The following is a 112,516-nucleotide window of genomic DNA, read 5'->3' as shown; positions in this document are numbered from 1 at the left end:
AAGGAACAGGGCCGCGCGGTCAACCTCGAGCCGCTCAAGCAGCAGCTTGCGCAGATGGAACAGGTGCTGCAGCAGATGCTGCGGCAGCTGCCGAGCAAGACGGAAATGCCGGACCTGATCATCGACGTCTCGCAGACCGCGCTGTCCAGCGGCCTGGTCAACGAACTGTTCGAGCCCCAGTCCGAGCAGGTCCGCGAGTTCTACGCCGAGAAGCCGATCAAGCTGCGCATGGTGGGCAGTTACCACCAGTTCGGCGCCTTCGTCAGCGGCGTGGCCTCGCTGCCGCGCGTGGTCATCCTGACCATGCACGACATCAACCTCAAGCCGAAGGATCCCAAGACCGGCATCACCGCACGCTCCGGCGCGCTGGAACTGTCGGGCACGGTGAAGACCTACCGCTATCTTGACGAGACGGAGATGGAGCAGCAGGAGCAGGCAGCCGCCGAGAAAGCCAAGGCTGAAGCGAAGGCCAAGAAGAAGGGGGGCGCGAAATGAGCCGTTCCCTGATGCGCCGCGCTATCGCTTTGCTGGCCCTGGCGCTGCTCGCCGGGTGCGGTCGGGGCGTCACCAGCACGCCCGGCGACGCGCCGAATCTGGAAGAATGGGTGGCCAACGTGCGTGCGCGTCCGGCCCCTGCACTTGAACCGTTGCCGGTGATGCAGCAGTTCGAGACGTTCGAATACTCCGCGCAGGGTCTGCGGGATCCCTTCACCGATGTCTGGGCCAACCCGCAGGGTGGCAGCGGACTGAGGCCCGATCCCAACCGCCGCAAGGAGCCGCTGGAAGCCTTCCCGCTGGACAGCCTCGACATGGTGGGGACCATCGGGGCCGGCGGGTCGGTCGTGGCCGTGGTGATGGCGCCGGACAAGGTGTCCTACCGCGTACGGCCGGGCGTCTACATGGGGCAGAGCGATGGTCGGGTCACGGGGGTGTACGAAGACCGCATCGAACTGATCGAACTGGTGCCGGATGGCGCGGGCGGCTGGCTTGAACGGCCTGCCTCGCTCGCGTTGGAAGATCTATGATGATTACTGGGGATAGCACGATGACCTTTCACCAAGCCAAGCGCCTGCGCGCCCGGCGTCCGGCCATGAACTGCTTCAGCGCGTTGGGAGTCGCGTTGATGCTGGCCTGCGGCCAGGCAGGCGCCGCCGCACCGGCGGCCCAGCCAACCGTTTCGACGGCTGCACCGGCCTCGCTGTCGGTGGCCAAGATCGATTTCAAGCGGGGTGAGGACGGCTCCGGCCGCCTGGTCCTGCAGTTCGACGGCGAGGGTGCGAACCCGGACCTGCGCACGCAGGGCAGCAACGTGGTGATCGACGTCGGCAATGCGCAGCTGCCTGCGCAGCTGCAGAAGCCGTTCAACGTCACTGATTTCGCCACGCCGGTGCAGCGCATCGATGCCAAGCCCTACGGCGGTGGCACGCAGCTGGTGCTCAGCACCAACACCGCCTACGAGTCGCTGGCCTACCAGAGCGGCAACGAGTACGTGGTGGAGATCACCCCGCGCCAGGGTGCGGCGGCGACCGGTGCGATCACCACCAGCACGGTCAGCCAGGCTGCTGCGGCCGTTGCCCAGCGTGGCTACTCCGGTCGCCCGGTGACCTTCAACTTCCAGGACGTGCCGGTGCGCACGGTGCTGCAGCTGATCGCCGAGGAATCCAACCTCAACGTCGTGGCGTCCGACAGCGTGCAGGGCAACGTCACCCTGCGCCTGGTCAACGTGCCGTGGGACCAGGCGCTGGACATCCTGCTGCGCGCCAAGGGCCTGGACAAGCGTCGCGATGGCAGCGTGATCTGGGTCGGCCCGCAGGCCGAGCTGTCCAAGTTCGAGCAGGAAAAGGAAGACGCGCGCATCGCGATCGAGAACCGCCAGGACCTCATCACCGATTACGTGCAGATCAACTATCACAGCGCTTCAGCGATCTTCAAAGCGCTCACCGAGGCGCGCGGCATCGGCGGTTCGTCGGGCGGCAGCCAGGGTGGTGGCGCCACCCAGGAAGACAGTGGCTTTTTGACCTCGCGGGGCCGTCTGGTGGCGGATGAGCGCACCAACACGCTGATGATCAGCGACATCCCGAAGAAAGTGGAGAAGATGCGCGAGCTGATCGGCGTGATCGACCGTCCGGTCGATCAGGTGCTGATCGAGAGCCGCATCGTCATCGCTACCGATACCTTCGCGCGTGAGCTCGGCGCCAAGTTCGGCATCCGCGGCAACCGCGACAACGTGTTCTTCGGCAGCACCACGGCCAGCAACAATGCCAACATCAGCAACCAGGCCACGGTGAACACCGAATACGCCCGCGCCGTGAGCGCGTGGGAGGCCGGTGGCCGCCAGGGCGCGGCGCCGGTGCGCTCGCCCTACACCATCGCAGATGGCCTGATGTGGAACATGCCCGCCGCCGTGGCCGGTGGTTCGCCGGGTTCGCTGGCGCTGTCGATCCTCAACGCGGGCTACCTGCTGGACGTGGAGCTGTCGGCCATGCAGACCGAGCAGCGCGGCGAAGTGATCTCCAACCCGCGCGTGGTGACCACCAACCAGCGCGAGGCGCTGATCAAGCAGGGCAAGGAAATCGGCTACGTCACGCTGTCCGCCGGCGGTACGGGCGGTGGCAGCCAGGCCAACGTGCAGTTCAAGGAAGTGGTGCTGGAACTGCGGGTGACCCCGACGATCACCAACGACAACCGCGTGTTCCTGAACATGGCGATCAAGAAGGACGAAGTCGATGAGCTGATCCGTCTGGAAGGGTACGGCACGGTGCCGTCGATCAACCGCCGCGAAGTGAACACCGCGGTGCTGGTCGAAGATGGGCAGACGGTAGTGATCGGTGGCGTTTACGAGTTCACCGACCGCAGCAGCATCAGCAAGGTTCCGTTCCTCGGCGATGTGCCGTTCCTGGGCAATCTGTTCAAGCAGCGCGGCCGCAACAAGGACAAGGCGGAACTGCTGGTGTTCGTGACCCCCAAGGTGCTCCGCGTCGCCAAGGGCAACTGAGGCGCTGACGCCCTCGGCGCAGGCAGGGCCGGCGGGCACCCTGACAGCAGACACAGCAGCGCAGGGCCTCGGCCCTGCGCTGTTTCGCATTCCGGGGGCCAGGATCCCACCCGTTGTTCATGCAATATTGATCACATCGATGACGCGCGCCTGCGATGATGGGGAACCGGAATCACCGGTGCCGGTCCAAGTGTGATGAACCCGATCCCGAACGTGCCCCCCGACATGCCGCCCATCGTGGCAACCGCTCCGGCCGAGGCCGGCAACGCCCGCCTGCACGACGCCTTCAAGGCCCTGCGGGAAGCCCTCAGCGGCGAAATCGTGGGGCAGTCCGAACTGGTCGAGCGCCTGTTGATCGCATTGCTCGCCGACGGCCACCTGCTCGTGGAAGGCGCGCCGGGCCTGGCCAAGACCACCGCGATCCGTGCGCTGGCCGCCCGCCTCGAGGCGGATTTCTCCCGCGTGCAGTTCACCCCCGACCTGCTGCCGGCCGACCTAACCGGCACCGAGATCTGGCGCCCGCAGGAAGGCCGCTTCGAGTTCGTACCCGGGCCGATCTTCCATCCCATCCTGCTGGCCGATGAAATCAACCGCGCACCGGCCAAGGTGCAGTCCGCGCTGCTGGAGGCAATGGGCGAACGCCAGGTCACGGTGGGCCGCCACACCTACGCGCTGCCGCCGTTGTTCCTGGTCATGGCCACGCAGAATCCGATCGAACAGGAAGGCACCTTCCCGCTGCCGGAGGCACAGCTGGACCGTTTCCTGATGTATGTCCGCATCGGCTACCCGGATGCCGGTGCGGAAACGGAAATCCTGCGCCTGGCGCGCGAGCGGGCACGAGGTGCGCTTGATGCCCCGGCCACACCACCGCAGCGGTTGCCCCTGCAGGACGTGCACGCTGCGCGGCGTGCCGTGCTGGACCTGCACGTGGCGCCCTCCCTGGAGCGCTATCTGGTGGAACTGGTGCTGGCAACGCGCGATCCGGCGCGTTACGACTCCGCTCTTGCGCGGCGCATCGCATGGGGGGCCAGCCCGCGTGGATCGATCGCCCTGGAGCGCTGCGCCCGCGCCCGTGCATGGCTGGCCGGCCGTGACTTCGTCACCCCCGACGACGTGCGTGCGGTAGCGCCGGACGTGCTGCGCCATCGTGTCCTGCCCAGCTATGAGGCCACGGCCGAGGGCTGGGACGGTGAGCGCCTGGTGCAGGAACTGCTCGCCCTCGTGCCTGCCCCCTGAACGTGGGGAACCTGGCCATGGACCCGACGACGGCAACCGGTGAGGGCATCACCCCGACGCTTGCCGAACTGGTGGCGCTGCGCGGGAGTGCCCTGCGCCCGCCGGCCGCGCGCCGTGGACGTGTGGGCGCCAGTGGGCAGGCGCCTTCGCCGATGCGCGGGCGCGGCATGGACTATGCCGAGTCACGTGAGTACGTGCCTGGCGATGATGCACGGCATATCGACTGGCGCGTCACCGCGCGCAGCGGGCGCACGCATACAAAGCTGTTCCAGGCCGAGCGCGAGCGGGTCACGCTGATCGTGGCCGACACCGATCCTGCCCTCTATTTCGGTACCCGCACCCGCTTCAAGTCGGTGCAGGCCGCGCGCGTGGGCGCGGTGGCTGCATGGTCGGCGCAGCGTCGTGGCGACCGCATCGCCGCACTGCGCGGCAGTGATCGTGAAACGCCCGTGCCACCGGCCGGCGGCAGCCGCGGCGTGTTGCGCGTGCTTGATGCCCTGAGCCGCTGGTATGCCCATCCGCCGGATGACGACGCCGGGCTGCAGCAGGCGCTGCGCCGGGCCAGCCGCGTGCTGCGGCCCGGTGCGCGGCTGCTGGTGCTGGCCGATCCGCAGCGGGCGCGCAGCGTGCCGCCGGCGCAGTGGGCGGCCTTGGCCCAGCACCATGAAATCGAGGTGGTGCTGATGGTGGACCCGCTGGAAACCCAGCCGCCCGCACGCAGCCTGCCGCTGCTGGCAGGGGGGCGCCGCGTGCACGTAGACCTGCAGCAGGCGGCGGTGCGTGCGCAGTGGCACGACACGTTCGTAGCACCGCTGGAGGCGCTCAGGACGACGCTCACTGCACGCCGCCTGCGGGTGCATGTGGTGGCGACCGATGATGACAGCGCGGCCTGGTTGGCGCCCGGCATGCGTGGGTCCACCCCATGAGCGCTGCCTTGCCACTGCGCGATGTCCACCTGCCACCGGAACCGGCCCTCTGGCCGCCCGCACCGGGTTGGTGGATGCTGATCGCAGGGCTAGTGGTGCTGATCGCCATTCCGGTCTTCATCGGGCTCAGGCGTGCGCGCCGGCGCCAGCGCTGGCGACGTGAGTTTGAAGATCAACTCGCCGCTGCCGGCGACGGCACCGGCCGGCTGGCGGTGCTGGTCGTCCTGCTGCGCCGTGCTGCGCGTGAGAACGCGCCCGGCAGCGAGCTGCTGCAGGGGCCGGCATGGCTGCAGGTCGTGGATCCGCCGCAGGCCTTGACCCGGTCACAACGCGAGCTGCTGCTGGAGGGAAGTTACCGGCCCAGCGTGGAGGACGCCGAGCTGGCACCGCTGCAGGCCTGGGCCGCTGATCGTTTCGTCAGCCTGCGCGAGGGGCGGCGATCGTGACCCTTCCCGCCTGGCCTTGGCCTGACCTGGTGTTCGCGTGGCCGTGGGCGCTGCTGGCGCTGCCGCTACCCCTGCTGATGCGGTGGTGGCCGAAGCGCCCGCCGACGCACGGTGCGGCGCTGCGCGTGCCGTGGTCGGCGCAGGTACTGGGCGCCCTCGCACAGGGTTCGGCCTCCACCGCACGCATGCTGGCCCGCCTGTTGTGCTGGCTGGCCTGGGGCTGCCTGTGCCTCGCGCTGGCCCGCCCGCAGGTGTTGGGCGAGGCCGTCGCACCACCCACGCAGGCGCGGCAGTTGATGCTGGCGATGGACGTCTCGGGCAGCATGGGCGAGCCGGACATGCAGCTCGGCAACCGCGTGGTGGAACGCCTGGTGGCGGCCAAGGCCGTGCTCGCTGATTTCCTCGACCGTCGGGCCGGTGACCGCGTCGGCCTGCTGGTATTCGGTGACCGCGCCTATGCGCTGACGCCGATCACCGGCGACCTTGCCAGCGTGCGCGAACAGCTTGGCGATTCAGTGGTTGGCCTGGCGGGTCGCGAAACCGCCATCGGCGACGCCATCGCGCTGGCCGTGAAGCGGCTTCGCGAACAACCCGAGGGCCAGCGCGTGCTGGTGCTGCTCACCGACGGCGTCAACAACGCCGGTGTGCTGGCGCCGCTGCGTGCCGCCGAACTGGCCGCCACCGAAGGCGTGCGCGTGTACACCGTGGCCTTCGGCGGCGATGGCGGCATGAGGATGTTCGGCTTGAACATCGGCCAGTCCGACGACCCGGTCGACGAAGCCACGCTGCGCAAAATCGCCGAGCTCACCGGCGGCCGCTTCTTCCGCGCGCGCGACACTGCCCAGCTTGCCGGCATCTATGCCGAGCTTGACCGGCTCGAGCCGGTCAAAAGCGAAGGTCCACGTCTGCGGCCCCGAAGTGAACGCTATCCCTGGGCGCTGGCACTGGCGATGCTGCTGGGCACGCTGGGCTGGCTGCTACCGAGGCCAGGGGCATGAGCCTGCCGCTGCTGGAAACGCTCCACTGGATACGGCCACAGGCCTTCTGGCTCCTGCTCGCGGTGCCGCTGATCGTGCTGCTGGCGTGGGTGCGTGGACGCCAGAGGCGGCGCTGGAAGGACGTGGTCGATCCCCACCTGCTGCCGCACCTGCTGGTCGACGGCGGGCGCGCCGCACGTGCCTGGCCGTGGGCCGTGCTGCTGGGCTGGACGCTGGCCGTGACCGCGCTTGCCGGTCCCTCGTGGCGCACGCAGGCGCAGCCGTTGCTGCAGGCCAGTGCGCCACTGGTGGCCGTGCTCGATCTGTCCGGGCGCACCACCGCCACCGACCTGCCGCCGTCGCGGCTGCTGCAGGCGCGTGCCAAGCTCGCGACCTTGCTGCGCGAACGCGAGGGAGGACAGATGGCGCTGGTGGTCTACGCCGACGACGCCTATACCGTGGCACCGCTCACCGACGACGTGGCCAACATCGCGCTGTACCTGGACGCGCTCTCCCCGCAGGTGATGCCTGCCGACGGCCAGCGCACCGATCGCGCGATCGACTGGGCCACGCAGCTGCTGCAGCGGGCCGGAATGCGCGAGGGGCGCATCCTGCTGCTGACCGATCGGGCGGATGCGGCCGCCGTCGCGGCCGCTGCACAGGCGCGGGCACAGGGCATGCAGGTGTCGGTGCTCGGGCTGGGCACCGCGGCGGGTGCGGCCTACCGCGATGGACGCGGACAGATCGGCACGGCCGCCCTTGATGAACCCAGTCTGCGGCGGTTGGCGTCCGCAGGTGGCGGGGAGTACCGCAGGTTGGGCAGCGGCGACAGCGATCTGCGCGCCCTGGGCGTGCTGCGCGCGGTGGCCAGTGGCATCGGGCAGCAACGGGGAGACACCGTGCAATGGCGCGACGAAGGGTTCTGGTTGCTGATTCCGCTGATGCTGCTCGCCCTGCTGGCGTTCCGTCGCCACGCCCCACTGCTGGGCCTGGTGCTGGTGCTGGCGTGGGCACCGCTGCCGCCTGCCCACGCGCAGGCCACCGGCGGCGCGGGGGCCCCTGCACCGGCGCCAACGGGCTCGCTGTGGCTGCGTGCCGACCAGCAGCAGCAACGCCGGATCGAACAGGGGGTGCACGCCTACCGGGCAGGGGATTTCGCCGCCGCCGCGCAGCAGTTCGAAGGTATCCGGACCGCTGAGGCGTACTACAACCTGGGCAATGCCCGGGCGCGTCTGAATGATCTGGACGCGGCCGTGGAGGCGTACGACAAGGCGCTCGCCGTCCGCCCGGGCATGCCCGACGCGGTGGCCAACCGCGCGGTGGTCGAGGCGGCGCGAAAGCGCAGGCCGCCACCCGGCGGTGGCCAGGGCCAGCCGCCGTCTCCTCCCCAGGGCACGCCTCCAGGCAACCCGCCGGCCGGTGCGCCACCGAAGCAGGCAGGGGCCCAGGGCCAGCCGGAACCGTCCCACCAGGGCGAGGGCCAGCCTGGAACGCCCGCCCCGCCTTCGCCGTCGCCCAAACCAGGAGAACCCGCATCCGCAGACCGCGGACAGCAGGGCCCTGCGCCACCGACGCCACAGGGCAGCGCCGCGCAGCAGCAGGCCGACGCGCAGCAGCGTCAGCGCATGCAGGACGCGCTGCGGCAGGCGCAGGACGGCAAGGGCGGCACCGACGAAGACGCCGCTGCCGCCCGGGCGCCGTCCATGACCCCGCAGCAGCGCGAACAGCAGCAGGCCGTGGAGGCCTGGATGCGCCGCGTGCCGGACCAGCCCGGTGACCTGCTGCGCGCGAAGTTCCAGCTGGAAAACCAACGCAGGAAACAGGAAGGCCGATGACGCTCCCGCACTCCCGCACGCCACTGTGGCCGTGGCTGCTCATGCTGGTCCTGCTGCTGCCCGGCGCGCTGCAGGCGCAGACGCGGGCATGGCTGGACCGCGCCCAGGTGGAGGCCGGCGAGACGGTCACCCTCAACATCCAGACCGACGCCGATGCGACGCCGGATTACAGCCCGCTGCGCACCGATTTCGAACTCGGCGCGCAGTCGCGCAACCGGCAGGTGGAGTGGGTCAACGGCCGCATGCAACGGCGGACACTGCATGGGGTGGCCCTGGTGCCCAAGCGCGAAGGCACTTTGAACATTCCGCCGCTGCGGGTCGGCGCCACGCAGACGCCGGCCCTGCGCCTGCAGGTCACTGCCGCGCGGCCGGCGCGCAACGACGGCAGTGCGGTGGCCTTCGTGGAAACGTCGGTGGACGATCCCAGGCCCTACGCACAACAGAGCGTGGGCGTGGTGGTGCGGTTGTATTACGCGGCCCAGCTGGCGTCTGGCACGTTGGCCCTGGACACGCCCGAGGGCGCCTCGCTGCAGGTGGTCGGCGAGGACCGCAGCGATGTGCGCGAGGTCGGTGGCCGCCGCTACAACGTGGCCGAGCGCCGCTACCTGCTGATTCCCGAGCGTAGCGGCCCCCTGCAGCTTCCCGGCGCGCGCTTCGAGGGACGCACCGCCGGGTCGTTCTTCGATGATTTCTTCGGCCGCAACGGCGATGGCACGCTGCGTGCCCGTTCGCCCGCGCAGACCCTGCAGGTGCGGCCGCAGCCGGCCGATGCACCGCAACCCTGGCTGCCGCTGCAGGACCTGCGGCTGCGCTACCTTTCCGCGGCGCAGCGTGCGCGCAGTGGCGAAGCGGTCACGATCGAAGTGGAGGCCGTCGCCGTGGGCGCCACGCGGGCGCAGTTCACCGGCCTGCCCGTGCCGGACCTCGGCGCGCAGGCGCAGGTGTTCGCCGAGCCGGCGCAGTACGAGGAAACCTTCACCGGCGATTCGCCCCAGCTCAAGGTCACCCGCCGTTACGCGATCGTGCCGCGCGCTGCGGGCGCGCTGACCGTCCCGGGCCTGCAGATGCAATGGTGGGACGTGCGGGCAGGGCAGGCACGCCGCACGACGCTGCCCGACCTGGTGCTGCAGGTCGCTCAAGGCACGTCCGCGCCGGCCGTCCCGGCCGCGACGGTGGATACCCAGGCGGCCCTGCCGGATGACGCGGCAGGAGCAGGACCCGATGTGGGCGCCGCCACGGATGCGCCCGATCTGGCCCGCAGCGGCCTGCAGGACCAGCGCGCGTGGATCGTTGCCACCGTGGGCTTGGCCCTGCTGTGGCTGCTCACCCTGTGGTGGGGCTGGCGTCGCGGGCGCCCTGCCACCGCGCCGCCTGTACCGGGGACGGAGGGCACGGGGGTGCCGGCGGCGCGCGGTCCGGACCGCGCCGCACGGGCGGCACTGCGGCGCGCGCTGGAGACCGACAGCCTGGCCGAGATCACCGGCCTGCTGTGCTCCATGGCGGGCGTGAGCCGGCTGGAGCAGGTGATCGAACGCCTGTCCGACAGCGACCAGCGCGAGGCGCTGCAGCAGCTGCAGCAGGCACGCTGGTCCGGGCAGGGCGACGTGCCGGAGGTGCGCCGCCGGCTGAAGGCAGCCTTCCATGACGGACCGCACTGGTCCGCGCCGGCCACCGTGGCCGACACGGGCCTGCCCCCGTTGTATCCCCCATGACCCGGAAAACTGCTGGCGGGCGTCCGCGCTTTGCTACAGTGTTTTCCTTTGCCAGGATCCCGTGCCGATGACCGCAGCCCGCCCAACGAAGAAGAAGATGCCGTTGCACTGGAAGATGGGCATCGGTTTCGCCGTCGGCCTGCTGTCCGGTCTGCTGGTGCATGCGCTCGGCGCGCAGATGCCGGGCCTGATGGAGGGTGCGCGGTGGGTGATGAGCTACCTCACCACGCCGCTGTCAGGGCTGTTCCTCAACCTGATCTTCATGCTGATCGTGCCGCTGATCTTCTCGGCACTGGTGATGGGCGTGTCGGAAATGGGCGACATCCGTTCCCTGGGTCGCATCGGCTGGAAGACGCTGGCCTATACCGTGGTGCTGTCGGGCATTGCCGTGGGCATCGGACTGGTGCTGGTCAACCTGCTCAAGCCGGGCGCGGGCGTGGACCCGGCGCTGGCCAACCAGCTGCTGACCGAGAACCTGGAGCGTTCGCAGGAAATCGTGGCCGGTGCCGGCACCTCGCCCAAAGGCGTGGACATGTTGCTGTCCATCGTGCCGAACAACATCGTCGCGGCGGCCTCCAGCAACGGGGCGATCCTGTCGCTGATGTTCTTCGCGCTGATGTTCGGCATCGGCATGGTGTTGACCGACTCGGAAAAGACCGGCGCGCTGCGCAAGGCCATCGAAGGCGTGTTCGAAGTCTCGATGACCCTGATCAACCTGGTCATCCGCCTGGCGCCGTACGCCGTGGCCTGCTTCATGTTCAATCTGGCAGCGCTGTTCGGCTTCGATCTGCTGGTGCGGCTGGGCGCCTACGTGGGCGTGGTGGTGCTGGCGCTGGGACTGCACATGGTGGTGACCTACGGCACCGCCGTGTGGTTGTCGGGCCGTTCGCCGCTGTCGTTCTTCCGCGACACGCAGGAAGCCACGGTGATGGCGTTTTCCACCGCCTCGAGCAATGCCACGCTGCCCACCGCCCTGCGCGTGGCCGACCAGATGGGCCTGCCGCAGCGCGTCTCGCGCTTCGTGCTGACCGTCGGCGCCACGGCCAACCAGAACGGTACCGCGCTGTTCGAAGGCGTGACCGTGATCTTCCTGGCGCAGTTCTTCGGGGTGGACCTGAGCATCGGCCAGCAGGTGATGGTGATGGCGGTCTGCATCCTCGGCGGCATCGGTACGGCCGGCGTGCCGTCGGGCTCGCTGCCGGTGGTGGCGATGATCTGCGCGATGGTTGGCGTCAACCCGCTGGGTATCGGCCTGATCCTGGGCGTGAACCACTTCCTGGACATGTGCCGCACCGCGCTCAATGTCACCGGTGACCTGGCCCTGGCGACGCTGGTGGCCAAGGGTGAAAAGGACGAACCCGCCGTTGCGGTGGCGGTCGACCGCGAGGTCTGACCAGGCCCCCGGAAAGTGACCGCGGGGGCGCGCGGTCACCGACCCGGCCTTGCTACCGCACGCCTGTTCATCTGCGACATTTCAGAAACGCCCGGCCCTTGCGCCGGGCGTTGTCGTTCATGCCCCGTCTGGCGCGGCGTGTCCTGACCCATGCAGTGGTGTGGGACAATGGGTCGCCCGCACGTCCGCGGCCGCCTCCCTGATTCCGACCGAACCATGACGCAGCCTACCCGCCGCCAGTTGGCCAATGCCATCCGCTTCCTTGCCGCAGACGCGGTCGAAACCGCCAAGTCCGGCCATCCCGGCATGCCCATGGGCATGGCCGACATCGCCGAAGTGCTCTGGAACGACTATCTCCGGCACAACCCGAAGAATCCGCAGTGGTTCAACCGCGACCGTTTCGTGCTCTCCAACGGCCACGGCTCGATGCTGCAGTACGCGCTGCTGCACCTGAGCGGCTACGACCTGCCGATCGAGCAGCTCAAGCAGTTCCGCCAGCTCGGCAGCCACACCGCCGGCCACCCGGAATACCACGAGACGCCCGGCGTGGAGACCACCACCGGTCCGCTCGGCCAGGGCTTCGCCAATGCCGTCGGTTTCGCTCTCGCCGAGAAGCTGCTGGCGCAGCGCTTCAACCGCCCGGAGCTGGAAATCGTCGATCACCGCACCTGGGTGTTCATGGGCGATGGGTGCCTGATGGAAGGCGTGTCGCATGAAGCCGCTTCGCTGGCCGGTACCTGGGGCCTGAACAAGCTGGTGTGCTTCTGGGATGACAACCGCATCTCCATCGACGGCAACACCGAAGGCTGGTTCACCGACAACACCGCCGCGCGTTTCGAGGCCTATGGCTGGAACGTGGTGCGTGACGTGGATGGCCACGATCCGGAGAGCATCAAGGCCGGTATCGACGCCGCCCTGTCGCAGGACGACAAGCCGACCCTGATCTGCTGCCGTACCACCATCGGTTTCGGTTCCCCGGCCAAGGCCGGCAAGGAATCCAGCCACGGCGCACCGCTGGGCAAGGACGAACTGGAGGCCACGCGCAAGGCGCTGGGCTGGGACCATGGCCCGTTCGAGATCCCCGAAGCCATCTACGCCGGCTGGCGGGCCGGCGGCACGGGCACCCTGCGCCAGGCCGAATGGGAACAGCAGTTCGACAAGTACGCCGCGCAGTACCCGGCCGAGGCCGCCGAACTGACCCGCCGTTCGCACGGTGAGCTGCCGGACGATTTCCTTGCCAAGGCCGATGCCTACATCGCGCAGGTGGCGGCCGAGGGTCCGACGATCGCCTCGCGGAAGGCCTCGCAGCTGGCCATTGAAGCCTATGCGCCGCTGCTGCCGGAACTGGTCGGGGGCTCGGCCGATCTGGCGCACAGCAACCTGACCCTGTGGAAGGCGAGCAAGTCGGTTGCCACCGACGACGCAAACGCCAATTACGTGTATTACGGCGTGCGCGAGTTCGGCATGACCGCGATCGCCAACGGCCTGGCGCTGCACGGCGGGTTCCTGCCGTTCGATGCCACCTTCCTGGTCTTCAGCGACTACGCCCGCAACGGCGTACGCATGAGTGCGCTGATCCCGGCGCACGCCATCCACGTCTACACCCACGATTCGATCGGCCTGGGCGAAGACGGACCGACCCACCAGCCGGTGGAACACCTGGCCTCGCTGCGCTACATCCCGAACAACGATGTGTGGCGCCCGTGCGATGCCGTGGAATCGGCGGTGAGCTGGAAGGCTGCGATCACCCGCAAGGACGGTCCGAGCTGCCTGGTGTTCAGCCGGCAGAACCTGCCGCACCAGCCGCGCGATGCCAGCCAGATCGCGCAGATCGAACGCGGTGGCTACGTGCTGGCCGACGCCGAGGGCGGCACGCCTGACGTGATCCTGATCGCTACCGGCTCGGAAGTGACGCTGGCGACGGAAGCCAAGGCGCAGCTCGATGCGGCGGGCCTGAAGACCCGCGTGGTGTCGATGCCTTCGACCGACGTGTTCCTGCGCCAGGATGCGGCCTACCGCGAAGCCGTGCTGCCCAACGCCGTGCGCAGGCGGGTGGCGGTGGAGGCCGGTGTCACCGGCTTCTGGCGCCAGTTCGTCGGCCTGGATGGCGCGGTGATCGGCATCGACACCTTCGGTGCCTCGGCGCCGGCGGACAAGCTGTACCAGCACTTCGGCATCACCACTGCCCACGTCGTGGAAGCCGCCAAGGCCCTCTGACGACCGGAAGGGGACGGGGGAATCAAGTCGTTGCTGAAGCTGCGACCTGATTCCCTCCGTCCCCTCTTGCGTTCAGGTGGTGCGCGCCAGGGCCAGGCGCAGCAGGCGTGCGTTGAGACGTTCGCTGAAGGTTGCGGGCGCGTCCAGCGCCATGCGCTGCAGGTAGACGGCGTCCCCATCGCCGGCACGCTGCCACAGCGAAGCCCATACCGTGGCCAGCAGGGCAGGTCGCGTTGCGGTGTGGCTTTTCAGCCATCCCAGCGCCTTCACCAGCACCTGCTCCACCTCGTTGAAATCACTGCCCAGCGGATAATCGGGCAGGGTGCCGTCCGCCCGCAGCGGGGCCAGCGCATCGGACAGGCGCTGCGGGGTGTTGCGCTGCTGCGCGCGCGGATCGGGCGGCACGGCCTGGCGCAGCTTGCGTGCGGCGAAGGCCTGCTGCAGCAGGGCGGCCTGGAACGGTGCCTCGGCAATCCCCGCCATGGCCTGCGTGCAGTCTTCGTCGGTGAGTCCACGCAGGTCCGCGATGCCGTATTCGCTGATGTAGATATCGCGCAGGTGCCTGGGAATGGTGGTGTGACCGTAGTTCCAGCGCACATTGGTCACCCGCTGGCCCCGTTCGACGCGCGCAGCGCGTAGCATCAGCACGCTGCGCGCCTCCGGCAGCGCGTGCGCCATCGCAACGAAGTTGTACTGGCCGCCTACGCCTGACACCACGCGACCATCGTCCAGCGCATCAGACACCGCCGCACCCAGTCCGGTGGCGATCATGCATGAATTGAAGAAGCGCGCATGGCGGCGCTGCAGCCGTTCCAGCGCCTCGTTGCCGCCGTAAAGTTGGTTGATTTCGCTGATCCGGCGCATCCCGATGGCGCCGCGTTCATCGTCCGGCAGCGTACGCAGCCAATGGTAGAACTCGGGCGATCCCAGATAGAACGCGCCGTGCAGGTACTGGCCCTCTGCTGCGAGCGTGGCGTGGTCGATGGACAGCGTGCTGCCATTCTCGATGCGCTCCATCAAAGCCAGGTCGTCGTGTACCTTGCGCCGGATCACACCGGTCTGGACCAATTTGCGGAAGCCCTCGTTGAGCATCTCGCTGCAGCCGTACAGCCCGATCTGGAACGGCGCCAGGCCGCCGATTTCCTTCACCAGCGGGTGGTCCAGCAACTGCGGATCCAGCGCCTCCAGCGCACGCAGGTAGCGCGCGTTGTCAGTGTGGCGCAGCACCAGCGCGTGGCTGAGCGCATCGGCCAACGTGCCGATACCGATCTGCAGCGTGCCGCCATCGCGGACCAGCGTGCTCGCATACAGACCGATGGCATGGTCGGCGTCGGCGACCGGCTGACGCGGCAGTCCGAACAGGGCCGGGTAGGGCGCAGGAGGGGTGATCACCAGATCGAAGAAGGACACATCCACCGTCGCCGAGCCATCCAGGTAGGGCAACTGCGGATCGATTTCCGCCACCAGCAGCGGACGTGGCAGTCCGCGCGCGGCGATGGCGTCCAGCGTGTCCTGGGTGATGTCGTTGTTGCAGGACAGCGACAGCCGACGGTCGTCCGGACGCATCGCCACTTTCTGCACGATCACGTGCGGCGCACGTTGCGCCACCGCATCGGCGGCGTGGGTGTAGTTGAGGCTGGTGTAACTGGATTGGGCCTGCCGCGAACCCAGCAGCGCACCGGACTGCATGTAGAACTCTTCCACCTGCACGTGGGCCGGCAGCGCATCGCGGGCCATCGCATCGGCGTAGGCCAGGCGCGGGAATTCCGCGCCGAAATGGCGTTCGACGAAGGGTCCGAGCAGGCGTGCTTCCAGTCCATCGCCCTTGGCCTGCGGCGGATTCAACGAAAGCGCGGTGTAGAGATGCAGGGGCCGATCCGCGTCTTCAGCCACCCGCGCGTACAGCGCGTTGAGCAGGCGGTGTGGCTTGCCCAGCGCCAGCGGCGCCGCCACGCGCAGCGGTCCCGGGATGTTCGAGAACAGCCAGTCGACGGCGGCGTCCAGGTCGGTCAGGTGGTCGGTCATGGGGTTCTTCCCTGCTTGGATACGGCGACAATCACCGCATTACAGCATTCCCGCCTTGAACCGCTGTCGACGCGCCGATGCGGCGGCCCCGCCTGACCCCGCACCGCGTTGCCTACCTTCAAGATCGTCCACCGCCGCCGCGAAGTGCCCTTACCCCACGGAGGTGGCGCCGCCCTGGATGTTCGCGGCCACGGCCGGGTCCATCAGCCGGGGTACCGGCAGTGTCGCGTCGCGGGCCTGCCGTGCGGCAACGAACGTGGCCTCGTCCACGCCGTCGCGCACATGGATGTTGTGCGCGCGCTGCGCGCCGATCGTCGTCTCATTGGCGATGCTGCGGCCGCCGGGTCCGTAGTCATGGCACACGAACACGCGCGTGGCCTCCGGCAGCGCAAGCAGGCGCTGGATGGAGCGGTAGAGCTGTGCCGCGTCGCCGCCCGGGAAATCACAGCGGGCGGTGCCGGCATCAGGCATGAACAGCGAATCCCCGGGAAACAGCGCATCGCCGACCAGGTAGGCCACGCTGTCGCTGGTATGTCCGGGCACGGCGATGACACGGGCCTGCAGGCTGCCGAGCATGAAGGTCTCGTTGTCGGCGAACAGGTGGTCGAACGCGGGAGGTGCCGCGGCGAGGTCGATGCCGTAGCGCGGGGCAAAGCTGGCCTGGACCTCGCCGATGCCTTCACCGATGGCCAGCGTCGCCTCGGTGAAATGATGCTGCCGGAGCCACTGCCCGCCCGAGATATGGTCGGCGTGGGCGTGGGTTTCCAGCAGCCAGCGCACCCGCAGGCCACGCTCGCGCAGGTAATCGAGCACCGGCTGCAGGGGGGCGGCGCTGTGCAGGCCCGTCGACACGTCATGGTCCAGTACCGGATCGATCAACGCCGCTTCGGCGGTGGCTGGATCGTGCACCACATAGCTGAACGTGTGGCTGTCGGCGTGGAAGAACGATTCGACGTGGGCAGGCATGGGACTCTCCTGTTTCTGGCGGATCAGCGGCGGCCAAGCGTGGCGTTGAGCAGCTGCCCCAGTCGTTCGCCGGCGATGCGCAGCTCGGTTTCAGCCACCGCGCGGTAACGCTCGGTGTAGTCGTCCCCGAGTTTACGCGAGGCCGGGTAGACGCCCGGTTCGACCGCGATGCGGCAACTGGCTTCGGCCCACGCCGGGGCGTCGCGGGCGATATCGGGGCGACGCGGCAGCGCAGGCCGCGGCAGGCGCTGCAGTACGTTCACGTAACCGTCGTCATCCAGCTTGCGCGTGTTGAGCAGACCGCTGTCCCAGAGCGAATGCAGGTTGGTACCGCGGTTGGCGAACTGCACCTGGAAATCATTGCCGCCCTTGTCGTGGGCGTAGCCGGCGTGCATCGGCTGGTGCACGTCGCCGACGAAGTGCACGACGAACTTCAGCGCCTGCGCGCGCTCGGCATCCGGGCGGCTGCGGTCGCCGAGGATCGCGGTCTGCGCTTTCAGCGCCTCCACCACGCAGTTGCCATCGCGGCACTGCTGCTCGGGTTCGTACCGGCACTGCTGCTCGGCCATGTTGATGTAGTGCCAGCGTGCCGAACGGCGGCCCAGTCCAGGGTCCTTGGCACGCAGCTGGTCGGCCCACGGCGCGACGCCTGCCAGAGTGGGCTCGGCTTCACCGGCCAGCAGGCGATCGACTTCGGCCTTGGCGGCAGGGTTCAGACGGGTTTCGGCGATACGCCCGACCAGCCGGTGGCCCTGGGCGCCCCAGGCATGGGCGGTGGAGGCGAAGGAGAGCAGGGCCGGTGCCAGCGCAGCGGCCAGGAAAAGGGAATGCAGGGATTTCATCCGCACATTCTAGCGGACCGCCATGGCGTGCCCTTGCAGGATGTGGCGGCATCATCAGGTGCCGCCACGTCCGTGCCTGGATCAGAACTTGAAGACGTAGGCCAGGCCGTAGGCCAGCGGATCGATGTTGACCGTACCGAGCTTCTGGCCATCGAGCTTCACGTCGCTGTCGATGTCGATGTAACGCACGTCCACGCGCAGCGAACCCTTCTCGCTGAGCGCGAAATCCAGGCCGGCATGGGCGGCAACGCCCCAGGAATCGTCGAGTTTCAACGTGCTTCCGGCCAGCGCACCGCCGGTTTCTTCGCTGAAGAACGTGGTGTAGTTCAGGCCGACGCCCACGAACGGGGAGACCTTGCCCGCGCTGTTGAAGTGGTACTGCAGCGTGACCACCGGCGGCAGGTGCTTGGTACTGCCGACGCGGCCCAGGCCGGCGATGGCGATGTCATGCTTGAACGGCAGCGCAGCCAGCACCTCGATGCCCAGGTTGTCGGCGATGAAATATTCGCCGGTGATGGTCGGCTTGATGTCGTTGTCCACGTCCACCTTCAGCGTGCCGCCGGCGAGCGTGCCGTTGTTGGATTTCGGTGCCACCTGGTGAACGCCTGCGGCCAACGTCCAGTCACCCTTCGACTGGGCCATGACCGGGGCGGCAGAGAGGGAGAGGGCGGCGGCCAGGCTGGCCATCAGGAGCGGGGAGGGCGTGCGCATTGTTGCGTCTCGTTGTGGGGTGATGGGGTGCAGTGTCCGCGGCACGTGCATGCAACGCCTTGATCCGGATCAATTCCGCGCAGCCGTGCCGGCAGCCCAGCGGTCACCACGGCGGCCCCCGGAGGGGCCTGATAGAATCACGGCCCCTATCCACCCCGCCGCGCCCGCAGCGGCTGCAGGAGTTCGTCAACATGGCAATCAAGGTTGGTATCAACGGTTTCGGTCGCATCGGACGCAACGTCCTGCGTTCGGCGGTGCTGAACTTCGGCGACGACATCGAGATCGTGGCCATCAACGATCTGCTGGAGCCCGATTACCTGGCGTACATGCTGAAGTACGACTCGGTCCACGGCCGCTTCAAGGCCGATGTGTCCGTCGAGGGCGGCCAGCTGCTGGTCAACGGCAGGAAGATCCGCCTGAGCCAGGAGCGCGATCCGGCCAACCTGAAGTGGGACGAAGTGGGCGTGGACGTGGTGATCGAATCCACTGGCCTGTTCCTCACCAAGGATACCGCGCAGAAGCACATCGATGCGGGTGCGAAGAAGGTCATCCTGTCGGCGCCGTCGAAGGACGATACGCCGATGTTCGTCTTCGGTGTGAACGACAAGACCTACGCCGGCCAGGCGATCGTCTCCAACGCCTCGTGCACCACCAACTGCCTTGCGCCGCTGGCCAAGGTGATCAATGACAAGTGGGGCATCAAGCGTGGCCTGATGACCACCGTGCACGCCGCCACGGCGACCCAGAAGACCGTCGACGGTCCGTCCAACAAGGACTGGCGCGGTGGCCGCGGCATCCTGGAGAACATCATTCCCTCCTCCACCGGTGCGGCCAAGGCCGTGGGCGTGGTGATCCCGGAGCTCAACAAGAAGCTGACGGGCATGAGTTTCCGCGTGCCGACCTCGGATGTGTCGGTGGTGGATCTGACCGTGGAGCTGGAGAAGGAAGCGACCTACGCCGAGATCTGCGCCGAAGTGAAGGCACAGAGCGAAGGCGCGATGAAGGGCATCCTGGGCTACACCGAGGACAAGGTCGTGGCGACCGATTTCCGCGGTGAAACCCACACGTCCGTGTTCGACGCCGAAGCCGGCATCGCGCTGGACGGCACCTTCGTCAAGCTGGTCTCCTGGTACGACAACGAGTGGGGCTATTCGAACAAGTGCCTGGAAATGGCCAAGGTCGTCGCAGCGAAGTAAGCACGCCCGTGGATGTGTGGTAAAGCGGACCCCGGCCTCGGCCGGGGTTCGTCGTTTCAGGCGGGCTGTGAAGCATGCTGGCCGCCTGATCCGTGGAGCGTGTCACACGGCCTGAGGGAACATGCAGCAAGAGCCGGCGTGATCGACGGCTGACAGGTCGCCGGGCTGCAGGAGTGCTAGACAGAGGGCCCTGCCTGCGGAAATCCGACGATGTACATCAAAAACCTGACCCTGGTGATCTGTACCCTGATGGGTACGACGCTGCCACTTGCCTCCGACGCCGCCGCCGCGGACCCGGATGCCGCGCGGGTGGAGGCGCTGTCACACCTGATGGCCGCCGCCCCGGCGGACGCCGTCGAATCCCTGCATCGCGAAAGCGGGATGCCGCAGGTCCGGCAGGACGGCAAGGGCGGGTGGGTGATCGAGCTGGGCCGCGACATGCTCGCCCCTTACCGCGGCGCACAGATTCCGGCTGAGCTCGACGAGCGCCTCCAGGCCATGCGCCTGGCGCTGACACTGCGCGAAGAACAGCGTGGCGGCGGCGGTTCGATCGCGTTCCGGTTCGGCGGTGAGCCGCTGGAAGCACTGTTCGCCGAGCCGGTCGCAGCGCCTCGGCGTGTGACCGGCGAGGAGGGTGTGGATGTGTTCGTCTCGGCCAGCCACGGGTACTACTTCCACCACGGTTTTGGCGATTGGCGGCTGCAGAGGCCCTACGTCAACGGTGTGGTGGAGGACCTGCTGACACCGCGCTTTGCCGAGCAGGTGATCCAGCAGCTCGCACGGCAGGGGCGCACCTCGCTGTACGGTCGTTCCACGCTTACAGGGCTCCACCCGGCCAGCGGACGGCCGTGGTGGCAGATGGCTTCGCGGTATCACGCGCAGGCCCTGTACCCGCAGCGGCCGGACATCTGGCAGAGCTACGCCGACAGGACCTCGCCCCTGCGCGAGTACAACGACGACATCCGCTCCCGACCGCTGCTTGCCAACGAGCGCGGCGCCCGCGCGCTGATCCACCTGCACTCCAACGCGGCGTCGGACGCGCAGGCGCGCGGCATGATGGCGTTCGTACAGCCCGGGCGGGCAGAGGATCGTCGGCTCGCACATGTGCTGCTCTGCGCCGTGCGCACCGGCCTGCAGGCCACCCCGGCCTACGCGTCCTACCGGGTTCGCGTGGTCCCGCTGGAAGGCAATTACGGGGAAAACCGCCTGGCCGCCGCGCCCTCGGTGCTCATCGAAATGGGCTTCCACACCAATGTCGACGACGCGATGGCGCTTCAGGATCCGGTGTTCCAGGCGGCCGTTGCCGCCGCCCTGGTCAAGGGCCATGCGGCTTTCCTTGCCGGCGAGGGGGCGGGCGGCGAAGCGGTCTGCGAATGAGCCCACTCTCCCTGCAAGCGGCGTTTTCATAGGATGATGCGCGCTTGAGGGTGCCACCGGGGCGCCACGGCCGTGACAGGAAGTTCTTGAATGGAAGCATTGATCACGATGCTGGTGCTGTTCGCGCTGGCGATTCCCGTGCTGCTGGTGGTGGCGCTGGTGATGATCGCCGGACTGCGTCGCCGCATCGAGGTGCTGGAGCGGTCCCTGCAGGGCGCGCCCGTGGCCGAGCCTGCCGTAGCCGAGCCTGTGGGCGCGCCACTTTCGCGGGCGCGACCGGCGGACGCGGCGGATGCGGCCAGCGACCGCGCTGACGCCACCACGTCCACCGCACCGACGGGTCCGCCCCGGCTGCCGGCCGCAGCCAGTGCCACGCCACCGCCCGCACCGCGCCGTGAGCCGCCCGCGGTGCCGCCGCCGCCCCCAGGTCCGGGCCCGCTCGAAAAGGTCTTCGCCGCAGGCAAGCGCTGGTTCACCGAAGGCAACGTGCCGGTGAAGATCGGCATGCTGGTGCTGCTGGCCGCCGTGGCTTCGCTGCTGAAGTATGTGAGCGACCAGGGCCTGCTGGATGTGCCGATTGAACTGCGGCTGGCGGGCATCACCCTTGGCGCGCTGGGGCTGCTGGCGTTCGGCTGGAAACAGCGGGGAATGCGACCGCTGTTCGCGCTTGCCCTGCAGGGCGGTGCGATCGGTGTGCTGCTGCTCACCGTGTTCGCGGCCTGCAAGCGCTATGAACTGCTCGGCACGGCGCCGGCCTTCATCGCCAGCGTCGCCCTCGTGGCCGGCCTGTGCGTGCTGGCCGTGGTGCAGAACTCGCGTACGCTGGCCGTGCTTGGCATCCTTGCCGGCTTCATGGCACCGCTCTGGTTGTCCTCCGGCTCGGGCAACCACGTGGGGCTCTTCAGCTACTACGCCGTGCTCAACGCAGGCATCTTCGCCATCGCCTGGTATCGCCCGTGGCGCGCGCTGAACCTGCTGGGCTTTGCCTTCACCTTCGGCATCGGGGTGCTGTGGGGCGTGGAGCGCTACACGCCCGAGCACCTGTCCACCACGCAGCCCTTTCTGGTGCTGTTCTTCGCGTTCTACCTGCTCATTCCGCTGCTCTACGCGCGGCGCACCGCAGCGACACCGGGCAGCATCGTCGATGGCAGCCTGGTCTTCGGCACGCCGCTGGTGGCGTTCTCGCTGCAGGCGGTGATGCTGCCCGGGCAACCCATGCTGCTGGCTGGCATGGCGCTCGGGGTGGCCGCGCTGTATGCGCTGCTGGCACGCGCACTGATCCATCGCCCGCACTTCGCGGTGCTGGCGCAGGCGTACGCGGTACTGGCGGTGGGGTTTGCCACGCTGGCGGTACCGCTGGCCCTGTCCGCGCGTGCGACAGGTGCGGTGTTCGCACTGGAGGGCGCCGGCCTGGTGTGGCTGGGCCTGCGCCAGCAGCGTCGGCTGCCGCAGATCAGTGGCGCGCTGCTGCAGATCGCGGCGGCCTTCGCGTTCGTGGCCGGCGCGGACCACTGGTTCGGCGATACCCGTGCGCTGCTCAATCCCACGGCGATGGGCGCATTGCTGCTGGCCATCGCAGGGTTCGCCTCCGCCTGGAGCTACCGGCGCCACGGCCGCAGCAGCGTCGGCCTGGTGTATTACCTGTGGGGCCTGCTGTGGTGGCTGGGCGGGCTGGTCCACGAGTGCATCCGGTTCGCGCCGAGCCGCAGCGAACCCGAGGCGCTGCTGGTACTGGCGGCCATCACCGGCTGGCTCGCCGCCGAAGCGCACCGTCGCCTGCCAGCGGCCGCGCTTTCGTTGACCACGCTGTGCATGCTCGCCATGGGCTTTCCGCTGCTGCTGTGGCAGCTGCACGGCCAGGGCCAGCCGTTCGCAGGCTACGGCGCGCTGGCCTGGCTGGTGATGCTGGTGCTTGGCCTGCGCGCGCTGCACGCGCTGCGCCAGGGCGGAGATACGGTCGCAGGCATCGCGCAGTTCGTCTGGCTCTTGCTGTGGCCCAGCGTGGCCAGCCTGGCGCTGCAGCAGGTGGCGCAGGTGAACGGGCTCGCGCAGGGCTGGGTGGTGCTGCTGGTGGTGCTGCCGTGGCTGCTGCTGGGCGCGCTCACGCTGTGGCGCTGGCGTTGGGTCAGCCTGCCGCTGGGCACGGCGTTCGACGCGGAGCGGCCGGTGTTGCAGGGACTGCTGTTCGGCGGCCTCGCGCTGGCGTGGCTGTATGTCCATCAGCTGTCGGGCTGGGCGACGCCGTTGCCGTGGCTGCCGGTGCTCAATCCTGCCGAGCTGGCCCAGTGGGCGATCGTGGCGCTGCTGGCGCGGTGGTTGTATGCCTTCCCGGCGCAGGCGCCCGCCACGCTCGTGCGGATCCGCGTGCCGGTGCTCGCGGTGGCTGGGTTCATCGCCGCCACCAGCCTGACCCTGCACACCGTGCACCACCTCGGCCACGTGCCGTGGAATGAAGCGCTGGCCGCTTCAAGCCTGGCGCAGACCAGCCTTACCGTGGTCTGGAGCCTGCTCGGCGTGGTGGCCTGGATCAGCGGGTCGCGGCGCGGCCAGCGGACCCTGTGGACGGTGGGCGCGGTGCTGATGGCGCTGGTGCTGGCCAAACTGATCCTGGTGGACCGCCAGCACCTGGGCAACCTGCTCGGTATCGCATCGTTCATGGCCTACGGGCTGCTGTGCACGGCCGTGGGATACTTCGCACCGGCGCCCCCGCGGCGCGCGGACAGCGTCGAGGAGCGTGCATGAAGAAGTGGATCGTCCTGTTGCTGGCAGCCCTCGTCCCGCCCGCGGCTGCGCAGGATCATCGCCAGCAGTACGCCGAGCAGTGGCCGCTGAGCGTTTCCAGCGAACAGTCCGGCGCCTACCGGGTCACGCTCGAGCCGCAGATCTATCGCCGGGCCTGGTCGCCACAGCTGGCCGATGTGCAGGTCTACAACGCGGCGGGGCAGGCCCTGCCGTCGGCGCTGCTGGCACCGGACCAGCCCCTGGCCCAGCCACCGGTGCAGCGCGAGCTGCCGTGGTTCGTGCTGCCGCCGCTGGATGCGCGCAGCCGCAACGATCTGCAGCTGCTGACCGAGCGTGACAGCGATGGCCGCGTGCGGCGCGTCGAAGCCCGCATGGGCGGCGGCGCGGCGGCGCGCCCCGGGGGCTGGCTGATCGACGCCACGGTACTCGGACAGCAGCCGCTGGCGGCCATCATGCTGGACTGGAGCGGACGCGAAGAGCCGCTGCAGGTGAACGTGCGCGTGGACGCCAGTGATGACCTGAACAGCTGGCAGCCGGTACAGGCCGAGGTGCCCCTGGTCGACCTGCAGCGCGCGGGCAAGCGCCTGCTGCAGCGACGCGTGGAGATCGCGGGCAATGCCCGCTACCTGCGCATCCTGCCCGCTGGCGAGGGCGCGCTGCCGGTGCTGCGCGCCGTGGACGCCGAGCTGCCTGCCGCACCGGCCACGCTGCCGTGGGAATGGATGGCCCTGCAGCCGAAGGCCGCCGCCGCCGGCCGCTTCGAATTCGAGCTCGATGGCCGTTACCCCATCGCACGGGTGGATGTCACCACCGATGACAACAGCCTGGTGCGATGGACCGCCTGGAGCCGCGATGACCCCGGCGCGGACTGGCACCAGCGCACCACCGCATGGGTGGCGTACCAGGTACAGGGAGCGGATGCGCAGCGGCAGCGCTCGCCCGCGCAGACGCTCGCCTCGCCGACCCGCGACCGCTACTGGAAGCTGGAGGCGGAGCCGGCGTCGGCAGCGGTCACGCCGGTCCTGCAGCTCGGCTACCAGCCCGAAGTGCTGGTCTTCCTGAGCCAGGGCGCGGCGCCGTACGCCCTCGCCGTGGGCAGCGCCACGGCCGTCCGCGTAGACGCTCCGGTCGCGGTGCTGGTGGACGAACTGCGCCTGCGCAACGGGCCGGAATGGCAGCCCACGCTTGCTCGACTGGAAGGCACCGCGGAGCCGCTTGCAGGGGATGCGGCGCTGCGGCCGCCGCTCGACTGGAAGCGCTGGATGCTGTGGGGCGCGCTGTTGCTCGGCGTACTGCTGGTGGCGGCGCTGGCGTTGAGCGTGCTGCGCCAGAAACCGGCATGAGGCGGGCCGCGCGCGGTCCCGGGTGAGGGAAGCGTCTGCGGACGGGTTTGCCGTCGTCCTGCGCACGCAAGACAATAGGGGCCTGCGCTGCCTGCAGCGCCCTCATTCCCAAGCCCAGGATCTGCCCATGTCCATCGTCCGCATGACCGACCTCGACCTTTCCGGCAAGCGCGTGCTGATCCGCCAGGATCTCAACGTGCCGATCGAAGACGGCCGGATCACCTCCGAGCAGCGCATCACCGCGTCCCTGCCGACGCTGAAGCACGCACTGGAGCAGGGTGCCGCGGTGATGGTCACCTCGCACCTGGGCCGGCCGACGGAGGGCCAGTGGAGCCAGGAGAACTCGCTGCAGCCGGTGGCTGACCGCCTTGCCGTACTGCTCGGGCGCGATGTGCCCCTGGTGCGCGACTGGGTGGACGGCGTGGCGCTCCAGCCGGGCCAGATCGTGCTGCTCGAGAACTGCCGCATGAATGTCGGCGAGGGCAAGGACGACGAAGCGCTGGCGAAGAAGTACGCCGCGCTGTGCGACGTGTTCGTGATGGATGCCTTCGGTACCGCGCACCGGGCGCAGGCCTCCACCCACGGCGTGATCCGCTTCGCTCCGGTCGCTGCGGGCGGCCCCTTGCTGATGGCCGAGCTGGACGCACTGGCCAAGGCGCTGAAGGCGCCGGCCACGCCGCTGCTGGCCATCGTGGCCGGCAGCAAGGTCAGCACCAAGCTGGAGCTGCTGTCCAGCCTGGTAGGCAAGGTGGACCAGCTGATCGTGGGCGGTGGCATCGCCAACACCTTCATTGCCGCGGCGGGGCATGCGGTGGGCAAGTCGCTGTACGAGCCGGACCTGCTGGACACCGCCAGGCAGATCGTCGCCGACGCCAGGGCGCGCGGCGCGGAGATTCCGCTGCCGGTGGACGTGGTGGTGGCCAAGCAGTTCCTGCCCGAAGCCGAGGCGTCGGTGAAAGCGGTTGATGCCGTGGCCGAGGATGACCTGATCCTGGACATCGGCCCGCAGACGGCGGCGAACTATGCACAGCTGATCGCCAAGGCCGGTACCGTGGTCTGGAACGGTCCGGTGGGCGTGTTCGAGTTCGCCTCCTTCAGCAAGGGCACCGAGGCACTGGCCCGCGCGATTGCCGCATCGAGCGCGTACTCCATCGCCGGTGGCGGTGACACGCTGGCGGCCGTGGACAAGTTCGGCATCGCCGGGCAGGTCAGCTACATCTCCACCGGTGGGGGTGCGTTCCTGGAGTTCCTGGAAGGCAAGACGCTGCCCGCCGTGGCGGCGCTCGAAGCCCGCGGGGGCCAGTAAGCGTGGGCTCCGGCGAGGGCGCCGAGGTGCGCGACACGCTGTTCTTCGACCTCGACGGTACGTTGATCGATTCGGAGCTGGGCATCACCCGTTGCATCACGCATGCGTTCGAGCAGATGCAGCACCCGGCGCCGGCGCGGGACGCGCTGCGCGGCTGGATCGGCCCGTCGCTGCGTACCAGCTTCGGCCCGGTGTTCAACGACGCCGACAAGGTGGAGCAGGCGGTGGAGTTCTACCGCCAGCGCTTCGAGACCGACGGCTGGCGCGAGCATGTGGTGTTTCCGGAGATCGAACCGGTGGTGCGTGCGCTGCATGCGCGTGGCCACCGGCTGGCGGTGGTGACGGCCAAGAACGAGCCGCACGCGCGGCGGATCATCGACCATCTGCCCTTCGGCGCCTGCTTCGATGAGGTGGTCGGGGCCACCGTGGATGGTTCGCGCAGTGGCAAGCCGGCGCTGGTGGCCGAAGCACTGGCGCGGTTGGCGTTGCAGCCGGCGCAGTGCGTGATGATCGGTGACCGGCGCATGGACATCGAAGGTGCACGTCACCACGGGATGCGCAACATCGGCGTGCTGTGGGGATTCGGCGGGGCGGACGAACTGACCGCGGCGGGCGCCGGGGCGCTGGCCGCGGCGCCGGGAGACCTGCTGCGGCTGATCGGCTGAGGCGCTGTGGGTAATGGCCGGGCCCTGGCAGATCGCGGTCCCTGCCGTTGAAAAGGGAGCGATCGAAAGTGCGTGACACGGCCTTGACGTGATCATGACCTGCGTTGTCTTGCAGACATCGGCGAGATCATTGCGCGTCAAGGCTGTAACCGCATACATGGGTCGTGAAGGATGTGCTAATTTTCCTCCTTTAACGGGAGCCCATGAACCATGTCCGAGCGTCAGCGTCGCACCAAGATCCTAGCCACCCTCGGTCCGGCCACCGATCCGCCGGGTGTACTGGAAGACCTGTTCCGCGCGGGCGTGAACGTGGTGCGGCTGAACTTCAGCCATGGCGATCCCTCCGGCCAGGCCAAGCGTGCGGCGGAAGTGCGCGCCGCCGCCGCCCGCGTCGGTGTGGAAGTGGGCATCCTCGCCGATCTGCCGGGTCCCAAGATCCGCATCGAGCGCTTTGCCGAAGGCAAGGTGTTCCTCAAGGCCGGCGACCGCTTCGACCTGGTCGCCTCGCCGACCGCGCCGGCCGGTGACACCACCCAGGTGGGCGTGAGCTACCTGGGCCTGCCGCAAGACGTGGCGCCGGGCGATGTGCTGCTGCTGGACGACGGGCTGATGCAGCTGCAGGTCGTGGAAGTGCAGGGCGACCGCATCGTCAACACCGTGCTCAACGACGGCGCGCTGTCCGACCGCAAGGGCCTGAACAAACAGGGCGGTGGCCTGTCGCTGGGTGCGCTGACCGAGCGCGACAAGGAGCTGATCGGCATCGTCGCCAAGATCGGCGTGGATTTCATCGCCGTGTCCTTCTGCCGCAATGCGCAGGACATGAACGATGCCCGCGCGATCGCCGAACAGCACGGCTGCCATGCCGCGCTGGTGTCGAAGATCGAGCGCACCGAGGCGATCGAGAACTTGGAAGAAATCGTCGACGCCAGCGATGTGGTGATGGTCGCCCGTGGCGACCTCGGCGTGGAGATCGGCGACGCCGAGCTGCCGGGCCTGCAGAAGAAGATCATCAAGGCGTCGCTGGCGCAGAACAAGGTGGTGATCACCGCCACGCAGATGCTGCAGTCGATGGTGGAAAGCCCCATCCCGACCCGCGCCGAAGTGCTGGATGTGGCCAACTCGGTCATCGACGGCACCGATGCGGTCATGCTCTCGGCGGAGACCGCCGCCGGTGCCTACCCGGTCAAGGCTGTCGAAGCGATGGCCCGCATCTGCTTGGGGGCCGAGCGCCAGTTCCAGACCGAGACCGATTTCGGTGCCTCGCCGCGCAATCTCGAGCGTGCCGACCAGGCGATCGCCATGGCCACCATGTTCCTGTCCCAGCACGTGGGGGTGCGGGCGATCGTGGCGATGACCGAATCCGGTGGCACCGCGCGTTACCTGTCACGTTTCCGTGCCTCCGCGCCGGTGTTCGCGGTCACCCGCCACGATGGTGCCCGCCGCCAGATGGCGCTGATGCGCGATGTGTTCCCCATCAACTTCGACAGCCGTGGACTGACGCCGCGAGAGGCCGCGCGCGGCAGCATCCGCCTGCTGGTCGAAGCCGGCCTGGTGGCCGAAGGCGACCGCGTGGTCTTCACCAGCGGCGAGCACATGGAAACCCATGGCGCCACCAACACCCTGCGTCTGCTGCAGGTCGGCCCGGACGGTCGCGCCAGCGGCCTCGGCGAGCTGTAAAACCGTGAGCGGGGCCGGATTGCGCTGCCATGCAGCCGCGATCCGGCCGCGTCCGGGTCTGGAACCGCTTCCAATCGACGTCCACGTCGAGGTCACAGGGTGGGCGGGCTATAATCCGGGTTTTCCCGTACCCGCCACAGGAAGTACATGAGCATCGAACAGCTGGCTGAAACCGCCCAGGCCATGGTCGCCCCGGGCAAGGGCATCATTGCGATCGACGAATCCACCGGCACCATCGCCAAGCGCTTTGCCAGCGTCGGCATCGAGAACACCGAGGAAAACCGTCGCGCCTACCGCGAACTGCTGCTGACCACGCCGAAGCTCAACGAGCATATCTCCGGCGCGATCCTCTTCGACGAAACCATCCGCCAGTCCACCAAGGACGGCGTGCCGTTCGCCAAATACATGGCCGATCACGGCATGATCCCGGGCATCAAGGTCGACAAGGGCGCCCACCCGCTGGCCGGCTGCCCCGGTGAGCTGGTCACCGAGGGCCTTGATGGCCTGCGCGAGCGCCTGCAGGAGTACTACAAGCTCGGTGCCCGCTTCGCCAAGTGGCGCGCGGTGATCAACATCGGCGAAAGCATTCCGTCGGGTACCTGCATCGAGTCCAACGCGCATGCGCTGGCCCGCTATGCGGCGCTGTGCCAGGAGTGCGGCCTGGTGCCGATGGTCGAGCCGGAAGTCATCATGGATGGCGAGCACGACATCGAAACCTGCTACGAAGTCACCGAAGCCACGCTGCGCTCGCTGTGCGACGCGCTGTACCAGCAGAACGTGCTGCTGGAAGGCACCATCCTGAAGGCCTCCATGGTCATCTCCGGCAAGGACTGCGATGAGCAGGCCGATGTCGAGGAAGTCGCCGAGTCCACCGTGATGTGCCTGAAGAGCACCGTGCCGGCGATCCTGCCGGGCGTGGTGTTCCTGTCCGGCGGCCAGACCGACGAGCAGTCCACCGCCCACCTCAATGCCATCAACCAGATCGGCAACCTGCCGTGGCCGCTGACCTTCTCCTACGGCCGTGCCATGCAGCAGGCCGCGCTGAAGTTGTGGGCCAAGGACATGAAGGGCAATTACGCCGCTGCACAGAAGACCGTGTACGAGCGCGCCAAGGAGAACGGCCACGCCGCCCTGGGCAAGTGGAACGGCTGATCGCGCCGTCCCGTTGAATCGAAGATGCCGGCTCCGCGCCGGCATTTTCATGTCTGGCCTCTGCTGCGACCTTATGTCGGTATTCGCAGGTCCGTGTTCAGCGTATCGTTGCGCTGCCCCGGCCTGGCCTGTCCGGGGACCCTGTGTAGACCAGGCCATGGAGATACAACGATGCGAAGTACAGCGATCAGCCTGGCGGCCGCCATCGCGCTGGCGATCAGTGGCGGCGCAGCTGCCCGTACCGCCAACGATGGCAAGGCGCAGACACTGGCGGTCGATGCAACGCTGGTGGGCGAGATCACCTCCGGCAGCGGCATCAACTACAACGATGGCAGCCGCCATCAGATCTACGATCTCACGCTCAAGAGCGGGCAGCTGGTGGAGCTGAGCCTCAGCGGCGCGCTGGATGGCACCCTGACCGTCGTGCGCGACGGCATGGTCGTGGCGACCAGCGGCCGCAGTGAGGACAGCAACGCCTCGCTGGCGTTCCGCGCCGACACCGCCGGCAGCTACCGCGTGGCGGTCAACGGCAGCAGTGGCAGCGCCTATGGCCCCTTCCGCCTGCAGGCCAGGGAAGTGCAGCCGTACGACGGTGCCCCGCTGCGCGGTGCAGGCAGCATCTCCGACCTGTACGCAGGCGGCACCCAGACCTATACGCTGCAGGTGGCGCAGCCCGGCATGTACCGGATCGACCTGACCTCTTCGGCCTTCGATACCGTGCTGACCCTCAACGGCAACGGGGTCAATGAAGAGGACGACGACGGCGGCAGCGGCACCAACGCGCGCATGGGCGTGATGCTGCAGCCGGGCACCTACACCCTCGGCGTCAAGGGGATCAACGACACCGACAGCGGCCAGTTCCGCCTGACCACCACGGCCGTCGAGCTGGCGGCCAATGCCATCGTCACCGATGGTGCCACGGTCCAGCCCGGCACCACGGCGCCGGTCCTGCTCAACCGCGGCAGTGGCGAGCGTCGCCTGGCGCTGGTGATGGCACGTGCCGGCCGCGTGCGTATCGAAGCGTTGTCCGACCAGGTCGACACGTTCCTGCAGCTGGACGGCCGCAATGTGGAACTGCGTGATGACGATGGCGGCAATGGCACCAACGCCCGTATCGAGACGCAGCTGGCGGCAGGCCGTTACACGCTGGTGGTTTCGAGCCTGGAAGAACGCGAAGCCATCGTCGATCTGCGGATCAGCGAAGCGGAGTAAGCGTTCCGGCGTTCATCGCGTGCGGCTTGGGCCGCACGCGATGGCGTTGCAGGGGCAGACGGCGGCCGCGATCAGAACGGGGCCGATGCCGGGTGACCGAGCGCGAACGCCGCCCCCTGTGCCCGTGCCTCGTCTTCGCCGGCGGACTGGCCGGCGGCCAGCAGCGCCTGCTGGTAGGCCTGGAATGTCGCCGTGTTGTAGGCCACCAGAATGATACGCCGCGGCTGGCTGTGGCCGCGCTGCCAGGCAACGGTTTCGGTCGCGGCGATGCGTGCGGCCTGATGCACCGGATAGCCATAGATGCCACAGCTGATGGCAGGGAACGCGATGGAGGTGAGGTCCAGCTTTTCCGCCAGCTGCAGCGATTTCCAGTAACAGTTGGCAAGCAGGGCCGCCTCGTGCCGCTGGCCGTCCTGCCAGACCGGACCGACGGTGTGGAAGATATGGCGCGCCGGCAACGCGTACGCGCCGGTCGCGACGACTTCACCGGTGGGACAGCGGACGCCCGGCCGGACTTCGGCCAGCTGCCGGCATTCGGCCAGCAGGTCCGGGCCGGCGGCACGGTGGATGGCGCCGTCCACGCCACCACCGCCCAGCAGCGATTCATTGGCCGCGTTGACGATCGCATCCACCGCCAGGGTCGTGATGTCACCCTGCCAAACCTCGATTTTCATGCGATGCGTCTCCTGCCCTGATGCGGTTCTGGCGCGCGGTCGCGCGTGCCAGTGCCACCCTGACAGGTGACGCATGCATGGTGCGTCATGACCGTCTCACGCGCTGCGAAAAAACAGGCAGATGAGGGGTCGGGAAAGATCGTCTCCGTGTGTCAGGCGAAATCAGGGAAGCCCGGCCAGCCAGTCGTCGTCGGAGCCTTCGTTCACATCGGCGAACAGCGGCGTGGAGAAGTAGCGCTCGCCGGTGTCCGGCAACATGGCCAGGATCACCGCGCCAGGCTCGGCTCGGGCGGCCACATCCAGCGCGCTGGCCAGCGTGGCGCCGGCGGAAATGCCGACGAAGATGCCTTCCTCGGCCGCCAGCCGGCGCGCGGTGGCGATCGCGCGCTCGTCGTCGACGGTCAGCAGCTCGTCCACCACGGTCCGGTTGAGCACCTCCGGCAGGAAATCCGGCGTCCAGCCCTGGATCTTGTGCGGCGTCCAGTCGTCACCCTTGAGCAGCGCCGCACCCGTGGGCTCGGTGGCCACGATGCGGGTATCGGGACGGGCGATCTTCAGCACTTCGCCAACGCCGGTGAGGGTACCGCCAGTGCCCCACCCACTGACGAAATAGTCGAGTCGGCGGCCGGCGAAATCGCGCAGGATCTCTGCGGCCGTGGTGCTGCGGTGGAACGCCGGATTGGCCGGATTGGTGAACTGGCTGGCCAGGAACCACCCGTGCTGCTCGGCCAGCTCGCGGGCGCGGCGGACCATGCCGCTGCCGCGCTCGGCCGCCGGGGTCAGGATGACCTTGGCGCCGTAAGCCCGCATCAGCTTGCGGCGTTCGATGGAGAAGGTCTCCACCATGGTCGCCACGAACTTGTAGCCGCGGGCCGCAGCGACCATGGCCAGGGCCACGCCGGTGTTGCCGGAGGTGGCCTCCACGATCGTATCGCCGGGTTTGAGCAGGCCGCGTCGTTCGGCATCAAGCACGATCGCCAGCGCGAGCCGGTCCTTCACCGAACCGCCGGGATTGAAGGCTTCCACCTTGGCGTAGAGCGTCACACCTTCCGGCGCCAACCGGTGCAGGCGGACGATCGGGGTATTGCCGATGGTGTCGAGAATGGAGTCGTACAGGGCCATGGGGCACTCCAGTGCAGGCGCGCGGGCGCGGTGGGAGGGGGAGCGGGGAACCGGAAGCGGGCCGCCGTGCTGGCTGACCGTAACGCGGCGATATAAGCGCAGGAAATCACCATATGCCGGTGATAGACAACGTTTGGTTATAAGCTGGTGACGAGCGTTGCCCTAGAGTGGGTCTCGTCTTCCCACACGCCTCATCGGACCGACATGACGCTGACCCAGCTGCGCTATCTCGTGGCCATTGCCGACGCCGAGTTGAACATCACTTTGGCGGCCACCCGCGTCCATGCCACCCAGCCCGGTCTGTCCAAACAGCTCAAGCAGCTCGAGGATGAACTGGGTTTCCTGCTGTTCGTCCGCCGCGGCCGCAGCCTGGACTCGGTGACGCCGGCCGGCGTGGAAGTCATCACGCGCGCGCGCGCGGTGCTGGCCGAAGCCAACAACATCCGTACCTATGCCGCCAACCAGCGTCGCGAGAGCCAGGGCCAGCTGGTGCTGACCACCACGCACACGCAGGCGAGGTTCGTGCTGCCCCCGGCGGTGTCGCGGATCAAGCAGGCGTATCCACAGGTCAGCGTGCATCTGCCGCAGGCGGCGGAGAGCGACGCGCTGGATCTGCTCAGCCAGGGCGATGCGGACATCGCCATCATCAGCACGGCCGGCAGCGAGCCCTCGGCCGGCATCGCGGTGCCGCTGTACCGCTGGCGCCGGCTGGTGCTGGTGCCGAAGGGCCACCCGCTGGAGCGCACCGGCCGTGCCCCCGATCTGGCCGCGCTGGCCGGCCAGCCGTTGGTGAGCTACGAGTCCTCCACCCGCAGCGGCTCCTCGCTGCAGCGTGCGTTCGCCGGTGCCGGGCTGACCCCGCAGATCGCCTTGACCGCGCTGGATGCCGACCTGATCAAGACCTATGTGCGCAGTGGACTGGGCGTGGGCCTGCTGGCGGAGATGGCGGTCAGCGCCGCCGATCACGATCTGCGTGCCTGGGTGGCACCGGAGCCGATCGCCGAGTGCGTCGCATGGGCGGTGCTGCCGCGTGACCGCGTGCTGCGCGATTACGCCCTCGAACTGGTCCATGTGCTGGCCCCGCAGATCGATCCACGCGACCTGCGCCGCGTGCTCGACGGCAACCAGGCCCCTGCCTGGCCCGCGCCGCCGACATGGGAATCGCTGACGCAGACGATCACATCCTGAATCCGTGCCATTCTGCACGTGGTGACCGGCGCCGGGGCTGTGCCTGACGACCTCGGCCTCCGTCGTGCCTGGCCCTCGCCGGCGTGAGCGCGAGTGGCAATCGGCGCATCCGTGCCGCGCGATACACAGCGACACACGGTGACATTCCGGCGCGGACCCTTGCACGGAAAGGGTTCCAGCCGCTACCTGATGCGTGGACGCGGCTGGTAAACGCTTGGCACATACGGCCTTCGCACGCGTCCCCCTACACTCGCCGGTCATGCAGAAGGCGGGAATTTTCATGTTCGGACGTATCGCAGTGGGCACGGTCGCAGGCCTTGTCCTTGTTCTCGTGGCCGGGTGCAAGGCAGAGCCGGAGGCGGCGCGCCGCCAGGGCGCCGATGTACCGGTCACCGCGCAGGTGGTCCAGGCCACTGCGTGGAGCGATACGTTGCAGGCGCTCGGCACGGCCAAGGCCCGCGAATCGGTGACGATCACCGCCAAGGTGAGCGAGATCATCGAGCAGGTGCATTTCGAAAGCGGCCAGCAGGTGCGTGCCGGGGCGCCGCTGGTGACCCTGCGTGGACAGGCGCAGCAGGCCGCGCTGACCCAGGCCCAGGCCACCTTCGCCGAAGCCGACCAGCTCTACCGCCGCCAGCGTGAACTGGCCCAGCAGCAGCTGGTCGCCAGTTCCACCCTGGATACCCAGCGCGCCATCCGCGATACAGCCGAGGCGCGGGTCGCCGAGATGCAGTCGGCCATCGGCGACCGCAGCGTGCGTGCGCCGTTCGCCGGCGTGCTTGGCATCCGCCAGATCAGCCCCGGTTCGCTGGTCACCCCGACCACCGCCATCACCACGCTCGACGATATCGAGCGCATGCACGTCGACTTCCAGGTACCCGAATCCGAGCTCGCTTCGCTGGCGACCGGCAATGAGGTGGAGGCCACCAGCGTGGCCTGGCCGGGCCGTACGTTCGAGGGCGTGGTCAGCACCATCGATGCGCGGGTCGATCCGGCCAGCCGTGCGGTGACCGTGCGCGCCGATTTCCCCAACAGCGACCATGCGCTGCGCCCGGGCATGCTGCTGGAAGTGCGCATCTTCCGCCCGACCCGGCAGGCGCTGGTGATTCCGGAGATCGCCGTGGTGCAGGTCGGGCGCGAATCCTATGTGTTCCGGCTCAAGGCCGACAGCACCGTGGAGCGTGCCGACGTGGTCACCGGTGCGCGCCGGGCTGGCGTGGTGGAGATCACGCAGGGACTGAAGGCCGGTGAGCGGATCATCGTGGACGGCACCGGCAAACTGCGTCCGGGGCTGAAGGTGGCGGCACGCGATGTGCAGCCGATCGAAGCCCCCGCGCCGGAAACCCTGCCGCCCCCGGCGACGACCCCTGACATGCCCGCCGCACCGGCCGCGCCGGCCACGCCGAGCGCCACCGCGACCCAGGGCAGCAACGGATGAAACTCTCCGACATCTCCATCCAGCGGCCGGTCTTCGCGGTGGTGATGAGCCTGCTGCTCATCGTGCTCGGCTTCATGTCATTCACCCGGCTGACGCTGCGCGAACTGCCGGCGATCGATCCGCCGGTGGTCTCGGTGTCGGTGGACTATCCGGGGGCCTCGGCGGCCGTCATCGAGAGCCGGGTCACCCAGGTGCTGGAAGATTCACTGTCGGGCATTGAAGGCATCGACATGATCAACGCGCGTAGCACCAACGGCCGTGCGCAGATCAGCCTGGAGTTCACCAGCAACCGCGATATCGAGGCCGCCGCCAACGATGTGCGCGACGCTGTCAGCGGCGTGGCCGACCGCATGCCCGATGAGGCGCGCGCGCCGGAGATCGAGAAGGCCAACAGTGATGACGAGGCCATCATCTGGTTCAACCTGTCCTCCTCGACCATGGACACGCTGGCGCTCAGCGATTACGCCGAGCGTTACGTGGTGGACCGCTTCTCCAGCCTGGACGGGGTCTCGCAGGTGCGAATCGGCGGCCGCCAGCGCTACGCCATGCGCATCTGGCTGGACCGCGACCAGCTGGCCGCGCGCGGGCTGACCACCGGGGATGTGGAGAGCGCGCTGCGCAACGAAAACGTGGAACTGCCCGCCGGCCGCATCGAGTCGGCCGACCGCGACTTCACCCTGCGCGTGGAGCGCAATTACGTGAAGCCGGCCGACTTCGCCACCATTCCGCTGGGCAAGGGCGCCGATGGCTACGTGGTACGCATGGGCGATGTGGCGCGCATCGAGCTCGATTCCGCCGAGCGCCGTGCGTACTACCGCAGCAACGGCGAGCCCGGCGTGGGCCTGGGCATCGTCAAGACCTCCACCGCCAATGCGCTGGACGTCACCCGCGCTGCACGCGCACAGGCCGATGTGATCGCCGAAACGCTGCCGCAGGGCACGCAGATCGCGGTCACCTTCGACAACACCACCTTCATCGAAGCGGCGGTGGACCGGGTCTACGCCACGCTGATCGAAGCGATGCTGCTGGTGCTGCTGGTGATCTGGCTGTTCCTGGGCAGTTTCCGCGCCGCGCTGATTCCTGCGGTGACGGTGCCGGTGTGCCTGATTGCCGCGTTCATCGCACTGTACGCCTTCGATTTCTCGATCAACCTGTTGACCCTGCTGGCGCTGGTGCTGTGCATCGGGCTGGTGGTGGACGATGCCATCGTGGTGGTGGAGAACGTCCAGCGCCGCATCGACCTGGGCGAGCCGCCGCTGGTGGCCTCCAAACGCGGCACCACGCAGGTGGCCTTCGCGGTCATCGCCACCACCGCCGTGCTGGTGGCCGTGTTCCTGCCGGTCGGTTTCCTGGAGGGCAACACCGGGCGGTTGTTCCGCGAGCTTGCGGTGGCCCTGGCCGCGGCGGTGGCACTGTCGGCCTTCGTCGCGCTGACCCTGACGCCGATGATGGCCTCCAAACTGCTCAAGCCGCATTCGGGGCAGCCCCCGCGTGGCCTGCATGGCTTCATCAACCGCAACCTGGACCGCGTGTCGCTGCGCTACGCCGGCGTGCTGGAACGCCACGTGGGCCGCACCTGGATCTACCTGCTGGTGATGGCGGCCGCGCTGGCGGCCAGCGTCCTGCTGTTCAGGACGCTGCCGTCGGAACTGGCGCCGGCCGAAGACCGCGGCTCCTTCCAGATCATGATCGACGGACCCGAAGGTGCCGGCTACGACTACACCGTCCGCCAGGTGCAGGAAGTCGAGGCGATCCTCGCGCCGCACGTCGGTCAGGACAAACCGATCACGCGCGCCAATCCCCGCGTGCCCGGTGGCTGGGGCGCCAGCGAGGAAATGCACACCGGCCGGGTGAGCGTGTTCCTGCAGCCGTGGCGGCAGCGCACCGAGTCCACGCCGGACGTGGCGGCGGAGCTGCAGAAGGAGCTGGACGCCATCACCGGCGTGCGCGTGCGCACGCAGGTGGGGGGTGGCCTGGTGCGCGGTGGCGGACAGCCGTTCCAGATCGTGCTGGGCGGGCCGGAATATGCCGAGATCGCGCAGTGGCGTGACCGCCTCATGCTGCGCATGGCCGACAACCCCGGCCTGGTCGGCGTGGATTCCGATTACAAGGAAACCCGGCCGCAGATGCGCGTGAACATCGATCGCCAGCGCGCCGCGGACCTCGGGGTTTCGGTGACCGCGATCGGCTCGGCGCTGGAAACGATGATGGGCTCGCGCCGCGTCACCACCTTCGTCGACAACGGCGAAGAATACGACGTGCTGGTGCAGGCCGGCCGCGAGGGCCGCGCCACGCCGACCGACCTGGCCGCCATCCGCGTGCGCTCCAGCAGTGGCGAGCTGGTGCCGCTGTCCAACCTGGTGACGCTCAGCGAGGTGGCCGAGGCCGGCTCGTTGAACCGCTTCAACCGCCTGCGCTCGATCACCATCAACGCCGGGCTGGCGCCCGGTTATCCGCTGGGCGAGGCGATCGCCTGGGCCGAGCAGGTCACGCGCGAGGAACTGCCGCAGTACGCGCAGGTCAACTGGAAGGGCGAATCACGCGAATACCAGAGCTCGGGCAGTGCGGTGCTGCTGACCTTCGCCATGGCGCTGCTGGTGGTGTACCTGGTGCTGGCCGCGCAGTTCGAGAGCTTCATCCATCCGCTGACCATCATGCTGACCGTGCCGCTGGGCGTGCTCGGTGCGCTGGTGGGGCTGTGGGCGAGCGGGGGCACGGTCAACCTGTTCAGCCAGATCGGCATCGTGATGCTGGTCGGGCTGGCGGCGAAGAACGGCATCCTGATCGTGGAGTTCGCCAACCAGCTGCGCGATGAGGGCCGTTCGGTGCGCGAGGCGATCATCGAATCGTCGCGGGTGCGCCTGCGCCCGATCCTGATGACCTCCATCGCCACCGTGGTCGGCGCCATCCCGCTGGTGGTGGCCGGAGGCCCGGGTTCGGCCAGCCGCAGCACCATCGGCGTGGTCATCATCTTCGGCGTCACGCTGTCCACCTTCCTGTCGCTGTTCGTGGTGCCGGCGTTCTACGCGCGCCTGGCCCCGTACACGCGCTCGCCGGACACCATCCGACGTGAGCTGGAGCAGCAGGAGAAGGACACGCCCTCGGTGGGTGGCCACGCCTGACCGGTCACGGGTCGGGCCGGGCGCCGCCTGGCCCTACCCGGATCGGCCGCTATCAGCGAGAATCGAAGCGGTTCCCCTCAGCCGACGGGACATCCATCATTCCGCCGACTGGAGAGAGACGCGTGGAAGCAACCGTACATTTCATCAACAGCATCATCTGGAGCAAGGCACTGATCGTGGTGTGCCTGGGCGCGGGCCTGTATTTCAGCGTCCGTACCCGCTTCATGCAGATCCGTGGTTTCGTGGAGATGTGCCGCCTCACGGTCAGGGGTGAGAAGTCCGATGCGGGCGTGTCGTCCTTCCAGGCGCTGGCCATGTCCATGGCCGGGCGCATGGGCATCGGCAACATCGCCGGCGTGGCCACGGCCATCGCCTTCGGCGGTCCCGGTGCGATCTTCTGGATGTGGGTGATGGGGTTCTTCGGCGCCTCCACCTCGTACGTGGAATGCACGCTGGCGCAGATCTACAAGACCAAGGACGCCGAAGGTCGCTACCGCGGCGGGCCGGCGTACTACATCGAAAAGGCGATGGGCCTGAAGTGGTATGCGATGGCCTTCGCGCTGGCCACGATCGTGGCGGCCGGCTTCCTGATGCCGGGCGTGCAGGCCAACGCCATCGCCGACAGCATCATCAACGCCTGCCGTGGCGGCGCGCTGTGCGGGCCACTGGATGGGCAGGCGCTGGGCATGGAAACGGTGCAGGCGGTCAAGCTGGGCATCGGCTCGGTGGTGGCGCTGCTGCTGGCAGTGGTGATCTTCGGTGGCGTCAAGCGCATCGCGAGCTTTGCCGAGATCGTGGTGCCGTTCATGGCGGCGGCCTTCATCCTGATGGCGATCGTGATCATGATCATCAATGCCGATCAGGTGCCGGGCATGTTCCGCATCATCTTCGAAAGCGCGTTCGGCATGCACGCCGCGTTCGGCGCGATGGTCGGCATGGCGGTGGAGTGGGGCGTCAAGCGCGGCATCTACGCCAATGAAGCCGGCCAGGGTACCGGACCGCACGCGGCGGCAGCGTCGGAAGTGTCGCATCCGGCCAAGCAGGGGTATGTGCAGGCCTTCGCCATCTATTTCGACACCATGATGGTGTGCACGGCCACGGCGTTCCTGATCCTGGCCAGCGGCACCTACAACGTGTACTCGCCGGTCCCCGGTGCCGAGCCGATCTTCCAGGGCCTGAAGGGCATCGCCGAAGGCGCAGGCTACGCGCAGGCCGGCGTGGAAGCGGTACTGCCGGGCTGGGGCGCGAACTTCGTGGCGCTGGCGATCTTCTTCTTCGCGTTCACCACGATCATGGCCTATTACTACATGGCCGAAACCAACCTCACCTACCTCAACAACAACGCCAAGCGGCCGTTGACGGTGCTGGTGCTGCGGTTGGGCATCATCGGCATGGTCGTCTTCGGCGCCTTCCACAATGCCGGACTGGCCTGGGCGCTGGGCGACATCGGGGTGGGCCTGATGGCGTGGCTGAACATCATCGCCATCCTGATCGTGCAGAAGCCGGCCATGCTCGCCCTGCGCGACTACGAGCGGCAGAAGAAGCTGGGCCTGGACCCGACCTTCGACCCGGTCGCGCTTGGCATCCGCAATGCCGATTTCTGGCAGAAGAAGCAGGAAACCCTGTAAGTGAACAATCCCTGGAACAACCGCCGTCCTTCGGCCCGTCCGCCGCGTGCCACGCCGCTGCCCCGCGAAGCGGCGGCCACGCCGCCGGCCGGACGCGGCGGCAACGATGAGCTCCGCCTGTTCGGCGTCAATGCCGTGGTGGCGGTGTTCAACGCGCGGCCGCAGGCGATCCGCAAGCTGTATCTGCTGGAGGCGCAGATCCCGCGCCTGCAGCCGCTGCTGAAGTGGTGCGTGGCCAACCGCGTGGGGTACCGCGTGGTGGAAGACGGCGATCTCAACAAGCTGGCCGGCACTACCCATCACGAAGGTATCGTGGCCGATGTCCTGCGCGCCCCGGTGCTGCCGCTGGCGCAGTGGCTGCAGCAGGTACCGGAAGGCCCGGCACTGGCCCTGTGGCTCGATGGCGTCGGCAACCCGCACAACCTCGGCGCGATCCTGCGTTCTGCGGCGCACTTCGGGGTCTCGGCCCTGCTGCTGCCCGCTGACAGCACACTGGGCATCTCCGGGGCTGCGGCACGCGTGGCCGAAGGCGGTGCCGAAGCGGTGCCGCTGGTGCGCCTGCCGGGCGATGTGGAGGCCATGGCCCAGCTGCGTGGTGCCGGCTTCGGCCTGGCGGCAACGCTGGTGGAGGAGGGCGAGAACGTCTTCAGCGCGGCGCTGCCGCAGCGGCTGGTCTATGTCATGGGCGCTGAACGCGAAGGCATGGACCGCCGGTTGGCGAGCGAGTGTGATCTCTCGGTCTCGATTCCCGGCAGCGGTGCTGTTGAAAGCCTGAATGTGGCTGCCGCGACGGCCGTGCTGCTGGCGCAGTGGGCGCGCGCGCAGAGCGGTTTTCAAGCTTAATGGATGGCCCGCGCCTCGGCGCGGGCGCACAGTGTGGCCATTCCTCCCGCAGCGCCGTGTCATGGCCCTGCGGGGGTTTGGCCGGCATGCTCGGCATGGCGACCCACCGCGTGGGATGGGTCTTGCGGCAGCCCGGTCGCTTGACGGCCGGGTTTTCTTTTTCAGGTACCCGGCGCCGTGCCACCCGGTGGTGCGACCGTTCCGCCTGGGGCGGTGGCCGCACGAGATGGAGGTCGGGTGTTCCCGAGGACAGGGGCGACCTCGCAGACAGCGTGACCGCCCGATCTATTCATTTCCGCGCTCCTGGAGTGAGTGTGCCGTCGCTGTGCCGGGGGAGGGAGGCAGGCACGGTGCCTGGATGGGAAAGGTGATGCTCGCGCAATGTGGCTGTCGCAGGTAGCCAAGCCAAGGGGGCGCGAGCCCGGGCGGGGCGATGCGTGCGTCACGCGAATGCGGAGGCCGACGGACGGCTGCGCAGCCATCCCGGAAAACGGCGTGGGGGTCGGTGTTTCAGCCAGAGGGCTTTCCTGCATTCCGACGGTGATGTAGGAACTCGCGCCATCGCGCAGGGCTGACCGCGACGCAGCCCACGTTCCATCGCACTGCTGCAGCGAACGGCCTTGGCCGCCGCCAGCGATTGCGCGCAGGCGCGCGCTGCAGGGCCGTGTGCACGGCCCACTGCGTTGTTGTGGGGTGGCAGCGTTTCGGCAAGCGGATGGCTCGCCGAGCGTGGCATCTGCGCCGTCGCGCGCTTACTCGCCCGGCGGTACGGTGGCTTTGGCCTCACTGCCGAAGCTGCCGTCCGCTTCCGCAGCGAGATAGGCGAAGACGCTGTAGGCGGCGACGTTCTGCGCCAGCGCCTTCGGATCAATCTTGTCGAGCGTGTCGTCGGCCGTGTGGTGCAGGTCGAAGTAGTCCGTTCCGTCCTGCGCCAGCCAGGCCCAGGCACCGCCCTTGGCCGCCAGCGGGCCGACGTCCGGGCCTGGGCCGCCCTTGTCGGCCTGATACTCGATGCCCAGCGGCTTGAGCACCTCGGCGATCTGCCGGGTGGCCTCACGCGAACCATCCGGGTTCGGCGAACCGGTGTTGAAGGCGTAGATGCGGCCGGCACCAAAATCGCTTTCGGCCGCCAGCTGGTGCAGCACCACGTCCTTGGCATGCGCCTGCGCATAGGCCTTGCCACCGTAGAGGCCCTGCTCTTCGTTGGCGAAGGCGATCACGCGGATGCTGCGCTTGGGCGCCTGCTTCATCTGGCCGATGAGGTGCCCGGCGGCCATGGTGATGCCGATGCCGGCACCATCGTCTACGGCGCCGGTGCCCAGGTCCCAGGAATCCAGGTGGCCACCGATGACCACGACTTCCCGGGGCAGGCTGCGGCCGGTGATCTCACCGATGACGTTGTAGGAGGTCGCGGTGCCATCCCAGCCGCAGTCGAGCGCGACGCGCACGGTGGTGTCGCCGCGCGCCACGAGGCGGGCCAACTGGTCTGCATCCGGGACCGACAACGCAGCGGAAGGAACCGGCTGCAGGCCGTCGTCGAAGCGGGTGATCCCCGTGTGCGGTACGCGGTGGGAATCGGTACCGGCCGAGCGCATCAGGAAGCCCACCGCACCCTTGCGGATCGCCTCGGAGGGGCCCTTGCTGCGGATCGCGCCGCCACGGCCGTAATCCCGGCCATCGCGGAAGGGCAGCATCTGGTAATCGACAAAGGCGATCTTTCCCTTCAGTGACCCTTCCGGCGCCGCCTGGAGCGCGGCAAGATCGGCAAACCGCACCACCGGTGCTTCCACGGTGCCACCCGGGCTGCCGCCCAGCGCGGTCACGTGCAGCGGCTGTGCGCTGCGGCCGATGACGGCGGCCTGTTCGCTGCGGCGTTCCCACTTCGGGAAGGTGACCGGCTCTTTCCACACCTTGTCGAACCCGAGCGCCTTGAACCGGGCCTCGGCCCATGCCACGGCGCGCAGGTCGGCGTCACTGCCGGCGATGCGCGGTCCGATTTCGGTGGTCAACGATTCCACCACCTTCCAGCCCGTGTCATCGGCCAGCGCCTGGTCGCGCAGTTGCGCGGCGCTGGCCAGCGACGCCGGTGGCAGGGTGGTGGGGCGCGCCTGCGGTCCCTGTGCAAAAGCGGGCACGGCGAACAGGGCGAGGGAGGCGGCGAGGGCAAGGGCGCGGCGGCGCATGGGTGACTCCGGCGGGGGCATGAAGCGCCGAGCTTAACAGTGTCACCGTTTGGCACATGGGCCCGAGGTCATGCATGGGGCCAGGCGGCAGCAGTGCGGCCGCGCAGCAACGACTGCCGGGCGGGGCGCCCGGCGCTGCGCGGCGGCCCGGTGTGCGCTCAGCGCTTCAGGTTGTCGCGGATCTCGCGCAGCAGCAGGATTTCTTCGCTCGGTCCCTTTGGCGCAGCTTCCTTTTTGCGGGAAAGACGATTGATCGCCTTGATGACAAGGAAGATCGCAAACGCAACGATGACGAACTGGATGACGGTGTTGATGAAATCACCATAGCCGATCACCACCGCAGGAATCTCGGTGCCATCGGCCGCCACGCGTGCGGGCGCCAGCGTCCAGGCAAGGTCGGAAAAGTCCACCTGCCCGATGACCCAGCCCAGCGGCGGCATGATGATCTTCTCGACCAGCGCTGTGACGATCTTGCCGAACGCTGCGCCGATCACCACGCCGACGGCGAGGTCGATGACGTTGCCGCGCGTTGCGAATTCCTTGAACTCAGTGATGAATCCCATCGAGGTCTCCTGGAGGGTTGGGGGCATTCGCGCCGCAGAGTAACGCAGCAGGCGTCATCCAGCGATGATGCCGTGCCGCTCGCCGACGTTCTCCAGCCGCGCGCTGAAGCGGTCGCCCGGCTTCAGAGCCGCCACGCCCGCAGGCGTGCCCATGAATACCAGGTCGCCGGCGCGCAGCTGCCACAGCAGGGAAAGCTCGTGGAGAATCTCGGGCACGGTCCAGATCATCTGGTCCAGAAGCGACTGCTGGCGCACTTCACCGTTGACTTCCAGTGACAGGTTCAGCGCCGACAGATCACCCACCTCGCCGGCGTGGACGACCTCGCTGATGGGCGCAGACGCATCGAAATACTTGGCCGAGTCCCACGGCGCGCCCTTCTGCTTGGCAGCCGCCTGCAGGTCGCGGCGGGTCAGGTCCAGGCCGACGGCGTAGCCGTAGACGAGGGCCTCGGCATCGGCGATGGACACCGGCCCTGCCGGTGCGTCGCGGCCGATGGCCACCACCAGCTCCACCTCATGGTGCAGGTCATCGGTGGAAGGTGGATAGGGAATCACATCGTCATGCCCGACCACGACGGCGTCGGCGGGCTTGGTGAAGAACAGCGGGCGGCCGCGCTGGGCCGGATCAGGCACGCTGGCGCCCATTTCGCGGGCGTGGTCGGCGAAGTTGCGGCCGACACAATAGATGCGGTGCACCGGAAACGTTCCACCGCCCACTACCGGAATACGGGGAAGGGGCCGGGCAGGAATTACATCAGTCATGCGCACGTCCTAGCAATCAGGTCGAGGCAGTGTAACGCCGACGCCCCCGATCGCGTCGGGGGCGGGCAGGGTCAGTGCAGGGGCAGGGCGGACTTGCGCACTACGCGGTACTCGCCTTCGACCACTGCGGTGTCATTGGCAGCGCGGCCGACGTCCTTGCGCTGCGCGAGCAGCTTCCACGCCAGGCCGGCAAGGATCATTGCGGCGCCGACAAACACGCCTACGAACACCATCACACCGAGGATCGCCAGGCCAAGCAGACCCGCCGCAACGCGCACCAGCGGATGGCGCGGCTTGCGCGGCGCGAACAGGTTGCGGAACTGGCCGAACTGGAACGTGCGGTTGTACATGGTCACTCACTTGGCTGTAACTCAGCGGTCACCAGTATCAGGGGGCGGTTTTTTCGTTGAGTGAAATAATCGTTAAAAGCGGGCGCGCTCATTTGACTTTCAAGCACTTACGTTCATCCCTCGGCCAGCCTCGCACGCACCCGTGCGACAATGGGGCCTGTTCCTTCACAAGACCCGGCAATGACCCCTCCTGCCCCACTCATCGCCCTGGCCACCATCGCCGATGGCGGTTTCGCCGAAGCCGAGGCAGCCATCGACGGCGATGTCGAATCGATCGTCATCCACCGTCAGGGCGAGCAGGTCACCGCGTTCCTCAATATCTGCCCGCATGCAGGGCGGCGACTGGACTGGTCGCCGGGGCAGTTCCTCAAGAGCCGCGAGGGTCACCTGGTCTGTGCCGCGCACGGTGCCTCTTTCGCGCTGGACAGTGGGCAGTGCATCGCCGGTCCCTGCAAGGGCGACCGCCTGCGGGCGGTGGCGGTGGCGGTGCGCGACGGCCAGGTGGTCCTCGCTTGACCCTGCCGGTGCGGTGACGGATCAGAACATCAGGTTGATCATCGCCACCACCACGAAGGTGTAGATCAGCGAGAGCGGTCCGCCGACCCGCCACAGTTCGCGCGGGGTGTAGTTGGCCGGTCCCATCACCATGGAAATCACCGGATTGGAGGCGGTCATCAGGTTGTTGGACGCCGACAGCGCGACGATCAGCGCGAACGCGGTGGGGTTGCCCCCGGCCGCCAGCGCGAGGTTGACCGCGATTGGCACCATCACGATCGTCGCGCCCACATGGCTGATCACCAGCGAGAACGCGGTCGTGAGCAGCGCCAGGGCCACCTCCAGCACCCACAGCGGAATGCCTTCGGGCAGCTTGTCGATGGTGTGGCCGGCCACCCACGCCGCTGCACCGCTGGAATCCATCGCCCACCCGAGCGGGATCAGGCCGGCCATCATGAAGACGGTCTTCCAGTTGATCGAGGCGTAGGCCTCGTCCATGCGCAGTACGCCGGTCAGCAGCATGCCGGCCACCCCGGTCATCAGGGTCAGCGCCACGGGCAGCTTGCTGGTCAGCGCGATGATGATGGTCAGCGCGAAGATCGCCATGGCCATCTTGAACTTGTGCGGCCGCTGTTCGCCCTTGGGGTAGTCGGTCACGATGACGAAATCGCGGCCCTTGGCGGCCTGCGCCAGGTCGCTCCAGATGCTGTGGAAGACCAGCATGTCGCCGGCGCGCAGCTCCACCTTGCGCACGTCCTCGCGGATCACCTGCTTGTCGCGGTTGATCGCCAGCAGGCTCAGGCCACGTTCCTTGCGCAGGCGCAGCTCGGCGGCACTCTTGCCGATCACGTTGGAGGTCGGCGGCACCACCGCCTCGGAGATGCCGGCGCGGCTCGGATTGAACAGGTCGCCCAGATGGCGAAGGCGTGAGGACATGCGCAGGAACTGGTTCTGGGCGAAGTCGTTCACCAGCCGGCGCGAGCCCATCACCCCCAGTACGCTGCCCACCCAGATGCGCATCTCCGCCGGCGGCGCCAGGCGGGTGTCGTTGCCGGTCTTCAGGGCGAGCAGCAGCGGTGCATCGTGCACCGTCTCCGCCTCGCCGAGGGTCATGCCCACCAGCGGACTCTCCGCGGTCACCACCAGTTCGAAGACATCGCCCTCGATACCGTAGGTCTTGGCGAAGTAGCTCTCGGTGCGTGCCGGGGTGACCCCTTCATTGGCCAGCGTTTCCTCTTCCACCAGCGTCTTGTTGCCGTGGAAGTGGAAGTACGCCAGCGAGGCCGCCAGCAGCGCCAGGCCGATCGGCAGCGGCGCGAACATGCGCAGCGGCTCGATGGTGGCCAGGCCGGAGGGCAGGTTGTTGTTGGCCGAGGCCAGCAGATCGTTGAGCAGGATCAGCGGCGAATTGCCGACCATCGTCAGTGCACCGCCCATCACGATCGCCGCGGCGACCGGCAGCAGCAGGCGCTGCAGGGTCAGCCCGGTGCGCGCCGCCAGCCGCGAAGCCACCGGCAGGTACAGCGCCATCACCGAGGGGTTCTGCATGAAGGACGAGTTCAACCCGGCAATCGCGGTGGTCATCAGCAGCAGCCGCTGCTCCACGCCATGGCCGCGCCGCAGCAGCCAGGCGGCCAGCCGGTTCAGCGCGCCGGTCCGGTCCAGCCCCGCGCCCAGGATGGTGGTGGCGATGATGCTCATCACCGCGTTGCCGGAGAAGCCGGCGAAGATCTCCTCCGGGGCGATCAGGCCGGTCACGCCCAGCACCACCAGCACCACCAGCGCCACCACATCGGCACGGATGCGGTCGAACAGGAACATCGCCATCGTGAAACCGACCAGCCCGAGGACGAGCTTCATGTCGGTTGTCAGCGTCAGCGCGGATTCCATGGGGGAGCGGTCCGTTCGTCGTCAGGTCAGGTGCGGTCGTACAGCAGGTCCCAGACACCGTGGCCCAGTTTCTGGCCGCGGGTCTCGAAGTGCGTCTGCGGTCGCCAGTCCGGGCGGGGGACCTGGCCACGCGGACCGGCCCGGTTGACCAGCCCCGGGGTGGCCTCGAGCACCTCCCACATCTGCTCGGCATAGTCTTCCCAGTCGGTCGCGCAGTGCAGGCGGCCACCGGGACGCAGCTTGCGCACCAGCAGCTCGGCGAACCCCGGCTGCACCAGGCGCCGCTTGTTGTGGCGCTTCTTGTGCCACGGGTCCGGGAAGTAGATGCGCACTTCATCGAGCGCGCCGTCGGCGATTTCCTTTTCGAGCACTTCCACCGCGTCATGGTGGTAGAGGCGCACGTTGTGCACGTCATCCTCGGCCAGCGCGTTGAGCAGGCGGCCGACGCCGGGCGCATGCACTTCAATGCCGATGTAGTCGCGGCTGGGATCCTGCTGCGCGGCAAAGCGCAGGGCGGTGCCGTTGCCGAAGCCGATTTCCAGCACCTTGCCCGCATCGCGCCCGAAGGTGGCGTCGAGGTCGCGCAGCGTGCCCTCGAAATCCAGCCCGAACCGCGGCCAGCGCTCATCGAAGGCGCGCTGCTGGGCCGGTGTGAAACGGCCCTGGCGCAGCACGAAACTGCGGATCTCGCGACGTCCCTCATGGACGGTGAAGGGCTTGGGCGGTGCCTTGGAACCGGTGCTGTCGAAGGGATTGGTCATCAGCCGATCAACCCATCAACAGGTGAAGACGCGCTGGCATAGCGCTTGCGCGGGATACGCCCGGCCAGGAAGGCTTCGCGGCCGGCTTCGACCGCCTTGCGCATCGCCCCGGCCATCAGCACCGGGTTGCGTGCGCCGGCGATGGCGGTGTTCATCAGCACGCCGTGGCAGCCGAGCTCCATCGCGATGGCGGCATCGGAGGCGGTGCCCACGCCGGCATCCACGATGATCGGCACCTTGGCGTCTTCGATGATCTGCAGCAGGTTGTACCTGTTCTGGATGCCCAGCCCGGAGCCGATCGGCGCGGCCAGCGGCATCACCGCAGCGCAGCCGATCTCTTCCAGGCGCTTGGCCAGGATCGGGTCGTCGGAGGTGTAGACCATCACCTCGAAGCCGTCCTTGACCAGCTGTTCGGCCGCCTTGAGGGTGGCCACCACGTCCGGGTAGAGCGTCTTCTGGTCGCCGAGCACTTCCAGCTTGGTCAGGGCGTGGCCGTCGAGCAGTTCGCGGGCCAGCCGGCAGGTGCGCACGGCATCCTCGGCGGTGTAGCAGCCGGCGGTATTGGGCAGGATCGTGAAGCGGTCCGGCGGCAGCACGTCGAGCAGGTTCGGCTCGCCCGGGGTCTGCCCGATGTTCGTGCGGCGGATGGCCACGGTGACGATCTGCGCGCCGGCGGCCTCGGTGGCCAGGCGGGTTTCGTGCAGGTCCTTGAACTTTCCGGTGCCGGTCAGCAGCCGCGAGTGGTACGTCTTGCCGGCGATGACCAGCGCGTCAGAGGGGTCAGGTGCATTCATCGCAGGATTATCGCCCACAACGCCCGGAGGCCGATAGCGCAGCACTCTGGCGGGCGCTGGCCACCGGCGGCCAGGTGCGGGGGCATCAGCCACCGCCCAGCGCGTGCACGATCTCCACCAGATCGCCCTCGGCCAGGCCATGGGTGGCGTGCAGGCTGCGGGTCACGATGTGGCCATTGACCTCCACGGCCACGCGCCGCTCCAGCAGGCCCTCGGTGCGCAGCAGGTCCAGGAGGGTGGCAGTGGCGGGCAGGGTGCGGGGTTCGCCGTTGAGCTGGATATCCATCCGCGGATTGTCGCCCAGGACGCGCACGGCGCCCAGCCTCGACGCGCCCCGGATCGTGCGGCATGCCGCAGCGCAGCGTGAGCGCCTGCGCCATGGATGAAACCATTGCACCGTGCGCCGGCGTATCCGCCGACGATCCACCTCTCCAGGAGCTTCACATGCTGTCCAGCAAACGCCCCGTCCGTACCTTGATCGCGGCGGCCGTCGCCCTTGCCGCACTGCCGGCGATGGCGGCCGAGCCTGCGTTCAACCGCACCGTTTTCTTCGGCGACAGCCTGACCGACAGCGGCTATTTCCGTCCGCTGCTGCCGCCGTCGGTACAGCCCGTCACCGGCAAGTTCACCACCAACCCGGCCTGGGTCTGGGCCGAGCATGTGGCCGATTACTACGGCACCAACGCCACCCCGAACGGCAACGGCCAGAGCGGTGACAACTACGCGGCCGGCGGTGCCACCGTGGCCACCGATATCGTCGGTCCGCTGGGCCCGTCGCCGTCGCTGCGCACGCAGGCCAGCCGCTATCTGGCGGCCAACGGCGGCGCCGCTGATCCCAACACCCTGTACACCGTGTGGGGCGGTGCCAACAACCTGCTCGGCATCACCTCCCCGGCGCAGGCGCCGGCGGTGATCGGTGCGGCCGTGGCCGGCGAAGTGGGCATCGTGTCCACCCTGCAGCAGGCCGGCGCCCAGTATGTCCTCGTGCCCAACCTGCCGGACGTGGGCCTGACCCCGATGGCGCGCACCGGCGGCCAAGCCATGATGGCCCAGTTCACCGGCATCTCTTCGGCCTACAACACCGCGCTCTACAATGGCCTGGCGCAGGCCGGCGTCAACTTCATCCCGCTCGATACCTTCAGCATCCTGCGTGAGATCGTTGCATCGCCGGGCGCTTACGGCTTCCGCAACGTCACCAGCCCGGCCTGCACCGTGGCCTCCTCGGTGGCCTGCAATCCGACCAGCCTGGTGGCGCCCGATGCCGCCACCGCGTACCTGTTCGCCGACGGCATCCATCCGTCCGCGGCGACGCATGAGATTCTCGGCCAGTACGCCGTTTCGGTGCTGGAGGCCCCGCGCCTGCAGCAGGTGCTGACCCGATCGGCGCAGTCCGTCGGCCGCGCCCGTGCCGACCAGGTGAGCCTGCACCTGGGTGGCGCGCCGGCCGATGGCCTTTCGTGGTGGGGAGGGCTGCGTGGCGACATGCAGCGTTACGACCACGCCGATCTGTACGACGGCCTGGCCCCGGCAGGTCTGTTCGGCGTGGATTGGACACGCGATGGCATGGTGTTCGGTGGCTTCGCCGGTTACGGCCGCATGGACGCCGATTTCGGCAACAGCATGGGCGATTTCACCCAGTCCGACACCACCGCCGGCCTGTTCGCGGGCTGGTACGGCGAGAACGTGTGGGTCAACGGCCAGGTCAGCTACAGCTGGCTGGATTACGACGTGACCCGCAAGGTGAACCTCGGCCCGGCCACGCGGGAGCACAAGGGCTCGCCGGAAGGCAGCAATCTGACCGCTGCGCTGAACGCCGGGTACGAGTTCGGCCAGGAGGGCGGCTTCCGTCACGGTCCGATCGCTGCGGTGACGTGGCAGAAGGTCAAGCTGGACGGTTACCTGGAAAGCAATCCGAGCGCCACCGCGCTGGGGTACAACGACCAGGACCTGGACTCCACCGTGGGCCGGATCGGCTGGCAGGCCCGCCTGGACGGCGGCACCCTGAAGCCGTACGTGCAGGTGACCTACGACCATGAGTTCGAAGACCGCCAGCAGGGCAGCGCGTTCCTGCAGACCGTGCCGGGCGTGGGCAGCTACCGGGTGCCGGGCATCCGCTTCGACAAGGACTACGCCACGGCCATCGTGGGTGCGCGCATGGCGCTGTTCGGCCTGCAGAGCAACGTCGGCCTGAGCGCCTCCACGCTGCAGAAGGACGCGCAGGACCTGACCGTGTTCGCCAGCTTCAGCGGCAGCTTCTGAGCCGCACCGGGCACTGGCCCGGGATGTGCGCGGTGGGTGACGGAAGATCGTCGCCCACCGCATTGCACTTCAGGGTGCGAGCCGAATAGACTGTGCACTCGCGCTGCGGGTGTAGCTCAATGGTAGAGCTGTAGCTTCCCAAGCTACTGACGAGGGTTCGATTCCCTTCACCCGCTCCATGTGTAGCAAGGTTTTGCGCCACATCCAGGCGCTCCGCAATCTGCGGTCATTCTGGGCCCAACGCGGTGCGGATAGCGGTGCATCCTCCGAATGTCCGATCATCTCATGCAGCTGCGCATTGCTAAACTGAACGGTCCATCTGGCCGCGTGCCTGTTCTGCACTGTTGAGCTGCGCGGTATGTTCAGCAGCCCTGTCGGCAAAAGCTTGACCTCGCGCGGATTCCTGCAGGCGCTCCAGGGCCTGTTGCAGGCGCTCGGGGTCTCCGGCGTTGGCCAGCAATGCATTGACCTGCGGATCGCGTCCTTCTTCCATGGAAAGTGAGCTGGATGACGAACCCCGGTCCTTCGGCACATCTACAGGTTCACGGGGTGCCTCACGGGACGTGCTCTGCTGGCGCTCCAGTTTGTCGATGCTTTCGCGGATTTCCCGTGGCGTGTCGGTCAGTCCACCAAGCTCGGACGCGTTCACGCGCTCGCCGGTGACGCGATACGCCGTATCGCTGGCCCACGATGCACAGGTATTCGTATAACCCCAGGTGACCTTTTCACGCGATGCTGCCTCGAACTCGCGCAGCTGTTCGGGGGACAAGGAGTAATAGCGGCTTGCTGTTGCGTCGAAACTGTTCTCGATGCCGCGACGGATGTCGGTGGCGGGCGGCGCGGTCTCCTTGCTGAAGCGCGGATGCTCTGCGGGCCACAGCCCGTAGGCCTCGGTCTTGCCGTCACGGGTGATGGTGAGCCAGGAGTGCCCATCAATCAGGGGGGCACCGGGCTCCGTGTTCGTATGAATGCCCAGCACCGCGCGTGCTTCGGGTGGCTTCTTGTGATCGGACATCCATATCCTCCTGCGTGTGCGCGGTGATCAGGGATAGACCTGGTTCTCGCCGTCGGAATGGACAACGACCACACGTGAACCGTCGTAAGGCAGGTGCACTTCCGCCTGCCACGTGTCATCCAGCGGGATCACCGATTTGGCCATGGGTTCGCAGGGAGCACCCACGGCGCAGCGTCCGATGACCACGCGCAACGTGTCGCCGACACGCTCATAATCCACGCCGCCGGAGTAGTAGCTGCTTTCGGGCCGGACCTTGTAACGCAGCACGAGCTCGGTCGCTGATTTTTCTTGAACGCTGATGGGCTCAACCATCGATCGGGAATAAACCGGATTCATCCTTGCTCCTGAGCATGCGGGAAGAGCGATGACCAAAAGCACCACCAGTGCCATGGCCTTGAATGCAGGTTGGCGTGGCGTCTTGAGTGACATGTCCACAACGGGCCTCTTGTGTCCATCCATGAGCCGCGATCTAACCATGTTGCCCATTCGGTGCGCAAGCGCAGGCGAAACTCATCAAGTCAATATGATCATATCCGAGGCAGGAATGTGCGGACCGAGCGGCATGTATCGCATCATCGAGGATGCCCTCACCAGAATCCCAGCAGCTTCCACCACGCGCCGCCCACCAGCGCGAACGTCACCAGTTCCAGCAGGCACATGATCAGCCCCACGCGCCACCACAGGCCGAGCGTCACGTAGCCGCTGCCGAAAATGATCGGAGACGTGCCCGTGGCGTAGTGGGTGAGCGTCATCATGATCGCCGAGGCTGCCGTCATCATCAGCATGAAAGGAACCACGTACTCCGGCGGAATGAGCAGGGCGCCCACGCCGAGAAAGGCCAGCAGCATCGCGCTGATGTGGGCCGTGGTACTGGCGAACAGGTAATGTGAAAACACGAACGCCAGCACCAGCACCGCGGCGATGAGCTGCCAGCTCATGCCGCTGGCGATGATGCCGCTCTTCATGGCCTCGGTGAACCAGGCCACCACGCCGAGCTTGTTGAGCTGTTCGGCCAGCATGACCAGTGCACCGAACCAGACCAGCGTGTCCCAGGCGCTTTTCTCGGAGAGTACGTCGTCCCAGTCCAGCGTCCCGGTGACGATCAGCACGAACAACCCCAGGAACGCGACCACCGTGGGATCGAGCGTGTAGGCCGGGCCGAAGATCAGCGCCGGCAGGTTGGCCCACAGCACCAGCAGCAGGCCGAAGGTTGCGATCATCACCTTTTCCTTCGGCGCCAGCGGGCCCATCCGTTTCAGCTCACCCTTGGCGAAGTGCACCGCATCCGGCGTCACCTTGAGCTGCGGCGGCGAGAGCAGGTAGATGATCAGCGGCATGGCCAGCAGACAGACCAGGCCGGGCAGAAGCATGCACAGCGCCCACGTGGTCCAGGACAGGTGCAACTGCTGGTTGGTGGCCTTGGCCACATAATCCACGACCAGCGGGTTTGGCGCCGTGGCGGTGAGGAACATCGCCGAGGTGATGGGATTGGCGTGGTAATTGACCAGCGCCAGATACGTGCCGACCTTGCCCTGCGTGCCGGTTGCCGGGTCCGAATCGAACGCGTTGGCGATGGACCTCATGATCGGGTGGACAATGCCGCCACCGCGCGCGGTATTGCTGGGAGTGAACGGTGCGAGGACCAGCTCGCAGATGGTCAGGCCATACCCGATGCCAAGCGTGCGCTTGCCCAGCAGGGCGATGAACACCATGCCGATCCGGCTGCCCAGTCCGGTCTTCTTCAGCCCGCGCGAGATCAGGATCGCCACGACGATCAACCAGATCAGCGGACTGGAGAAACTCGACAGCGCATCGGCCATCGCACCCTTGGAACTGGTGGAGGTCACCTGCGAGAGTGAGACGATGACGATGGCCATCATCGCCATGACGCCGATGGGCATCACTTTGAGAATGATCGCCACGATCGTGGTCAGGAAGATGGCCACCAGCCCCCACGCCTTGGGCGTCAGGCCCTCGGGACAGGGAATCAGCAGCAGGGCGATCAGCACCCCGGTCGTGATCAATGCCTGCGGCAGTTTGAAGGGAACCGCTTTACTGAAGTATTCGAATGCCGACCGGATGAGATTGAACATGGCAGTCCTTAGGGTGTGCGGCGTGGCAGGGCAACAGCGCTGCGATGGCGGGGCGGGCAGGGCACGGAGGGCCGACGCACTGCCCGCAACGCAATGATCAGCTGCGGAAAGCGCGCAGATTCGCGCCGAAATGATGCATCAGCTCGTTGTGCATTTTCGCGTAGCCTTCGTCGATGAACGAGGCGGCCATGGGCGAGGCGGCGGCGGCGCGTGCGGCTTCGGCCCGGGCCTTGTCCTGGTCATCGCTGCGCAGCGCCAGGTCGGCCATCACGGTCACCCGTTCGGGCTGGACTTCGGCAAAGCCACCGGACAGATAGAGCTGGACCGGCGTCTGGCTGGATGCCGGATAGATGAGCATCAGCCCTTCGCGCAGGGTGCTCAGCATCGGGGTATGACCTGCCATGACGCCAAAACGTCCCAGTTGGCCCGGGACGCTCAACTCGCGCACATCGCCCTCCCACTGACTGCCGGTCAGACTGACGATCGCCAGAGAGAAGGTTCGCGGGGCTTTGAGGATGAAGTCGGGTGCGGTGAGCGGTTTCATGCAGGCACATTCCAGGTTTCCATGTCCGGATCCTTCATCGGGTAACGCCCAGGGGCGCTGCGCTCGGTGATGCATGCTGCGGTGCATTATGGGACGCGTCGTTGATCTGGATCAACGTCCGTGGCCGCACGATACCCTATTCGAGATGCCGGGACTCGACGTCCAGGCGGACCATCCGTCCATTCTTCCCGGGACCAACGTGCACCGGTTCCGCCGTGCGGGACAGTCTCAACGACGTTTCGGCCCCCAAGCGCCAGCTTGTCGAGGGTGAGCGGTAGCAGGTTTCGCTGGCTGCTCAGCGGGAGCGGCCAGGCAACCCGTCAGGACCGATGGGAGGATGGGGATCCTCCTGCAGAAGGTAGCCGGAGGCTTTGCCTCCCCTGGCAGCGGTATGTACATCAGCGCCGCCTGCTTTCGCGCAAGCGTGTCCACCCGTTTGAAAACCGCCGGACTTCTGGCGAAAGACCGGCGCCCTTCATCCGGTCAACGCAGCACGCTGTGGTTGCCCTGGTCCTGACTGAACGTGGTCTATCGAAGCCGGAGGCAAACACAGCGCGAAGTGGGGTCGCCGTCAGGCGCCAGGCAGCGGCCGGTCGCTACGCTGTTGAAAGAGTCGACAGCCGCGCCTTTACCCGCGGCGGCACCAAGCACCGCACCCAGCCCGACGGCCAGCAGGTGCATTTTCATGCGGGCCTTTGACGGGCTTCATGCCTCACTGCGCAACCGGAGCAAATGCTCGCGGCGCAACCCTTCCATGGGGCCACCGGGCATGGGGTGCGCAATCAAGCACGCGGCGGGCCCGCTCCATGAGCCCGCCCTGGAATCCGTTACCTGGCGGCGGCCGCTTTCTCATTGCCGCCACCCTGCAGGGCCAGCAGGGTCAGTTTCTCGTCCGTCGCCTTTTCTTCCTCCAGCGTCTCCAGCAGGAGGGGCACGGCCTCCTTGTAGCCCAGCTGCCTGGCCATGGCGGCGATGGTGCCGTACGAGGCGATCTCGTAATGCTCGACCTTCTGTGCGCCACCGATCAGCGCGGCATCGCGGACCGGTCCCTTCTCGATGGACTCGATGACTTCCTTGCTCTCTTCGACCAGGCCTTCCATCGCGGCGCACTTGATCCGCTTCAGCTTGATGCCCAGCGTTTCCACCACCTGGTCGATGCGCTCGATCTGGCCCTGGGTTTCTTCCAGATGCGTTTCGAAGGCCGCGGCGAGGTCGGGATTCTCAGCCGCACGCACCAGGCGCGGCAGGGCCTTGGTCAGCTGCTTTTCGGCGCTGTAGATGTCAGAGAGCTCGTGGATGAAGAGATCTTCGGCGGTCTTGATGGCCATGGGGTCGTCCTGGTTGAAAGGAGCCTCAACCATGCGTCCCCGTCCACCATGGCCCCGTGAACGCGCGGGCCGACCGGCTTCACATCGGCGTGGCATGCGCTCACGGGTCATCCACGGTGGCGGTCAGGCCGCGTCCTGCAGCCGCCGCTGCCGCAATCCGGCGTCCTGCGGGCTCGCCTCCGGCCCGATCTTGAACGCGGCCACCGCCTGGCGCAGCCCGGAGGCCTGTACCTGCAGCTCGGCCGCCGCTGCGGCCGCTTCTTCCACCAGCGCGGCGTTCTGCTGCGTGGTCTCATCCATGCGGCCGATCACCGTGTTCACCTGCTCGATGCTGGCAGACTGCTCGCGCGAAGCGGCCGAGATCTCCTGCATGATGTCGGTAACCCGCTGCACGCTGGACACCACGTCCTTCATGGTGCTGCCCGCCGTGCGCACCAGGCCGGAGCCTTCGGTGATCCGCGCGGCCGAGTCCTCGATCAGCTCCTTGATTTCCTTGGCCGAGCTCGCCGCGCGCTGTGCCAGGCTGCGTACTTCGGAGGCCACCACCGAGAACCCCCGGCCCTGTTCACCGGCACGGGCGGCTTCAACGGCGGCATTGAGCGCCAGGATGTTAGTCTGGAACGCGATGCTGTCGATCACCGTGGTGATGTCAGCGATCCGGCGCGAGGCGGCCTCGATGCCAACCATGGTGGTCACCACCTCCTCTACGATCTGCCCGCCGCGGTCTGCCGTGGCCGCCGCGTCGATGGCCAGGCGGTTGGCCTGATCGGCTGAAGATGCGTTCTGCTTCACCGTCGAGGTGAGCTCTTCCATGGATGCGGCGGTCTCTTCCAGGCTGGCGGCCTGCTGCTCGGTGCGCCGGGACAGATCCTGGTTGCCGTTGGACAGCTCGGTGGCCGCGCCGGTGATGGATTCGGCCGAGGTGGAGATGCGGCGGACGATGTCGGCGAGGTTGGTGGCGGTCTGGTTGGCATCGGCCCCCATGGTGGCGAACACGCCCCTGAAATCACCACGCATGCGCGCGTCCAGGTCGCCGGAAGCGATGGTGTTGAGGAAGGCGGACAACCCGGTCAGGTTCTGCTCGGCCGTGCTCATCAGGGTGTTGAGATTTTCAATCATGATGCGGAAGTCGAACTGATGCGCGGCCGGGTTGCCGCGCGCGGCGAAGTTGCCCTCCGCCGCGGCCTGGGTCAGCTCGCGGATTTCCCGGCTGATCGTGCCCAGATTGGCTTTCACCTGGTCCATCGTGTCGGTGATGACCGCCTTCTCGCCCGGCAGCCGCTCCATGTCGCTGGAGAAATCACCCACGGCATAGCGCCCGACCAGCCGCACCGCCTGCATCTTGACGGCGATGTGCGCGGCCACGAGGGCGTTGGTGTCGCTCACCATGGCGCGGAATTCGCCCGGATAGGCGTCGGCGTCCATCCGGTAGCTGATGGTGCCGCGCTCGTGTTGCGCGGTCATCTCGCCCAGCTCGGCGATCACGCTGCGGATACGCACCCGCATCTGCTCCATTGCCTCCAGCAACTGGCCGGCCTCGTCGCTGCGCCGTGACACTACCGGATGATCCAGCTTGCCCTGGCTGACATCGCGGGCGGTCTGCAGGGCGTGGCGCATGGGTCCCACCACGCTGCGGGTCAGGGCGACCGCGATGGCGGCACCCAGTGCCAGCGCCAGGAGCGTCGCGCCGATCATCAACAGCGCGAAACCGTGCGCGGTGGCGGTGAGCTGCTTGCCCGTCGTCGTGTTCTTGGCCTCCTGCAGATCGATGAACGCATTGATGGAGGCCAGCCAATCCACGAACGCCGGCTTGGCCTGCGACAGCATCAGCGCCTTGGCGGCGTCGACGTCGCCGGCTTCCCGCAACTGGCTGACCTGGGCCAGCAGGGGCAGGGTGCGGCCCTCGTTCGCGCGGATCGCTGCGAGCATGCCGACTTCCTCCGCATCGTCGCTGGCGGCAAGCATCTCGTCCATCGGCCGGGCCGATGCGGCGTAATCGCCGGCCAGTTTTTCGATCAGTCGCGAGGCCTCGCCACGTGCCTGGGGATCATCGCTCAGCACCACGTCGCGCAGGGCAATGGCGCGGTCGTGCACGCTGCCTCTGAAGTTGATTGCCAGCCGCTGCTTGGCGCTGTTGACCTCATTGATGGTGATGAGATCCTTTTCTATAAGGTTTACCCGATGGATGCCGATAAGAGTGATAAGCACCATCAATGCAATGACGGCAGAGAAGCCCAAGGCCATGCGCTGGCCAATGCGTAGGTTGCGGAAAAAGACCATGAAGTTCTTGCCTGGATAAGGATGGAAGGGGCTTGATCGGGTAGCGCCCTTTCGATAGCGGCGCTCGGGCGGCGTGCTTCAGCCACGGCGCCGGTTTCATTTACGTCGCGGTGCGCTTCATGACGGTCAGGTGACGCCCGTGGAATGGCCGCGTCGCGCCTCGCATCGCCCCATGCCATATCCGGCAGGCCTCCATGCGCCGGCCGACGTACAAAGCTCCTGCACCCTCACCTCGCCACGCTATGCTGCGCGCTTGTCTACCGGCCGTCCTGATGAAGCTCGCCATCCTTTCCCGCAACACCAAGCTTTACTCCACGCGCCGGTTGGTCGATGCGGCCCGCAAGCGTGGCCACACCGTGCGTGTCCTGGACCCGTTGCGGTGCTATATGCGCATCGCGGCGGACGGTTTCACCATGCATTACAAGGGGCGCCCGCTGACGGGCGTGGAGGCGGTCATTCCCCGCATCGGCGCGTCGGTGACCCGCTATGGAACGGCCGTGCTGCGCCAGTTCGAGCTGATGGGGGCGGTGACCCCCAACCCGTCCGACGCCATCCTGCGCTCGCGCGACAAGCTGCGCGCCCACCAGCTGCTGGCGGCAAAGGGCATCGACATGCCGGTCACCGTGTTCGGCGACAACCCGGATGACACCGTGGACCTGCTGTCCATGCTCGGCCCGGCACCGCACGTGGTGAAGCTCAACGAGGGCACGCAGGGGCGCGGGGTGATCCTGACCGAAAAGCCCAGTGCCTCGCGCGGCATCGTGGAGGCGTTGCGCGGGTTGTACGCCAACTTCCTGATGCAGGAGTTCATCGGCGAGGCCGAAGGCGCCGATCTCCGCTGCCTGGTGGTGGGCGATCAGGTGGTTGCGTCCATGCGCCGGCAGGCGGCCGAGGGCGATTTCCGCTCCAACCTGCACGCCGGTGGCACGGCCGTGGCGGCCAAGGCCACGCGCGCCGAGCAACAGGTGGCGGTCCGCTCGGCCAAGGCGCTGGGCCTGTCGGTGGCCGGGGTGGACCTGATCCGCTCCGTACGGGGACCCCTGGTACTGGAGGTCAATTCAACCCCGGGGCTTGAGGGCATTGAGGCGGCGTGCGAGGTCGACATTGCCTCGCGCGTCATCGCACACGTTGAGAAGCTCGTAGCCCGTTGATTTAAGGACGAATTATCAAATCGTAGTGGGTAGGGGCGGGCTTTTAACGACGCTTTAATCGGCTACCCGGTAACGTCACTGGACCGCAGCTCTGCCCTGGCAGGGATCGGTCATCGGGATTCATGCTTCAGGCCTGGACGGAAACGTCCGGGCCTTTTTTTTGTCGCCACGGCCGGCAGGCGCTTGTTCCGTCAACGAAGCACTCGTACAGTTGGGATTCATTCACGGAGGATGTCCCGATGCAGAAGCACCTGATCGCGTTCTTGGCTGTCTCGTTGGCGTTGGCGGGCACGGCCCATGCCAAGATCGATTCGTCACCCGCCAAGGACGGCGTGGTCCAGCTGGATGTGAAGGAGACTGTCGCCGAGCAGCTCACCCGCGTTGAACGCGCGCTGGCCACCGAGGAGTACAGCGAGGTGGGCCTGGAGGACAAGAGCAAGGTGCAGGCCGCACTGAGCCGCATCCGCACCAAGGTGGGTGAGCACTCCACCATCGAGCAGGTCAATCCGCAGTTCCGCACCGAGATCTACAACGACCAGGAACTGATCAACACCATCCTGACCCGCGCTCATGCCGACAGCCGTGTCGTATGCCGTCGTGAACGCACCACGGGCAGCAACCGTCCCATGCAGGTATGCATGACCGTGGCCCAGCGCCGCGAGCTGATGGAGAACTCCCGCGACGTCCTGCGCAACTACAATCGCGTGGCTCCGAAGACCGACACGCTCTGATCTTGACGCGCCCTACGCGCCCGTTCCAGTGAAATGTTAATGCTCGGGCCTGTATGGTGACTGCCAGCCGGCGATGGGCAGGCGCGGCGACCCCTTGGCGGGTTGCCGCGGCCTGGCCGGGCGCCCCTTCAAGAAACAGAGGTCACAGTGCGAATTCTCGTCATCGAAGACAACAGCGATATTGCGGCCAACCTGGGTGATTACCTGGAAGACCGTGGGCACACGGTGGATTTCGCCGCCGACGGCGTCACCGGCCTGCACCTGGCCGTGGTGCATGAGTTCGATGCGATCGTGCTGGATCTGAACCTGCCGGGCATGGACGGCATCGAAGTCTGCCGCAAGCTGCGCAACGACGCCCGCAAGCAGACGCCGGTGCTGATGCTGACCGCGCGCGACTCGCTGGACAACAAGCTGGCCGGATTCGATTCCGGGGCTGATGATTACCTCATCAAGCCGTTCGCGCTGCAGGAAGTGGAGGTGCGTCTGAACGCGCTGTCCCGCCGCGGCAAGGGCGTACAGACCCGGGTGCTGGAAACCGGTGACCTGGAATACAACCTGGACACGCTGGAAGTGCGTCGCCAGGGCAAACTGCTGCAGCTCAATCCCACCGCGCTGAAGATCCTGCAGGCACTGATGGAAGCCGCTCCGGCGGTGGTCACCCGCCAGGAGCTGGAAACCCGCGTGTGGGGCGAAGAACTGCCGGATTCGGATTCGCTGCGTGTGCACATCCATGGCCTGCGTGCGGTGGTGGACAAGCCGTTCGAGGTGCCGCTGATCCAGACGCGCCATGGCATCGGTTACCGGATCGCCGTCCCGGAAGCCTGATCCGGTGGCCGAGAGGGCAGGTCGCCGACGCGGACCCTACCGTCGCCGGCTGCGCAGCCGCATCATCGTCTCGTTCCTGTTGTTCGGGTTCTGCCTGACGACGCTGTTCGCGTTCGCCACGAACTGGGCGCGCACGCGCGTGGAGAACCAGCTGGTCGAGGATGTCCTCAACCGCAACATCGACGAGTACGCGCACCGCTATTACCAGGATCCCGATGGCAGGCCCCAGCTGCCCGTGCAGCAGATGTGGGGCCAGGTGGTGGGGCCGGACAAGTTCGAGGCGCTGCGCGAGAAAGAGCCCGACTGGTATGAGTTCAAGGACGGCATCCACGGCATGAGCGGCGTGGATGAAACCGGCAAGCCGTTCTCCTACAAGCTGGCCGTGCGCAAGACCGCTGACGCCTGGTTCTTCCTCGCCTACGACATGACCGAGAGCATCCGCGGCGAGCAGCAGCTCAAGCGTGCGCTGTTCCTGTCCGTGCTGGTCTTCAGCCTGCTGTCTTTGCTGCTGGGGTGGTGGTCGGCCTCGAAGGTGATGAAGCCGGTATCCGACCTCGCACGCCGCCTGCGCGCCTACCGCGGCGGCACCAGCGAACCGGAGCCGCTGGCCCCGCGCTTTCCCGACGACGAGGTGGGCCAGCTCGCGCAGGCGCTCGATGACTACGCCGCACGTCTGACCGAAGTGGTCCAGCGTGACCGTGAGTTCAATGCCGACGTCAGCCATGAACTGCGCACGCCCCTGGCGGTGATCCGCGGTGCCACCGAACTGCTGCTGGCGCGGCCGGACATCGACGGGAAAGTGCTGCAACGCCTGCAGCGCATCCAGCGTGCGGAACTGCAGTGCAGCGACCTGATCGGCGCGCTGCTGCTGCTGTCGCGCAACGAGCGCGGGCAGGGCACCAGCAACGTGGCCCGGGTGGCCGAGCAGCTGATCGAATCACACCGCGCGCAGCTGGGTGGCAAGCCGCTGGCGCTGGTGCTGGAGGGCGGCCGCGACCTGGTGATCGAGGCGCCGGAGGCAGCCCTGTCGGTGGCACTGGGCAATCTGATCGGCAATGCGGTCAAGTATTCGCAGGACGGCGAGGTGCGCGTGCACGTGGGCACCGACCGCGTCACCGTGACCGACAGCGGCCCGGGCCTGAGCGAAGAAGATGCGGCCAAGCTGTTCCAGCGCGGATATCGCGGCACGCATGCGGGGCATTCGCAGGGGGGCGGCATCGGTTTGTCGATCGTCAGCCGGCTGTGCGATCTGTATGGCTGGCAGGTCAATGTCCGGCCCGGATCCGGGCGCGGGGTGATCGCAACGCTGACGTTCGCACCAAAGGTGCTCTGACAACGCGGCAGCTTGCGAGATGCGCGCATCCTGCAAGCGCCTGGCCAGCACGCAGGTGAAATTCGGGGTTTCGCAGCCTTGATGCCCAGTCACCTGCCATGCCTCTGAGTCCGACTCGTACCTGCAGCTTCACCGGCGTCATCAACCCCTTGCCCTTCCTGTCCTCGCTTGTGCCCAGTCCGCGGGTGATCGACAACATAAGGCTGGGTAATGCGAGCCTGCCGCATGCGGGCTGCCTGCCGTCAATGGCCCAGGGCGTCGGCAGTGAACTGGCGGACTGGGCGGCGGCCATCGGCAGGGCGCAGGTGGTGCGGATCGCCGGCCAGCGGGTGCCCGGCGCGGCCCATCTTCATACCGCGTATCAGATCTACCGCACGTTGACCGAAGCGCAGCGTGGCAACCTGCTCGCCTCGCTGCGCCATGTCCCGCTGACCGCACTGCTGCCGGCAGCGTGCCTGGCAGTGCTGCGCCAGTCGCTGCAAAGCCTGTTGCCCAGCGCGGTGCAGAATGCGCCGGACCACGAACCGCTGGTACTGGCGCTCGCCATCGGAGCCTGGCTGTACGATCTGACAGGCACGGACGAGCGGGCCTCGTCGGCCCCGCAGGTACAGCGCGTGGTGGACATTGTGCGGGGCCTTCGCGCCGGATTGAACGCGCTGCGCGGCATGCGCAACATCCTCGCCCTGCCGGCGCCCGCCACCGATGTGCCCACCCTGGGATGGAGCGGCATGCCACGTCCAGGCCCGGCCCGGCCGCCATTGCCTGTCAACGCCACCGGGGTTGGCGAGCTGGCCCTTGTCGATGCGCGTGCTCACGTCCGCGGACTCTTGCCCGGTTTTGGTCTGGCGCCTGCAGACGCGTACGGCAGCGCCTGGCCGATGCCCGGTGCCGACGCAGCCCGGCGGGGCCGGCCCAAGGCGCGGCCCCGGCCGCCCAAACCCGCGCCTGCCGCGAGAGCAGGCGCGGCGGGCGCATCGGGCCGACGGGCATCGGCGACGCTCAGGCTCACGCCCGCCCGCAACGCCGTGCGTCGCCCAGGAGATGACTGGCTGCCGCCGCCGCGCGTTGGATCAGTGGGCGCGGCGCGGAATCCCGCGGCGATGTCTGCCAATGCCGGCACCAGCAGCAAGCAGGCCATGCCGTCGCTTTCTTCCGACACGGCAGGCGAGAAGGCCCGCGCCAGAGAAGCGGCACGTGATCAGCACACGGGCGCGCGCACGCATGTGACGGCGCAGGCGGGCGGCACGACCGCGCCGACGGCGATCACCAGCGCCGAAGACTACGGTGCGGCACCGGAGGATACGGTGGCCACGCTGTCGCGGCAGTTTCTGCCCCCCTGCATCCGTGCCGCCCACGCCCCGGCAGTGGCGGCGCAATTGAGGAAGACGCGCCACTGGACCACGCCGCTGCGTTTCTGCATTGCCCATGATGCCGTGGAACGGTTCAAGGACCTGCTGCCGTTCACCGACGCCTGCGCCGGCGAGGCCAGAACCTGGTCCACGACCGAACTGCTGCGTGAGGAGATCCCGCTGGCAATGCGCGGACTGCACGTGCAGCGTTTCGGCGGACTGGGCGCCCTGGCGGCGGGCACGGCGGTGGACTCCGAGCCGCTGGGGACCGATGCCATGTTCTCGGCGGTGAGCATTTCACTGTGGCGCCCGTCGAACCCGGCGGACACGCCTCCCGCCCAGCTGCCGTGGCTGCAGCGCAATACCTTCCGGATCATGCAGCACACCGGACTGGGCGGCACGCGGCAACACCTGATCGCCTACTTCGTCAACCAGCAGCACGGCGACACCGGGGGCGTGCGGGCCGGTTTCCTGCGGGTGCATGACGACATGGCCGGCCAGGTCAGCGTGGAAGACACCGTGCATCGGCTGACGGTGTCGGCCGAAACGCTGGAGGGGTTGGTCGACGGCCTGCAGGAGGTGACGGGCATGCGCTACCTGCCACCCGATGACAGCCTTGCCGCCCCCGCTGACCTCCCAGAGGGCGCCGTGTTGGCCGAGCCCCTATCCAACCTGCTGGTCAACGCCGAGGAAACCCTGTCGTGGCAGGCCCCTCATGATCACCTCGACTGCAGTACGCGGGCGGAGGTTTTCGCCCCGGTGAGTGTGCAGGTCGAGGGTGAACCGCAACCCTTCAGGCTTTATTTCAACAGCTTCATCAGGTGTGGCGATCATCTGGTGTATGCGGACAGGAACGGCAACAGTGGCGCATTGCGGTTCGGGCCGGAAATGGGGCGGCACGGTCGGCGGATCCTGGAGGGCCGGACGCCGGAGGACACCGAATTCGCGATCGCTCAAGCCATACGCCTGGGCGCGGTGTACAACCCCACGGATGTGATCGACCGGCTGAAACAGATGGGCATGCTCCAGTTGCCCGCTCCCAGCCAGCCCACTGCGTCGTCGCCTGCCCGGTTCCGCTTCGCGGATTCCACACTGACCTATACCGACGCCGATGGGCAGCGCGGTGAAGTCCGCTTCCTGCCGGTGACCACCGCAGAGGGCGTACGCTATCAGCTCGATCCGCGGGAGAGGGGGGCCAACATCCTTGTTCGGCCGACATTCCAGCAGGACGAACGTTACTCCGAGGCGGAGATCGCCTGGATGCTGCTCAACGAGGGATTCACTACGGAAGGCGAAAGCCAGCGATTGTGATCAGCAGGCGGCGCGCCGCAGGTAGCCCGTGTGCAGCTGCGTTACCGCCCGTTGCAGCGCGTCCAGCGGACCGTCGTTGACCACCACGTCATCGGCCAGCGCCAGGCGCTGTTCGCGGCTGGCCTGGGCCGCCACCACTACCCGGCTATGCCATACTCGAATACAGTTGCGTGTGATGGTTTAGGGGGGATCAGTCCGCAGGTATTGGCGGTCAGTGCGTATGCGTCACGGTGTTTAGGCGACTGCGTATTCCGCCATGAGATGGTTCACGTACGTGATCTGCTAGCAATGGGTTCTAATCCGTGCAAAGCCAGATCTCGAGGGACTGTCGTAGGTTTTGATACCCTTAGTCAGAATGATGCGTCTGAATTGCGTGCTTATGACGCAGAGCTGGCCTGCTTGTCTGAGCGGCGTAAACTGTTCTGCGCCGGCGATAGTTGTTTGGGCGCCATTGAGCATCGGACTAGTGTCCTCAAAAACTCGCGGAGGAGGTATGAGTCGGGGCCGTAGGTTGACTGCCCTTCGGGCATTGCTCATGACGCTTATTTTATCTGCCACTTTGATGCCTAACCTCGCTTGGGCTGGCGGGTGTGCCCCATCTATAAGCGCTTACCTTGTTAAACGGCAAGGCGATGAATTGGATTTCGAATTAAGGAATTCGAGTCATTCGGATATTATATTGCCGCGGCATATGTTGCCGTGGAGCTGGACAAGAGCTGTCGTGATAACGGCTGTCGGACTTCAGACGGGGAATTCACTGCCCCAGTCCGTAGTCATGAGTGACCCCGTTCCAGAGGATGTGATTGTGCGTCCGGGGCAGACGCTCCGCGGGAAGGTGAATATAAATCACCACGTGCAAAACTTTGGCTTAAGAGTGCGTGAGCAGGATCTTGTGGTTTTCTGGTATTACAAAGCGATTGATCGCGAAAATCGTTGTGTGGGAGAATCAGGTGGCTATTTCGGTGTATCAAAAGATGGTTAATGGAATGCGTTGCTCCTTTTTTCATGGGTCGCTGAGTGGCGGGTACGAGTCAATCGCAACGCCTGGATCAATAACGAGCGTGAACTGTTTTATTACGTTTTTGTCAACGTTGATGAGTGCGTTTCTGAGGGAGTAATGATTGGGCTTGGTAGTTCTTTTGCGCGAAGAAAGAGAGTTGGAGATTTGGCTTTTATCGCAGGCGAATGTGGCGCGCGACCCCATTGTTTAAAATAAAAAGTAGTCCAAAAAATTCTGGAGCTTCTGAGAAGAATCGATGGTGAAGGGCAGTCGCGCGGTGAAGTCGGCCTTCGGAACTGCGTGATTCATGGGGCGTCAGCGTAAAGTGCTTCCGGTCAGAAGAGAGTAGATTTTTTAATCTTCACCCAGCGTATCTAACGTGCAGCCGTTCGACCGCCCGTTGCAGCGCGTCCAGCGGACCGTCGTTGACCACCACGTCATCGGCCAGCGCCAGGCGCTGCTCGCGGCTGGCCTGGGCCGCCACCATCGTTTCTGCCAGCGCTCGGTCTATGCCATCGCGGGCCATCAGCCGGCGCAGCTGGACGGCCACCGGCGCATCCACCACGAGTATGCGATCCAGCCACGGATAGGCGGTGCGCCCACCGGCCTCGGCCAACAGCGGAATGTCGGCGATCGCATACGGCCCATCGGCCTGTTCGCACTGCTCACGCAGCAGAGTGCGGATGGCGGGGTGGGTGATGGCCTCTAGCGCCTTGCGTTCGGCGGTGTCGGCGAATATGTGGGCGCGCAGGCGCGCGCGATCCAGTTCGCCCGAGGCGAGCAGCATGTGCGGACCGAACCGCTCGGCGATCTGCGCCAGGGCCGGGCTGCCCAACGCGACCACCGCGCGAGAGGCCAGATCCGCATCCGCAACGGTGACCCCGAGCGCCTTGAAGCGGGAGGCCACCGCGCTTTTGCCGGAGGCGATGCCGCCGGTCAGGCCGACCACGAACCGGCTCATCGCAGGTTCGCGTAATCCAGGTAGGCGTCGATCAGCGGCTCGCCCCACATGAAGACCAGCCAGCCGGCCAGCGCCAGGTACGGCCCGAAAGGAATGGGCGTGGCGCGGTCACGGCCGCGGCTGTACAGCCAGATCGAGCCGATCACCGCCCCCACCACGGACGACAGCAGGATGATCGGCAGCACGCCTTTCAGGCCGCACCAGGCGCCCAGCGCGGCCAACAGCTTGAAATCGCCATGGCCCATGCCTTCCTTGCCGGTGAGCTGCTTGAACAGCCACCACACCGACCACAGCACCAGGTACCCCACCAGTGCGCCCAGCAGGGCAGGCTTGGCGGGCATGTAGAGGTTGTCCACGCTGGCGATCAGGCCCAGCCACATCAAGGGCAGGGTGAGCTGATCCGGCAGCAGCTGGGTCCGCATGTCGATGCCGGACAGCGCCACCAGGAAACAGCTCAGCACGATCGCGCCGAAGCCCTGCCAGCCGAACCCGAACTGCCACACGCTGGCCAGCACCAGCACCGCCGTGAGCAGTTCCACCAGCGGGTACTGGATGGAAATCGGGGCCTTGCAGTGGCGGCACTTGCCACCCTGGATGACCCAGCTTACCAGCGGGATGTTCTCGTACCAGGACAGCTTGTGCTTGCAGTGCGGGCAGTGCGACGGCTCCACCACGATCCCCGGCGGGGGCGGCTCGTAGATGTCCTCTTCCTGCAGCACTTCGTGCGCATCGCGCTTCCACTCCCATTCCAGCCGCTTGGGCAGGCGCAGGATGACGACATTCAGGAAGCTGCCGAGCAGCAGTCCGAGACCGGCCGCGGCGGGGTAGCCGAGGGCCGGGTGTTGATCGAGAAAAGCCATGGGTCAGCCAACCACCGCGCCGAGTTTGAAGATGGGCAAGTACATGCCGATCACCATACCGCCAACGACCACGCCAATGAAGACCATGATCATCGGCTCCAGCAGGCTGCTGAGCGCATCGACGTCGTTGTTCACTTCCTGCTCGTAGTACTCGGCCACCTTGAACAGCATGGTATCCAGCGCGCCGGCCTCTTCGCCGATGCCGGTCATCTGCACCACCATGTGCGGGAACAGGTTGACCTGCTTCATGGACACATTGACCGGATAGCCGACCGACACGTCCTCGCGCATGCGCAGCACGGATTCTTCGTAGACCTTGTTGCCGGTCGCGCCGGCCACGATGCCGAGGGCTTCCACCAGCGGCACACCGGCCTTGAAGGTCACGGCGGTGGTGCGGGCGAAGCGCGCGATCGCACTGTTGTGCATGATCTTGCCGATCACCGGCACCTTCAGGATGAAGCGGTCCATGCCGTGCTGCATGGCCGGTGAGCGTTTGTAGGCCATGATGAAGCCGGTCACCGCACCGCCGATCACCAGCAGCATCAACCACCACCAGCTGACGACGAATCTGGAGAGATTGACGATCATCTGGGTAAAGGCCGGGAGCTCGGCACCAAAGCCCTTGAACACGTCCTCGAACTGCGGCACCACGAAAATCAGCATGATCGAGCTGACCAGCAACGCGACAACCACGACCATGATCGGATAGAACAGGGCCTTCTTGATCTTGCCCTTCAGCGCTTCGATGTTTTCCTTGTAGCCGGCGATGGTCTCCAGCACCGTTTCCAGCACACCGGCGCCTTCGCCGGCGCGCACCAGATTGCGGTAGAGCTCATCGAACTGCACCGGGTGCTTGCTGATGGCTTCATACAGCGATGAACCGCCTTCGATGTCGGTCCGGATGCTGTCGACCAGCTTGGTCATGCGCGGATTCTTGTGGCCGCTGGCGATGATCTCCAGCGACGATACGATCGGCACGCCGCTCTTCATCATGATCGCCATCTGGCGACTGAAGAACGCGATGTCCTTGGCCTTGATGGTCTTGCCGGCCGCGCCGAACAACGGCTTCGACTTCGGCTTGACCACCTTGGGCGTGATGCCCTGGCGGCGCAGCTCGGCCTTGAGCAGGTTGGCATTCTTGGCCAGCTGCTCCCCTTTCATCTTCACGCCCCGCTTGTCGGTCCCCTCCCAGACAAACGGCGCCAGCTCCATTGTGTTGCGCACCACCGGCTCTTTCTTGATCGCACTGCGACTAGCGGACATTTCTGGCTCCCCGGCCTGCCATCCCCAGCCTGCCATCCCCAGCAGGCACGAGATGCTGATGCTAGCGGATTCCCGGCCCGTGTGGCAGTGCGCCGCGTCGACTGACCGGACCGACAGTGACGCTTACGGCCAAAGGTGACGCACTGCGTCACATTGTCGGGTTCGTCGCAGAATCGGCGGCGGGGGGTTCCCAATCCCGAAATTGCTGCCATCATTGCGCCGGGGGAATAGGTCTGCAGGTGCCGGGGAAGTTGGCACGCAACCTGCTGCACTCCCATTGCAAGGCACTGCGTCCCGCTCAACCGGTGGCTGCCACCGGCTGGTCGTAGTGCCTGTTACCAACCACTCACTTGGGGATGTATCAAAATGAAGAACCAGAAGGGCTTCACCCTTATCGAACTGATGATCGTTGTCGCGATCATCGCCATCCTGGCCGCCATCGCACTGCCGGCTTACCAGAACTACGTCGCCAAGTCGCAGGCCACCGCCGGCCTGGCCGAAATCACCCCGGGGAAGACCCAGGCTGAGGTTCTGTTGAATGAAGGCAAGGACTACGCCGATGTCACCGAGATCGGTCTTGCTGAATCCACCGATCGTTGCGCCATCTCCGGCACCGGTACTTCCGCCACTGGCGAAGCCACCATTGCCTGCGAGCTGAAGGGCAACTCGAAGGTTGCGGGTAACACCCTGACCCTCACCCGCGCTGACACCGGCGTGTGGACCTGCTCGGCCACCGGTCTGGACGCTGAGTTCATCCCGACCGGCTGCGCGGCGCCGACCACCCCGTAATCCAGCTGCAAGGTTTGCGACGAAGGCCCCGCATTGCGGGGCCTTTTTCTTGGCACGGAAACTGCTCTGACGATGACGGGGAGTCATCTGTACTACAGGGGGAAGTGTGAAAAGAACTCAGGGGTTTACGCTGATCGAGCTGATGATCGTGGTGGCCATCATCGCCATCCTGTCGGCGATTGCGCTGCCGCTCTATCAGACTTACATCTCGAAGGCGCAATTGGGTGCGGCACTGGCCGACATCCGTCCGGGCAAGACCACCATGGAGCAGGTGGCGCAGAACAGCAGTGACGCATCCGCAGTCGATGCCGACTACCTCGGCCTGACGCTGACCGAGCGCTGCCCGGCCATCGATGCCGAACTGGCCAGTACCGGAGTGGGCACGATCACCTGCACCGTCAACGGTAACAGCCAGGTCAACGCCAAGGCGCTGGTACTGCGGCGCTCGTCGGAAGGCACCTGGACCTGCGACGCCAGCGCGTTCGACGAGGACATCCGGCCGTTCGGCTGTGTCGGTATCTGACGCGTGACGGCGGGCCTGCGACGTCTGCGGCACTCCGCAGCTTTCCTCATAGACGAAAAGTGGGTCCAGCGAGCACTCTGACCCGGCTGACAGCAGCATCGTCAGCCGGGATTGGCATCCCGACTCAGATATAGACCTAGCCTCTGTTGTGCGCCTTCGGGCACCGGCGGAGAATGCACTGCCTTGCCGGTTCATTGGCGGGCGGTGCGCGGGGATCCCTGATCCGCCGGGTTTTTAGGTCTTATCTGACCGGTATGCCAACCCGCACCGTCCGCCACCTGCGCTTCGGCGCAGGTGGCCTCTACGTTGCGAGGTCTGCATGCCCAGCTCGTCGTCTCCACCCCTGTACGTGTTGCCAAAAGTGCCGAAGGCCCATAGTGCCTCTCCGCCGCGCGCCCAGCTCATCAGCGCTGCCCGGGAAGAAGCCCTGTTCATGGGGCTCCCGAAGCGATGCGCACCCCAGGTCAGCCGCAAGCTGCGCGGCCTCGCCGTGCTGCTTGAGCGCGTACACAGCACCCGGCTGAGCCACGAGTGCGGCGCCCAGGTACCCTTCCGCGATGCCAACCTGATCGAGGCGCTGCTCGTGACCGGACACGATCTTTCGCAGTCCGTGGTCATGCTCCTGAAGTCCGATGCGCCAGGCAGACGCAGCGCAATCCACTGTCATTCGAGCAGGGCACGCCATGACCACGCCTGATGAACGCATGCGCCACCTCGTCCAGACCGGCGCGTTTCTCATCGAACTCGCGGTACACCGTGGGTGCCCTGTCGAAGTGCGGATGCATGCGGCGCGGTTGGCGTGCCATTACCCGACCGATTGGGACCTGCGCCTGATCGGCCGCGAGAGCACCCAGTTGTGCAGCGAGATCGATCCGGAGTGGCTGACCGCGTATCCCCGTGGCGCACTCACCGCCGCCGCTGCCGAGAGCTTTGCGCTGCTCATCCAGGCACGCGGCACGTAGCTGACCGATCGGGCATCGTTCTGGGCGGCGGGTCATGCGGGACGGGCGCCCCGTCGCGGTTCAGATGGGACGCGCGCCAAGGACGCGGATCAAGCTTGCTGCATCGCACCCGCCATCTGCTGCAGTTGCTGATCATTCTGCTGCGCCAGTGCTCGGCCCATCTCGCGCTCCTGGGCCTGCTGGCTCGCCGTTTCGTACTCGACTGCGTCAGGAGCAATTGTCCATGACGCTGCCAGTCAATGTGCACATACAGGGCCCTGAACGAAGCTGCGAGGGCGTGCTGACGGGTGGCAGCGCTCTCTGCGACGCTCTTCTGCTGCGACTGCACGTCCAGGCGTGCCCCGCGCTAGGGTGTGGCGCTCTCGATAGGGCCCAGTCCCGGTCGGTCGAAGTGGATCTGCCGCTGCGTTGACCTTGCGGCGCCGTCGGCAGGGTGCGCGTCCAGCCGCGTTCGGGATGGGTGGGATCGCCTGCCATGTGTGGCCATCGCTTCCGCGCTGGGCATACACGCGCCACTGGTCGATCCTGTCGGCGAGCTCGTCGCCTGCCAGGACTGTTCGCCCCGACTAGGGCGGCCGGATTGTCAAGCTTTTTACGCCAGTTGTAAGCGGCGGGATCTCATCCTCGCAGTTCGATGCCTTGCTGGGCGGTAAGTAGCGTGGTCACAAAACGCAGTCCGCCGCCAGGTCCAGCGTCACGTTGTAACTGGTGTTGACTGCGAAAACACCCCCGTCCTTGTAAGCGGTCAATGCCTGCTGCAGGTCATCCAGCACGTTCTGCCGGTGCGGCTCAAGGGGCGAGGGGAGGCCCTCTGAGCCATTGATGTATACCAACAGCCAGTGCGACCAACCAGGAGCGCCTGCCGCCCCTTGTCCTCCACGAAGATCAAGGCGCAGCGTAAGCAGCGACCCCTTCCAGTAAAAAGTCCAGAGACTCTCATGTTTGGTATCTTCGTTGCGACCCATCGCAACATTTCGAAGGTAAATGTCACGACTACGATCGATAGTCCAGTCTCGGGATTCGTTGCCGCCAATCACCTTTGCGTCTATATCCCTGAGGCAGTACTTTTCGGCGTCCTCGGGAGAGGTGTATTCATTGACGAAGGGCATCATGAGGTCCTTGCTGGCGATAGGGATGTGGAAAAGATGCTGCGCGAGCATCCGATGCTGCGGGCGGCCCAGAGGCTTGTCATCAGTTCGCAGCTCATGGTCATGACGAACGGATCACTCCTGACCACCACGATACGTTGCATGACGGTGGCTGGCGTAATCACAGGATGCAATCTTCAGCCAGTTCCAGCACCACGGTGTAATCAGTACAACGTGCAAGGACGCCACTGTCCTTGTACGTAGTGAGGGCGTCCTTGAGGTCGTCAAGAATGCGCTGCTGATTGGGCTTCATGGCAACCGGCAGACCTTTGGATCCGTTGAGATACACCAGTTGCCACCGCGACCAACCCATGCTGCCAGCTTTCCCACCTGCATCAAGAAGATCGAGCCGCAGGAGTAGAGGTGTTCCTTTCCAGTAGAACGACCACAGGCTTTCGTGCCGGTCCTCTTCCTCGCGTCCGCGGGAGACGATGCGCAGGTAAATGTCGCGCTCGCGGTCGATAGTCCATTGTTGTGAGATGCCGCCGGCCCGCAGTTGGGCATCAATCTCTGCCAGTGCGTATTTTTCAGCATCCTCGGGAGAGATGTATTCGTTGACGAAGGGCATCATGAGGTCCTTGCTGGCGATAGGGGCGTGGAAATGATGCTACCCGAGCATCTGGTGCTGCGGCGGCCCAAGGGCCAGGTGGTCGCTTGGTTGACCCAGACTGTGGACTGTGCGGGAGCTTGCATCAGCACGTTGCCGTCATCATCTGCGAAAGCAATGCTTGGGGATCGCTGGGCATCACGGGATGAGGTGCGGCGAGCGCCGTGAGCGCCTGACAGGATGCCGGAAGAGACAGCGACTCGGACTCCATAGGTTTGGCCATAAAGGCGGTCAGCGATCCATCGCCTGGTGGGTAACACCGCCGGGCGATCAAGGCCCGCGCTGCCCACTTGAACTGCCGCCGCGCTGATGTGCGCTCGTTGTGAGCTGACTGTTCCAGCCGCAGCGGCTTGGAGGCGTGCATAGCGGCAACCATTGATTTCAAGACATGCAGCCATTGCAACATCTTGAGGTAATTGTCACGACTGCGATCCATAATCCAGTCTAAAGATTCGTTGCCGACCACGAAGTGCGCTCTAGACGCTTCAGGTGAGGTTTTTTTACAGTCGTCGTACGGGTGTCCAGCTCGCATTCGTAGGGTCGAAGTTTCTAGAGGGCCCTGCAGAAAGTGTTACAGCACTAGATCCCTGCCGGTGTCGAACGTCAGGTCGAATTCGTCGCTTTTCGAGAGCACGCCGTTATCCTTGTAGGCCTGCAGTGCTTCCTCAAGATCGGCCAAGATCTGTTGTTGCTGATTTTTAAATTCTGCAGGAAGACCGCGAGTGCCGTTGAGTTGCATGAGTCTCCAGTGTGTAGAGGCGGCGCCTCCCGGTATTCCTGACGCAGCCACGATATCCAGCCGAAGAGCTAGTTCTGCTCCCTTCCAGTAGAGCGTCCAGAGACTTTCGTGCTTGGTATCTACATCCCGACCCATTGAAACATTGCGCAGGTAGATGCCGCGCTCGCGATCAATGGTCCAGTCCCGGGATTTGTTTCCGCCGATCAGCTTTGCATCTATATCCTTCAGGCGATATTTTTCAGCATCCTCGGGAGAGATGTATTCGTTGACGAAGGGCATCACGGGCTCCGTGCAGGCATCTTGGCGTGGGAAGGATGCTACCCGAGTGGCGATCCGTGGAGGCGGATTCCCGACCTTCCCAATGCGTCCGACGGTTTCCATGGTCTCGCCGAGGCGTTGCGGTCCTTGTAGGCAGCGGGCCTGAGCCGGCATCAGAATCTGGCGGGAGCACCGGGCTACCAAGGCAAAAGGTCACACGCCCGCGCATTGCAGTGCCAATCACGACCGCAGACCCCGATCAAAACATGACCTCCGGTCCGGGCCGGCTCTCCAACGCCCCTGTATCGTTCCAGCCAGGGCCGACCACGGCCCTCCGTTTTCGTATTGAAGAGTCGGCCCCCGATGGCCCCACGGTTCGTCGCCTCAACCTGCGCCGCCAATGCACTCAACAATGTTCTGCTGTTGCAGGTTGCCGTTGGCTTAAGAGCACCCCAATGCCTTGGTCCGCCGTCAGGGTGCCATTCACAACGCACACCCGTTGTCCACGTCCCAAAAAACGGAATAATCTTTATTGACCGAGAAGTTGTCGCCATCTTTATAAGCGCGCAAAGCTTGCTCAAGGTCTATAAGTACGTCGGATCGATACGATTTCAGGGCCGGTGGCAGGCCTCGGCTACCATTCGAGGACTTAAGGATGCTCTGAACAATCAGCACTGAGTCCTTAATTTAGAGGTTCGGCCCGACCAACGACCGGCAGGCGCGCCAGATGTGCGGTTTTTCGCCGTTTTGGTGGTGCTGGCAGGCACCTGCGGACGGATTGATCCCTATGCCGGCAGCAGCTGCCGGCGCACCATCCACAGATTGGACAGTGCAAACAGTGTCAGCACCTGTGCCGTGTTCTTGGCCAAGCCGCGGTAGCGCGCCTTGGGGTAACCGAACTGACGTTTGATCGCCCGGAACGGGTGCTCGACCTTGGCACGCATGCTGGCCTTCCAGCTCTCCCAGCGTTCCACCTGTTTGCGTTCCCGCGCGTCGCCAATGGCCCTGACCTACGAGCGCCTGCCGGCGATGAAGAAGCCGATCCTTCCGCTGTAAAGGATCGTAATTTTCCCTGAGCTGTTCGCGTCTACTTGGCGTACGAGGGCTCCGAGCTGCTCGCGCGTCTCGAAGCTGCCGGGATCGCTCAGAAGCGCTTCGGCGGCTTGGGTATGTGTCAGTGAATCGCTCACAACACGCAATTCTCATCAATATCCAACGTCACTTCGAAGTCAATACTCTTCGATAGGACGCCATTGTCTTTGTATGCACGCAACGCCTCTGTCAGGTCATCAAGTATCTGATGCCTGTAGGGTTTTAACAAAGATGGTAGTCCGTTCGTGCCGTTCAACCTGACCAGCCTCCAATGCGTCCACGCTGCGCCGCCGGGTCTGCCGGTCGCATTCACAATGTCTAGCCGGACGGTCAGGTTGGTTCCCTTCCAGTGGAAATCCCAGAGGCGCTCGTGTCTGGTGTCCACATCGCGACCCTTCGACATATGGCGTAGATAAATGGCGCGATCGTGGTCAATCGTCCAATCCCTGGCGCCGGTCCCGGTAGCGAGCTCCGCGTTCCTATTCTCAAGATCAAATTTTCTAGCATCATCGGGCAAGATGTACTCGTTGACGAAGGGCATCGTGACTTCCTCGCAGGCATTCTGAGCTCGTGGGAGATGCTAGCCCAACCTTCGCGGCGGGACGCATCGCTTTGCGTCACGGGTTCCACCGGGGCGCTGACAAGCCGGCCTCGGCGTTGCAGTCGGACGCTCCATCGCTCATTCCAGCGAATCAGCGTGCTCACTGGACATTAAGCGCCACGCACGATGCGACCGATGCTCTGCATGATGCCAGAAGCGTCACGCCCCCCCCCGCCTCCTTGATACAGCCGCGCCCCCATTATTCCGGGTCATCCAAGATCCAAGATCCAAGACCATGACGTCCGATCCACGACCCGTCGCCGGGCCCCCTGTATCGTCGTGGACGGGTCTTCAGCGGCCCTTCGCTTTCGCATGCAGGAGTCCGCCCCCGATGCCGCCCACCGTCCGTCGCCTCGATCTCTGGCTGATCTGCACGTTCGTGCTTTCAGGCTTCGCCGGGCTGGTCTACCAGTCCATCTGGACGCAGTACCTCGGCCTGTTCCTCGGGCATTCCGCCTACGCGCAGTCACTGGTCCTGATCCTGTTCATGGGCGGCATGGCGATCGGAGCCTGGTGGGCCAGCCGCCGCAGCACGGCGCTGCGCGGTCCGCTGCTGGCCTACGCCGTCGTGGAGCTGGTGATCGGGCTGCTCGGACTGGTGTTCGATGGCGCTTTCCGGGGAACCACCGGGCTGGCCTATGAGCATCTGCTGCCCAGCCTGCAGGGGCAGGGTGCGACGGTGCTGCGCTGGGTGCTGGCCACGGTGCTGGTGCTGCCGCAGTGCATCCTGCTCGGCGCGACCTTTCCCCTCATGAGCGCGGGCTACATGCGGACGCAGCCGCACGCGCAGGGGCGGGTGCTGGCGGGGCTGTACTTCTCCAACAGCATCGGTGCGGCAATCGGCGCGCTGGCGTCCACGTACCTGCTGCTGCCGGCGCTGGGCCTGCCGGGCACGGTGAAGGTGGCCGGTGGCTTGAACCTGCTGGTGGCGGCTGTGGTCTTTCTGCTGGTGCGGACGCCTGCAGGTGTGCCGGCACCGGCGCCCGCACAGACGCCGCCGGATCACCCACGGCACGCATCACGCCCGGTCAGGGCGGTGTTGTGCATCGCGCTGCTCACGGGAGCGACCTCGTTTGTCTACGAAATCACCTGGGTGCGCATGCTGTCACTGGCCTTGGGCACCACGCTGCATTCCTTCGAGCTGATGCTGGCCGCCTTCATTGCCGGGATCGCCTTCGGCGGCCTGTGGCTGCGACACCGTGCGGACCGCATGGCCGATCCCTTGCGTGTGGCAGGCTGGGTGCAGGTGCTGATGGGCCTGGCCGCGCTGGCCTCGATGTTCGTCTACGCGCAGGCCTTCGAGTGGGTCGGCTGGCTGATGAAGGTGATCGTGCGCAGTGCCGATGGCTATGGTCTGTACACCGTCGCCAGCGCGGTGATTTCAGTGGCGGTGATGTTCCCCGCTGCGTTCTTCGCCGGCATGACGCTGCCGCTGCTCACGCTTGCGCTGCTGCGCCAGGGGCAGGGCGAGCGTGCGATCGGTCAGGTGTACGCGTTCAATACCGTCGGTGCGATCGTGGGCGTGTTGGCGGCCGTACATGTGCTGATGCCCCTGCTGGGCCTGAAGTACGCCCTGCTCGTGGCGGCCGTGGTGGATATCGGATTGGGTCTATGGCTGCTGTGGCCGGCGCGGTCATCCGCGCCCGGGCCCATGCCCGGCCATGCGCCGCCCAGCCGGCTGGGTGCGCAGGTCGCGGCCGGGCTGGGTGTGGCCGGCGTGCTGGCGTCGCTGCTGCTGGTCCGGTTCGATCCCCTGGTGCTGAGTTCTTCGGTGTACCGGCATGGCGGCGCGCGGCTGCAGGACAGCGCGCAGATGCTGTTCTTCCGCGATGGTCAGACGGCAACCGTTTCGGTGTTCGAGAGCGACCGCGGCAGTGGCCCGGTGCGCTCCATCGCAACCAACGGCAAGGTGGATGCGGGCATGACCGTGAGCCTCGCGCAGACCCCCAGTGGTGATGAATCCACGATGGTGCTGCTGGGCGCGCTGCCGCTGGCGCTGGGCAACGGATTCGAGCGCGTGGGAGTGATCGGCTTCGGGTCCGGGCTGACCACGCACACGCTGCTGGGCGATGCGCGGGTAGGGCGCGTGGATACGGTGGAGATCGAGCCGGCGATGGTGGAGGGCGCGCGGTTGTTCGGTGATCGGGTGGCACGGGCCTTTGATGACCCGCGCTCGCAGATCGTCATCGACGATGCCAAGGCACACTTCGCCGGCAGCGGTCAGCGCTACGACCTGATCGTTTCGGAGCCATCCAATCCGTGGGTCGGCGGCACCGCCTCGTTGTTCAGCGATGAGTTCTATGCCTTCGTGCCGCGCCAGCTCAACGAGGGCGGTGTGTTCGTGCAGTGGCTGCAACTGTATGAAATCACGCCCGAACTGGTGGCCTCGGTGCTGGACGGCCTGCTGGCACACTTCAGCGATGCGCGTGCCTACCTGGCCAACGGGGTGGACCTGATCATCGTGGCGACCCCGGACGGGCGGCTGCCCGAGCTCAACGGGGGTATCTTCCAGCAGCCGTCGCTGCGTGACGAACTGGCGCGGATCGGCGTGCGCGGGGTGGACGATCTGCGCGACACCTTCGCGATGGGCGATGCGGCGCTCCGTGCCTACGGCCCGCTGTACCCCTCGCCGCGGCACTCGGACTACCACCCCGTGCTGACGCTGGAGGCGCCCGTGGCGCGGTTCCGGCAGGCATTCGTGGATGATGTTGAATCAATCACCACGGCGCCGTGGCCGCTGTCGCGCGCCTGGGGTGGCAGCGAGCCGCGCGCGGCCGCCGAGCTGCCCGCTGCGGACGCCGTGCAGCTGTCGCTGCAGGTGCTGCAGTACCGCACGGCGGCACGTGAACTGGCGGGCCGGTTGCAGCAGGGCGATGCGTTGCCCGGCGGTGGGGATCTGGCGCTGGCCGATGCGCTGCGCACGCTCGCCGCGCGCTGCGAACTGGAGGCCACCCCGGTGGAGACGGTGGGCCTGGTGTTCTCGCTCGCCGGTTCGACCATTCCGTTCCTGGCGCCGGAGGAGCGGCGCGCGCTGTGGGTGGCGCCGGCGTGGCAGGGTTGTGCGCTGTCACCGGGCACGGTGAGCGATGCGCTGGCGCTGGTGGCGGCAGCGGCCACCGATGATCATGCGCAGGTGCTGGCCGCCGGGCAGCGGCTGCTGGCCGGGGCGGACGCGGCGGCGCTGCTGGCGGACCCGCGCGCAGGCTACTACCTGTTCGGCGCGCTGCAGCACGCCGCGTGGGCGAGCGGGGATACCCGCCAGGCGCGCGCGCTGGCGGACCGGCACTGGGAAGCGCTGGATTCGATCAGCCGCGGCAGTACGCGGCTGCGCCTGGTGACTTTCATGGCCGCATTGGGCCGGCCCCCGCCGTGACGCGGGGCCGGGGCCGACCGGGTGCCCTGATGCGCGGACCAGGCTGCAGCAGGGGGTCCGCCGGACGCCGCGCTCCGCTACTATGGGCACGTGCAGCCAGGGGAGTGGCCGCCGCCAATACGCAGGTCTGCCGAGCCGTGAAGGATGCATGGCGGCAGCCGCTACAGAGAGAGTGCGCATGAACGCTGTCAGCACGGCCAACCTCGTCGGCATCACCGGTATCGCGCGCCGCCTGGTCCAGGATGGCGCGCTGGACGAGACCGCCGCCCGTGATGCGATGGCCAAGGCCGCGGCGGCGCGTCTGCCGTTGCCGCAGTGGTTCGCACAGAACAAGGTGGTCAGTGCGGCGCAGCTCGCTGCGGCCAATGCGCTGGAGTTCGGCATGCCGCTGTTCGATGTGAGCGTGTTCGATGCCAGCCAGAACGCCATCGGGCTGGTCAGCGAGGAACTGCTGCGCAAGCACCACGTGCTGCCGCTGTTCAAGCGCGGCGGCAAGCTGTTCATCGGCACCAGCAACCCGACCCATGCGCTGGACGAGATCAAGTTCCACACCAATCTGGTGGTGGAGCCGATCCTGGTGGACGAGGACCAGATCCGCCGCACGCTGGAGCAGTGGCAGCAGCACCACGACACACTGAACGACGCGCTCGGCGGCGACGACGAGGGCATGACCAACCTGGACGTGGCGGCCGGTGATGAAGACGGTGGCGCGGGCGGGGATACCGGCATCGACGCCAAGGGCGATGACACACCGGTGGTGAAGTTCGTCAACAAGGTGCTGGTGGATGCCATCCGCAAGGGCGCTTCGGACATCCATTTCGAGCCCTACGAGGACGACTACCGCGTGCGCCTGCGCATCGACGGCCTGCTGAAGATGGTCGCGCGGGCGCCGGTCAAGCTCAACCAGCGCGTGGCCGCACGCCTGAAGGTGATGGCCCAGCTGGACATCGCCGAAAAGCGCGTGCCGCAGGATGGGCGCATCAAGCTCAACCTGAGCAAGACCAAGCAGATCGACTTCCGCGTCAGCACCCTGCCCACGCTGTTTGGCGAGAAGGTGGTGCTGCGTATCCTCGATGGCAGTGCGGCCAAGCTGGGCATCGACAAGCTCGGCTACGAGGCGGACCAGCAGAAGCTGTTCCTGGAGGCGATCCACAAGCCGTACGGCATGGTGCTGGTGACCGGTCCGACGGGCTCGGGCAAGACGGTTTCGCTGTATACCGCGCTGGGCATCCTCAACGATGAAACCCGCAACATCTCCACGGCCGAGGATCCGGTGGAAATCCGCCTGCCCGGCGTGAACCAGGTGCAGCAGAACAACAAACGCGGCATGACCTTCGCTGCGGCGCTGCGCTCGTTCCTGCGCCAGGATCCGGACATCATCATGGTCGGCGAGATCCGTGACCTGGAAACGGCGGAAATCGCGATCAAGGCCGCGCAGACCGGCCACATGGTGCTGTCCACGCTGCATACCAACGACGCCCCGCAGACCATCGCGCGCCTGATGAACATGGGCATCGCGCCGTACAACATCACCAGTTCGGTGACGCTGGTGATCGCCCAGCGGCTGGCGCGCCGGCTGTGCAGCAACTGCAAGCGGCGCACCGACCTGCCCGCGCACGCACTGCTGGCCGAAGGCTTCACGCAGGCCCAGCTGGATGCGGGGATCGAGCTGTACGAGGCGGTGGGCTGCGATGACTGCACCGAGGGCTACAAGGGCCGTACCGGCATCTACCAGGTGATGCCGATGACCGATGAGATCTCGACCATCATCCTGGCCGGGGGCAACGCGCTGCAGATCGCCGAGGCCGCCCAGGCGATCGGCGTGAACGACCTGCGCCAGTCCGCCCTGGTGAAGGCCAGCAAGGGCGTGACCAGCCTCGCCGAAATCAACCGCGTCACCAAGGACTGAACAACTGGGGCGGAGGGGGATCAGGCCGGCAACGGCCTGACGGCGGCGCGTCCGGCCGTCGCGGTGGGCTGAATCGATTTCACCTGCAACTGTCATCCGGATCGTGTCTAATACGTCTCCCCACTGCGACACCCGACCCCCATGTCCCTTCACTCCCACGGCCCCGTGCCGTGCGACGACGCTGACGGCCACCTTCTGGCCGCGGAAGGTCTCGCACCCGACACCCATGACGCCGACGGTCACCTGGTCACCGCAGGTCCGCTGACGCCGCCGCCGGACAGCGCGGGCACGGTGCGCGATGCCCAGGCGCTGCACCATTCGCCTGCCGAAGACGTGCAGGGCATGGTGCTGGCCACGCTGGTGGCCTCGCTGGGGCTGGCCATTTTCGCCAAGGGCGGGCTGATGATCGGCGGCATGGCCGGCCTGGCGCTGCTTGTCCACTACGCGGCGGGCTGGAATTTCGGCCTGGTGTTCGTGCTGGTGAACCTGCCGTTCTACTGGGTGGCCGTGCGCCGCATGGGCTGGGAGTTCACCCTGAAGACCGCCGCGGCAGTGACCACCTGCGGCCTGCTCACGGACCTGCTGCCGCGCTGGATCGCCTTTGCCCACATCACGCCGCTGGTCTCGGCGATTGTCGGCGGCGCGCTGGCCGGGCTGGGCATCCTGTTCTTCATCCGCCACCGGGCCAGCCTGGGTGGCATCGGCATCCTGGCGGTATACCTGCAGCGCACGCGCGGCTGGAGTGCGGGCAAGGTGCAGATGAGCTTCGATGCGGTGCTGATGCTGGCCGCGTTCAGCGTGCTCACGCCGATCAACGTGATGTACTCGGCCATTGGCGCGGTGGTGCTCAGCCTGGTGCTGATGTTCAACCACCGCCCCGGCCGTTACATGGGCGTGTGAGGCGGCCGCTCAGCGGCCCGCCGCGGTCAGCCACGGTGGCCGCAACGCAAGGATCCGCTGCTGCACCGGACAGTCCTGCGCATGGGCGCCGGGCAGGTAGCCCAGGCTCATCAGGAACTCGCCGGTGATTTCACCGCCGGTGAAGCGGAAGGTCTTCTTGAACAGCTTCACCCAGTCGGCTTTCGGCAGGGGATGCTGCGCGTCCAGCCAGCCGGCGAAGCTGCCATGCGCGGCGCGCAGCTGCTGGATGACCTGCGCGTTGTGGATGGCCGCGTGCACCTTCAGCCGGTTGCGGATGATGCCCGGATCGGCCAGCAACCGTGCGATGTCGGCCTCGCCATAGGCCGCCACGGCATCCACGTCGAAGCCATCGTAGGCGCGGCGGAAGCCCTCGCGTTTCTTCAGGATGGTTTCCCAGCTCAGGCCGGCCTGGTTGATCTCCAGTACCAGCCGTTCAAACAGGTCGGCTTCCTCGCGCTGCGGGAACCCGTATTCGTGGTCGTGATAGGCGCCATGCACCGGATGACCGGGGGCGATCAGGCAGTAGCCGCTCATGGGGTGTTCTCCGGTTCGTCCTCGATGTCGTCCATGCTTGCCGGCGCGCCGCCATCGACGGACAGGCCCGGCCAGCGCGGCACCTGCGTCACCAGCCTGCCCGCACGGACGGCCGCCTGCAGGCGGTGAGCGTCATCCCGGCCGGCACCGGGGTTCAACCGGTAGGTGCCCACGCTCCACCAGCCCTGCCTGCCCTGTGCGTGCAGGTGGCAGGCCACGCCGTCCTTCGGCGGCAGCGCGCACAGCAGCACGTCCTGCCGGCCATCGCCATCAAGGTCGCGGTGGATCACAACGCAGGGTACGTCACCTTCCAGGCACGCCCCGGCGTCGAGTTGGCGGGCCAGCAGCGCCTGCCACCAGTCCGGCGGGGGCGACGTACTCCCCGAGGCCAGCGCCAGGCGGCTGCGCAGCACCTGGGGATCACGGATGCCGGCATCCACCTTGGGCTCGCCGCCCCACCGTTCGCGGCGCGCGAGCACCTGGTCGACCACGCTCAGGGCACGCACATCGGCCGCGAATGCCGGCGCCTCCCGCAGCTCGCGCAGGGCCTGCACGCCACGGCGCCCGAGCTCGAAGCGCAGCAGCATCGCATCGTCCACCGTCACGGCCCCGGGGTGGGCCAGCAGGCGTGCACGCTGGCTGGCCAGCGCGATCCGCACGGGATCCAGCACGGGCGAACTGGCCAGCAGCGCCGCAGCCAGCACGACCCAGCACATCACCCGGTTGACCGGCTCCAGCGCCTGCAGCCAGCGCCCGCCACGGCGCAGGGCAGCCCCCGCATAGCCGAGCGCATAACCCATGACCACTATGGTGATCAGCACTGCCCAGAAGCGCTCCACGGTCCAGCCGTACTGGCCGATCCGCAGCGCGGTGGCGTACAGCGCCAACCCGGCCAGTACCGGCAGCGCGAGCAGGCTGCCTTCCACCAGGCGGCGCAGCCAGGCCGGATAGGGGGGCGCGTCGCTGTCGTGCTGGTACACCGCATTGGCGAAGCTCACCAGCAGCAGCACCAGCGTGAGCAGCAGGAAGGCCGCCGAACGCGTGCCCCACAGGGCCGCCAGGCCGGTGAACGGCAGGCTGAGGGTGAAAATCACCGTGATGAAGGACAGCAGCGGCAGCAGGCCACGGCACATGGCAAACAGCACGTGGCGGGTGATCTGGATCGCGCGCGCCTGGGTGCGGCCGATCAGCACGCCGAAGCCGGCCAGCGTGCCGGTAGCCAGTGCGATGAAGGCGGCCTCGCCGAACAGCTTGCGGAAGAACGAGATCTGCAGCAGCTCGAACAGCGCGCCCCACAGCCACAGCAGCAACCACGTGAGCAGGGTGAAGGCGGCAGCCAGGGCCAGCGTGAGGCCGTTCTGCCAGGCCCGCTCGAACAGCGCGTCGTAGCTCGCCCGCCAGTGGCCGTGCTGCAGGCGGTGCTGCCACCACGGCAGGCTGATGAAGGTGGCGATGGCGATCGCCAGCGAGAACGGCATGCGCAGCGGTTCGCTGTCCAGTCCGGCTTCGCCCTGCAGGTTCCAGCCGATCCAGCTGGCCAGCGCCAGCACCACGGCGGAGGCCAGCGCGGCGTGCAGCCACAGGCGGCGGTCGCGCAGGTCGACCAGGGTCAGCGCGAGCGCCGTGGGCACGCTCAGCACCCAGGCGTACCAGCGGTAGCGCGAGCCGATGTCCTGGAACGGCCAGCTGTCGCCGAGCTCGTGCACCAGATACAGCGCCAGGCCCTGCAGCAGGGCGATGAGCACGATGGCACTGCGGGTGGCATAGGGCAGCGCGGTGCGGTGGGTCATCGGGTTCTCACGCTGCAGCGGGTGGGCGGACATTATGCCGATGCGAAGGCGCGCGCCGCAGCCAGCGGCTAGAATGGCGCCATGTCCGTGAAGCCTACCTCCCTCGCCAATCATCTCCTGGTCGCGCTGCCCTCGCTGACCGATGCCACCTTTGCCCGCAGTGTCGCGCTGATCTGCCAGCACGATGAAAACGGGGCCATGGGCGTGCTGGTCAACCTGCCCTCGGAGTACACGCTGGGCGAAGTGCTCGCGCAGATGGACATCACCACCGATGACGAAGCGCTGCGCTCGACCCCGGTGCTCAACGGTGGTCCGGTCCACCCCGAACGCGGCTTCGTGATCCACGACGATCCGCGCGCCTGGGATTCCTGCCTGCCGGTGGGCGACGACCTGTACCTGACCACCTCGCGCGACATCCTTGAAGCGATGGCCCGCGGTGAAGGCCCGGCCAACGCGCTGGTGACGCTGGGCTGCGCCGGTTGGGCCGATGGCCAGGTCGAGCAGGAGCTCGGCGAGAACACCTGGCTGGCGGTGCCGGCCGATGCCGGCATGCTCTTCCAGACGCCGCTGGACCAGCGCTGGCAGGGCGCGGCGGCGCGCATCGGCGTGGACCTGTTCCGGCTGACCGATTACAGCGGCCATGTCTGAAGCACCGCTGCCGAAGCGTGACGGCACCGTGCTCGGCTTCGATGTCGGCTCCAAGCGCATCGGCGTGGCGATCGGCAGTGCGTTCGGCCTGCACGCGCGCGCCATCGCGGTGGTGGACATGCATGGAAAGGGCCCGGACTGGGCCGTGATCGCGCAGCTGCTCAAAGAGTGGGGGCCGGACGGCCTGGTGGTGGGTGATCCGCTCACGCTCGATGGCAAGGACCAGCCCAACCGCAAGCGCGCGCAGGGCTTCGCCCGCCAGCTGCGGGAACGCTTCAAGCTGCCGGTGGCGATGATCGACGAGCGCTCGAGTTCGGTGGAGGCGGCGCGCCGTTTTGCCGTTGAGCGCGCCGAAGGCCGCAAGCGCCGGCGCGATGCCGCCACCCTGGATGCCGTGGCCGCGGCGGTGATCGTGGAGCGCTGGTTCGCCGCGCCGGACGATGCCATCGCCATGCCTTGACCGGCAGCGGCCACCGCGCTGTCATCCGACCTGTTTCCTTCCCTTGCCAGATCGCCTGCCATGACTGCCTCGCAACTTGATTCCGAAGGACGCCTGCGCCACCTCCTCACCCTGGAAGGCCTGCCGCGCGAAACCCTGCTGCAGCTGCTCGACCGCGCCGGACAGATCCGCGATGCGGCCGTGGGCCGGGTCGGCAACAAGCGCCACGTGCTGGGCGGTTCGGCGGTGTGCACGCTGTTCTTCGAGCCTTCCACGCGTACGCGCAGTTCGTTCCAGCTGGCCGCGCAGCGGCTCGGCGCGGACGTGCTGAACTTCGACGCCTCCACCTCGTCCACGCGCAAGGGCGAGACCGCGATAGACACCCTGCGCAACCTGGAGGCCATGGGTGTGCGCGGTTTCGTGGTGCGCCATCCGGATGACGGCGCCGTCGCCGAGCTCGCTGCGGCGGCGGGCGAGGGCACCGCCCTGGTGAACGCCGGCGATGGCCGCAGCTCGCACCCCACGCAGGGCCTGCTGGACATGCTCACGCTGCGCCAGGCCAAGGGCAGTGATTTCGCGAAGATGAAGGTGCTGATCGTGGGCGACGTGAAGCATTCGCGCGTGGCCCGTACCGACCTGCATGCGCTGCGCACGCTGGGCGTGGGCGAGATCCGGGTGTGTGGTCCGCAGCAGCTGCTGCCGGACGATGACACGCTCAAGGGCTGCGTGGTCGGCGATGATTTCGATGCGATGCTCGACGGCGCCGACGCGCTGATGATGCTGCGGCTGCAGCGCGAGCGCATGGAAGAAGGGCTGGTGCCTTCGCTGGAGGACTACCACGCGCGCTACGGCCTGCATGCCGCGCGCCTTGCACGCGCGGGCCGCGACGTGGCGGTGCTGCACCCGGGGCCGATCAACCGGGGCGTGGAAGTGACCGACGAGGTGGCCGATGGACCGCAGTCGTGGGTGCTGCGCCAGGTGGCCAACGGCGTGGCCGTGCGCATGGCGGTGCTGGAAACGCTGCTCGGGTGATGTGATGTGGCGGGCTGCCGGGCAGCGCCCGGCCCTGGTCCAGGGGCGCGGCGGAATCAGTTCCGCTGCGCGAACAGCCACTGCCACATCGACTCATCGGCGTAGGCCGCGTCCCAGGCATTGTGGTTGCCCTGCGGGTACTCGGTGTAGCGGACCTCGCGCGCGCCCGCGGCCTTGAACGCGGCGACCAGTTTCCGGTCATCTGCCGGCGGCACCACGTCATCCAGCGCGCCATGGAACAGCCACACCGGCACGTGCTTCAGCCGCTGGGCGATGACCGCGTAGGGATCGCGCGCCTGTGCCACCGAGGTGACATACAGCGTCGGCCGCTCCGCGCGCGGGGCGAGTACCGCGCCGCAGACCGGCACGATGGCCGCAAAGCGCGTGGGCGCGTCCAGCGCGATGTTCCAGCTGCCGTAGCCGCCCATCGACATCCCGGTCAGGTACTGGCGCGCGGGATCACCGCTGAACTCCTTCATCGCCGCGTCCAGCGCGGCGAGGGCGACCCGGTTGTTGTGGCCATCCCACTCCTGGTTCTCCGGTACCTGGGGCAGGACGACGATGGCCGGGAACCCGGCGGCGTGGGCGCGCAGGTACGGCCCGATGCCGGCCCCGGTCTGCTTGCTGCCATCACGCCCACGCTCGCCGGAACCGTGCAGGAACAGCACCACCGGCAGCGGTCCGCCCGCCCGCGCCGCCGCATCCGGTACGAAGACCTGGTAGCGGGACACCGTGCCGTCGACAGTCACCGTGCGTGCGTGGAACGGGTTCATGGAGGCCTCGGGCAGGTGGGTGCAGGCCGTGGCCAGCAAGGCCAGCGGGATGAGCAGGATCAGGCGCAGCAGGGGGCGGAACATGGCGGGTCCTGGCAGAGGGGGTCAGGCCCCGATGGTAACGCTGCACCGGCACGCCAGGCGTGCCCTTGGAGGCGGCTAGCGCCCGGCGCCCGTGGACGCGTGGAAACCTGCGATGAGCTCCAGCTGCTCGCGTGCTTCGGAGTGCCCGGCAGCCGCGGCGGCTTCCACCTGGGCCATGCTCGGGTGCATCACGATCAGCACCGGGTTCTCGCATTCCGGGCAATCGTATTCGGTGAGGTCCTCGTGCAGTTCCATCACCAGTCCACGCGAGGTGCCGCTCCACTCGCACGCGGCGCAGACCCGTTGCGCATCGCGCCAGCCGGGTTCGAAGTAGTCGTTGACCGTGGTCGTCATGTCAGGGCAGCCGTCAGTTCAGCAGGATCAGGGTGGCAAGGCCGAGGAAGCTGAAGAATCCGATCACGTCCGTCACCGCGGTCACCACCACGGTACCGGCCACGGCCGGATCGACATTCATGCGCTTCAGCAGCAGGGGCAGCAGCACGCCCGCCAACGCCGCTGCAAGGAAGTTGATCATCAAGGCCAGGGTGATCACCACCGAAAGCAGGAGGCTGTGGAACCAGACGAAGGCAACAATACCGACGAGCAGGCCGATCAGCGTGCCATTGATCAGCGCCACGCGGGATTCCTTCCACAGCAGGATGCGCGCATTGCTGGGGCCCACCTGGCCGAGCGCGATGCCGCGCACCATCAGGGTCAGCACCTGCACGGCGGCGTTGCCGCCGACGCCGGCAACGATGGGCATGAGCACCGCCAGCGCCACGATCTTCTCCAGCGTGAGCTCGAACTGTCCGATCACGCTGGCGGCGAGGAAGGCGGTGCACAGGTTGATGCCGAGCCAGACCACGCGGCCGCGTACGGCGCGCTTGATCGGCGAGAACAGATCCTCTTCTTCGTCCAGACCGGCGGCGCCGAGCGCCTGGTGCTCGGCCTGGGCGCGGATGATATCCACCACGTCATCGATGGTGATGCGCCCGAGCAGGATGTTGTTGTCGTCCACCACGGGCGCCGACACCCAGTCGTGGTCGGAGAACTGGCGGGCCACTTCATCGGCACTCTCGCCGACATCGATGGCAGGCTGTTCGTCATCGATCAGCCGGTTGATCGGCATGTTGTCTTCGTGGGTAACCAGCGCTGCCAGCGAAAGCCGGCCGAGGTACTGGTGACGGCGGCTGACCACGAACAGGTGATCGGTGTGATCGGGCAGTTCGCCGCGCAGGCGCAGGTAACGGAGGACCACGTCCACGTTGACGTCGGCACGCACGGTCACCACGTCCGGGTTCATCAGGCGGCCGGCGCTGTCCTCCGGGTAGGAGAGTACCTGCTCCAGGCGTTCGCGGTTTTCGCGGTCCATCGATTTGAGGACTTCGTCAATGACCGTGTCCGGCAGGTCTTCGACGAGGTCGGCCAGGTCATCGATGTCCAGGTCTTCGACCGCCGCGATGATTTCGTCCGGGTCCATGTCGGCGAGCAGGCTTTCGCGCACCTCGTCACCGACGTGGACCAGCACCTCACCGTCATCTTCCGGGTCGACCAGGCCCCACACCACTTCACGCTTGCCGGGCGGCAGCGATTCCAGCAGGTTGCCGATTTCGGCCGGCGCCAGTGTGTTGACCAGACGGCGTACGGGCCCGAGGCGACCACTGTCCAGTGCATCGGACAGCAGGCGCAGCTGGCGCGCGGTCTTGTCATGGCGTACGGCTTCGGCCATCGGATCTCCGCAGAATGAAAAGGCCGCAATCCCGGCAAGGATGCGGCATGGAAGGTAGGCAGCGCGTCATTATCGCGCGCGGAGGTGACGTTCCGATAGCGCGGCGATTGCCGGCGGCCGCGGCTACGCGTCGGCCAGCCAGCGTTCGATGCCACGGCGGTCGCGCGCGGCGAGCAGGCGTGGCGCACGCGCGCGCAGGCCTGCGAGATCCGAGCGACGGATCGCGCGGCGTACTTCCAGCAACGTGCCCGGATGCAGGCTGAATTCGGTCAGTCCCAATGCCAGCAGCAGTGGCACCAGGCGGGCGTCACCGGCGATTTCGCCGCATACCGCCACCGGGATGCCATGCCGCTGCCCGGTTTCCAGAACCATCGACAGCAGCCGCAGCACGGCCGGGTGGAGTGGCGAATACAGTTCGCCCAGTGCCTCGTTGTTGCGGTCCGCCGCGAGCAGATACTGCACCAGATCGTTGGTCCCGATGGAGAGGAAGTCCACCAGGTCGATGAAACTCTCCAGCGCCAGGGCGGCCGCAGGCACTTCGATCATCGCGCCCAGCGGCACCCGATCGGCCACCGCATGGCCTTCGGCGCGCAGCTGCACGGTGAGTCGGGCCAGCCGTCGGCGCACGGCGAGCAGTTCATCGCGCGTGCTGACCATGGGCACCAGCACGCGGACTTTGCCGTAGGCGCTGGCACGCAGGATGGCACGCAGCTGGGTGTCGGAGACCTTTGGACGGGCCAGCGAGAGGCGCACACCGCGCAGGCCGAGCGCGGGGTTGTCCTCGTTGCTCAGCGTGAGCCCGGTGCGGTCGGCCTTGTCCGCGCCCAGATCCAGCGTGCGGATGGTCACCAACCGGCCGGCCATGCCGAGGGCGGCATCGCGGTAGGTCTGGAACTGTTCTTCCTCGTCAGGCAGTTCGTTGCGCTGCAGGAACAGGAACTCGGTGCGGTACAGGCCCAGGCCCTGCGCACCGAGCGCATGCGCCTGGGTCACGTCCTCGATCGATTCGGCGTTGGCCAGCAGGGCGATATCGACCTGGTCCAGCGTGCGGCTCGGCTTGCTGCGCAGGCGCAGCAGTTCGCGGTGCTCGCGCGCGTGCTCCTTGAGGCGCAGGCGGTAATCGCGCAGGTCGTCGGCCTGGGGATTGACGGTGATGGTGCCGTCGCTGCCGTCGACGATCAGCACGTCGCCATCGCTGACCTTGTGCAGCAGACCCGCCACGCTGACGATCAGCGGCAGGTGCAGGCTGCGTGCGAGGATCGCGCTGTGCGACAGCGCGCTGCCGGCCACGGTCACGATCGCCACCACGCCTTGCGATTGCAGTTGGGCCATCTCCGAGGGCGCGATGTTGTCGCAGACCAGGATCTCGCCGGCCAGCCCCTTCACCGCGGCGGGCAGGTCCGGCTGCAGGAAGGCGTGGATGCGCCCGATCACATGGTCCAGATCGTCCATGCGGCTTTTCAGGTAGGCATCGTCCATGCCATCGAAAACCCTGGCCAACCGGTCGCGCTGCAAGCGAAGCGCATACCCGGCGGCATACGGACCGGTGCGGATCAGCTCGTCCAGCCCGTGCAGCAGTTCGGGATCATCCAGCAGCAGGGCGTGCAGGTCGAGGAACTCGCCGACCTCGTGGCTCAGTGCGCCGTGCAGGCGCTGGCGAAGGTCATGCATCTCGGTGCGCGCGGCATCAACCGCCTTGTGCAGGCGCTGCAGCTCGCGTTCCACCTCGTGCGGCGCGATGCGCTTTTCTGCCACATCCAGGGTATGGGCGATGCGCACGCGCGCGCGTCCGAGCGCGCTGCCACGTGATGCGCCATGGCCTGCCAGCCGCTGCACCGGCCGGGGGCCGGCAGGGGCGAGTCCGGCGCGGGCGCGCGGCATGCTCAGCTGTCCTCGTCGAAGCGGCGTTCGAACAGCGAAACCACGGCGTCCATGGCGGCCTGTTCGTCGTCTCCGCTGATGCGGATGGTCACCGGCGTGCCCTGGCCGGCGGCGAGCAGCATCACGCCCATGATGCTCTTGGCGTTGATCTCGCGGCCCTTGGCGGCCATGGTGACGTTGCAGCGGAAAGGCGCCAGCTCCTGCACCAGTTTGGCAGTGGCGCGTGCATGCAGGCCCAGGCGGTTGGTTACGGTGAGTTCTCGTTCAAGCATCGTCGACTATCGCTCCATTTCGGGCGCCCGCCGCGGCCGTGGCGGGCAGTTGATCCAGTCCCTGTTCCGGATAATTCATCACCCGCAGCAACATCGGCAGGCTCAGCGCTGCCACCCGGCGGACGGGGGTGCCCAGCAGCGCCAGCCGTGCGGCCAGGTTGCTTGGGCTCGCGCCGTACAGGTCGGTCAGGATCAGCACGCCTTGCCCGCCATCCACCCGGCGCAATGCGGCCGAGGCGAGGGGGAGCAGCGCGTCCAGGTCTGCGTCGAACGGTACGTCGAACGCTTCTGTCTTCAGCGGCAACTGCCGCAGGAGCCGGCTCGCCACCTCCAGCAAGGCGTTTCCGACACCAGGATGTGTTACGAGGAGAATGCCACAGGTCATGACCCAACGTTAACAGGTCGGGATGACGCCGCGATAGCGGTCCCAGCGCCTTTCAATGTTCCGTATTCAGCAAAAGGAAACGTGCAGGAGGAGACGGTGTTCGTCAGGGCCTTCCCGCCGTCACCATCCCCCTTCCGTCGCGCTCAGTCGAGTTCGCGGTGGAAGGTGGCGACGTCCTGCCAGCCTTGTTCGCGGGCATGGCGCGCCAGCCGTTCGGCGAGGAAGACCGAGCGGTGCTTGCCGCCGGTGCAGCCGAAGGCCACGGTCACGTAGCTGCGGGTGTCATTGCCCAGCCGGGGCAGCCAGGTGTCGAGGAAGTCGGTGAGCTGGCCGAGGTAGCGCTGCACGTCCGGCTGCGCTTCCAGATAGTCGCGCACGCCCGCCTCGCGGCCGCTGAGCGGGCGCAGTTCGGGATCCCAGTGCGGATTGGGCAGTACGCGGGCATCGAAGACGAAGTCCGCCTCGGCCGGCACGCCGCGCTTGTATGCGAACGATTCGAACAGCAGCGACAGCCGCGCGCTGTGGTCCATCGCATAGCCGGTGACGATCTGCCGGCGCAGCTGGTGCACGTTGAGGTGGGTGGTATCGATGATCGCTTCGGCGGCCTCGCGCAGGGGGGCGGTCAGTTCGCGCTCGCGGGCGATCGCGGCCGGCAGCGACAGGCCGAGCTGGCTCAGCGGATGCCGGCGGCGGGTGTCCGCATAGCGCTTGAGCAGGGTTTCATCGCTGGCTTCGAAGAACAGGATGCGGACCTCCAGCCCGGCCTTCTCCGCACGCTGCCGCCATTCTTCCATCCGTCCCAGATCGGTCTTGCCACGCACGTCGATGCCGACCACGAAGCGCTGCGGACCGGCGCCGGCATCGCTGCCGCTGAGCACGCTGCGCACGAAATCCGGCACCAGGTTGAGCGGCAGGTTGTCCGAGCAGTGGTAATCCTGGTCCTCGAAGGTCTTCAGCGCCACGGACTTTCCGGAGCCGGACAGGCCACTGATGATGATCAGGGTCGGGGCGGGGGAGGCGGGGCGGTTCATGGCAGGACTCTTCGTTGGCGGGATCAGGCGGTGACAGGCCGGCCGCGGGCCGCTGTCTGCAGGATGCGGCGAGCGGCGGCGGTCATCACGGTGTCCGGCGTTCGAGCAGGTTGCTGTGGCGCGCGATGAACATCGCCGCCGGGTCGATGCCCTTGGTGCGCAGGATGTGCAGCCGCGTGGCCGCCTCCGTCAGCACCGAGAGGTTGCGCCCGGGCATCACCGGCAGGGTGATCAGCGGCACGTCCAGGTCCAGCACGTGGCGGGTGCCGGAGTCGCCGGTGAGGCGCTCGTAACCGTAGGCGCTGGGTTCGGTCATCGGCTTGGTCAGGTGGACGATCAGCCGAAGGTACTTGTTCTTCTTTACGGCCGTGTCACCGAACATCTCGCGCACGTTGAGCACGCCGAGGCCGCGCACCTCGAGCAGGTCCTGCAGCAGCTCCGGGCAGGTGCCGTCGAGCACGTCCGGGGCGATCTGGGTGAACTCCGGCGCATCGTCGGCCACCAGCCGATGGCCGCGGCTGAGCAGTTCCAGCGCCAGTTCGCTCTTGCCGGAGCCGGCTTCACCGGTGATGAGCACGCCGATGGAGTAGATCTCCATGAATACGCCATGCAGGATCACCCGTGGCGCCAGCGTGCGCGCCAGGTGGTAGGAAATGTGGTTGAGCAGTTCATGGCCACGCTTGGGCGAGAGCCACAACGGCGTGTGCGATTCGTCGGCCGCCGCGCGCAGGTCTTCCGGGCAGGGCTGGTTGCGGGTGATCACCAGCGCGAGGGGATGCGACTGCATGATCTTTTCGATGGTTTCCCAGCGCTGGCGTGGCTCCAGCGAGTCCAGCCACGTCAGTTCCTCGGTGCCCAGGATCTGCACCTTGTTCGGATAGATGGCGTTGAGATAACCGGCCAGTGATGGCCGCCGCGATACCGTATTGCCGGCCTCCAGCTCGCGTTTCTCGCCTTTCTGCCCGGCCACCCAGCGCAGGGCGAGCTTGTCGCGCTGCTGGTCGAACAGCTCGCGCGCGGTGATGCTGGTGTTCATGCGGCGCTCGCCGGTGGCGGCATGTCGATGACCTTGCGCAGTGCGGCGGCGTCGGGCGCGGCACGCAGTGCCTCGCGCACGGCCGCTTCGGAAAAGAACTCGGCCAGCTCCGAAAGCAGCATCAGGTGCTGGTGCGTGTAATGCGCTGGCACGGCGATGGCGAAGACCAGGTCGACCGGCTCCTCACCGCCGAAATCGACCGGCTGCCGCAGCTTCAGCAGGGCGCCACGAGGAAGCTCGAGCGCGGCCGCGCGCCCGTGCGGAATGGCGATGCCGTGGCCGATGGCCGTACTGCCCAGGTCTTCGCGCTCGCGCAGGTTGCGCTGGAGCTGTTCGGCGTTGGCCTGGCGGCACGCCAGCAGCCGGGCGGCGACCTGCAGAACGCTGTCCCGGTCGGTGGCCGTGCAGACCTGGGTCTGCACGGCTGCCATCAAGTCAGTCAGGGGCATGGCAAGGGTTGAAGAGGGAGATCAGGCGACATTGTCGCCCAGCGGCAGGGGCACGTGCTGCTGTTTCTTCTGCTGCTTCTTTTCTTTTTCAGCGGTGAGCTGGCGGTCGAGCTTGTCGGCCAGGATGTCGATCGCCGCGTACATGGTCTGCCCACTGGCCTCCACGTGCAGCGTATTGCCCGGGATATTGACCGTGGCGTCCACGTGGTGCTCGTTTTTCTGCAGTTTCAAGGTGACCCGCGTTTCGCAGTGCTCGCCGACGAAATGCTTGCCCGCCCTGGCGAGCTTGGTTTCGACATACTCCTTCAGGGCCGGGGTGACTTCGACGTCTTTGCCAAACGTTTCAATACGCATCGGGTGTCTCCTTGGTGGATGTGCCAATGAACACTGCCGGCCGCGACGGTGGCGTCAAGCAATGCGGACCCGTTCGTGCGAGGCGGAAATGTTCATGGCTTCACGATACTTCGCAACTGTCCGCCGCGCCACCGGGATGCCGGTGGCCTTGAGCAGGTCAGCCAGCTTGGCGTCAGAAAGCGGCTTGCGCGGATTTTCGTCGTCGATGAGACGTCGGATCATCGCCTGGATGGCCGTACTGGAGGCTTCGCCGCCGCCGTCGGTGTCGATGCCGGAGGCGAAGAACGCGCGCAGTGCCACGGTGCCGCGCGGGGTGCGCACGTGCTTGCGGGCGATCGCGCGGGACACGGTGGATTCGTGCAGCCCCAGCTCGCCGGCCAGCTCGCGCAGGGTCAGCGGTCGCAGCGCCTGTTCACCGAACTCCAGGAAGCCGGCCTGGTGCTTGAGCAGGCTGCGCACCACGCGCAGCAGGGTCTCGCCGCGCGCTTCCAGGCCCTTGAGCAGCCAGCGCGCTTCCTGCAGCTGGGTGCGCAGGTAGCCGGCATCGGCATCACCGCAGTGGCGGATCATCTGCTCGTAGCCGCGGTGGATCATCACCTTCGGCCCGGCATGGGCGGCCAGCGCGGCGCGCCACACGCCGTTCTGCCGCCACACCACCACGTCGGGGGCGATGTAGGTGTCCTGGGCCAGGGGAGCGATCTGGGTGCCGGGGCGCGGGTCCAGGGAGCGCAGCAGCGCGATCGCCGTTTCCACTTCGTCCAAGGGCCGCTTCAGCTCCTGGGCCATCCCGGCCGCACCGCTGCGGGGCAGGCGCTCCAGCGGGCCGCGTGCCAGGGTGCGGGCAAGGTCGAGCCCGGGCGTGTGCGGTGCCAGCCCATCCAGCTGCAGGCACAGGCACTCGCCGAGGTCGCGCGCGCCGACGCCGACGGGATCAAAGCGCTGGATCCGGTGCAGCACCGCGAGGATTTCATCGTCCCCGGCGCGGATGCCGGGCAGCAGGGTTTCAGCGATGCCCGACAACGGTTCGCGCAGGTAGCCGTCGTCCTCCAGGGCATCGATCAGCGCCGCACCGATGCTACGGTCGCGGGCCGAAAGGGGACTGAGGTGCAGCTGCCACAGCAGGTGGTCGGCCAGGGTCTCGACCTCGGCCACGCGTTCGGCGGCGCTACCGGATTCATCATCGTCGAATCCCGAGCCGGTGCCGGCGGCCTGCCAGTCGCCCTGTGCGGGCGGCCAGTCCTCGTCGACCGTCGGCCCGGGCGGCTCGGGCAATTGATCGGCTTCGGCGTGCACGGCGTCGTCGCCGGTCTCCACGGCGGCATCGGTGCCATGTTCGTCCCAGTCCAGCAGTGGGTTGGTTTCCACCGCCTCGCTGATCTCCACCTCCAGCTCGGTGCTCGACATCTGCAGCAGCTTGATGGCCTGGCGCAGCTGCGGCGTCATGACCAGGCGCTGCCCCAACGATGTCTGCAACCGGGTTTTCATGACGGGGCCGAGCGCGGAGGGAGAGGTCCGGCGCCCCGGCTGTCAGAGCCGGAACGACTCGCCAAGGTAGACGCGGCGGACATCCGCATTTTCCAGGAGATCCGCAGGCGCACCCTGGGCGAGTACCGCACCTTCAGCGAGGATATACGCGCGGTCGCAGATTCCCAAGGTCTCGCGCACGTTGTGGTCGGTGATGAGCACGCCGATGCCGCGTTCTTTGAGGTGGGTGACGATCTTCTGGATGTCACCCACGGAAATCGGATCGACGCCGGCGAAGGGCTCATCAAGCAGGATCAGCCGCGGACGTGCGGCCAGCGCGCGGGCGATCTCGCAGCGGCGCCGTTCGCCACCGGACAGGCTTGCGCCCAGCTGGTCGGCGACGTGCCCAAGCTGCAGTTCCTCCAGCAGGCTGGAGAGCTCGCGCTCCTGCGCCTCCTTGTCCGTGAGGTCGTCGCGCAGCTCCAGCACGAGGCGGATGTTGTCGGCCACGCTGAGCTTGCGGAACACCGAGGCTTCCTGCGGCAGGTAGCCCACGCCCTGCTTGGCGCGGGTGTACATCGGGTCGCTGGTGATGTCCTTTCCATCCAGCACGATGCTGCCCGAATCGGCTTCGACCAGGCCCACGATCATGTAGAAACAGGTGGTCTTGCCGGCGCCGTTCGGTCCGAGCAGGCCGACGACTTCACCCGCTTCGAGCGTGAGGCCGAAATCCTTGACCACTTCGCGCTGCTTGTAACGCTTGCGCAGACCCTTGGCGACCAGCATTACTTGGCACTCCCTGCCGCGGCCGGGGCCTTGGACTTGGGCTGGATCACGGTGCGCACGCGGCTGCCGTCGCCGCCGCTGTTCATCTCGCCGGTGCGGGTGTTGTAGACCATGCGCTGGCCAGCGTTGGTGCCGCGCGCGCTGGTCACCTTGTAATTGCCGGTGAGGGTGATGATCTCAGTGGTGATGTCATAGTCGATCTTGTCGGCGGTGGCATCCATCCAGGTGCCGTCGTCCATCTGCTGCTTGAGCTTGGCCGGCTTGCCGGTGAACACCGCACGCACCGCTTCGCCACCGCGCATGTGCAGATCGGCCTGGCCCGCGCGCAGGTCCAGCGTGCCTTGGGTAATGACCACGCCCTGCGAGAGCACCGTGGTGCCGTCACCGGCGAGGCTGCCTGACTGGGCCCCGGCATCGATGTTCATCGGCTCGTTGCGGTCGGTGGAGCGGGCGCTGGCGGTCAGGGCCGGGGTGAGCAGGGAAAGCGCAATCAGGGCTGCAAAAGTGATCTTCATCGTGTGCGTTCTGCCGGGTTGGTCGTGGGGGCGTGCCATGCGTGGGCGGCTGAGCTCATCGCTGGGGCGTATAGCGTCCCTTGGACTGGCTGAGGAAATGATACGTGTTGTTCTTCGAATCCACTTCAAATCCCACCCCGCTCTGCACCATGCCGGGACGGGTCATGGTCACCAGGGCATCGGTGCGCGCCTTGTTGTCCTTCGGGAATACGTCCAGGTGGTCGGTCCGGAAGGTGGTCGGCGGGGTGCCGCCGGTGGTCGGGCTGTCACCGCTGACATCGCCGCGCAGCTTGAGCTGGTCGCCTGCCGCGCTGACCCAGCCGCTCTGCGCCTTGAGCGTCCAGTGATTGCCCTGTTCGTCGGGCATCTGGAACACCGGAAGGGCCACGGTCAGTGTCTGGTCGGCACGGGCGCGTTCCAGTTTCGGTGCGCTCAGGGTGGTGGATTCCTTGCCCTTGTCATCCAGTGCGGTGACGGTGAAATCATGCAGCACATAATCCACGCTGCCTTCGTCGGCGGCGGCCCGCGGTCCGCTGTCACGGTTGCGCAGCAGCGACCAGCCGCTGATCAGCGCAGCGGCAAGGAGGACGCCGCCCAGTACGGTTCGAGTGTTCATGCGCCAAATCCTGCAAGTACGTCGTCGATGCGGCCCTGCGCGGCCAGCAGCACGTCGCACAGCTCGCGTGCCGCGCCACGGCCGCCGGCGGCACGGGTCTGCCAGTGGACGCGCTCGGCGATCCAGGGATGCGCGTCGGCGGGCGCCACGGCCAGGCCGACGGCGCGGAGCGGAGCCAGGTCGGGCAGGTCGTCGCCGAGGAAGGCTACCTGCTCCAGGCCGATGCCATGCTGTTCGCACAGCGCCCGCACGCTGGACAGCTTGTCACCCACCGCGATCTGCGTGTCGATGCCCAGGTCCGCGCCCCGCTTCTGCGCCGAAAGGCTGTTGCGCGCAGTGATCAGCACGGGATGGATCCCATGTTTCTGCAGCAGCTTCAGACCCAGTCCGTCCTGCACGTAATACGCCTTGCTCTCGTTGCCGTCACGGTCGTAGTAGAGCCGACCGTCGGTGAGCGTTCCGTCCACATCGAAGCAGGCCAGGCGGATCGAGGCCGCGACGGCGTGCAGGTGGGCGGGAAAGACAGGCAGGGGAGACCAGGGCATCAGGTGGGCATCATCCATCGTGTGGGCAGGGCCGAGCATGGCGCAGTGCGGCTGAATAGGGAAATAGCCGGCGCTCAGACCACCCGCGCCCGCAACAGGTCGTGGATGTTCAGCGCGCCGACCGCGCGCCCGGCCTCGTCCACGACGATCAGGCCGTTGATCTTGTGGGTTTCCATCAGCCGAGCCGCTTCCACGGCCAGCCGGTCGGCGCCGATGGTGCGCGGATCGCGGGTCATCACATCCACGATGCGGGCGCTGCGGACATCCAGTTCGCTGTCCAGCGCGCGGCGCAGGTCGCCGTCGGTGAACAGGCCGATCAGCCGCTGGTCGGCGTCGACGACGGCGGTCATGCCCAGGCGCTTGCGGCTCATCTCCACCAGCGCCTCGCTCAGGGTGGCGCCGGCATCCACGCATGGCAGGTCCTGGCCGCTGTGCATCACATCGGTGATGTGCAGCAGCAGGCGCCGTCCGAGGCTGCCGGCCGGGTGCGACCGGGCGAAATCATCGGCGGTGAAGCCGCGCGCATCCAGCAGCGCCACCGCCAGGGCATCGCCCATGGCCAGCGACGCGGTGGTGCTGGAGGTCGGCGCCAGCGCCAGTGGGCACGCCTCGGCGGGCACGCTGACATCCAGGTGGACATCGGCGGCCTGCGCCAGGCTGGAGGTCGGCCGGCCGGTCATGGAGACCAGCACGTTGCCCTGGCGCTTGAGCACCGGCAGCAGCATCAGCAGCTCATCGGACTCGCCGGAGTAGGACAGCGCCAGCACCACGTCGGCCTCGGTGATCATGCCCAGGTCGCCGTGGCCGGCTTCGCCGGGATGCACGTAGAACGCCGGCGTGCCGGTGGAGGCCAGCGTGGCGGCGATCTTGCGGGCGACGTGGCCGGATTTTCCCATGCCGGTGCAGACCACGCGGCCGCGGCTGTCCAGGATCCGCTGGCAGGCCGAGGCGAACGCTTCGCCCAGTCCTGCGGCTACGGCATCCAGCGCCTGGCGCTCGATCTCGAACACGCGGCGGCCACTGGACACCAGGGCCGCCGGATCGACCGAGGCACTCGCAGGGGAGGGGGGCAGGTTGGTGTGGGGCATGCGGACGCCACGCAGCGGAGTAGAATGTGCCGACATTTTATTAGGAAAGCCCGTTGGACGCCGAGACCATCCGCAACCTGATCGAAACCGGCCTTCCCGGCGCCCGTGCCGACGTGCAGGGCGAGGACGGTGTGCATTTCGAAGCCACCGTCATCTGCGATGCCTTCGCAGGCAAGATGCCGCTCGCCCGCCACCGCATGGTCTACGCCACGCTTGGCGAGCTGATGGGCGGCGCGATCCACGCGTTGGCGCTCAAGACCATGACTCCGGCCGAAGCCGGCTGACCAGGGAACAGGATTCGAACCATGGCCAAGATCGTAGTGACCGGCGGCAGCGCGCTGCACGGTGAAGTCAGCATTTCCGGGGCCAAGAACGCCGTCCTGCCCATCCTCTGCGCGACCCTGCTGGCCGATGCGCCGGTGGAGATCACCAACGTGCCGCACCTGCATGACGTGGTGACCACGGTGAAGCTGCTCGGCGAGCTGGGCGCGAAGGTGACCATCGACCAGGGTACGCTCTCGCGCGGCAGTGCCATCGTGGTGGACCCGCGCTCCGTCAACCAGCACGTGGCCCCGTATGAGCTGGTGCGCACCATGCGCGCCTCCATCCTGGTGCTGGGCCCGCTGCTGGCGCGCTTCGGGGCCGCGGAAGTTTCGCTGCCCGGCGGCTGTGCGATCGGCTCGCGCCCGGTGGACCAGCATATCAAGGGCCTGCAGGCGCTTGGCGCTGAAATCGTGGTGGAGAACGGCTTCATCAAGGCGACCGCCTCGCGGCTGAAGGGCGGCCACTTCACCTTCGACATGGTCAGCGTGACCGGCACGGAGAACGTGCTGATGGCCGCCACTCTGGCCGAAGGCACCACCGTGCTGGACAACTGCGCGATGGAACCGGAAGTGACCGACCTTGCGCATTGCCTGATCGCGCTGGGCGCGAAGATCGAGGGCCTGGGCACCACGCGGCTGGTGATCGAAGGCGTGGAGCGCCTCAGCGGCGGCCGGCATGAAGTGCTGCCGGACCGCATCGAGACCGGCACCTTCCTGGTGGCGGCGGCCATGACCGGGGGCAGCGTGACGGTCAACCGCGCACGCCCGGACACGCTGGACGCCGTGCTGGCCAAGCTGGTGGAAGCCGGTGCGAAGATCGAGACCACCGACACCAGCATCACGCTGGACATGCACGGCAAGCGGCCAAAGGCGGTGAACCTCACCACCGCGCCATACCCCGCTTTCCCCACGGACATGCAGGCGCAGTTCATGGCACTCAACTGCGTGGCCGAGGGCGTGGGCGTGATGAACGAGACGATCTTCGAGAACCGCTTCATGCACGTCAACGAACTGCTGCGCCTGGGCGCGGACGTGCAGGTGGAAGGGCATACGGCGATCGTGCGGGGCACAGAGCGGCTGAGTGGCGCGCCGGTCATGGCCACCGATCTGCGGGCCTCCGCATCACTGATCCTGGCCGGCCTGATGGCCGATGGCGAAACCACCATCGACCGCATCTACCACCTTGACCGCGGTTACGAGAACATCGAAGAAAAGCTCGGTGCACTCGGGGCCAGCATCCGGCGCACGTCATGATCCTCCGCGGTCGCTTTACCCGCCGCCGCAAGGCGCTGCTGGTGCTGCTGGTGATCGTGCTGGGCTGGCTGGCCTACGCCGGCTGGGCCGGCATCGCCATCACCAAGGGCGTGGAGCAGAAGGACATGGACTGGAACAGCGACGGCACGGTGAGCCGCCAGGAGATCCTGCAGGCGTTCTATGCGGTAGCGGCCACCGACACCAAGGAAGGTAACCGCGAGTGCCGCACGTTCGTCTGGCGCCGCACCGGCGAGCAGATCCGCGTGGACTGCCGCACGGTGTTCACTCCCTGAGCAGCGGTGCCGGGCATGGCCCGGCCCACTGCGGTGCGTGCCGGTAACACCCGGCACGGTGGCGATGCGGGATTACTTCAGCGTCTTGATGGTCAGGTCCAGCGCATCGCGACCGCCTTCGCGCTGCAGCAGGCGCGCCGGCACGGGATACTCCGGCACCACCCACGCGATCAGCTCCTTGTCACCATCCACGCGCGACACCTTGGTCGCCTCGTGGGACTTGCCGTTGACCGTGATCTGCTCCTTGCCCACCACGCGGTAGGTCATCGGCTTGATACGGCCTTCGTCGACCATGCGGTAGGTCAGCGGCTTGCCTGCGGCCAGATCGCGCGCGATCGCCAGGTTGATCAGCAGCGCATCCATGTCCCCGGCGCGCAGGGCGACCGGTCCACGACGCTCGGGTTTCACATCGCCGGTCCAGGTGGCCTGGTTGGTGGTCCAGTTGTAGGTGGCCTGCACGTTCTTCTTCTTCACCAGCAGCACCGAGCTGTCCTGGCTGCTCAGCGGGCGCAGGCGCCCACCGGCTTCCTCGAACACGGTGCTCTGGCTCAGGTCGGCCAGCTGGTTCTTCACCTTCAGGCTGTAGCGCCACTTGTTGGCGCCCTCGCTGGCCAGGGTCATCGTGCCGTTGGCCTGCATGCCCATGTAGCTGGCCAGGTACTCGGCCTGGAAGGGTTGCACGGCCAGGGCCGGCGCACTGGCCACGGTGAGGGTGGCGGCGGCGATCCAGGACAGCGGGGCTTTCATCAGGGTCATGCTCATACTCCTTGGTATTCGATCAAACGCAGATCAACGGCGTCTTCGCCATCCTTGCGCTGCAGGATGCGCACGGGGGTCGGTACGCCGTTGGCGATCCACAGGACGGTTTCGTCGTTGCCACCGTTGGTGCGCTGCACGCGCAGCGCGTCATAGCCAAGCTCGCCCACCTGCACGCTCTCCGTCGCGGCGGCGGCCTGGTAGGTATGTTCGCGGACACGGCCCACATCCACGTAGCGGTACTTCATGGCGCTTCCGGGGCGGGCATCGCGCATGATGGCCAGGTTGAGCAGCAGGGCGCTCTGGTCCCCCGGCTGCAGCGGGATGGGACGGGTGCGCTCTTTCTTCAGGTCACCCAGCCACTGGGCCGTGCCGGCCCGCCAATCGTAGGTGCCGGTGACCTTCTTGCCGAGAAACAGGCCTTTGCGCACGGTGCTCTGGCTGAGCGGCACGTACTGGCCGCTGCGGTTCTCGAACACCGTGCTCTGTTCGAGGTTCAGGCCGAGCACGCTGGCGAACCCGCGGCGGCCGATCACCTGCATGTCCACGCGCCACTGGGTGCCGCCGGTGTGGGTCACGCGCATCACCGCGTCGCCGGCTTCCTTGCCCTTGTAGAAGGCCTGGTAGGTGGCACTGAACGGCTGCAGGGGCGGCGCATCCCAGGCCATGGCCGGCAGCACGGGAGGTGCGCCCGCCGACGGGGCAGCGGGTGGGGCCGGAGCAGGAGCCGGCTGCGCGGCCACCGGCAGCACGGCCAGGCACAGCAGCAGGGGCAGCAGGGGCACGGAGCGGTGCAGCAGGAGGGTGGTCATACCGGGCAGGCGCGGAAAGGGAGGGGGAGGATGCCAGCGCCAGAGTCAGGGGCGCGTGTTCAGACAGGCGGTACGTGGAGCGTTCCTGCCGAATCTAGGGCCATCGGGCTGAAAAGGGGGTGACCATCGAGCAGAAGCTGTCCTCCCTGTTCAGCTACGCGACCACTGCACAGCAGCCGCAGGCTGGCGAGCAGCAGGGGATGCTCGACGCCCAGTACGCGCGCGGCGAGGCTTTCGGCCGTGTCGGTGCGCTCCACGCCCACCCGCGCCTGCGCCAGCACGGTGCCGGCATCCAGTTCGGGCACTACGAAGTGCACGCTGGCCCCGTGTTCGGCATCACCGGCCGCCAGCGCCCGTGCATGGGTGTGCAGGCCCTTGTAGCGTGGCAGCAGCGAGGGGTGGATGTTGATCAGGCGGCCGGCGAAGCGCGCCACGAAGGCCGGCCCCAGGATGCGCATGTAGCCTGCGCAGACAATCCAGTCCGGCGCCGTGGCGGCCACTGCATCCGCCAGCGCGGCCTCGTACGCCGGGCGGTCGCTGAAGGCTGACGGGGCCGCGGCCCAGCGCTGTGCCTCGGGCACGCGCAGCAGCGCGGCGGCGGCAGGGCGGTCGGAGAACACACCGACCACCTCGGCAGGCAGCGTGCCAGCGGCGATCGCATCGAGGATGGCCTGCAGGTTGCTGCCGCGACCAGAGGCCAGAACGGCGATGCGGGCGGTCATGGAAGGACGTTCATGGCAAGGCGATCAGCGGAAGAGGGATCATCTGCGCGGGGCAGGCCACGGCAAGGGCAGCGCCGTCGCCTCCCCGCGCGCCGGGACACTCAGCGGATATGAACGCGCTCGCTGCCCTGCGCGGCAGCCGTGACCGCACCGAGGGTCCAGTGCTGCAGGTCCAGCGCATCCAGCGCGGCGGCCACCGCCGCGGCCTGTGCCGGCGCGACGATCAGCACGAAGCCGATGCCGCAGTTGAACGTGCGCCACATTTCCGCATCCGCCACGGCGCCTTCCTTCTGCAGCCACTGGAACACGGGAGGCAGCGTCCAGCGGGCGGCATCAATGTGCAGGCCCAGGCCTTCGGGCACCACGCGGATGATGTTCTCGGTCAGGCCACCGCCGGTGATGTGGGCCATGCCATGCACCGCCTCGCCGTGGGATTTCAGCAGCGACAGGATCGGCTTGACGTACATCCGGGTCGGTGCCATGAGGGCATCGACCAGGTTGACGCCGTCCTCCAGCACGAGGTCTGCCGGGCGGCCCGCGCGGTCGTAGATGCGGCGGACCAGCGAGTAGCCGTTGGAGTGCGGGCCGGACGAGGCGATGCCGATCAGCACGTCGCCTTCGGCAACGCTGGCGCCGTCCTTGAGCTCGCTCTTCTCCACGCCCGCCACCGTGAACCCGGCCAGGTCGTATTCGCCGGGGGCGTACATGTCCGGCATTTCCGCCGTCTCGCCGCCGATCAGCGCGCAGCCGGCCTCGGTGCAGCCATTGGCGATGCCGCCGACGACCGCTGCGGCGGTGTCGATATCCAGCTTGCCGGTAGCGAAATAGTCCAGGAAGAACAGCGGCTCGGCGCCCTGGACCAGCACGTCGTTCACGCACATGGCGACAAGATCGATGCCGATGGTGTCATGCCGGCCGAGCTGCTGGGCCAGCTTGAGCTTGGTGCCCACCCCGTCCGTACCGGACACCAGCACCGGCTCGCGGTATTTGCCGGACAGGTTGAACAGGGCACCGAAACCGCCGAGTCCGCCCATGACTTCCGGGCGGAAACTGCGCTTGACCAGCGGCTTGATGCGTTCCACCAGTTCGTTGCCGGCATCGATGTCGACACCCGCATCACGGTAGGTGAGGGGCGTAGGGGCGGAGGACGGGCTGTTGGTCACGGGCGTCGGCGCTGGCTGGGGTGAGACGGCGATTTTAACAGGCCACGTTGGCGCAAAGCCCCTATTCGGGCAACAATCTCCCCGGATACGTCGAGCCAATGGAAGTCCAGATGCCCCGCAGCCTGTTTCGGACCACCTCGTGGGTCTCGCTTTTGCTCCTGATTCTCGCGCTGCATGTGCCCGGCATGGCCCTGGCGCAGAGCGGCATGCGCACCGAGGGGGACGTGGCCACCGCCAGCAGCCCGTACTCGGCCGAAGTGCCCGTGCGCGGCCAGAGCGATGCCGACCGCAACGGCGGGTTGGCGCGCGCGCTGGGCGAGGTACTGGGGAAGCTGAGCGGCGATCGCAACATCACCGCGCGTCCCGGCGTGGTGCAGGCGTTGCGCAATGCCAAGGACTATGTCGAAAGCTACGACTACAAGCAGGACCAGAGCACGGCCGCCAGCGGCGCGCCGAGTTTCCGCACGCTGCTGGTGGCGCGCTTCCGGGAAAGCGACGTGGACGGGCTGGTGAGTGCGCTGGGGCTGCCGGTCTGGCCGCAGCCGCGCCCGAAGCCGGTGCTGTGGCTGGCCATCGATGACGGCTCGGGTCCGCGCCTGGCCAGTGTGCAGCAGGCCAACGCCGTGCGGCCGATTCTGGCCCGGGCGGTGGAACGCGGTTACAAGCTGGGTCTGCCCTCGGGCAGCACGGCCGAGCAGGCGCTGGTCGGCGCGATCTGGCGCCAGGACAGCGGCGCGGTGGCCCGGGCGTCGGCGCGCTATGCGCCGCCGATGCAGCTGATCGGCAAGCTGTACCGTGCCGACGGCGGCTGGACCGCGGACTGGGTGTTCGTGGACAACGGGCGTGAGCTCAACAAGTGGACCACCAAGGACAGCAGCGCGATGCGTGCCATGGCCAGCGGCGCCGATGGCGCCGCCGATGCGCTGGTGCGCCGCTATGCGAAGGCGGGCGCGGCGACCGGCCAGGCGGGCACCTACCGCATCGTGATCACCGGCATCCACAGCGCCGACGATTACATGCGCGTGGTGGCCAACCTGCGCGAAGTGCCCGTGGTCCGCAACGCGATCCCGCTGCGCGCGCAGGGTGACCGCCTGGAGCTGAACCTGGAAATGACCACCGGCCTGGCGGGATTGAACCGGATGCTGGGCGACCAGGCGGTGCTGGTGCCGGTAGCGCCGGTGGCGATCACGCTTGAAGGCGAAGAACAGAACCCGGCTCCGGCCAGCAACGAGTACCGCCTGCGATGATCCTTTCTGCCGAGGCGGAAATCGCCCTGTTCCTGCGCCGCGTCAAGTTCGTCGCGGTAGCGCTGCTGATCGGCTGGGTGCTCTCGCGCCTGGCGCCGATCCTGACCCCGTTCGTGCTGGCGCTGGCGCTGGCGTGGCTGGGCGACCCGCTGGTGGACCGCATCGAGGCCAATGGCCGCTCGCGCATCACCGGCGTGATCCTGGTGTTCACCGCGATGGTGCTGATCATCACCGCGCTGCTGCTGATCCTGGTGCCGATGATCGAGCGGCAGATCAGCACGCTGATCGCTTCGGCGCCGCAGGCGCAGGAATGGCTGATGCAGCGGGCCATTCCGTGGTTCGAGCAGAAGACCGGGCTGGAGGTGATGAAGTGGATGGATCCGGACCGGCTGATGGAGTGGGTGCGCAGCCATTGGCAACAGGCCGGTGGCGTGGCCAAGCAGTTCTTCGGCTACGTGCAGCGTTCGGGGTTTGCGATGGTGACGTGGGTGGTGAACCTGCTGCTGCTGCCGATCCTGGCGTTCTACTTCCTGCGTGACTGGGACCTGCTGGTCGAGCGCGTGCGCTCGCTGATCCCGCGCAACCACGTGGCCACCATCACCCAGCTGGCGCGCGAGTCCAACGACGTGCTGGGCGCGTTCATCCGTGGGCAGTTCCTGGTGATGATCGCACTGGGCGTGATCTACGCCGGCGGCATGACGCTGGTGGGCCTCAACCTCGGGCTGCTGATCGGCATCATCGCCGGTCTGATCAGCTTCATCCCCTACCTCGGCGCAACCACCGGCATCCTGATGGCGATCATCGCGGCGCTGGTGCAGGCGCAGGGCTTCGACCTGCAGCTGCTGCTGCTGATCGGCGTGGTGTTCACCGTGGGCCAGCTGCTGGAAAGCTACGTGCTCACGCCGCGCATCGTCGGCGACAAGATCGGCCTGCACCCGGTGGTGGTGATCTTCGCGGTGATGGCCGGCGGCCAGCTGTTCGGCTTCCTCGGCATGTTGCTGGCGCTGCCGGTGGCGGCAGTGAGCAACGTCCTGCTGCGCTATGCGCACCAGCGCTACCGCGAAAGCGAACTGTACGCCGGTGAGACGGCCATCGTGCTGGAGACCACCGTCGACCGGTCGGTCATCATCACCGACCTGCCACCGAAGGGTCCGACCGAGAAGTGAGTGCCGTGCCGCAGCTGCCGCTTGCCCTGCGTTACCCGCGGGACGAGCGCCTGGAGACCTTCATCGGTGCGCCGGACGGTGCACTGGCGCAGCTGCGCGCGATCGCCGTGGGAGCGAGCCGGGACTGGATCTACCTGGAAGGGGCGGCGGGCACCGGCAAGACCCACCAGGCGCTGGCGATGTGCAGCACGGCGCAGCAGGCCGGGCGCCTGCCGACCTACCTGCCGCTGGCGGCCGTGGCCGGCCGCGTGCGCGAGGCGCTGGAAGGCCTGGAAATGCGCGATCTGGTCGCGCTGGACGGGCTGGATGCCGTGGCGGGGCATCGCGACGACGAGGTGGCGCTGTTCGATTTCCACAACCGGGCACGGGTGAGCGGGGTCACCGTGCTGTACACGGCGCAGCACGCGCCGGCGGCGCTCGGACTGGCGCTGCCGGACCTGCGTTCGCGGCTGGGCCAGTGCGTGCGCGTGGTGCTGCAGGCGCTGGACGAGGAAGGGCGCGCGGCGGTGCTGCGCGAGCGGGCGCTGCAGCGGGGGTTGGCCATTGATGAGGCGGCCATCGAGTGGCTGCTGTCGCACAGTGGACGCGAGCTGGGTGGCTTGATCCTGCTGCTGGACTGGCTGGATCGGGAGTCGCTGGCGGCGCAGCGGCGGATCACGGTGCCGTTCCTGCGACAGGTGATGGAAGACGGTCGGCCGCGGTAAGGACGTCTGCGCCTGCAGGGCGGCAGGCTGGCCGGCCGCTGATGGTGCGCGTGCCGCCGCCCACGGATTGAAGAAGCGAAAGGCAGGCGCAGCGGAGGAGGCGTCCGCGTCGCTCGGGTGTCGGGCCTACACGGACGCGCCGGATGAGCGCAACTGCGCATCGAGGTTCTGCAGGCGTTCGACGGTGCCGACATCGGTCCAGCGGCCGGTGTGGTGCTGGCCGGTGACACGGCCCTGCGCCATGGCGTGCCGGAGCAGGGGGGCGAGGGCGAACGCCGGCGGGACGGCGGCGGCACCTGGGGTGGGGCCGATGACGGTGCGCCAGTCCCGCAGGATCGATGGCCGGTACAGGCCCACGCCGGCGTAGGTGAGGCGTGCGTGGTGGCCGTGCTCGTTGACCGTGCCATCGGGTTGCAGGATGAAGTCGCCCCTCGGGTGCTGGGCCGGGTTGTCCACCATCACCAGATGCGCATCGCCGGCAGGTGCCTGCGGGAGCGCGGCGAAATCGAAGTCCGTCCAGACGTCTCCGTTGACCACCAGGAAGGCGTCATCGCCCAGCCATGGCAGCGCGTTGAGGATGCCGCCGCCGGTTTCCAGCGGCGTGTCGCCTTCATGCAGAAGGTGCAGGCGCAGCCCCCACTGGCGGCCATCGCCGAGCGCAGGCGCGAAACGGTCGGCCAGCCAGGCGGTATTGATCACCACCTCGCTCACGCCTGCTGCGGCGAGCCGCTCCAGGTGCCACACGATTAGCGGCTTGCCGGCCACGGGCAGCAGCGGCTTTGGCGTGTGCAGGGTCAGCGGGCGCATGCGTTCGCCCAGCCCCGCTGCGAAGATGAGCGCCTTCATGGCACCGGATCCTGCTGCGCCAGCTCGGCCATCGCCGGGCGGATGCGCGTATCCAGCAGGCGGCGCAGGCCGTCCAGTTCGGGGTAACGCGGCAGCACCTCGTCGAGATACCCGATGAAGCGCGGTGCGTCGTCGAGATAATGCCCCTTGCCGTCGCGATAGCGCAGGCGACTGAAGATGCCCAGGCATTTGACATGGCGCTGGATGCCCAGCCAGTCCGCATCGCGTTGGAAGACCTCAAGCGCAGGCACCGGCAGGCGCGCCTGCCGCGCACGCGCGTGGTACTGCGCCAGCCAGTCATCCACGCGCGCCAACGGCCAGCTCAGGAAGGCGTCCTTGAACAGGCTGACCGGATCGTAGGCGATCGGCCCGCGGACGAGGTCCTGGAAATCCAGCACGGCCGGTCCGTCGCCCACCGGCATCAGGTTGCGCGGCATGAAATCGCGGTGGGTCAACACCTGGGCCTGGCCCAGCGCGTTGTGCATCAACTGCTGCTGCACCGCGTCCAGGCGGGCGGCCTCCCCGGCCTCCAGGACCACGCCGAGATGGCGCTGCAGGAACCAGTCGTCGAACAGGCCCGCATCGCGCTGGAACAGCGCGGGCCCGAAGCTGCCAAAGCCCTCGGGAACGTCGATCCGCTGCAGCAACAGCAACTGCGTCATCGCGCGTTCGAACCAGGCATCGGCCGTATGCGTGTCGATCACCTTGGCCAGCGTCGGACCGCCGAGGTCTTCCAGCAGCAGGAACCCCGCGTCGGTCGCCTGGGCCAGCACGTGCGGCACGCGCAGGCCGTGGTCGGCGAGCAGGCTGCGCATCCGCAGCCAGGGGCGCACGTCCTCCAGCCCCGGCGGCGAATCCATCACCACGTGCGTGCCGTGGCGGCCACGGGCACGCCAGTAGCTGCGCATGCCGGCGTCGACGGAGGCGCGTTCGAGCACCAGCGTTTCGTCGGCAAGGCAGGCGCGGGTCCAGTGCAGGCGTTCTTCGACGCGCGCGGGCAGGGTGGCAGGATCGTTCATGCAGGCAGCATCCGGGCGCCGTGGAACGACGCCGTCATCAGGGGGAAGCAGGTTCAGCGCCGACCGCCGCTCACCAGCCGCAGCAGGGCGAGCACGGCGACCGCACCCAGCACGGCACCCAGGAAACCGGCCGGCTCACCGGCGGCGTACCAGCCCATGTACTGCCCGAACCAGCCCGCCACGAGCGCACCGACGATGCCGAGCACGATCGTCAGCAGGCAGCCCATGCGGTTGTTGCCAGGCATGAAGAAGCGCCCCAGCAGGCCCACCACGAAGCCGACCAGGATGATGTAAAGCCAACTGCTGCTGCCGAACAAACCGTCCACACACCTCTCCCCAGCGCAGGCCGGCGCGTGGCCGGCACAGTCCATGTCCCCGGCGGGCACCGGCCCCAGGCCGGTTCACCAGGCGAAAAAAACAATCAGCAGCAACCGTGGTCGCCGTTGCGGGTCCCGCTGTCGGCGGCTACCGGCGAACCACGGGTCTCCCCGCGCAGGCTGGCCGCGTGATGGTCGCTGAGCACCTTGGCCACGCATGCGGTGACTTTCTTGCCCATCGGGATATGCAGGAACTCGTTCGGTCCGTGCGCATTGGAATGCGGGCCCAGCACGCCGGTGATCATGAACTGCGCGCCAGGGAATTTCTCACCCAGCATGCCCATGAACGGAATGGAGCCGCCTTCGCCCATGTACATCGCCGGCTTGCCGAAGAAGGTCTGGCTGGCATCGTCGATCGCCTGCGTCAGCCATGACGACATCGCCGGCGCATTCCAGCCGCTGGATGCCTTTTCCAGGTCCAGGGCCACTTCGGCGCCGTTGGGCGGATCACGCAGCAAGGCCTCCTTGAGCAGCTCGCCGCAGGCCTTGCCATCGGCGGTCGGCGGCAGGCGCAGCGACAGCTTCACCGCGGTGTGGGGGCGCAGCACGTTGCCCGCCGACGCCAGCGGCGGCATGCCGTCGATGCCGGTGACCGACAGCGCCGGACGCCAGGTGCGGTTGAGCACCAGTTCGGTAAGGTCATCGTTCATCGGCTTGAGGCCGTCAACGAGCGGGAATTTGTCGAAGATCGCGGTATCCACCACATCGGCGGCGCGGCGGGCCTGCTCCAGACGTTCGGCGGGGATCTCAACCTGCATGCCATCGATCAGGATGCGGCCAGTCGTCTCGTCCTCGATGCGCGAAAGGATCTGGCGCAGCAGGCGGAAGCTGGAAGGCACCACGCCGGAGGCATCACCGGAGTGCACGCCTTCGTTGAGCACCTTGACCGAGAAGTTGCCGCCGGTCAGGCCGCGCAGCGAGGTGGTGCACCACAGCTGGTCGTAGTTCGCACAGCCCGAGTCCAGGCAGACCACCAGCGAAGGCTTGCCGATACGGTCGGCCAGATGGTCCACGTAAGCGGGCAGGTCGTAACTGCCGGATTCTTCGCAGGCTTCGATCAGCACCACGCAGCGGGCATGCGGCAGGCCCTGCGACTGCAACGCGAGCACGGCGGCCAGCGAACCGTACATGGCATAGCCATCGTCGGCACCACCACGGCCATACAGTTTGTCGTCGCGCAGGACTGGGACCCATGGACCGAGGTCATCGTCCCAGCCGGTCATTTCCGGCTGCTTGTCCAGATGGCCATAGAGCAGCACGGTGTCTTCGCCGGTCTCCGGGCCGGTCGCCGGGATTTCCAGCAGGATCAGCGGCGTGCGGCCTTCAAGGCGCACCACTTCGACGGTCAGGCCAGGCAGGTCCTGTGCTTTTGCCCAGGTCGCCATCAGTTCGACCGCCCGCTCCATGTACCCGTTCTGCACCCAGTCGGCATCGAACATCGGCGACTTGTTGGGAATACGGATGTACTCGACCAGCTGCGGGACGATGTCGCTGTCCCATTTTTCGTTGACGTACTGGCCGAGCTTGGCGCTATCCATGTGGAACTCCGGTGCGATGACTGATGCTGTCATTCTACGCCTGTGCGTCCACCTACCCCAGCAGCCCTTGAGGGCGGGGTAGGTATTTTCCTACAACGGGTCGGGTATTTAGCTGGCTGTTAGAAATGTGTCCGGACGATAGGCTGTGTACATGTGGTGACGGACCCTTGCCAGACCGACGGAACAGGTCGGCACGGTCCGAATCACAAGGAGACGTACGTCATGCCAGGGGTTTTCGTGGTGTGGGCGTGGGTTCTGGGGATCTGGTTCGCACTGGCACTGGACGCCGGGCGGGTGGACATCAACCAGGCTGACGCCGCCGCGCTGCAGGAACTGACGATGATCGGACCCGGACGGGCCGAGGCCATCATCAGGTACAGGCGGCAACACGGTTCCTTCCAGCGCATCGAGGATCTGATGCAGGTGAAGGGAATAGGGAAAGCCATCGTCGAACGGAATCGACAGCGGATCACGCTCGAGGGCAGGGAGCCCTTGAGGGATCCGGCGCCAGGACCGGCGTCGGTGAGATCCGTCCCCAGGCGCTGATTACGACAGGATTTGTCGGGCCAGGCGGGATGCCAGGCGGACCTTTCGTGCTGGAGCGCGGGAGGCCGACAGACGCCGGAGGCGTTGAACACTCACCAGGACGGTGGCATCACAGACCTGTGGAAGGGGCTGAGATAAACACGGCAGGGATGATCGCGGTTTCCGTGCAGGAGGCACGCCGCTCCTCACCGCAGGATGCGTGGGGTGGCTGGAAACCGACATGGACGTGACTGTTGCCCGGTACGACACAAGGCTGTGTCGCCGGGCAATCTGTTTTTCCGGGTCAGGCCGTAGTGGGGGCCGCTCCCGA

General features: G+C 67.1%; 105 protein-coding genes, 1 tRNA gene and 2 pseudogenes (1 of these 108 only partly in view). 51 read left to right on the top strand and 57 right to left on the bottom strand.

Annotation, left to right across the window (positions count from 1 at the left end; genetic code table 11):
* The 11 genes from FHY09_RS06450 to tkt form a co-directional block, all read left to right on the top strand.
* Nucleotides 1-495: the 3' portion of a type IV pilus inner membrane component PilO gene (locus tag FHY09_RS06450; protein ID WP_166925306.1), read on the top strand. The gene continues 198 nt to the left of window position 1, outside the view; only the last 495 of its 693 coding nucleotides appear in the window; its start codon lies off the left edge, out of view; it ends in the stop codon at nt 493-495.
* Nucleotides 492-1,025 carry a pilus assembly protein PilP gene (locus tag FHY09_RS06445; RefSeq protein WP_166925304.1) on the top strand — a complete coding sequence of 178 codons (534 nt, stop codon included), beginning with the start codon at nt 492-494 and terminating at the stop codon, nt 1,023-1,025. Before FHY09_RS06450 ends, FHY09_RS06445 begins: the two co-directional genes overlap by 4 nt.
* Nucleotides 1,026-1,045: 20 nt before the next feature.
* A complete protein-coding gene (locus tag FHY09_RS06440) occupies nt 1,046-2,995 on the top strand; it encodes a type IV pilus secretin PilQ family protein (protein ID WP_166925302.1) in 1,950 nt (649 codons plus the stop codon).
* 195 nt (nt 2,996-3,190) lie between these two features.
* Entirely contained in the window at nt 3,191-4,231 is a 1,041-nt protein-coding gene (locus FHY09_RS06435; RefSeq protein WP_166925300.1) for an AAA family ATPase, read from the top strand.
* Nucleotides 4,232-4,248: 17 nt separating this feature from the next.
* Nucleotides 4,249-5,157: a DUF58 domain-containing protein gene (locus tag FHY09_RS06430; RefSeq protein ID WP_166925298.1), complete on the top strand. Its 909-nt coding sequence runs from the start codon at nt 4,249-4,251 to the stop codon at nt 5,155-5,157.
* Nucleotides 5,154-5,603, top strand: a complete 450-nt coding sequence (locus tag FHY09_RS06425; RefSeq protein ID WP_166925296.1) for a DUF4381 domain-containing protein — start codon at nt 5,154-5,156, stop codon at nt 5,601-5,603. The genes FHY09_RS06430 and FHY09_RS06425 overlap by 4 nt, the downstream gene beginning before the upstream one ends.
* 77 nt (nt 5,604-5,680) lie before the next feature.
* Nucleotides 5,681-6,601 (top strand): vWA domain-containing protein, encoded by a 921-nt coding sequence (locus tag FHY09_RS06420; RefSeq protein WP_166925541.1) that lies wholly within the window; start codon nt 5,681-5,683, stop codon nt 6,599-6,601.
* Nucleotides 6,598-8,415 carry a VWA domain-containing protein gene (locus FHY09_RS06415; protein ID WP_166925294.1) on the top strand — a complete coding sequence of 606 codons (1,818 nt, stop codon included), beginning with the start codon at nt 6,598-6,600 and terminating at the stop codon, nt 8,413-8,415. Before FHY09_RS06420 ends, FHY09_RS06415 begins: the two co-directional genes overlap by 4 nt.
* Complete coding sequence (locus FHY09_RS06410) at nt 8,412-10,127, top strand: BatD family protein (RefSeq protein ID WP_166925292.1); 1,716 nt, start codon at nt 8,412-8,414, stop codon at nt 10,125-10,127. The genes FHY09_RS06415 and FHY09_RS06410 overlap by 4 nt, the downstream gene beginning before the upstream one ends.
* A 67-nt stretch (nt 10,128-10,194) precedes the next feature.
* Nucleotides 10,195-11,520: a dicarboxylate/amino acid:cation symporter gene (locus tag FHY09_RS06405; protein ID WP_166925290.1), complete on the top strand. Its 1,326-nt coding sequence runs from the start codon at nt 10,195-10,197 to the stop codon at nt 11,518-11,520.
* A gap of 216 nt (nt 11,521-11,736) precedes the next feature.
* Entirely contained in the window at nt 11,737-13,737 is a 2,001-nt protein-coding gene (gene tkt / locus FHY09_RS06400; protein WP_166925288.1) for a transketolase, read from the top strand.
* A 72-nt stretch (nt 13,738-13,809) separates the two neighbouring features.
* Here tkt and FHY09_RS06395 read toward each other — a convergent pair whose 3' ends face one another.
* The 4 genes from FHY09_RS06395 to FHY09_RS06380 all read right to left on the bottom strand — a co-directional run bounded on the left by FHY09_RS06395 (nt 13,810) and on the right by FHY09_RS06380 (nt 18,281).
* On the bottom strand, nt 13,810-15,762 hold the full coding sequence (locus FHY09_RS06395; protein ID WP_166925286.1) for an acetyl-CoA hydrolase/transferase C-terminal domain-containing protein: 1,953 nt from the start codon (nt 15,760-15,762) through the stop codon (nt 13,810-13,812).
* 150 nt (nt 15,763-15,912) lie between these two features.
* Nucleotides 15,913-16,728, bottom strand: coding sequence for an MBL fold metallo-hydrolase (locus FHY09_RS06390; RefSeq protein WP_166925284.1), 816 nt, complete (start codon nt 16,726-16,728; stop codon nt 15,913-15,915).
* A gap of 23 nt (nt 16,729-16,751) precedes the next feature.
* Nucleotides 16,752-17,570, bottom strand: a complete 819-nt coding sequence (locus tag FHY09_RS06385) for a S1/P1 nuclease (protein WP_166925282.1) — start codon at nt 17,568-17,570, stop codon at nt 16,752-16,754.
* A gap of 81 nt (nt 17,571-17,651) precedes the next feature.
* A complete protein-coding gene (locus FHY09_RS06380) occupies nt 17,652-18,281 on the bottom strand; it encodes an OmpW family outer membrane protein (RefSeq protein ID WP_166925280.1) in 630 nt (209 codons plus the stop codon).
* Between the two features lie 191 nt (nt 18,282-18,472).
* Here FHY09_RS06380 and gap point away from each other — a divergent pair, with 191 nt between their 5' ends.
* The 9 genes from gap (at nt 18,473) to FHY09_RS06335 (ending at nt 30,951) form a co-directional block, all read left to right on the top strand.
* Nucleotides 18,473-19,477: a type I glyceraldehyde-3-phosphate dehydrogenase gene (gap, locus tag FHY09_RS06375; protein ID WP_166925278.1), complete on the top strand. Its 1,005-nt coding sequence runs from the start codon at nt 18,473-18,475 to the stop codon at nt 19,475-19,477.
* Between the two features lie 210 nt (nt 19,478-19,687).
* Entirely contained in the window at nt 19,688-20,854 is a 1,167-nt protein-coding gene (locus tag FHY09_RS06370; RefSeq protein WP_166925276.1) for an N-acetylmuramoyl-L-alanine amidase, read from the top strand.
* A gap of 90 nt (nt 20,855-20,944) precedes the next feature.
* Nucleotides 20,945-23,596, top strand: coding sequence for a DUF2339 domain-containing protein (locus tag FHY09_RS06365; RefSeq protein WP_166925274.1), 2,652 nt, complete (start codon nt 20,945-20,947; stop codon nt 23,594-23,596).
* Nucleotides 23,593-24,939: a DUF3999 domain-containing protein gene (locus tag FHY09_RS06360; RefSeq protein WP_166925272.1), complete on the top strand. Its 1,347-nt coding sequence runs from the start codon at nt 23,593-23,595 to the stop codon at nt 24,937-24,939. Before FHY09_RS06365 ends, FHY09_RS06360 begins: the two co-directional genes overlap by 4 nt.
* Before the next feature lie 127 nt (nt 24,940-25,066).
* Complete coding sequence (locus FHY09_RS06355; protein ID WP_166925270.1) at nt 25,067-26,245, top strand: phosphoglycerate kinase; 1,179 nt, start codon at nt 25,067-25,069, stop codon at nt 26,243-26,245.
* Between the two features lie 2 nt (nt 26,246-26,247).
* On the top strand, nt 26,248-26,910 hold the full coding sequence (locus tag FHY09_RS06350; RefSeq protein ID WP_456362718.1) for an HAD hydrolase-like protein: 663 nt from the start codon (nt 26,248-26,250) through the stop codon (nt 26,908-26,910).
* 210 nt (nt 26,911-27,120) lie between these two features.
* Nucleotides 27,121-28,587 (top strand): pyruvate kinase, encoded by a 1,467-nt coding sequence (pyk, locus tag FHY09_RS06345; RefSeq protein WP_166925268.1) that lies wholly within the window; start codon nt 27,121-27,123, stop codon nt 28,585-28,587.
* Between the two features lie 147 nt (nt 28,588-28,734).
* Nucleotides 28,735-29,739, top strand: coding sequence for a class I fructose-bisphosphate aldolase (locus FHY09_RS06340; RefSeq protein ID WP_166925266.1), 1,005 nt, complete (start codon nt 28,735-28,737; stop codon nt 29,737-29,739).
* A 171-nt stretch (nt 29,740-29,910) separates the two neighbouring features.
* Complete coding sequence (locus FHY09_RS06335; RefSeq protein WP_166925264.1) at nt 29,911-30,951, top strand: ABC transporter substrate-binding protein; 1,041 nt, start codon at nt 29,911-29,913, stop codon at nt 30,949-30,951.
* 71 nt (nt 30,952-31,022) lie between these two features.
* On the opposite strand, the gene FHY09_RS06330 is transcribed toward FHY09_RS06335, so the two are convergent.
* Nucleotides 31,023-31,625 (bottom strand): O-acetyl-ADP-ribose deacetylase, encoded by a 603-nt coding sequence (locus FHY09_RS06330; RefSeq protein ID WP_166925261.1) that lies wholly within the window; start codon nt 31,623-31,625, stop codon nt 31,023-31,025.
* 162 nt (nt 31,626-31,787) lie between these two features.
* On the bottom strand, nt 31,788-32,747 hold the full coding sequence (gene cysK, locus FHY09_RS06325; RefSeq protein ID WP_166925259.1) for a cysteine synthase A: 960 nt from the start codon (nt 32,745-32,747) through the stop codon (nt 31,788-31,790).
* A gap of 204 nt (nt 32,748-32,951) precedes the next feature.
* On the opposite strand from cysK, the gene FHY09_RS06320 reads away from it, so the two are divergent.
* The 5 genes from FHY09_RS06320 (at nt 32,952) to FHY09_RS06300 (ending at nt 40,966) form a co-directional block, all read left to right on the top strand.
* The gene (locus FHY09_RS06320) at nt 32,952-33,935 is read left to right on the top strand and encodes a LysR family transcriptional regulator (protein ID WP_166925257.1); all 984 of its coding nucleotides are present in this window, start codon (nt 32,952-32,954) and stop codon (nt 33,933-33,935) included.
* A 280-nt stretch (nt 33,936-34,215) separates the two neighbouring features.
* A complete protein-coding gene (locus FHY09_RS06315; protein WP_166925255.1) occupies nt 34,216-35,373 on the top strand; it encodes an efflux RND transporter periplasmic adaptor subunit in 1,158 nt (385 codons plus the stop codon).
* Nucleotides 35,370-38,495, top strand: a complete 3,126-nt coding sequence (locus tag FHY09_RS06310) for an efflux RND transporter permease subunit (RefSeq protein ID WP_166925253.1) — start codon at nt 35,370-35,372, stop codon at nt 38,493-38,495. Before FHY09_RS06315 ends, FHY09_RS06310 begins: the two co-directional genes overlap by 4 nt.
* A 122-nt stretch (nt 38,496-38,617) precedes the next feature.
* Entirely contained in the window at nt 38,618-40,123 is a 1,506-nt protein-coding gene (locus FHY09_RS06305) for an alanine/glycine:cation symporter family protein (protein WP_166925251.1), read from the top strand.
* The gene (locus tag FHY09_RS06300; RefSeq protein WP_166925249.1) at nt 40,124-40,966 is read left to right on the top strand and encodes a TrmH family RNA methyltransferase; all 843 of its coding nucleotides are present in this window, start codon (nt 40,124-40,126) and stop codon (nt 40,964-40,966) included.
* Between the two features lie 752 nt (nt 40,967-41,718).
* On the opposite strand, the gene FHY09_RS06295 is transcribed toward FHY09_RS06300, so the two are convergent.
* From FHY09_RS06295 to FHY09_RS06280, 4 genes are all read right to left on the bottom strand, one after another.
* Complete coding sequence (locus tag FHY09_RS06295) at nt 41,719-43,149, bottom strand: M28 family peptidase (protein ID WP_166925247.1); 1,431 nt, start codon at nt 43,147-43,149, stop codon at nt 41,719-41,721.
* 158 nt (nt 43,150-43,307) lie between these two features.
* Nucleotides 43,308-43,712, bottom strand: coding sequence for a large-conductance mechanosensitive channel protein MscL (gene mscL / locus FHY09_RS06290; protein WP_166925245.1), 405 nt, complete (start codon nt 43,710-43,712; stop codon nt 43,308-43,310).
* Nucleotides 43,713-43,766: 54 nt separating this feature from the next.
* Nucleotides 43,767-44,474, bottom strand: a complete 708-nt coding sequence (locus FHY09_RS06285) for a fumarylacetoacetate hydrolase family protein (protein ID WP_166925243.1) — start codon at nt 44,472-44,474, stop codon at nt 43,767-43,769.
* 71 nt (nt 44,475-44,545) lie between these two features.
* On the bottom strand, nt 44,546-44,824 hold the full coding sequence (locus tag FHY09_RS06280; RefSeq protein ID WP_166925241.1) for a hypothetical protein: 279 nt from the start codon (nt 44,822-44,824) through the stop codon (nt 44,546-44,548).
* Between the two features lie 180 nt (nt 44,825-45,004).
* On the opposite strand from FHY09_RS06280, the gene FHY09_RS06275 reads away from it, so the two are divergent.
* On the top strand, nt 45,005-45,340 hold the full coding sequence (locus FHY09_RS06275; RefSeq protein ID WP_166925239.1) for a Rieske (2Fe-2S) protein: 336 nt from the start codon (nt 45,005-45,007) through the stop codon (nt 45,338-45,340).
* Between the two features lie 21 nt (nt 45,341-45,361).
* Here the strand turns inward: FHY09_RS06275 and FHY09_RS06270 are convergent, their stop codons facing one another.
* The 4 genes from FHY09_RS06270 to thiS form a co-directional block, all read right to left on the bottom strand.
* Nucleotides 45,362-47,209, bottom strand: coding sequence for an SLC13 family permease (locus FHY09_RS06270; protein WP_166925237.1), 1,848 nt, complete (start codon nt 47,207-47,209; stop codon nt 45,362-45,364).
* Between the two features lie 26 nt (nt 47,210-47,235).
* Nucleotides 47,236-47,970 (bottom strand): tRNA (guanosine(46)-N7)-methyltransferase TrmB, encoded by a 735-nt coding sequence (trmB, locus tag FHY09_RS06265; RefSeq protein ID WP_166925235.1) that lies wholly within the window; start codon nt 47,968-47,970, stop codon nt 47,236-47,238.
* Nucleotides 47,970-48,764: a thiazole synthase gene (locus FHY09_RS06260; RefSeq protein WP_166925234.1), complete on the bottom strand. Its 795-nt coding sequence runs from the start codon at nt 48,762-48,764 to the stop codon at nt 47,970-47,972. The genes trmB and FHY09_RS06260 overlap by 1 nt, the downstream gene beginning before the upstream one ends.
* An 85-nt stretch (nt 48,765-48,849) precedes the next feature.
* On the bottom strand, nt 48,850-49,050 hold the full coding sequence (gene thiS, locus FHY09_RS06255; protein WP_166925537.1) for a sulfur carrier protein ThiS: 201 nt from the start codon (nt 49,048-49,050) through the stop codon (nt 48,850-48,852).
* Nucleotides 49,051-49,208: 158 nt separating this feature from the next.
* Here thiS and FHY09_RS06250 point away from each other — a divergent pair, with 158 nt between their 5' ends.
* Nucleotides 49,209-51,023, top strand: a complete 1,815-nt coding sequence (locus FHY09_RS06250) for an autotransporter domain-containing protein (protein WP_166925233.1) — start codon at nt 49,209-49,211, stop codon at nt 51,021-51,023.
* 105 nt (nt 51,024-51,128) lie between these two features.
* Nucleotides 51,129-51,202: transfer RNA gene (locus FHY09_RS06245), tRNA-Gly, on the top strand.
* Between the two features lie 122 nt (nt 51,203-51,324).
* Here FHY09_RS06245 and FHY09_RS06240 read toward each other — a convergent pair.
* The 6 genes from FHY09_RS06240 to FHY09_RS06215 form a co-directional block, all read right to left on the bottom strand.
* On the bottom strand, nt 51,325-52,038 hold the full coding sequence (locus FHY09_RS06240; protein ID WP_166925232.1) for a hypothetical protein: 714 nt from the start codon (nt 52,036-52,038) through the stop codon (nt 51,325-51,327).
* Between the two features lie 27 nt (nt 52,039-52,065).
* Nucleotides 52,066-52,467 carry a hypothetical protein gene (locus tag FHY09_RS06235; protein WP_166925231.1) on the bottom strand — a complete coding sequence of 134 codons (402 nt, stop codon included), beginning with the start codon at nt 52,465-52,467 and terminating at the stop codon, nt 52,066-52,068.
* Nucleotides 52,468-52,625: 158 nt separating this feature from the next.
* Nucleotides 52,626-54,131, bottom strand: a complete 1,506-nt coding sequence (locus FHY09_RS06230) for a DASS family sodium-coupled anion symporter (RefSeq protein ID WP_166925230.1) — start codon at nt 54,129-54,131, stop codon at nt 52,626-52,628.
* Nucleotides 54,132-54,228: 97 nt separating this feature from the next.
* Complete coding sequence (gene atpC, locus FHY09_RS06225) at nt 54,229-54,675, bottom strand: ATP synthase F1 subunit epsilon (RefSeq protein WP_166925229.1); 447 nt, start codon at nt 54,673-54,675, stop codon at nt 54,229-54,231.
* 827 nt (nt 54,676-55,502) lie between these two features.
* Nucleotides 55,503-56,003 carry a DUF892 family protein gene (locus tag FHY09_RS06220; RefSeq protein WP_166925535.1) on the bottom strand — a complete coding sequence of 167 codons (501 nt, stop codon included), beginning with the start codon at nt 56,001-56,003 and terminating at the stop codon, nt 55,503-55,505.
* Between the two features lie 123 nt (nt 56,004-56,126).
* Nucleotides 56,127-58,283 (bottom strand): methyl-accepting chemotaxis protein, encoded by a 2,157-nt coding sequence (locus FHY09_RS06215; RefSeq protein ID WP_166925228.1) that lies wholly within the window; start codon nt 58,281-58,283, stop codon nt 56,127-56,129.
* 272 nt (nt 58,284-58,555) lie between these two features.
* Between FHY09_RS06215 and rimK the strand changes: the two genes are divergently transcribed.
* The 5 genes from rimK (at nt 58,556) to FHY09_RS06190 (ending at nt 64,983) form a co-directional block, all read left to right on the top strand.
* On the top strand, nt 58,556-59,434 hold the full coding sequence (gene rimK / locus FHY09_RS06210; RefSeq protein WP_166925226.1) for a 30S ribosomal protein S6--L-glutamate ligase: 879 nt from the start codon (nt 58,556-58,558) through the stop codon (nt 59,432-59,434).
* Nucleotides 59,435-59,673: 239 nt separating this feature from the next.
* On the top strand, nt 59,674-60,165 hold the full coding sequence (locus FHY09_RS06205) for a hypothetical protein (protein ID WP_166925224.1): 492 nt from the start codon (nt 59,674-59,676) through the stop codon (nt 60,163-60,165).
* Nucleotides 60,166-60,312: 147 nt separating this feature from the next.
* Entirely contained in the window at nt 60,313-60,990 is a 678-nt protein-coding gene (locus FHY09_RS06200; RefSeq protein WP_166925223.1) for a response regulator transcription factor, read from the top strand.
* Nucleotides 60,953-62,323 (top strand): sensor histidine kinase, encoded by a 1,371-nt coding sequence (locus FHY09_RS06195; protein ID WP_166925221.1) that lies wholly within the window; start codon nt 60,953-60,955, stop codon nt 62,321-62,323. Before FHY09_RS06200 ends, FHY09_RS06195 begins: the two co-directional genes overlap by 38 nt.
* Nucleotides 62,324-62,784: 461 nt before the next feature.
* Nucleotides 62,785-64,983 carry a hypothetical protein gene (locus FHY09_RS06190; RefSeq protein ID WP_166925219.1) on the top strand — a complete coding sequence of 733 codons (2,199 nt, stop codon included), beginning with the start codon at nt 62,785-62,787 and terminating at the stop codon, nt 64,981-64,983.
* On the opposite strand, the pseudogene FHY09_RS06185 reads toward FHY09_RS06190, so the two are convergent.
* Nucleotides 64,984-65,121: pseudogene (locus tag FHY09_RS06185) on the bottom strand (dephospho-CoA kinase); the annotation flags it as partial.
* Between the two features lie 637 nt (nt 65,122-65,758).
* Between FHY09_RS06185 and FHY09_RS06180 the strand changes: the two are divergent.
* The gene (locus FHY09_RS06180) at nt 65,759-65,965 is read left to right on the top strand and encodes a hypothetical protein (RefSeq protein ID WP_166925217.1); all 207 of its coding nucleotides are present in this window, start codon (nt 65,759-65,761) and stop codon (nt 65,963-65,965) included.
* Between the two features lie 379 nt (nt 65,966-66,344).
* On the opposite strand, the gene coaE is transcribed toward FHY09_RS06180, so the two are convergent.
* Genes coaE through FHY09_RS06165 form a run of 3 tightly spaced genes read right to left on the bottom strand, consistent with a single transcriptional unit; the run spans nt 66,345 to nt 69,067 of the window.
* A complete protein-coding gene (gene coaE, locus FHY09_RS06175; RefSeq protein ID WP_166925215.1) occupies nt 66,345-66,944 on the bottom strand; it encodes a dephospho-CoA kinase in 600 nt (199 codons plus the stop codon).
* Nucleotides 66,941-67,804 carry a prepilin peptidase gene (locus FHY09_RS06170; RefSeq protein WP_166925213.1) on the bottom strand — a complete coding sequence of 288 codons (864 nt, stop codon included), beginning with the start codon at nt 67,802-67,804 and terminating at the stop codon, nt 66,941-66,943. The genes coaE and FHY09_RS06170 overlap by 4 nt, the downstream gene beginning before the upstream one ends.
* Before the next feature lie 3 nt (nt 67,805-67,807).
* Nucleotides 67,808-69,067: a type II secretion system F family protein gene (locus tag FHY09_RS06165; protein WP_166925211.1), complete on the bottom strand. Its 1,260-nt coding sequence runs from the start codon at nt 69,065-69,067 to the stop codon at nt 67,808-67,810.
* A 366-nt stretch (nt 69,068-69,433) separates the two neighbouring features.
* Here FHY09_RS06165 and FHY09_RS06160 point away from each other — a divergent pair, with 366 nt between their 5' ends.
* The 4 genes from FHY09_RS06160 (at nt 69,434) to FHY09_RS06145 (ending at nt 71,341) form a co-directional block, all read left to right on the top strand.
* Nucleotides 69,434-69,856, top strand: a complete 423-nt coding sequence (locus tag FHY09_RS06160; protein WP_166925209.1) for a pilin — start codon at nt 69,434-69,436, stop codon at nt 69,854-69,856.
* Between the two features lie 106 nt (nt 69,857-69,962).
* A complete protein-coding gene (locus tag FHY09_RS06155) occupies nt 69,963-70,379 on the top strand; it encodes a pilin (RefSeq protein ID WP_166925207.1) in 417 nt (138 codons plus the stop codon).
* Nucleotides 70,380-70,698: 319 nt separating this feature from the next.
* A complete protein-coding gene (locus FHY09_RS06150) occupies nt 70,699-71,076 on the top strand; it encodes a hypothetical protein (protein WP_166925205.1) in 378 nt (125 codons plus the stop codon).
* Nucleotides 71,063-71,341, top strand: a complete 279-nt coding sequence (locus FHY09_RS06145) for a BPSL0761 family protein (protein ID WP_166925203.1) — start codon at nt 71,063-71,065, stop codon at nt 71,339-71,341. Before FHY09_RS06150 ends, FHY09_RS06145 begins: the two co-directional genes overlap by 14 nt.
* 662 nt (nt 71,342-72,003) lie before the next feature.
* Here FHY09_RS06145 and FHY09_RS06140 read toward each other — a convergent pair.
* From FHY09_RS06140 to FHY09_RS06115, 7 genes and pseudogenes are all read right to left on the bottom strand, one after another.
* Nucleotides 72,004-72,501 carry a hypothetical protein gene (locus FHY09_RS06140; RefSeq protein ID WP_166925201.1) on the bottom strand — a complete coding sequence of 166 codons (498 nt, stop codon included), beginning with the start codon at nt 72,499-72,501 and terminating at the stop codon, nt 72,004-72,006.
* A 109-nt stretch (nt 72,502-72,610) separates the two neighbouring features.
* A complete protein-coding gene (locus tag FHY09_RS06135; RefSeq protein WP_166925199.1) occupies nt 72,611-73,057 on the bottom strand; it encodes a hypothetical protein in 447 nt (148 codons plus the stop codon).
* Between the two features lie 124 nt (nt 73,058-73,181).
* On the bottom strand, nt 73,182-73,562 hold the full coding sequence (locus tag FHY09_RS06130) for a hypothetical protein (protein WP_166925197.1): 381 nt from the start codon (nt 73,560-73,562) through the stop codon (nt 73,182-73,184).
* A gap of 105 nt (nt 73,563-73,667) precedes the next feature.
* Nucleotides 73,668-74,114 carry a hypothetical protein gene (locus FHY09_RS06125; RefSeq protein WP_166925195.1) on the bottom strand — a complete coding sequence of 149 codons (447 nt, stop codon included), beginning with the start codon at nt 74,112-74,114 and terminating at the stop codon, nt 73,668-73,670.
* Nucleotides 74,115-74,878: 764 nt separating this feature from the next.
* Nucleotides 74,879-75,091 (bottom strand): annotated as a pseudogene (locus FHY09_RS06120) (transposase); the annotation flags it as partial.
* 12 nt (nt 75,092-75,103) lie between these two features.
* Complete coding sequence (locus FHY09_RS16355; protein WP_208407653.1) at nt 75,104-75,283, bottom strand: hypothetical protein; 180 nt, start codon at nt 75,281-75,283, stop codon at nt 75,104-75,106.
* Nucleotides 75,280-75,726 (bottom strand): hypothetical protein, encoded by a 447-nt coding sequence (locus FHY09_RS06115; protein ID WP_166925193.1) that lies wholly within the window; start codon nt 75,724-75,726, stop codon nt 75,280-75,282. The genes FHY09_RS16355 and FHY09_RS06115 overlap by 4 nt, the downstream gene beginning before the upstream one ends.
* 391 nt (nt 75,727-76,117) lie before the next feature.
* Here FHY09_RS06115 and FHY09_RS06110 point away from each other — a divergent pair, with 391 nt between their 5' ends.
* The 3 genes from FHY09_RS06110 to FHY09_RS06100 all read left to right on the top strand — a co-directional run bounded on the left by FHY09_RS06110 (nt 76,118) and on the right by FHY09_RS06100 (nt 81,968).
* Entirely contained in the window at nt 76,118-79,159 is a 3,042-nt protein-coding gene (locus FHY09_RS06110; RefSeq protein WP_166925191.1) for a fused MFS/spermidine synthase, read from the top strand.
* Nucleotides 79,160-79,337: 178 nt separating this feature from the next.
* Nucleotides 79,338-81,068, top strand: coding sequence for a type IV-A pilus assembly ATPase PilB (pilB, locus tag FHY09_RS06105; RefSeq protein ID WP_166925189.1), 1,731 nt, complete (start codon nt 79,338-79,340; stop codon nt 81,066-81,068).
* A 141-nt stretch (nt 81,069-81,209) separates the two neighbouring features.
* On the top strand, nt 81,210-81,968 hold the full coding sequence (locus FHY09_RS06100; protein WP_166925187.1) for a YitT family protein: 759 nt from the start codon (nt 81,210-81,212) through the stop codon (nt 81,966-81,968).
* 9 nt (nt 81,969-81,977) lie between these two features.
* Here the strand turns inward: FHY09_RS06100 and FHY09_RS06095 are convergent, their stop codons facing one another.
* Both FHY09_RS06095 and FHY09_RS06090 read right to left on the bottom strand, forming a co-directional pair.
* On the bottom strand, nt 81,978-82,523 hold the full coding sequence (locus FHY09_RS06095; protein WP_166925185.1) for a DNA-3-methyladenine glycosylase I: 546 nt from the start codon (nt 82,521-82,523) through the stop codon (nt 81,978-81,980).
* Complete coding sequence (locus FHY09_RS06090) at nt 82,520-84,313, bottom strand: DUF4153 domain-containing protein (protein WP_166925533.1); 1,794 nt, start codon at nt 84,311-84,313, stop codon at nt 82,520-82,522. The genes FHY09_RS06095 and FHY09_RS06090 overlap by 4 nt, the downstream gene beginning before the upstream one ends.
* An 81-nt stretch (nt 84,314-84,394) precedes the next feature.
* Between FHY09_RS06090 and FHY09_RS06085 the strand changes: the two genes are divergently transcribed.
* Genes FHY09_RS06085 through FHY09_RS06075 form a run of 3 tightly spaced genes read left to right on the top strand, consistent with a single transcriptional unit; the run spans nt 84,395 to nt 86,432 of the window.
* Complete coding sequence (locus FHY09_RS06085; RefSeq protein ID WP_166925183.1) at nt 84,395-84,961, top strand: YqgE/AlgH family protein; 567 nt, start codon at nt 84,395-84,397, stop codon at nt 84,959-84,961.
* Nucleotides 84,954-85,421, top strand: a complete 468-nt coding sequence (gene ruvX / locus FHY09_RS06080; protein WP_166925181.1) for a Holliday junction resolvase RuvX — start codon at nt 84,954-84,956, stop codon at nt 85,419-85,421. Before FHY09_RS06085 ends, ruvX begins: the two co-directional genes overlap by 8 nt.
* A 60-nt stretch (nt 85,422-85,481) precedes the next feature.
* Nucleotides 85,482-86,432 carry an aspartate carbamoyltransferase catalytic subunit gene (locus tag FHY09_RS06075; RefSeq protein ID WP_166925179.1) on the top strand — a complete coding sequence of 317 codons (951 nt, stop codon included), beginning with the start codon at nt 85,482-85,484 and terminating at the stop codon, nt 86,430-86,432.
* Nucleotides 86,433-86,488: 56 nt separating this feature from the next.
* Here the strand turns inward: FHY09_RS06075 and FHY09_RS06070 are convergent, their stop codons facing one another.
* The 16 genes from FHY09_RS06070 to FHY09_RS05995 all read right to left on the bottom strand — a co-directional run bounded on the left by FHY09_RS06070 (nt 86,489) and on the right by FHY09_RS05995 (nt 99,440).
* Nucleotides 86,489-87,289 (bottom strand): prolyl oligopeptidase family serine peptidase, encoded by an 801-nt coding sequence (locus FHY09_RS06070; protein ID WP_166925176.1) that lies wholly within the window; start codon nt 87,287-87,289, stop codon nt 86,489-86,491.
* A gap of 75 nt (nt 87,290-87,364) precedes the next feature.
* On the bottom strand, nt 87,365-87,643 hold the full coding sequence (locus FHY09_RS06065; protein WP_166925173.1) for a hypothetical protein: 279 nt from the start codon (nt 87,641-87,643) through the stop codon (nt 87,365-87,367).
* A 13-nt stretch (nt 87,644-87,656) separates the two neighbouring features.
* Entirely contained in the window at nt 87,657-89,018 is a 1,362-nt protein-coding gene (mgtE, locus tag FHY09_RS06060) for a magnesium transporter (RefSeq protein ID WP_166925170.1), read from the bottom strand.
* A gap of 123 nt (nt 89,019-89,141) precedes the next feature.
* Nucleotides 89,142-90,899 (bottom strand): phosphoenolpyruvate--protein phosphotransferase, encoded by a 1,758-nt coding sequence (gene ptsP / locus FHY09_RS06055; RefSeq protein WP_166925168.1) that lies wholly within the window; start codon nt 90,897-90,899, stop codon nt 89,142-89,144.
* A 2-nt stretch (nt 90,900-90,901) separates the two neighbouring features.
* Nucleotides 90,902-91,171: an HPr family phosphocarrier protein gene (locus tag FHY09_RS06050; protein WP_166925165.1), complete on the bottom strand. Its 270-nt coding sequence runs from the start codon at nt 91,169-91,171 to the stop codon at nt 90,902-90,904.
* A complete protein-coding gene (locus tag FHY09_RS06045; RefSeq protein ID WP_166925162.1) occupies nt 91,164-91,556 on the bottom strand; it encodes a PTS sugar transporter subunit IIA domain-containing protein in 393 nt (130 codons plus the stop codon). The genes FHY09_RS06050 and FHY09_RS06045 overlap by 8 nt, the downstream gene beginning before the upstream one ends.
* A 143-nt stretch (nt 91,557-91,699) precedes the next feature.
* Entirely contained in the window at nt 91,700-92,587 is an 888-nt protein-coding gene (gene rapZ, locus FHY09_RS06040; protein WP_166925159.1) for an RNase adapter RapZ, read from the bottom strand.
* 85 nt (nt 92,588-92,672) lie between these two features.
* Entirely contained in the window at nt 92,673-93,623 is a 951-nt protein-coding gene (gene hprK, locus FHY09_RS06035) for an HPr(Ser) kinase/phosphatase (RefSeq protein WP_166925156.1), read from the bottom strand.
* On the bottom strand, nt 93,620-94,072 hold the full coding sequence (locus tag FHY09_RS06030) for a PTS sugar transporter subunit IIA (RefSeq protein ID WP_166925153.1): 453 nt from the start codon (nt 94,070-94,072) through the stop codon (nt 93,620-93,622). Before FHY09_RS06030 ends, hprK begins: the two co-directional genes overlap by 4 nt.
* 21 nt (nt 94,073-94,093) lie before the next feature.
* Complete coding sequence (gene hpf, locus FHY09_RS06025) at nt 94,094-94,426, bottom strand: ribosome hibernation-promoting factor, HPF/YfiA family (RefSeq protein ID WP_166925149.1); 333 nt, start codon at nt 94,424-94,426, stop codon at nt 94,094-94,096.
* Nucleotides 94,427-94,480: 54 nt separating this feature from the next.
* Nucleotides 94,481-95,869 carry an RNA polymerase factor sigma-54 gene (locus tag FHY09_RS06020; RefSeq protein ID WP_456362724.1) on the bottom strand — a complete coding sequence of 463 codons (1,389 nt, stop codon included), beginning with the start codon at nt 95,867-95,869 and terminating at the stop codon, nt 94,481-94,483.
* A gap of 84 nt (nt 95,870-95,953) precedes the next feature.
* Nucleotides 95,954-96,676 carry an LPS export ABC transporter ATP-binding protein gene (lptB, locus tag FHY09_RS06015; RefSeq protein WP_166925143.1) on the bottom strand — a complete coding sequence of 241 codons (723 nt, stop codon included), beginning with the start codon at nt 96,674-96,676 and terminating at the stop codon, nt 95,954-95,956.
* Nucleotides 96,676-97,191: a lipopolysaccharide transport periplasmic protein LptA gene (gene lptA / locus FHY09_RS06010; protein WP_166925141.1), complete on the bottom strand. Its 516-nt coding sequence runs from the start codon at nt 97,189-97,191 to the stop codon at nt 96,676-96,678. Before lptA ends, lptB begins: the two co-directional genes overlap by 1 nt.
* Nucleotides 97,192-97,246: 55 nt before the next feature.
* Nucleotides 97,247-97,807 carry an LPS export ABC transporter periplasmic protein LptC gene (gene lptC, locus FHY09_RS06005; protein ID WP_166925139.1) on the bottom strand — a complete coding sequence of 187 codons (561 nt, stop codon included), beginning with the start codon at nt 97,805-97,807 and terminating at the stop codon, nt 97,247-97,249.
* Nucleotides 97,804-98,352, bottom strand: coding sequence for an HAD hydrolase family protein (locus FHY09_RS06000; RefSeq protein WP_166925137.1), 549 nt, complete (start codon nt 98,350-98,352; stop codon nt 97,804-97,806). The genes lptC and FHY09_RS06000 overlap by 4 nt, the downstream gene beginning before the upstream one ends.
* Nucleotides 98,353-98,426: 74 nt before the next feature.
* Nucleotides 98,427-99,440: a KpsF/GutQ family sugar-phosphate isomerase gene (locus FHY09_RS05995; protein WP_166925135.1), complete on the bottom strand. Its 1,014-nt coding sequence runs from the start codon at nt 99,438-99,440 to the stop codon at nt 98,427-98,429.
* 53 nt (nt 99,441-99,493) lie between these two features.
* Here FHY09_RS05995 and FHY09_RS05990 point away from each other — a divergent pair, with 53 nt between their 5' ends.
* The 3 genes from FHY09_RS05990 to FHY09_RS05980 are packed head-to-tail and all read left to right on the top strand — an operon-like array spanning nt 99,494 to nt 101,310.
* On the top strand, nt 99,494-99,724 hold the full coding sequence (locus FHY09_RS05990) for a BolA family protein (protein WP_166925133.1): 231 nt from the start codon (nt 99,494-99,496) through the stop codon (nt 99,722-99,724).
* A gap of 21 nt (nt 99,725-99,745) precedes the next feature.
* Nucleotides 99,746-101,017, top strand: coding sequence for a UDP-N-acetylglucosamine 1-carboxyvinyltransferase (gene murA / locus FHY09_RS05985; RefSeq protein ID WP_166925131.1), 1,272 nt, complete (start codon nt 99,746-99,748; stop codon nt 101,015-101,017).
* On the top strand, nt 101,014-101,310 hold the full coding sequence (locus FHY09_RS05980) for an EF-hand domain-containing protein (RefSeq protein WP_166925129.1): 297 nt from the start codon (nt 101,014-101,016) through the stop codon (nt 101,308-101,310). Before murA ends, FHY09_RS05980 begins: the two co-directional genes overlap by 4 nt.
* A gap of 72 nt (nt 101,311-101,382) precedes the next feature.
* Here the strand turns inward: FHY09_RS05980 and FHY09_RS05975 are convergent, their stop codons facing one another.
* From FHY09_RS05975 to purM, 4 genes are all read right to left on the bottom strand, one after another.
* Nucleotides 101,383-102,066, bottom strand: a complete 684-nt coding sequence (locus tag FHY09_RS05975; protein WP_166925127.1) for a DUF3108 domain-containing protein — start codon at nt 102,064-102,066, stop codon at nt 101,383-101,385.
* Nucleotides 102,067-102,068: 2 nt separating this feature from the next.
* Nucleotides 102,069-102,878, bottom strand: a complete 810-nt coding sequence (locus FHY09_RS05970; protein WP_166925125.1) for a DUF3108 domain-containing protein — start codon at nt 102,876-102,878, stop codon at nt 102,069-102,071.
* Nucleotides 102,879-102,937: 59 nt separating this feature from the next.
* A complete protein-coding gene (gene purN, locus FHY09_RS05965) occupies nt 102,938-103,600 on the bottom strand; it encodes a phosphoribosylglycinamide formyltransferase (RefSeq protein WP_166925123.1) in 663 nt (220 codons plus the stop codon).
* Between the two features lie 101 nt (nt 103,601-103,701).
* Complete coding sequence (gene purM / locus FHY09_RS05960; RefSeq protein ID WP_166925121.1) at nt 103,702-104,763, bottom strand: phosphoribosylformylglycinamidine cyclo-ligase; 1,062 nt, start codon at nt 104,761-104,763, stop codon at nt 103,702-103,704.
* A 98-nt stretch (nt 104,764-104,861) separates the two neighbouring features.
* On the opposite strand from purM, the gene FHY09_RS05955 reads away from it, so the two are divergent.
* From FHY09_RS05955 to hda, 3 genes are read left to right on the top strand one after another with little or no spacing between them, the layout of a single operon-like run.
* Nucleotides 104,862-106,010 carry a DUF2066 domain-containing protein gene (locus tag FHY09_RS05955; RefSeq protein ID WP_166925119.1) on the top strand — a complete coding sequence of 383 codons (1,149 nt, stop codon included), beginning with the start codon at nt 104,862-104,864 and terminating at the stop codon, nt 106,008-106,010.
* On the top strand, nt 106,007-107,176 hold the full coding sequence (locus FHY09_RS05950; RefSeq protein WP_166925117.1) for an AI-2E family transporter: 1,170 nt from the start codon (nt 106,007-106,009) through the stop codon (nt 107,174-107,176). The genes FHY09_RS05955 and FHY09_RS05950 overlap by 4 nt, the downstream gene beginning before the upstream one ends.
* Nucleotides 107,173-107,880 (top strand): DnaA regulatory inactivator Hda, encoded by a 708-nt coding sequence (gene hda, locus FHY09_RS05945; protein ID WP_166925114.1) that lies wholly within the window; start codon nt 107,173-107,175, stop codon nt 107,878-107,880. Before FHY09_RS05950 ends, hda begins: the two co-directional genes overlap by 4 nt.
* 126 nt (nt 107,881-108,006) lie before the next feature.
* On the opposite strand, the gene murU is transcribed toward hda, so the two are convergent.
* The 4 genes from murU to FHY09_RS05925 all read right to left on the bottom strand — a co-directional run bounded on the left by murU (nt 108,007) and on the right by FHY09_RS05925 (nt 111,660).
* Complete coding sequence (gene murU, locus FHY09_RS05940; RefSeq protein WP_166925112.1) at nt 108,007-108,726, bottom strand: N-acetylmuramate alpha-1-phosphate uridylyltransferase MurU; 720 nt, start codon at nt 108,724-108,726, stop codon at nt 108,007-108,009.
* On the bottom strand, nt 108,723-109,745 hold the full coding sequence (locus FHY09_RS05935) for a phosphotransferase (RefSeq protein WP_166925110.1): 1,023 nt from the start codon (nt 109,743-109,745) through the stop codon (nt 108,723-108,725). The genes murU and FHY09_RS05935 overlap by 4 nt, the downstream gene beginning before the upstream one ends.
* Nucleotides 109,746-109,798: 53 nt before the next feature.
* Nucleotides 109,799-110,071 carry a GlsB/YeaQ/YmgE family stress response membrane protein gene (locus FHY09_RS05930; RefSeq protein WP_166925108.1) on the bottom strand — a complete coding sequence of 91 codons (273 nt, stop codon included), beginning with the start codon at nt 110,069-110,071 and terminating at the stop codon, nt 109,799-109,801.
* A gap of 95 nt (nt 110,072-110,166) precedes the next feature.
* A complete protein-coding gene (locus FHY09_RS05925; protein ID WP_166925106.1) occupies nt 110,167-111,660 on the bottom strand; it encodes a M20 family metallopeptidase in 1,494 nt (497 codons plus the stop codon).
* A gap of 222 nt (nt 111,661-111,882) precedes the next feature.
* On the opposite strand from FHY09_RS05925, the gene FHY09_RS05920 reads away from it, so the two are divergent.
* Nucleotides 111,883-112,206 carry a ComEA family DNA-binding protein gene (locus FHY09_RS05920; RefSeq protein WP_166925104.1) on the top strand — a complete coding sequence of 108 codons (324 nt, stop codon included), beginning with the start codon at nt 111,883-111,885 and terminating at the stop codon, nt 112,204-112,206.
* Nucleotides 112,207-112,516 lie beyond the last annotated feature (310 nt).

The organism is Xanthomonas sp. 60, assembly GCF_011761925.1.
This window is presented reverse-complemented; position numbering and strand designations above follow the sequence as displayed.

What these genes read in the sequence shown, in the direction of transcription:
- FHY09_RS06445 (WP_166925304.1), top strand. Translation starts at nt 492, where the DNA reads ATGAGCCGTTCCCTGATGCGCCGCGCTATCGCTTTGCTGGCCCTGGCG.
- FHY09_RS06440 (WP_166925302.1), top strand. Translation starts at nt 1,046, where the DNA reads ATGACCTTTCACCAAGCCAAGCGCCTGCGCGCCCGGCGTCCGGCCATG.
- FHY09_RS06435 (WP_166925300.1), top strand. Translation starts at nt 3,191, where the DNA reads ATGAACCCGATCCCGAACGTGCCCCCCGACATGCCGCCCATCGTGGCA.
- FHY09_RS06430 (WP_166925298.1), top strand. Translation starts at nt 4,249, where the DNA reads ATGGACCCGACGACGGCAACCGGTGAGGGCATCACCCCGACGCTTGCC.
- FHY09_RS06425 (WP_166925296.1), top strand. Translation starts at nt 5,154, where the DNA reads ATGAGCGCTGCCTTGCCACTGCGCGATGTCCACCTGCCACCGGAACCG.
- FHY09_RS06420 (WP_166925541.1), top strand. Translation starts at nt 5,681, where the DNA reads ATGCGGTGGTGGCCGAAGCGCCCGCCGACGCACGGTGCGGCGCTGCGC.
- FHY09_RS06415 (WP_166925294.1), top strand. Translation starts at nt 6,598, where the DNA reads ATGAGCCTGCCGCTGCTGGAAACGCTCCACTGGATACGGCCACAGGCC.
- FHY09_RS06410 (WP_166925292.1), top strand. Translation starts at nt 8,412, where the DNA reads ATGACGCTCCCGCACTCCCGCACGCCACTGTGGCCGTGGCTGCTCATG.
- FHY09_RS06405 (WP_166925290.1), top strand. Translation starts at nt 10,195, where the DNA reads ATGACCGCAGCCCGCCCAACGAAGAAGAAGATGCCGTTGCACTGGAAG.
- tkt (WP_166925288.1), top strand. Translation starts at nt 11,737, where the DNA reads ATGACGCAGCCTACCCGCCGCCAGTTGGCCAATGCCATCCGCTTCCTT.
- FHY09_RS06395 (WP_166925286.1), bottom strand. Translation starts at nt 15,762, where the DNA reads ATGACCGACCACCTGACCGACCTGGACGCCGCCGTCGACTGGCTGTTC.
- FHY09_RS06390 (WP_166925284.1), bottom strand. Translation starts at nt 16,728, where the DNA reads ATGCCTGCCCACGTCGAATCGTTCTTCCACGCCGACAGCCACACGTTC.
- FHY09_RS06385 (WP_166925282.1), bottom strand. Translation starts at nt 17,570, where the DNA reads ATGAAATCCCTGCATTCCCTTTTCCTGGCCGCTGCGCTGGCACCGGCC.
- FHY09_RS06380 (WP_166925280.1), bottom strand. Translation starts at nt 18,281, where the DNA reads ATGCGCACGCCCTCCCCGCTCCTGATGGCCAGCCTGGCCGCCGCCCTC.
- gap (WP_166925278.1), top strand. Translation starts at nt 18,473, where the DNA reads ATGGCAATCAAGGTTGGTATCAACGGTTTCGGTCGCATCGGACGCAAC.
- FHY09_RS06370 (WP_166925276.1), top strand. Translation starts at nt 19,688, where the DNA reads ATGTACATCAAAAACCTGACCCTGGTGATCTGTACCCTGATGGGTACG.
- FHY09_RS06365 (WP_166925274.1), top strand. Translation starts at nt 20,945, where the DNA reads ATGGAAGCATTGATCACGATGCTGGTGCTGTTCGCGCTGGCGATTCCC.
- FHY09_RS06360 (WP_166925272.1), top strand. Translation starts at nt 23,593, where the DNA reads ATGAAGAAGTGGATCGTCCTGTTGCTGGCAGCCCTCGTCCCGCCCGCG.
- FHY09_RS06355 (WP_166925270.1), top strand. Translation starts at nt 25,067, where the DNA reads ATGTCCATCGTCCGCATGACCGACCTCGACCTTTCCGGCAAGCGCGTG.
- pyk (WP_166925268.1), top strand. Translation starts at nt 27,121, where the DNA reads ATGTCCGAGCGTCAGCGTCGCACCAAGATCCTAGCCACCCTCGGTCCG.
- FHY09_RS06340 (WP_166925266.1), top strand. Translation starts at nt 28,735, where the DNA reads ATGAGCATCGAACAGCTGGCTGAAACCGCCCAGGCCATGGTCGCCCCG.
- FHY09_RS06335 (WP_166925264.1), top strand. Translation starts at nt 29,911, where the DNA reads ATGCGAAGTACAGCGATCAGCCTGGCGGCCGCCATCGCGCTGGCGATC.
- FHY09_RS06330 (WP_166925261.1), bottom strand. Translation starts at nt 31,625, where the DNA reads ATGAAAATCGAGGTTTGGCAGGGTGACATCACGACCCTGGCGGTGGAT.
- cysK (WP_166925259.1), bottom strand. Translation starts at nt 32,747, where the DNA reads ATGGCCCTGTACGACTCCATTCTCGACACCATCGGCAATACCCCGATC.
- FHY09_RS06320 (WP_166925257.1), top strand. Translation starts at nt 32,952, where the DNA reads ATGACGCTGACCCAGCTGCGCTATCTCGTGGCCATTGCCGACGCCGAG.
- FHY09_RS06315 (WP_166925255.1), top strand. Translation starts at nt 34,216, where the DNA reads ATGTTCGGACGTATCGCAGTGGGCACGGTCGCAGGCCTTGTCCTTGTT.
- FHY09_RS06310 (WP_166925253.1), top strand. Translation starts at nt 35,370, where the DNA reads ATGAAACTCTCCGACATCTCCATCCAGCGGCCGGTCTTCGCGGTGGTG.
- FHY09_RS06295 (WP_166925247.1), bottom strand. Translation starts at nt 43,149, where the DNA reads ATGCGCCGCCGCGCCCTTGCCCTCGCCGCCTCCCTCGCCCTGTTCGCC.
- mscL (WP_166925245.1), bottom strand. Translation starts at nt 43,712, where the DNA reads ATGGGATTCATCACTGAGTTCAAGGAATTCGCAACGCGCGGCAACGTC.
- FHY09_RS06285 (WP_166925243.1), bottom strand. Translation starts at nt 44,474, where the DNA reads ATGACTGATGTAATTCCTGCCCGGCCCCTTCCCCGTATTCCGGTAGTG.
- FHY09_RS06280 (WP_166925241.1), bottom strand. Translation starts at nt 44,824, where the DNA reads ATGTACAACCGCACGTTCCAGTTCGGCCAGTTCCGCAACCTGTTCGCG.
- FHY09_RS06275 (WP_166925239.1), top strand. Translation starts at nt 45,005, where the DNA reads ATGACCCCTCCTGCCCCACTCATCGCCCTGGCCACCATCGCCGATGGC.
- FHY09_RS06270 (WP_166925237.1), bottom strand. Translation starts at nt 47,209, where the DNA reads ATGGAATCCGCGCTGACGCTGACAACCGACATGAAGCTCGTCCTCGGG.
- trmB (WP_166925235.1), bottom strand. Translation starts at nt 47,970, where the DNA reads ATGACCAATCCCTTCGACAGCACCGGTTCCAAGGCACCGCCCAAGCCC.
- FHY09_RS06260 (WP_166925234.1), bottom strand. Translation starts at nt 48,764, where the DNA reads ATGAATGCACCTGACCCCTCTGACGCGCTGGTCATCGCCGGCAAGACG.
- thiS (WP_166925537.1), bottom strand. Translation starts at nt 49,050, where the DNA reads ATGGATATCCAGCTCAACGGCGAACCCCGCACCCTGCCCGCCACTGCC.
- FHY09_RS06250 (WP_166925233.1), top strand. Translation starts at nt 49,209, where the DNA reads ATGCTGTCCAGCAAACGCCCCGTCCGTACCTTGATCGCGGCGGCCGTC.
- FHY09_RS06240 (WP_166925232.1), bottom strand. Translation starts at nt 52,038, where the DNA reads ATGTCCGATCACAAGAAGCCACCCGAAGCACGCGCGGTGCTGGGCATT.
- FHY09_RS06235 (WP_166925231.1), bottom strand. Translation starts at nt 52,467, where the DNA reads ATGTCACTCAAGACGCCACGCCAACCTGCATTCAAGGCCATGGCACTG.
- FHY09_RS06230 (WP_166925230.1), bottom strand. Translation starts at nt 54,131, where the DNA reads ATGTTCAATCTCATCCGGTCGGCATTCGAATACTTCAGTAAAGCGGTT.
- atpC (WP_166925229.1), bottom strand. Translation starts at nt 54,675, where the DNA reads ATGAAACCGCTCACCGCACCCGACTTCATCCTCAAAGCCCCGCGAACC.
- FHY09_RS06220 (WP_166925535.1), bottom strand. Translation starts at nt 56,003, where the DNA reads ATGGCCATCAAGACCGCCGAAGATCTCTTCATCCACGAGCTCTCTGAC.
- FHY09_RS06215 (WP_166925228.1), bottom strand. Translation starts at nt 58,283, where the DNA reads ATGGTCTTTTTCCGCAACCTACGCATTGGCCAGCGCATGGCCTTGGGC.
- rimK (WP_166925226.1), top strand. Translation starts at nt 58,556, where the DNA reads ATGAAGCTCGCCATCCTTTCCCGCAACACCAAGCTTTACTCCACGCGC.
- FHY09_RS06205 (WP_166925224.1), top strand. Translation starts at nt 59,674, where the DNA reads ATGCAGAAGCACCTGATCGCGTTCTTGGCTGTCTCGTTGGCGTTGGCG.
- FHY09_RS06195 (WP_166925221.1), top strand. Translation starts at nt 60,953, where the DNA reads ATGGCATCGGTTACCGGATCGCCGTCCCGGAAGCCTGATCCGGTGGCC.
- FHY09_RS06180 (WP_166925217.1), top strand. Translation starts at nt 65,759, where the DNA reads ATGAGTGACCCCGTTCCAGAGGATGTGATTGTGCGTCCGGGGCAGACG.
- coaE (WP_166925215.1), bottom strand. Translation starts at nt 66,944, where the DNA reads ATGAGCCGGTTCGTGGTCGGCCTGACCGGCGGCATCGCCTCCGGCAAA.
- FHY09_RS06170 (WP_166925213.1), bottom strand. Translation starts at nt 67,804, where the DNA reads ATGGCTTTTCTCGATCAACACCCGGCCCTCGGCTACCCCGCCGCGGCC.
- FHY09_RS06165 (WP_166925211.1), bottom strand. Translation starts at nt 69,067, where the DNA reads ATGTCCGCTAGTCGCAGTGCGATCAAGAAAGAGCCGGTGGTGCGCAAC.
- FHY09_RS06160 (WP_166925209.1), top strand. Translation starts at nt 69,434, where the DNA reads ATGAAGAACCAGAAGGGCTTCACCCTTATCGAACTGATGATCGTTGTC.
- FHY09_RS06150 (WP_166925205.1), top strand. Translation starts at nt 70,699, where the DNA reads ATGCCCAGCTCGTCGTCTCCACCCCTGTACGTGTTGCCAAAAGTGCCG.
- FHY09_RS06145 (WP_166925203.1), top strand. Translation starts at nt 71,063, where the DNA reads ATGACCACGCCTGATGAACGCATGCGCCACCTCGTCCAGACCGGCGCG.
- FHY09_RS06140 (WP_166925201.1), bottom strand. Translation starts at nt 72,501, where the DNA reads ATGCTCGCGCAGCATCTTTTCCACATCCCTATCGCCAGCAAGGACCTC.
- FHY09_RS06135 (WP_166925199.1), bottom strand. Translation starts at nt 73,057, where the DNA reads ATGCCCTTCGTCAACGAATACATCTCTCCCGAGGATGCTGAAAAATAC.
- FHY09_RS06125 (WP_166925195.1), bottom strand. Translation starts at nt 74,114, where the DNA reads ATGCCCTTCGTCAACGAATACATCTCTCCCGAGGATGCTGAAAAATAT.
- FHY09_RS06115 (WP_166925193.1), bottom strand. Translation starts at nt 75,726, where the DNA reads ATGCCCTTCGTCAACGAGTACATCTTGCCCGATGATGCTAGAAAATTT.
- FHY09_RS06110 (WP_166925191.1), top strand. Translation starts at nt 76,118, where the DNA reads ATGCCGCCCACCGTCCGTCGCCTCGATCTCTGGCTGATCTGCACGTTC.
- pilB (WP_166925189.1), top strand. Translation starts at nt 79,338, where the DNA reads ATGAACGCTGTCAGCACGGCCAACCTCGTCGGCATCACCGGTATCGCG.
- FHY09_RS06100 (WP_166925187.1), top strand. Translation starts at nt 81,210, where the DNA reads ATGTCCCTTCACTCCCACGGCCCCGTGCCGTGCGACGACGCTGACGGC.
- FHY09_RS06095 (WP_166925185.1), bottom strand. Translation starts at nt 82,523, where the DNA reads ATGAGCGGCTACTGCCTGATCGCCCCCGGTCATCCGGTGCATGGCGCC.
- FHY09_RS06090 (WP_166925533.1), bottom strand. Translation starts at nt 84,313, where the DNA reads ATGACCCACCGCACCGCGCTGCCCTATGCCACCCGCAGTGCCATCGTG.
- FHY09_RS06085 (WP_166925183.1), top strand. Translation starts at nt 84,395, where the DNA reads ATGTCCGTGAAGCCTACCTCCCTCGCCAATCATCTCCTGGTCGCGCTG.
- ruvX (WP_166925181.1), top strand. Translation starts at nt 84,954, where the DNA reads ATGTCTGAAGCACCGCTGCCGAAGCGTGACGGCACCGTGCTCGGCTTC.
- FHY09_RS06075 (WP_166925179.1), top strand. Translation starts at nt 85,482, where the DNA reads ATGACTGCCTCGCAACTTGATTCCGAAGGACGCCTGCGCCACCTCCTC.
- FHY09_RS06070 (WP_166925176.1), bottom strand. Translation starts at nt 87,289, where the DNA reads ATGTTCCGCCCCCTGCTGCGCCTGATCCTGCTCATCCCGCTGGCCTTG.
- FHY09_RS06065 (WP_166925173.1), bottom strand. Translation starts at nt 87,643, where the DNA reads ATGACGACCACGGTCAACGACTACTTCGAACCCGGCTGGCGCGATGCG.
- mgtE (WP_166925170.1), bottom strand. Translation starts at nt 89,018, where the DNA reads ATGGCCGAAGCCGTACGCCATGACAAGACCGCGCGCCAGCTGCGCCTG.
- ptsP (WP_166925168.1), bottom strand. Translation starts at nt 90,899, where the DNA reads ATGCCGCGCGCCCGCGCCGGACTCGCCCCTGCCGGCCCCCGGCCGGTG.
- FHY09_RS06050 (WP_166925165.1), bottom strand. Translation starts at nt 91,171, where the DNA reads ATGCTTGAACGAGAACTCACCGTAACCAACCGCCTGGGCCTGCATGCA.
- FHY09_RS06045 (WP_166925162.1), bottom strand. Translation starts at nt 91,556, where the DNA reads ATGACCTGTGGCATTCTCCTCGTAACACATCCTGGTGTCGGAAACGCC.
- rapZ (WP_166925159.1), bottom strand. Translation starts at nt 92,587, where the DNA reads ATGAACCGCCCCGCCTCCCCCGCCCCGACCCTGATCATCATCAGTGGC.
- hprK (WP_166925156.1), bottom strand. Translation starts at nt 93,623, where the DNA reads ATGAACACCAGCATCACCGCGCGCGAGCTGTTCGACCAGCAGCGCGAC.
- FHY09_RS06030 (WP_166925153.1), bottom strand. Translation starts at nt 94,072, where the DNA reads ATGCCCCTGACTGACTTGATGGCAGCCGTGCAGACCCAGGTCTGCACG.
- hpf (WP_166925149.1), bottom strand. Translation starts at nt 94,426, where the DNA reads ATGCGTATTGAAACGTTTGGCAAAGACGTCGAAGTCACCCCGGCCCTG.
- FHY09_RS06020 (WP_456362724.1), bottom strand. Translation starts at nt 95,869, where the DNA reads ATGACGCCGCAGCTGCGCCAGGCCATCAAGCTGCTGCAGATGTCGAGC.
- lptB (WP_166925143.1), bottom strand. Translation starts at nt 96,676, where the DNA reads ATGCTGGTCGCCAAGGGTCTGCGCAAGCGTTACAAGCAGCGCGAAGTG.
- lptA (WP_166925141.1), bottom strand. Translation starts at nt 97,191, where the DNA reads ATGAAGATCACTTTTGCAGCCCTGATTGCGCTTTCCCTGCTCACCCCG.
- lptC (WP_166925139.1), bottom strand. Translation starts at nt 97,807, where the DNA reads ATGAACACTCGAACCGTACTGGGCGGCGTCCTCCTTGCCGCTGCGCTG.
- FHY09_RS06000 (WP_166925137.1), bottom strand. Translation starts at nt 98,352, where the DNA reads ATGCCCTGGTCTCCCCTGCCTGTCTTTCCCGCCCACCTGCACGCCGTC.
- FHY09_RS05995 (WP_166925135.1), bottom strand. Translation starts at nt 99,440, where the DNA reads ATGCCCCACACCAACCTGCCCCCCTCCCCTGCGAGTGCCTCGGTCGAT.
- murA (WP_166925131.1), top strand. Translation starts at nt 99,746, where the DNA reads ATGGCCAAGATCGTAGTGACCGGCGGCAGCGCGCTGCACGGTGAAGTC.
- FHY09_RS05980 (WP_166925129.1), top strand. Translation starts at nt 101,014, where the DNA reads ATGATCCTCCGCGGTCGCTTTACCCGCCGCCGCAAGGCGCTGCTGGTG.
- FHY09_RS05975 (WP_166925127.1), bottom strand. Translation starts at nt 102,066, where the DNA reads ATGACCCTGATGAAAGCCCCGCTGTCCTGGATCGCCGCCGCCACCCTC.
- FHY09_RS05970 (WP_166925125.1), bottom strand. Translation starts at nt 102,878, where the DNA reads ATGACCACCCTCCTGCTGCACCGCTCCGTGCCCCTGCTGCCCCTGCTG.
- purN (WP_166925123.1), bottom strand. Translation starts at nt 103,600, where the DNA reads ATGACCGCCCGCATCGCCGTTCTGGCCTCTGGTCGCGGCAGCAACCTG.
- FHY09_RS05955 (WP_166925119.1), top strand. Translation starts at nt 104,862, where the DNA reads ATGGAAGTCCAGATGCCCCGCAGCCTGTTTCGGACCACCTCGTGGGTC.
- FHY09_RS05950 (WP_166925117.1), top strand. Translation starts at nt 106,007, where the DNA reads ATGATCCTTTCTGCCGAGGCGGAAATCGCCCTGTTCCTGCGCCGCGTC.
- murU (WP_166925112.1), bottom strand. Translation starts at nt 108,726, where the DNA reads ATGAAGGCGCTCATCTTCGCAGCGGGGCTGGGCGAACGCATGCGCCCG.
- FHY09_RS05935 (WP_166925110.1), bottom strand. Translation starts at nt 109,745, where the DNA reads ATGAACGATCCTGCCACCCTGCCCGCGCGCGTCGAAGAACGCCTGCAC.
- FHY09_RS05925 (WP_166925106.1), bottom strand. Translation starts at nt 111,660, where the DNA reads ATGGATAGCGCCAAGCTCGGCCAGTACGTCAACGAAAAATGGGACAGC.
- FHY09_RS05920 (WP_166925104.1), top strand. Translation starts at nt 111,883, where the DNA reads ATGCCAGGGGTTTTCGTGGTGTGGGCGTGGGTTCTGGGGATCTGGTTC.